The organism is Fulvimarina thalattae (assembly GCF_040239565.1).
Taxonomy (GTDB): Bacteria; Pseudomonadota; Alphaproteobacteria; order Rhizobiales; family Rhizobiaceae; genus Fulvimarina.
The window spans coordinates 1-115343 of the sequence record NZ_JBEHWS010000003.1; the positions used below are offsets into that span (position 1 = coordinate 1).

98 protein-coding genes, 1 tRNA gene and 1 riboswitch (1 of these 100 running past the window's edge) are annotated in these 115343 nt (G+C 61.7%); of the genes, 43 read left to right on the forward strand and 56 right to left on the reverse strand.

Annotated features, from left to right (window positions below; translation table 11 throughout):
* Nucleotides 1–254: 254 nt before the first annotated feature.
* Nucleotides 255–1199 (forward strand): glutaminase, encoded by a 945-nt coding sequence (locus ABRA89_RS04810; protein ID WP_349940322.1) that lies wholly within the window; start codon nt 255–257, stop codon nt 1197–1199.
* Nucleotides 1200–1274: 75 nt separating this feature from the next.
* Here ABRA89_RS04810 and ABRA89_RS04815 read toward each other — a convergent pair whose 3' ends face one another.
* Together ABRA89_RS04815 and ABRA89_RS04820 are read right to left on the reverse strand one after the other, a co-directional pair.
* On the reverse strand, nt 1275–1712 hold the full coding sequence (locus tag ABRA89_RS04815) for a hypothetical protein (RefSeq protein WP_349940323.1): 438 nt from the start codon (nt 1710–1712) through the stop codon (nt 1275–1277).
* A 158-nt stretch (nt 1713–1870) separates the two neighbouring features.
* A complete protein-coding gene (locus ABRA89_RS04820; RefSeq protein ID WP_349940324.1) occupies nt 1871–2554 on the reverse strand; it encodes a DUF502 domain-containing protein in 684 nt (227 codons plus the stop codon).
* Between the two features lie 258 nt (nt 2555–2812).
* Between ABRA89_RS04820 and ABRA89_RS04825 the strand changes: the two genes are divergently transcribed.
* Nucleotides 2813–5026 (forward strand): xanthine dehydrogenase family protein molybdopterin-binding subunit, encoded by a 2214-nt coding sequence (locus ABRA89_RS04825; RefSeq protein ID WP_349940325.1) that lies wholly within the window; start codon nt 2813–2815, stop codon nt 5024–5026.
* Between the two features lie 78 nt (nt 5027–5104).
* On the opposite strand, the gene cysK is transcribed toward ABRA89_RS04825, so the two are convergent.
* Nucleotides 5105–6133: a cysteine synthase A gene (cysK, locus tag ABRA89_RS04830; protein ID WP_349940326.1), complete on the reverse strand. Its 1029-nt coding sequence runs from the start codon at nt 6131–6133 to the stop codon at nt 5105–5107.
* 288 nt (nt 6134–6421) lie between these two features.
* Between cysK and ABRA89_RS04835 the strand changes: the two genes are divergently transcribed.
* Nucleotides 6422–7225: a GGDEF domain-containing protein gene (locus ABRA89_RS04835; protein WP_349940327.1), complete on the forward strand. Its 804-nt coding sequence runs from the start codon at nt 6422–6424 to the stop codon at nt 7223–7225.
* Between the two features lie 19 nt (nt 7226–7244).
* Here the strand turns inward: ABRA89_RS04835 and dut are convergent, their stop codons facing one another.
* The 4 genes from dut to ubiE form a co-directional block, all read right to left on the reverse strand.
* On the reverse strand, nt 7245–7691 hold the full coding sequence (gene dut, locus ABRA89_RS04840) for a dUTP diphosphatase (protein WP_349940328.1): 447 nt from the start codon (nt 7689–7691) through the stop codon (nt 7245–7247).
* Nucleotides 7688–8908 (reverse strand): bifunctional phosphopantothenoylcysteine decarboxylase/phosphopantothenate--cysteine ligase CoaBC, encoded by a 1221-nt coding sequence (gene coaBC / locus ABRA89_RS04845; RefSeq protein ID WP_349940329.1) that lies wholly within the window; start codon nt 8906–8908, stop codon nt 7688–7690. The genes dut and coaBC overlap by 4 nt, the downstream gene beginning before the upstream one ends.
* 107 nt (nt 8909–9015) lie before the next feature.
* On the reverse strand, nt 9016–10605 hold the full coding sequence (ubiB, locus tag ABRA89_RS04850; RefSeq protein WP_349940330.1) for a 2-polyprenylphenol 6-hydroxylase: 1590 nt from the start codon (nt 10603–10605) through the stop codon (nt 9016–9018).
* A 44-nt stretch (nt 10606–10649) separates the two neighbouring features.
* The gene (ubiE, locus tag ABRA89_RS04855; RefSeq protein WP_349940331.1) at nt 10650–11429 is read right to left on the reverse strand and encodes a bifunctional demethylmenaquinone methyltransferase/2-methoxy-6-polyprenyl-1,4-benzoquinol methylase UbiE; all 780 of its coding nucleotides are present in this window, start codon (nt 11427–11429) and stop codon (nt 10650–10652) included.
* Between the two features lie 157 nt (nt 11430–11586).
* Here ubiE and mutM point away from each other — a divergent pair, with 157 nt between their 5' ends.
* From mutM to ABRA89_RS04870, 3 genes are all read left to right on the forward strand, one after another.
* Nucleotides 11587–12480: a bifunctional DNA-formamidopyrimidine glycosylase/DNA-(apurinic or apyrimidinic site) lyase gene (mutM, locus tag ABRA89_RS04860; RefSeq protein WP_349940332.1), complete on the forward strand. Its 894-nt coding sequence runs from the start codon at nt 11587–11589 to the stop codon at nt 12478–12480.
* Between the two features lie 130 nt (nt 12481–12610).
* The gene (locus ABRA89_RS04865) at nt 12611–13384 is read left to right on the forward strand and encodes an enoyl-CoA hydratase (protein ID WP_349940333.1); all 774 of its coding nucleotides are present in this window, start codon (nt 12611–12613) and stop codon (nt 13382–13384) included.
* Between the two features lie 163 nt (nt 13385–13547).
* A tRNA-Ala gene (locus ABRA89_RS04870) sits at nt 13548–13623 on the forward strand.
* A gap of 69 nt (nt 13624–13692) precedes the next feature.
* On the opposite strand, the gene ABRA89_RS04875 is transcribed toward ABRA89_RS04870, so the two are convergent.
* Nucleotides 13693–14613, reverse strand: a complete 921-nt coding sequence (locus tag ABRA89_RS04875; protein WP_349940334.1) for a mechanosensitive ion channel family protein — start codon at nt 14611–14613, stop codon at nt 13693–13695.
* Nucleotides 14614–14767: 154 nt separating this feature from the next.
* Entirely contained in the window at nt 14768–17194 is a 2427-nt protein-coding gene (locus ABRA89_RS04880) for an EAL domain-containing protein (RefSeq protein WP_349940335.1), read from the reverse strand.
* Between the two features lie 344 nt (nt 17195–17538).
* Here ABRA89_RS04880 and ABRA89_RS04885 point away from each other — a divergent pair, with 344 nt between their 5' ends.
* From ABRA89_RS04885 to ABRA89_RS04910, 6 genes are all read left to right on the forward strand, one after another.
* The gene (locus ABRA89_RS04885; protein ID WP_349940336.1) at nt 17539–19374 is read left to right on the forward strand and encodes an ABC transporter ATP-binding protein; all 1836 of its coding nucleotides are present in this window, start codon (nt 17539–17541) and stop codon (nt 19372–19374) included.
* Between the two features lie 43 nt (nt 19375–19417).
* The gene (dapB, locus tag ABRA89_RS04890) at nt 19418–20233 is read left to right on the forward strand and encodes a 4-hydroxy-tetrahydrodipicolinate reductase (protein WP_349940337.1); all 816 of its coding nucleotides are present in this window, start codon (nt 19418–19420) and stop codon (nt 20231–20233) included.
* Between the two features lie 43 nt (nt 20234–20276).
* The gene (locus tag ABRA89_RS04895) at nt 20277–20897 is read left to right on the forward strand and encodes a 2,3-bisphosphoglycerate-dependent phosphoglycerate mutase (protein ID WP_349940338.1); all 621 of its coding nucleotides are present in this window, start codon (nt 20277–20279) and stop codon (nt 20895–20897) included.
* A 6-nt stretch (nt 20898–20903) separates the two neighbouring features.
* Entirely contained in the window at nt 20904–21407 is a 504-nt protein-coding gene (locus tag ABRA89_RS04900) for a GNAT family N-acetyltransferase (RefSeq protein WP_349940339.1), read from the forward strand.
* Nucleotides 21408–21567: 160 nt separating this feature from the next.
* Nucleotides 21568–21657: riboswitch (glycine riboswitch) on the forward strand.
* A 154-nt stretch (nt 21658–21811) separates the two neighbouring features.
* The gene (locus ABRA89_RS04905; protein ID WP_349940599.1) at nt 21812–23065 is read left to right on the forward strand and encodes a D-amino acid dehydrogenase; all 1254 of its coding nucleotides are present in this window, start codon (nt 21812–21814) and stop codon (nt 23063–23065) included.
* Nucleotides 23066–23167: 102 nt separating this feature from the next.
* Entirely contained in the window at nt 23168–23716 is a 549-nt protein-coding gene (locus tag ABRA89_RS04910) for a formaldehyde-activating enzyme (RefSeq protein ID WP_349940340.1), read from the forward strand.
* 88 nt (nt 23717–23804) lie between these two features.
* Here the strand turns inward: ABRA89_RS04910 and ABRA89_RS04915 are convergent, their stop codons facing one another.
* Nucleotides 23805–24770, reverse strand: a complete 966-nt coding sequence (locus tag ABRA89_RS04915; protein WP_349940341.1) for a YihY/virulence factor BrkB family protein — start codon at nt 24768–24770, stop codon at nt 23805–23807.
* A gap of 284 nt (nt 24771–25054) precedes the next feature.
* Between ABRA89_RS04915 and ABRA89_RS04920 the strand changes: the two genes are divergently transcribed.
* Nucleotides 25055–25423, forward strand: a complete 369-nt coding sequence (locus ABRA89_RS04920; protein ID WP_349940342.1) for a hypothetical protein — start codon at nt 25055–25057, stop codon at nt 25421–25423.
* On the opposite strand, the gene ABRA89_RS04925 is transcribed toward ABRA89_RS04920, so the two are convergent.
* Complete coding sequence (locus ABRA89_RS04925) at nt 25420–26202, reverse strand: SIMPL domain-containing protein (protein ID WP_349940343.1); 783 nt, start codon at nt 26200–26202, stop codon at nt 25420–25422. The two genes, ABRA89_RS04920 and ABRA89_RS04925, sit on opposite strands and share 4 nt — an antisense overlap.
* Nucleotides 26203–26393: 191 nt before the next feature.
* Between ABRA89_RS04925 and ABRA89_RS04930 the strand changes: the two genes are divergently transcribed.
* The 4 genes from ABRA89_RS04930 (at nt 26394) to ABRA89_RS04945 (ending at nt 30191) form a co-directional block, all read left to right on the forward strand.
* Complete coding sequence (locus ABRA89_RS04930; protein ID WP_349940344.1) at nt 26394–26921, forward strand: SixA phosphatase family protein; 528 nt, start codon at nt 26394–26396, stop codon at nt 26919–26921.
* Between the two features lie 94 nt (nt 26922–27015).
* Entirely contained in the window at nt 27016–28473 is a 1458-nt protein-coding gene (locus ABRA89_RS04935; RefSeq protein WP_349940345.1) for a YcjX family GTP-binding protein, read from the forward strand.
* Complete coding sequence (locus tag ABRA89_RS04940) at nt 28470–29555, forward strand: YcjF family protein (RefSeq protein ID WP_349940346.1); 1086 nt, start codon at nt 28470–28472, stop codon at nt 29553–29555. The genes ABRA89_RS04935 and ABRA89_RS04940 overlap by 4 nt, the downstream gene beginning before the upstream one ends.
* A 102-nt stretch (nt 29556–29657) precedes the next feature.
* Nucleotides 29658–30191: a hypothetical protein gene (locus tag ABRA89_RS04945; protein ID WP_349940347.1), complete on the forward strand. Its 534-nt coding sequence runs from the start codon at nt 29658–29660 to the stop codon at nt 30189–30191.
* A gap of 127 nt (nt 30192–30318) precedes the next feature.
* Here the strand turns inward: ABRA89_RS04945 and mutS are convergent, their stop codons facing one another.
* A complete protein-coding gene (gene mutS, locus ABRA89_RS04950) occupies nt 30319–33012 on the reverse strand; it encodes a DNA mismatch repair protein MutS (RefSeq protein WP_349940348.1) in 2694 nt (897 codons plus the stop codon).
* A 287-nt stretch (nt 33013–33299) separates the two neighbouring features.
* Here mutS and ABRA89_RS04955 point away from each other — a divergent pair, with 287 nt between their 5' ends.
* On the forward strand, nt 33300–33578 hold the full coding sequence (locus ABRA89_RS04955; RefSeq protein ID WP_349940349.1) for a DUF1236 domain-containing protein: 279 nt from the start codon (nt 33300–33302) through the stop codon (nt 33576–33578).
* 58 nt (nt 33579–33636) lie between these two features.
* On the opposite strand, the gene ABRA89_RS04960 is transcribed toward ABRA89_RS04955, so the two are convergent.
* A complete protein-coding gene (locus ABRA89_RS04960; protein WP_349940350.1) occupies nt 33637–34158 on the reverse strand; it encodes a GNAT family N-acetyltransferase in 522 nt (173 codons plus the stop codon).
* A 365-nt stretch (nt 34159–34523) separates the two neighbouring features.
* Here ABRA89_RS04960 and ABRA89_RS04965 point away from each other — a divergent pair, with 365 nt between their 5' ends.
* Nucleotides 34524–35525, forward strand: coding sequence for a glutathione S-transferase family protein (locus ABRA89_RS04965; RefSeq protein WP_349940351.1), 1002 nt, complete (start codon nt 34524–34526; stop codon nt 35523–35525).
* Between the two features lie 11 nt (nt 35526–35536).
* Here ABRA89_RS04965 and ABRA89_RS04970 read toward each other — a convergent pair whose 3' ends face one another.
* Complete coding sequence (locus ABRA89_RS04970; RefSeq protein WP_349940352.1) at nt 35537–35998, reverse strand: NUDIX domain-containing protein; 462 nt, start codon at nt 35996–35998, stop codon at nt 35537–35539.
* Between the two features lie 58 nt (nt 35999–36056).
* On the opposite strand from ABRA89_RS04970, the gene ABRA89_RS04975 reads away from it, so the two are divergent.
* Nucleotides 36057–36998 (forward strand): metallophosphoesterase family protein, encoded by a 942-nt coding sequence (locus ABRA89_RS04975; RefSeq protein WP_349940353.1) that lies wholly within the window; start codon nt 36057–36059, stop codon nt 36996–36998.
* 90 nt (nt 36999–37088) lie between these two features.
* Here ABRA89_RS04975 and ABRA89_RS04980 read toward each other — a convergent pair whose 3' ends face one another.
* The 6 genes from ABRA89_RS04980 to ABRA89_RS05005 all read right to left on the reverse strand — a co-directional run bounded on the left by ABRA89_RS04980 (nt 37089) and on the right by ABRA89_RS05005 (nt 47247).
* Complete coding sequence (locus tag ABRA89_RS04980) at nt 37089–39131, reverse strand: putative bifunctional diguanylate cyclase/phosphodiesterase (RefSeq protein ID WP_349940354.1); 2043 nt, start codon at nt 39129–39131, stop codon at nt 37089–37091.
* Nucleotides 39132–39582: 451 nt separating this feature from the next.
* The gene (locus ABRA89_RS04985) at nt 39583–40212 is read right to left on the reverse strand and encodes a hypothetical protein (protein ID WP_349940355.1); all 630 of its coding nucleotides are present in this window, start codon (nt 40210–40212) and stop codon (nt 39583–39585) included.
* A 201-nt stretch (nt 40213–40413) separates the two neighbouring features.
* On the reverse strand, nt 40414–42087 hold the full coding sequence (gene leuA / locus ABRA89_RS04990; protein ID WP_349940600.1) for a 2-isopropylmalate synthase: 1674 nt from the start codon (nt 42085–42087) through the stop codon (nt 40414–40416).
* A 490-nt stretch (nt 42088–42577) separates the two neighbouring features.
* Entirely contained in the window at nt 42578–44617 is a 2040-nt protein-coding gene (gene rpoD, locus ABRA89_RS04995; protein WP_349940356.1) for an RNA polymerase sigma factor RpoD, read from the reverse strand.
* A gap of 323 nt (nt 44618–44940) precedes the next feature.
* Nucleotides 44941–46893, reverse strand: coding sequence for a DNA primase (gene dnaG, locus ABRA89_RS05000; protein ID WP_349940357.1), 1953 nt, complete (start codon nt 46891–46893; stop codon nt 44941–44943).
* Nucleotides 46894–46968: 75 nt separating this feature from the next.
* The gene (locus ABRA89_RS05005; protein WP_349940358.1) at nt 46969–47247 is read right to left on the reverse strand and encodes a DUF1289 domain-containing protein; all 279 of its coding nucleotides are present in this window, start codon (nt 47245–47247) and stop codon (nt 46969–46971) included.
* A gap of 246 nt (nt 47248–47493) precedes the next feature.
* Here ABRA89_RS05005 and ABRA89_RS05010 point away from each other — a divergent pair, with 246 nt between their 5' ends.
* From ABRA89_RS05010 to ABRA89_RS05020, 3 genes are all read left to right on the forward strand, one after another.
* Nucleotides 47494–47994 carry a hypothetical protein gene (locus ABRA89_RS05010; protein WP_349940359.1) on the forward strand — a complete coding sequence of 167 codons (501 nt, stop codon included), beginning with the start codon at nt 47494–47496 and terminating at the stop codon, nt 47992–47994.
* Between the two features lie 135 nt (nt 47995–48129).
* The gene (locus ABRA89_RS05015; protein WP_349940360.1) at nt 48130–48513 is read left to right on the forward strand and encodes a CidA/LrgA family protein; all 384 of its coding nucleotides are present in this window, start codon (nt 48130–48132) and stop codon (nt 48511–48513) included.
* The gene (locus tag ABRA89_RS05020) at nt 48506–49225 is read left to right on the forward strand and encodes an LrgB family protein (protein ID WP_349940361.1); all 720 of its coding nucleotides are present in this window, start codon (nt 48506–48508) and stop codon (nt 49223–49225) included. The genes ABRA89_RS05015 and ABRA89_RS05020 overlap by 8 nt, the downstream gene beginning before the upstream one ends.
* A gap of 25 nt (nt 49226–49250) precedes the next feature.
* Here ABRA89_RS05020 and ABRA89_RS05025 read toward each other — a convergent pair whose 3' ends face one another.
* Nucleotides 49251–49700: a GatB/YqeY domain-containing protein gene (locus ABRA89_RS05025; protein WP_349940362.1), complete on the reverse strand. Its 450-nt coding sequence runs from the start codon at nt 49698–49700 to the stop codon at nt 49251–49253.
* A 380-nt stretch (nt 49701–50080) separates the two neighbouring features.
* Here ABRA89_RS05025 and carA point away from each other — a divergent pair, with 380 nt between their 5' ends.
* The 5 genes from carA to ABRA89_RS05050 all read left to right on the forward strand — a co-directional run bounded on the left by carA (nt 50081) and on the right by ABRA89_RS05050 (nt 57618).
* Nucleotides 50081–51268, forward strand: a complete 1188-nt coding sequence (gene carA / locus ABRA89_RS05030; protein WP_349940363.1) for a glutamine-hydrolyzing carbamoyl-phosphate synthase small subunit — start codon at nt 50081–50083, stop codon at nt 51266–51268.
* A 573-nt stretch (nt 51269–51841) separates the two neighbouring features.
* Nucleotides 51842–52093 carry a helix-turn-helix domain-containing protein gene (locus ABRA89_RS05035; protein WP_349940364.1) on the forward strand — a complete coding sequence of 84 codons (252 nt, stop codon included), beginning with the start codon at nt 51842–51844 and terminating at the stop codon, nt 52091–52093.
* A 200-nt stretch (nt 52094–52293) separates the two neighbouring features.
* Nucleotides 52294–55728 carry a carbamoyl-phosphate synthase large subunit gene (gene carB, locus ABRA89_RS05040; protein WP_349940365.1) on the forward strand — a complete coding sequence of 1145 codons (3435 nt, stop codon included), beginning with the start codon at nt 52294–52296 and terminating at the stop codon, nt 55726–55728.
* Between the two features lie 213 nt (nt 55729–55941).
* A complete protein-coding gene (gene greA / locus ABRA89_RS05045) occupies nt 55942–56415 on the forward strand; it encodes a transcription elongation factor GreA (RefSeq protein ID WP_349940366.1) in 474 nt (157 codons plus the stop codon).
* Nucleotides 56416–56508: 93 nt separating this feature from the next.
* Nucleotides 56509–57618, forward strand: a complete 1110-nt coding sequence (locus ABRA89_RS05050; protein ID WP_349940601.1) for a glycosyltransferase family 4 protein — start codon at nt 56509–56511, stop codon at nt 57616–57618.
* Here the strand turns inward: ABRA89_RS05050 and ABRA89_RS05055 are convergent.
* From ABRA89_RS05055 to ABRA89_RS05065, 3 genes are all read right to left on the reverse strand, one after another.
* On the reverse strand, nt 57555–58340 hold the full coding sequence (locus ABRA89_RS05055) for a glycosyltransferase family 25 protein (protein WP_349940367.1): 786 nt from the start codon (nt 58338–58340) through the stop codon (nt 57555–57557). The two genes, ABRA89_RS05050 and ABRA89_RS05055, sit on opposite strands and share 64 nt — an antisense overlap.
* Nucleotides 58341–58346: 6 nt before the next feature.
* Nucleotides 58347–59732 (reverse strand): TrkH family potassium uptake protein, encoded by a 1386-nt coding sequence (locus ABRA89_RS05060; RefSeq protein WP_349940602.1) that lies wholly within the window; start codon nt 59730–59732, stop codon nt 58347–58349.
* Between the two features lie 216 nt (nt 59733–59948).
* Nucleotides 59949–61334, reverse strand: coding sequence for a TrkH family potassium uptake protein (locus tag ABRA89_RS05065; RefSeq protein ID WP_349940368.1), 1386 nt, complete (start codon nt 61332–61334; stop codon nt 59949–59951).
* A gap of 270 nt (nt 61335–61604) precedes the next feature.
* Between ABRA89_RS05065 and trxB the strand changes: the two genes are divergently transcribed.
* The 3 genes from trxB to ABRA89_RS05080 all read left to right on the forward strand — a co-directional run bounded on the left by trxB (nt 61605) and on the right by ABRA89_RS05080 (nt 64461).
* Complete coding sequence (trxB, locus tag ABRA89_RS05070) at nt 61605–62579, forward strand: thioredoxin-disulfide reductase (RefSeq protein WP_349940369.1); 975 nt, start codon at nt 61605–61607, stop codon at nt 62577–62579.
* 78 nt (nt 62580–62657) lie between these two features.
* Nucleotides 62658–63554, forward strand: a complete 897-nt coding sequence (locus ABRA89_RS05075) for a LysR family transcriptional regulator (protein WP_349940370.1) — start codon at nt 62658–62660, stop codon at nt 63552–63554.
* A gap of 55 nt (nt 63555–63609) precedes the next feature.
* Complete coding sequence (locus ABRA89_RS05080) at nt 63610–64461, forward strand: metallophosphoesterase (RefSeq protein WP_349940371.1); 852 nt, start codon at nt 63610–63612, stop codon at nt 64459–64461.
* Between the two features lie 73 nt (nt 64462–64534).
* On the opposite strand, the gene ABRA89_RS05085 is transcribed toward ABRA89_RS05080, so the two are convergent.
* From ABRA89_RS05085 to ABRA89_RS05095, 3 genes are all read right to left on the reverse strand, one after another.
* The gene (locus tag ABRA89_RS05085; RefSeq protein WP_349940372.1) at nt 64535–65020 is read right to left on the reverse strand and encodes an SRPBCC family protein; all 486 of its coding nucleotides are present in this window, start codon (nt 65018–65020) and stop codon (nt 64535–64537) included.
* 205 nt (nt 65021–65225) lie between these two features.
* Complete coding sequence (locus ABRA89_RS05090) at nt 65226–65648, reverse strand: hypothetical protein (RefSeq protein WP_349940373.1); 423 nt, start codon at nt 65646–65648, stop codon at nt 65226–65228.
* A 420-nt stretch (nt 65649–66068) separates the two neighbouring features.
* Entirely contained in the window at nt 66069–66464 is a 396-nt protein-coding gene (locus tag ABRA89_RS05095; protein ID WP_349940374.1) for a hypothetical protein, read from the reverse strand.
* A gap of 424 nt (nt 66465–66888) precedes the next feature.
* On the opposite strand from ABRA89_RS05095, the gene ABRA89_RS05100 reads away from it, so the two are divergent.
* Complete coding sequence (locus tag ABRA89_RS05100; protein ID WP_349940375.1) at nt 66889–67827, forward strand: DMT family transporter; 939 nt, start codon at nt 66889–66891, stop codon at nt 67825–67827.
* Here ABRA89_RS05100 and ABRA89_RS05105 read toward each other — a convergent pair.
* The 6 genes from ABRA89_RS05105 to ABRA89_RS05130 form a co-directional block, all read right to left on the reverse strand.
* A complete protein-coding gene (locus ABRA89_RS05105; protein WP_349940376.1) occupies nt 67824–68159 on the reverse strand; it encodes a hypothetical protein in 336 nt (111 codons plus the stop codon). The two genes, ABRA89_RS05100 and ABRA89_RS05105, sit on opposite strands and share 4 nt — an antisense overlap.
* A gap of 117 nt (nt 68160–68276) precedes the next feature.
* On the reverse strand, nt 68277–68873 hold the full coding sequence (locus ABRA89_RS05110; protein WP_349940377.1) for a hypothetical protein: 597 nt from the start codon (nt 68871–68873) through the stop codon (nt 68277–68279).
* A gap of 115 nt (nt 68874–68988) precedes the next feature.
* A complete protein-coding gene (locus tag ABRA89_RS05115; RefSeq protein WP_349940378.1) occupies nt 68989–69132 on the reverse strand; it encodes a hypothetical protein in 144 nt (47 codons plus the stop codon).
* A 62-nt stretch (nt 69133–69194) separates the two neighbouring features.
* On the reverse strand, nt 69195–70007 hold the full coding sequence (locus tag ABRA89_RS05120; protein ID WP_349940379.1) for a methyltransferase: 813 nt from the start codon (nt 70005–70007) through the stop codon (nt 69195–69197).
* Between the two features lie 17 nt (nt 70008–70024).
* A complete protein-coding gene (locus ABRA89_RS05125; RefSeq protein WP_349940380.1) occupies nt 70025–70378 on the reverse strand; it encodes a hypothetical protein in 354 nt (117 codons plus the stop codon).
* 102 nt (nt 70379–70480) lie between these two features.
* On the reverse strand, nt 70481–71122 hold the full coding sequence (locus tag ABRA89_RS05130; RefSeq protein ID WP_349940381.1) for a pyroglutamyl-peptidase I: 642 nt from the start codon (nt 71120–71122) through the stop codon (nt 70481–70483).
* Nucleotides 71123–71398: 276 nt separating this feature from the next.
* Between ABRA89_RS05130 and ABRA89_RS05135 the strand changes: the two genes are divergently transcribed.
* Nucleotides 71399–71611 carry a cold-shock protein gene (locus ABRA89_RS05135; RefSeq protein ID WP_007066881.1) on the forward strand — a complete coding sequence of 71 codons (213 nt, stop codon included), beginning with the start codon at nt 71399–71401 and terminating at the stop codon, nt 71609–71611.
* A 195-nt stretch (nt 71612–71806) separates the two neighbouring features.
* Here ABRA89_RS05135 and ribB read toward each other — a convergent pair whose 3' ends face one another.
* Entirely contained in the window at nt 71807–72934 is a 1128-nt protein-coding gene (gene ribB, locus ABRA89_RS05140; protein WP_349940382.1) for a 3,4-dihydroxy-2-butanone-4-phosphate synthase, read from the reverse strand.
* 283 nt (nt 72935–73217) lie between these two features.
* Between ribB and ABRA89_RS05145 the strand changes: the two genes are divergently transcribed.
* On the forward strand, nt 73218–74555 hold the full coding sequence (locus ABRA89_RS05145; protein ID WP_349940383.1) for an efflux RND transporter periplasmic adaptor subunit: 1338 nt from the start codon (nt 73218–73220) through the stop codon (nt 74553–74555).
* A complete protein-coding gene (locus tag ABRA89_RS05150; protein ID WP_349940384.1) occupies nt 74552–77686 on the forward strand; it encodes an efflux RND transporter permease subunit in 3135 nt (1044 codons plus the stop codon). Before ABRA89_RS05145 ends, ABRA89_RS05150 begins: the two co-directional genes overlap by 4 nt.
* Nucleotides 77687–77716: 30 nt before the next feature.
* Here the strand turns inward: ABRA89_RS05150 and ABRA89_RS05155 are convergent, their stop codons facing one another.
* The 6 genes from ABRA89_RS05155 to ABRA89_RS05180 all read right to left on the reverse strand — a co-directional run bounded on the left by ABRA89_RS05155 (nt 77717) and on the right by ABRA89_RS05180 (nt 87406).
* The gene (locus ABRA89_RS05155) at nt 77717–78184 is read right to left on the reverse strand and encodes a ribonuclease toxin HepT-like protein (RefSeq protein WP_349940385.1); all 468 of its coding nucleotides are present in this window, start codon (nt 78182–78184) and stop codon (nt 77717–77719) included.
* Nucleotides 78181–78510, reverse strand: coding sequence for a nucleotidyltransferase domain-containing protein (locus ABRA89_RS05160; RefSeq protein WP_349940386.1), 330 nt, complete (start codon nt 78508–78510; stop codon nt 78181–78183). Before ABRA89_RS05160 ends, ABRA89_RS05155 begins: the two co-directional genes overlap by 4 nt.
* 160 nt (nt 78511–78670) lie before the next feature.
* The gene (glgB, locus tag ABRA89_RS05165; protein WP_349940387.1) at nt 78671–80890 is read right to left on the reverse strand and encodes a 1,4-alpha-glucan branching protein GlgB; all 2220 of its coding nucleotides are present in this window, start codon (nt 80888–80890) and stop codon (nt 78671–78673) included.
* Nucleotides 80887–84216: a maltose alpha-D-glucosyltransferase gene (gene treS / locus ABRA89_RS05170; RefSeq protein ID WP_349940388.1), complete on the reverse strand. Its 3330-nt coding sequence runs from the start codon at nt 84214–84216 to the stop codon at nt 80887–80889. The genes glgB and treS overlap by 4 nt, the downstream gene beginning before the upstream one ends.
* 77 nt (nt 84217–84293) lie before the next feature.
* On the reverse strand, nt 84294–86279 hold the full coding sequence (locus ABRA89_RS05175; RefSeq protein ID WP_349940603.1) for an alpha-1,4-glucan--maltose-1-phosphate maltosyltransferase: 1986 nt from the start codon (nt 86277–86279) through the stop codon (nt 84294–84296).
* Nucleotides 86280–86554: 275 nt separating this feature from the next.
* Nucleotides 86555–87406: a fumarylacetoacetate hydrolase family protein gene (locus ABRA89_RS05180; protein WP_349940389.1), complete on the reverse strand. Its 852-nt coding sequence runs from the start codon at nt 87404–87406 to the stop codon at nt 86555–86557.
* Between the two features lie 262 nt (nt 87407–87668).
* On the opposite strand from ABRA89_RS05180, the gene ABRA89_RS05185 reads away from it, so the two are divergent.
* A complete protein-coding gene (locus ABRA89_RS05185; RefSeq protein ID WP_349940390.1) occupies nt 87669–88145 on the forward strand; it encodes a BA14K family protein in 477 nt (158 codons plus the stop codon).
* Nucleotides 88146–88235: 90 nt separating this feature from the next.
* Here the strand turns inward: ABRA89_RS05185 and ligA are convergent, their stop codons facing one another.
* Nucleotides 88236–90701: an NAD-dependent DNA ligase LigA gene (gene ligA / locus ABRA89_RS05190; RefSeq protein WP_349940391.1), complete on the reverse strand. Its 2466-nt coding sequence runs from the start codon at nt 90699–90701 to the stop codon at nt 88236–88238.
* A gap of 160 nt (nt 90702–90861) precedes the next feature.
* Here ligA and ABRA89_RS05195 point away from each other — a divergent pair, with 160 nt between their 5' ends.
* Both ABRA89_RS05195 and ABRA89_RS05200 read left to right on the forward strand, forming a co-directional pair.
* The gene (locus ABRA89_RS05195; RefSeq protein ID WP_349940392.1) at nt 90862–91137 is read left to right on the forward strand and encodes a ribbon-helix-helix domain-containing protein; all 276 of its coding nucleotides are present in this window, start codon (nt 90862–90864) and stop codon (nt 91135–91137) included.
* A gap of 6 nt (nt 91138–91143) precedes the next feature.
* On the forward strand, nt 91144–91470 hold the full coding sequence (locus ABRA89_RS05200) for a type II toxin-antitoxin system RelE/ParE family toxin (RefSeq protein ID WP_349940393.1): 327 nt from the start codon (nt 91144–91146) through the stop codon (nt 91468–91470).
* Nucleotides 91471–91480: 10 nt separating this feature from the next.
* On the opposite strand, the gene ABRA89_RS05205 is transcribed toward ABRA89_RS05200, so the two are convergent.
* The 13 genes from ABRA89_RS05205 to ABRA89_RS05265 form a co-directional block, all read right to left on the reverse strand.
* Complete coding sequence (locus ABRA89_RS05205) at nt 91481–92587, reverse strand: FAD-dependent oxidoreductase (RefSeq protein WP_349940394.1); 1107 nt, start codon at nt 92585–92587, stop codon at nt 91481–91483.
* On the reverse strand, nt 92587–94257 hold the full coding sequence (gene recN, locus ABRA89_RS05210) for a DNA repair protein RecN (RefSeq protein WP_349940395.1): 1671 nt from the start codon (nt 94255–94257) through the stop codon (nt 92587–92589). Before recN ends, ABRA89_RS05205 begins: the two co-directional genes overlap by 1 nt.
* 178 nt (nt 94258–94435) lie before the next feature.
* Nucleotides 94436–95233, reverse strand: a complete 798-nt coding sequence (locus ABRA89_RS05215) for an outer membrane protein assembly factor BamD (RefSeq protein WP_349940396.1) — start codon at nt 95231–95233, stop codon at nt 94436–94438.
* 177 nt (nt 95234–95410) lie between these two features.
* Nucleotides 95411–96349 carry a UDP-3-O-acyl-N-acetylglucosamine deacetylase gene (gene lpxC, locus ABRA89_RS05220; RefSeq protein WP_349940397.1) on the reverse strand — a complete coding sequence of 313 codons (939 nt, stop codon included), beginning with the start codon at nt 96347–96349 and terminating at the stop codon, nt 95411–95413.
* A 304-nt stretch (nt 96350–96653) separates the two neighbouring features.
* The gene (ftsZ, locus tag ABRA89_RS05225; protein ID WP_349940398.1) at nt 96654–98234 is read right to left on the reverse strand and encodes a cell division protein FtsZ; all 1581 of its coding nucleotides are present in this window, start codon (nt 98232–98234) and stop codon (nt 96654–96656) included.
* A 140-nt stretch (nt 98235–98374) separates the two neighbouring features.
* A complete protein-coding gene (ftsA, locus tag ABRA89_RS05230; RefSeq protein WP_349940399.1) occupies nt 98375–99700 on the reverse strand; it encodes a cell division protein FtsA in 1326 nt (441 codons plus the stop codon).
* 6 nt (nt 99701–99706) lie between these two features.
* Nucleotides 99707–100591, reverse strand: a complete 885-nt coding sequence (locus ABRA89_RS05235) for a cell division protein FtsQ/DivIB (protein WP_349940400.1) — start codon at nt 100589–100591, stop codon at nt 99707–99709.
* Complete coding sequence (locus ABRA89_RS05240; RefSeq protein ID WP_349940401.1) at nt 100579–101502, reverse strand: D-alanine--D-alanine ligase; 924 nt, start codon at nt 101500–101502, stop codon at nt 100579–100581. The genes ABRA89_RS05235 and ABRA89_RS05240 overlap by 13 nt, the downstream gene beginning before the upstream one ends.
* Before the next feature lie 408 nt (nt 101503–101910).
* A complete protein-coding gene (gene glyS, locus ABRA89_RS05245) occupies nt 101911–104103 on the reverse strand; it encodes a glycine--tRNA ligase subunit beta (protein ID WP_349940402.1) in 2193 nt (730 codons plus the stop codon).
* Nucleotides 104104–104470: 367 nt separating this feature from the next.
* Complete coding sequence (gene ypfJ / locus ABRA89_RS05250; RefSeq protein WP_349940604.1) at nt 104471–105364, reverse strand: KPN_02809 family neutral zinc metallopeptidase; 894 nt, start codon at nt 105362–105364, stop codon at nt 104471–104473.
* 143 nt (nt 105365–105507) lie between these two features.
* Nucleotides 105508–106491 (reverse strand): glycine--tRNA ligase subunit alpha, encoded by a 984-nt coding sequence (locus tag ABRA89_RS05255; protein ID WP_349940403.1) that lies wholly within the window; start codon nt 106489–106491, stop codon nt 105508–105510.
* A 154-nt stretch (nt 106492–106645) separates the two neighbouring features.
* The gene (locus ABRA89_RS05260) at nt 106646–106828 is read right to left on the reverse strand and encodes a hypothetical protein (RefSeq protein ID WP_349940404.1); all 183 of its coding nucleotides are present in this window, start codon (nt 106826–106828) and stop codon (nt 106646–106648) included.
* 127 nt (nt 106829–106955) lie between these two features.
* Nucleotides 106956–107834 carry a S49 family peptidase gene (locus ABRA89_RS05265; protein ID WP_349940405.1) on the reverse strand — a complete coding sequence of 293 codons (879 nt, stop codon included), beginning with the start codon at nt 107832–107834 and terminating at the stop codon, nt 106956–106958.
* Between the two features lie 350 nt (nt 107835–108184).
* On the opposite strand from ABRA89_RS05265, the gene ABRA89_RS05270 reads away from it, so the two are divergent.
* Nucleotides 108185–108790 (forward strand): universal stress protein, encoded by a 606-nt coding sequence (locus ABRA89_RS05270; protein WP_349940406.1) that lies wholly within the window; start codon nt 108185–108187, stop codon nt 108788–108790.
* Nucleotides 108791–108801: 11 nt separating this feature from the next.
* Nucleotides 108802–110391: an alanine/glycine:cation symporter family protein gene (locus ABRA89_RS05275; protein ID WP_349940407.1), complete on the forward strand. Its 1590-nt coding sequence runs from the start codon at nt 108802–108804 to the stop codon at nt 110389–110391.
* Nucleotides 110392–110735: 344 nt separating this feature from the next.
* Here the strand turns inward: ABRA89_RS05275 and ABRA89_RS05280 are convergent, their stop codons facing one another.
* Together ABRA89_RS05280 and ABRA89_RS05285 are read right to left on the reverse strand one after the other, a co-directional pair.
* A complete protein-coding gene (locus ABRA89_RS05280) occupies nt 110736–111620 on the reverse strand; it encodes a methyltransferase (RefSeq protein ID WP_349940408.1) in 885 nt (294 codons plus the stop codon).
* A complete protein-coding gene (locus ABRA89_RS05285; protein WP_349940409.1) occupies nt 111598–111825 on the reverse strand; it encodes a putative signal transducing protein in 228 nt (75 codons plus the stop codon). Before ABRA89_RS05285 ends, ABRA89_RS05280 begins: the two co-directional genes overlap by 23 nt.
* A 317-nt stretch (nt 111826–112142) precedes the next feature.
* Here ABRA89_RS05285 and ABRA89_RS05290 point away from each other — a divergent pair, with 317 nt between their 5' ends.
* From ABRA89_RS05290 to ABRA89_RS05300, 3 genes are all read left to right on the forward strand, one after another.
* Nucleotides 112143–113081, forward strand: coding sequence for a polyprenyl synthetase family protein (locus tag ABRA89_RS05290; protein ID WP_349940605.1), 939 nt, complete (start codon nt 112143–112145; stop codon nt 113079–113081).
* A 204-nt stretch (nt 113082–113285) separates the two neighbouring features.
* Complete coding sequence (locus tag ABRA89_RS05295) at nt 113286–115178, forward strand: tetratricopeptide repeat protein (protein WP_349940410.1); 1893 nt, start codon at nt 113286–113288, stop codon at nt 115176–115178.
* A 7-nt stretch (nt 115179–115185) separates the two neighbouring features.
* Nucleotides 115186–115343: the start of a 4-(cytidine 5'-diphospho)-2-C-methyl-D-erythritol kinase gene (locus tag ABRA89_RS05300; protein WP_349940411.1), read on the forward strand. It continues 715 nt past the right edge of the window; the window shows 158 of its 873 coding nt (coding positions 1–158); its start codon is at nt 115186–115188; its stop codon lies off the right edge, out of view.

The following is a 115343-nucleotide window of genomic DNA, read 5'->3' on the forward strand; positions in this document are numbered from 1 at the left end:
AACGTTCTTCGCGATATCAAGACCGATCGTGGTAACCTCAGGCACGGACGCCTCCTTCGAGTGATGTTCAACACCCTCACTCTGGCACATCGATGCCGCCGGGGGCGTCCACCCCATCACCCAATGCGGACTTTGCGGAGAATTATCCCCTTCCCTTTCCAACCTCCAGCATTCGCAACTTGCCGAGCTCTATCAAGCATCGCATAGCCGGAATGCGCCGATGCTGAGGCGGCGCCTGGAAGCGAGATCATGCCATGTCCCACGGAACCCTCGACACCGTCGTCGCCGAGATCGCTGCCGAGATGCGCGAACGGCCGGATCGGGGGAAGGTGGCGAGTTATATCCCCGAGCTCGGCCGGGTCGATCCGCATCAGTTCGCGATTACGGTCGTAACGCAGGATGGGCACGTTGCCTGCGGTGGCGATTGCGACGTGCCGTTCTCGATCCAGAGCGTCTCGAAGGTTTTCACGCTTACGCTGGCGCTTGGCCTTGCCGGGGACAGGCTGTGGAACCGGGTCGGGCGCGAGCCTTCGGGCTCGGCGTTCAACTCCATCGTCCAGCTGGAGCATGAGCGGGGCATTCCGCGCAATCCGTTCATCAATGCTGGCGCGATCGTGGTGACGGACCACGTGCTTGCCGGCCACCAGCCCCGTGAGGCGATCGGTGAGATCCTGCGTTTCATGCAGTTCCTGGCCGACGACGACTCGATCTACATCGATCACGACGTCGCCGCATCCGAAGAAGCGCATGGCTACAACAACCGGGCGCTCGCCAATTTCATGAAGGGCTTCGGCAATCTCGACAATCCCGTCGAGTATACGCTCGGTGTCTATTTCCACCATTGCGCGATCGCGATGACCTGCCGCCAGCTGGCGACCGCCGGTCGTTTCCTTGCAAACAACGGCAAGCGGCCGGAGACCGGCTATTCCGTCGTCACGATGGAACGGGCCCGGCGCATCAACGCGATCATGCTCACCTGCGGCCATTACGACGGGTCGGGAGAATTTGCCTACCGCGTCGGCTTGCCCGGAAAGAGCGGTGTGGGTGGCGCGATCCTGGCGGTTGTGCCGGGCCGCGCCTCGATATGCGTCTGGTCGCCGGGTCTCGATGCGACGGGCAACTCACATCTCGGAAGGATCGCGCTGGAAAAGCTCACGACACGCCTCGGCTGGACAGTCTTCGGCGCCGAGGCCTGGTGATCGCTTCGAGCCAAGAGACGCCGTCGGCCGGATGCTTCATGCGAATTCGACGCCCCCTCCCTGATCGCGATCAGCTTATTTCTGAACGTACCAGTAGAGCGAGCACATCTCTTCGTCGACGTTTTTGGGCGGCGCTTCGCCGCTATAGGTCGTCATGATGATGCCGGGCTGAGCCCCGCCGCTATCGGCCCATGTCGCGATGTAGGTCACGTCCTGACCGCAGAGATCGTTGCCCGAGGCAAAGACGGGATTCGATGGCGAGGCTAGCGTGTAGATCGTCGCAGGCATTTCCTCACCGTTGTATATGACCGGCTGCTCGACGCTTTCGGAGAATTGAAGCACCGTGCCGTCCTCGAAGGTCATCCCGGCGTCCGTCAGCGACATGTCGCCGGTAATACCCATCGCCGTAGTGCTGGCGGCCTCATACTCCGTTGCAAACGCCTGCGAAGCCGCGCAGACGCCGCCGATTGCCAGACAGATGCCGGCGAAATGCAAACTCTTCCAATTGGTCATGATCGGGCTCCGAAGGCAGAGAACGGGACGATCATCACACCACTCTCGACATCCGTAAAGCACCGCTATGCCAGCGCCCGCGACATCACATCGATTTGACAGCAATCCGACAGGCCGAGGCACCACGGACCGGCGACGTGCAAAGCGAGGGCGGAACGTTACTCGGCCGCTTCCTTGCGCTCATGATCGGCGATCACCCGCTCGGCCTGGGCCTGCGTCATCGGCGACTCCTTGTCATCGCCCGTCACGAGACCGGCGGAGACAACGAGCTTCAAAGCCTGCTCGATGCTCATCTTCAGTACGCGCACGTCCTCCTTCGGAACAAACATCAGAAAGCCGGAGGTCGGGTTCGGAGTCGGCGGCATGAAGACGGCGAGCATCTCCTCGCCCTGATCAGAGAGGACATGCGCCACCTCCCCCTTCGCGGTTGTCGCAATGAGGACGACGGCCCAGACGCCCTTTCGTGGATATTCGATCAGGCCCGCCGTCTTGAACGACGAAGAGCGGTCCGCAAGCACCGTCTCGAAGATTTGCTTGAGCGCCGTATAGACCGTACGCACCAGCGGCATGCGGCCGAGGGCCGTCTCGCCCCATTTCACGATCGTCCGGCCGATGAAGTTCGCCGTCAGGAAGCCGATCACTGTGATGATGATAAGCGCGACGATGAGCCCGAAGCCGGGAATGGCGAACGGCAAATAGGAGTCCGGCAGGAAGCGCGTCGGGATATACGGCTTCACCCAAGAATCGGTCCATTGCATGAAGGACCAGGTGATCCAGGCCGTGATCGCCAAGGGCGCACAGACGATGAACCCCGTCAGGAAATAATTGCGCAAACGCGCCATGTATCGATGCCCCGTTTCTGCCTGTTGGCAGGCCGCACGCGAATGGTTCTGGTCTTGTGTGCAGTGCCATAAGCATCGTGTTCGTCGAAGGAATTTGCAAGCGTTTCAATTCATCTCGACGCATGATTGGCAGGCAGCTTCACCTTCGCGAGAACGGTTCTAGCATGGCGATGGTTGCCGCCCCAGATCAGACCCGCGCGCCCTGACGTCGTTATGTGCGGGTCGGCGACAGGCATTTTCCCAAAAAAGGAGTCTCCCATGGCGGAGTGGACGATGGACAGGCCGGTCGGGGAAACACGGCTGGAGCGATCGGTGCAGGGACTTCTCGGCGAGCCGATCGACCGGATCGAGGGAAAATCCAAGGTAACTGGCGCAACGCCGTACGCGCTCGACCAGCAGATCGAGGGCAAGCTCGCCTACGGCTACGTGATCACAGCAATGACAGGGCATGGCCGGGTCACAGGCTTCGACGCCGAGGCAGCAAGAGCGATGCCGGGCGTGATCGACGTCATCCTCGACGACGATCGGATCGTCCGGGAATCCGGCGGATTCTTCGACGGCTGGATGATAAAAGGCAATGACGAAGTCGATCACTATGGCCAGGCGCTCGGGGTCGTCGTGGCTGAAAGCTTCGAACAGGCCCGCGCGGCGGCGAACGCTGTCGTAATTCGGCTGGAGGAGACTGACGGGCGCTACGACGCTGATTTACTCGCAGATGAAGCCGAATCCGTTCCGGCCGGAGGTCGGCTGCCGGATGTCTCGGTGGGCGATCTCGACGCAGCCATGGCCGATGCGGCGCACACGACGGATGCTATCTATTCGACGCCGTCCATGGTGCATGCGGCAATGGAGCCGCATGCCGCCATTGCCGAATGGAAGGATGATGAGCTGACGGTTCACACCGCCTCGCAGATTCTCTCCGCTGCACGTCAGCTGCTGGCGAAGACGCTTGGCATCGATGTCGCGAAGGTGCGGATCAGAGCGCCCTATGTGGGCGGGGGCTTCGGCGGGAAAGCAGCCGTCGGCGTCGAGGGCGTTCTTGCGGCGATAGCCGCCGAACGCATTGGTCGGCCTGTGAAGATCGCGATCACGCGGCGCCAGCTGTTCCACCTCGTCTACCGCCGGTCCGAAACGCGCCAGCGCATCCGCCTCGCCTGCGACGCATCCGGCAAGTTGACGGGCATCGGGCAGGATTCAATCGTCAGCCAGCGCTCCAGGCGTTCGAGTTTCGAGCCCGTCGCGCTCGGTTCGATGGCGCTTTACGCCGGTGCCAACCGGCGCTTCACGACCAAACTCCTCACCCTCGATCTGCCGGAGACCGGCCCGGTGCGGGCGCCCGGCGAAGCGGTCGGCATGCTGGGCCTCGAATGCGCCATCGACGAACTCGCCGAGAAAGCCGGAATTGATCCGGTCGAATTCCGCAAGATCAACGAACCGGAGCGCGATCTCTCACGCAACCGCCCATTCAGCGCGCGTGCGCTCGTGGCCTGTCTCGACGAAGGCGCGGAACGCTTCGGCTGGTATAAAAGTCGCGCAAAACCAGCAAGCGAACGCGACGGCTCCTGGCTCATCGGCCGGGGCGTCGCCTCCTCGATCCGTGTCAATCTTCTCGCAAAGGCGACCGCCAATCTGAGGATTGAGCGCGACGGCCGCGTCGTGATCGAGAACGACATGACCGATATCGGCACTGGGAGCTATACGATCCTTGCCCAGATAGCCGGCGAGATGCTTGGTATGCCGATGAGCGCGATCGACGTACGGCTCGGCGATACGCGCTTTCCGGTCGCTTTCGGCTCGGGCGGTTCCATGGGGGCGGCTAGCGCCGGCTCGGCCGTCGCGCTGGCTGCAGAAGACGCTGTCGTCGAAATCGCGCGTCGCATGGGCGTCGATCCGAACGACCTCACGCTGAAGGATGGGTACGCCATCGCCGCCAACAATCGGGTCGCCATCGCCGATCTCGTCGGCAACACGCCAATCGAAACTTCCGGCACGATCACGCCGGGATCGATGAGCCAGGAATTCGATCAGGCAGCCTACGGCGCGCATTTTGTCGAGGTGGGCGTCGACACGGTGACGGGCGAGACGCGGGTGCGAAAGGTGACCAGCGTCGTTGCAGCGGGCCGTATCCTCAACGCAAAAACCGCCCGGTCTCAGGCGATCGGCGGAATCATATGGGGCATCGGCAACGCACTGATGGAAAACGCCGTGACCGACACCCGCACCGGCCAGTTCGTCAACAATGATCTTGCGGAATATCACGTGCCGGTGCACGCCGACATTCCGCATCTCGACGTCGCCTTCCTGCCCGAGGTGGACGACAAGACCAATCCGCTGAAGATCAAGGGGATCGGCGAATTGGGGATCAGCGGGATGGGAGCGGCCGTCAACAACGCGATCTACAACGCGACCGGAATCCGCGTCCGCGAATTCCCGATCACGCTGGACAAGCTGGTGGATCGCCTGCCTGCCTGATCAAAGACCTAAAACGCAAAAGCCGGCGCCGGGATGGGACCGGCAGCCGCTATTGCATGTTCAAGCTTTGGAGCAAGCTCAGATCGAAGGCGCGCCCCTGCGCGGCTCGGTCGGCTCATCCTCCTCCATCAGGCCTTCGAAGAGCGGCGTCGAGAGATAGCGCTCGGCGAAGGACGGGATGATGATGACGATGTTCTTTCCGGCCATTTCTTCGCGCTGGCCAACCTTGACGGCGGCGACGAGCGCTGAACCCGACGAGATGCCGACAGGGACGCCTTCGAGACGTGCGATAAGCCGCGACATTTCGAAAGATTCTTCGTTCGAGACCGTGACGACCTCATCGTAGACGCCCTGATCGAGGATCTGCGGTGCAAAGCCGGCGCCGATGCCCTGTAGCTTGTGCGGACCGGGCTGGCCGCCGGACAGAACGGGCGACGCCTCGGGCTCGACCGCGACGACATGAACATCCGGCTTCCGGCTCTTCAAAACCTGGCCGACGCCCGTGATCGTGCCACCCGTTCCGATGCCTGCGACGAGCACATCGACATCGCCGCCGGTGTCATTCCAGATTTCCTCGGCCGTCGTCACACGGTGAATCTGCGGATTGGCCGGGTTCTCGAACTGCTGCGGGATAACCGCATTCGGGATTTCCTGAACGAGTTCGCCGGCCCGGGCGATCGCGCCCTTCATGCCCTTGGCGCCTTCGGTCAACACCAGCTGGGCACCAAGCAGACGCAGCATCTTGCGGCGCTCGACGGACATGGTCTCCGGCATGGTCAGGATCAGGTTGTAGCCTTTGGCGGCAGCGGCGAAGGCCAGCGCAATGCCCGTATTGCCCGAAGTCGGCTCGACCAGCGTCGTCTTGCCCGGCTCGATCGTGCCATCAGCTTCGAGCTTTTCCAGCATTGCGACGCCGATACGGTCCTTCACGGAGGCAATCGGGTTGAAGAACTCGAGCTTGGCGAGGAGGTTGGCCTTCACGCCCTTCTCCGTCGCAAGCTTCTGAAGACGGACCAGCGGGGTATCGCCGATCGTATCGACGATCGAATCGTAGATCTTCCCGCGCCCGTGTGTGCGTGCGCTCTGGTTCTGACTGATCTCGTCCATATCCGTTTCTCCCGTGCTTGTTCCGTGGTCGCCCACATTCAGAGGCCCTGCGACGGGCCACATGTTCGGTTCATTGTAGATGAAGATAGGAACGGTCCGAAACGTCTTTGAGGAAGAACAAACCAATGGCGACAGCTCGGGTAGAAAACTTGTGCTGTCAGCAAAGGACCCTTCTCACATGTTCGTGAGACCTAAAGCGCCGATACATACAATGCGGCACAGTATTTTCAGCGAGGCTTAAAAGCAGGCGATGATGATGCGACCGTCGTCCCTTGCGAGGTCTGCCACATGCCGGTTCAGCCCCCACTTCTGCGATCGATCATCTCCGAGTGCCTAATCCTCTTCGGATCGACGGCAATACTGTCGGCGGTATCCGTTTCAGCCTTCTTTGATGATTTTCCGGCGGCCGCCTTCATGCGCGTCGTCGTCTTCGCGGTTGTGCTGTCGCTCGTCGTCGGAGCCGTCCATATCGGGCATATTCTGGTCAGAACGAGCATTCTGGAAACCCAGCGGCAGGACTGGAAGAACCGCGCCATGCGGGATCGCCTCACCGGCCTTCTCAATCGTCAGGGCTTCAAGAGCGCCTGGGGCGAGAAGATGCTGACGATGCGCGATGATCCCCGTACAGGGATGATGCTGCTCATTCTGGATGCCGACCACTTCAAACGCATCAACGACCGCTTCGGCCATCCGATTGGCGATCACGCCTTGAAAGCGATCGCGCGAACGACGGCTGGATCGCTGCGTGCGAACGATATCTGCGGCCGTCTGGGCGGCGAAGAATTCGTTGTCGCCGTTCATGGCATAACCCAACAGCAGGGACACGCGATCGCAGAGCGCATTAGAAGCAGGGTGTCGCGACTTACGATCGGCTCCAACGGCAAGCAGGCTCGACTGACGGTCAGTATCGGAGGCGCCTTCTCGACGTCGAGCACGAGTTTCGAAGCGCTCTACAAGACCGCTGACGAGAATTGCTACAAGTCAAAGAATGGCGGCCGGAACCGTGTGACCTACACGACCGTGGTTTCCGGAGAGAAACTCGGGCATTTTAGAGACTATCAGCCCGCGGCCCGCCTACCCGCCACGGTCTGAGAGCCGCTGAGGGCAAAACTCAGACGCCGGTCGATCCGAACCCACCCTCTCCGCGAACCGTGGCGTCGAGATCGTCAACTTCAGAGAAGCCGGCTTGGGTAACAGGCGCTATGGCGGCCTGCGCGATCCTGTCCCCCCGCCGAATCGAAAACGGTTCGCTCCCCAGATTGATCAGGATCACCTTCACTTCACCCCGGTAATCACTGTCGATCGTGCCCGGCGTATTCAGGACGGTCACGCCGTGACGGGCCGCAAGACCGGAGCGCGGCCGGATCTGCATCTCGAAGCCCGACGGAACCGCGAATGCGAACCCGCTTGGGACGACTGTCCGTTCGCCGGGTTCAAGCTTGAGATCAGCCTCGATCGCGGCCCTGATATCGCAGCCTGCCGCACCATCGCTTTCATAGCGCGGCGGCTCGATGCCGGATCCATGAGGAAGTCGTTTGAAAGCTAGGTTCACCGTCAAAGCTCTCCTTCTCCGGCAAGCTTATCGGCAACCCAGGTCGCCAGACGGGTCGCGACGTCTTCCTTTGTCATTTTCGGCCAGTCCTCGACGCCTGCTTCGGTGATCAGATGAATGGTGTTGTCGGCTCCGCCCATCACGCCACCACTCGCCGAAACGTCGTTGGCGAGAATGGCGTCGGCACCCTTCTTCGTCAGTTTGGTTTGCGCGTTTCGCAGAAGGTCGTTCGTTTCAGCCGCAAAGCCAATGACGAGCCGGGGCCGCCCGTCCGAGTGCCCGATGGTCGCAAGAATATCCGGGTTTTCCGCGAAGGAGATCGTCGGCGCACCGCTGCCGTCCTTCTTGATCTTGGTGTCCCCCGGCGTCGCTGCCCGCCAATCGGCGACGGCCGCGACGAAGATCGCAGCATCGGACGGCAAGGCGCTCTCGACCGCCTCCAGCATTTCACGCGCAGTCTCGACTCTGACAACGCGGACGCCAGCCGGATCGGCAATGGTGACCGGTCCTGAAATGAGCGCGACCTCGGCACCAAGTTTCGCAAGCGCTCCCGCAATCGCGTGGCCCTGCCGGCCAGAAGAACGGTTGGCGATGTAACGCACAGGATCGATCGGCTCATGAGTCGGCCCCGAGGTCACAATGATTCGCTTGCCGAGAAGCGGTTGCGGCCTATCGGCGAAAACCGCTTCGACCGCCGCGACGATCTCCAGAGGTTCGGCCATCCGCCCGAGCCCGGCCTCGCCGCTTTCAGCCATCTCACCCGAATTCGGCCCGACGAAACATATATCGTCCTGCTTGAGCATCTCGAAGTTCCTGCGCGTGGCAGGGTTGTTCCACATCGCCGGGTTCATGGCCGGCGCCATCAGGATCGGCGCCCGTGCAGCAAGAAGAATTGCGGTCGCCAGATCGTCAGCTAGCCCGTTCGCGCATTTCGCCATCATGTTCGCTGTCGCGGGCGCGACGAGGACGAGATCATGATCCCGCGCCAGCCGGATATGGCCGACATCATGCTCGTCGTCGCGATCGAAGAGGTCGCTGTAGACCTTCAAAGCCGACAGCGCGCCGACCGATAATGGCGTCACGAATTCACTCGCCGCCTCCGTCATTACGGGCGTTACGGAGGCACCGCGCTCACGCAGCCGGCGGATGAGATCGAGAACCTTATAGGCTGCGATCCCGCCGCCGATGATCAATAGGATACGCTTTTCAGCGAGGCTTTTCATGACTTAACCGGATCGATGACTCGCACTGGGGACAACTCTGAGATTGCCGTTCGCATAACCAGAATGGAAGCGCTTACGGCTCCTGGTCTTGCAAGGTGGTGAATACCTTACCCTCCGAACACGAAAGACAATGCGATCACCGCCAGTGAAATCGCGATGATCCACTGGGCAAGCCGGCCGGAGAGGATGGACGCCCGTTTCTCGGTTGCGAGATCCTTCAGCGTGTCGTCGTTGAGGCGCACGCCGTTCTCGATCAGGTCCGGAAGCTGTTTCGACAACACGCCCAGCCCCTCCGCGAGATCGGGGACCCTTCGCAGGAGATGAAGCATCGCCTCGACGCCGTCTCGGGCCTCGCGCAGTTTCGCGGCAGGGCCGAGTTCGTGAAGGATATAGTCTGAGACGACCGGCTCGGCCGCCGCCCACATGTTGAACTTCGGGTCGAAGGTCCGCGCGACGCCCTCGACCACGACCATCGTCTTCTGGAGAAGCACGAGCTCGGGCCGCGCCTTCATCTCGAAGAGCTCCGTCACCTCGAAGAGCAGTGACAGGAGATGGCCCATCGAGATCGTCTCGGCCGGCTGGCCGTAGATCGGCTCGCCGATCGCCCGCAAGGCCTGTGCAAAGCTCGCGACATCCTGCGTGCGCGGCACATAACCCGCCTCGAAGTGAAGCTCTGCGACGCGCCGGTAGTCGCGATTGATGAAGCCGTAGAGAATTTCGGCGAGGAAACGCTTTGATTCGTCGGACAACCGACCGACGATACCCATGTCGACAGCTACGATCCCGCCATCGGGACCGATGAAGAGGTTTCCCTGATGCATGTCGGCGTGGAAGAAGCCGTCGCGCATGGCGTGACGGAGGAACGACTGGACGACATTGACGGCGAGCCCCTTCGGATCATGGCCGGCTTCGATGATCGCCGCGACATTGCTCATCTTGATGCCGTCGATCCATTCCATGGTGACGACGTCGCGACCTGTGCGCTCCCAGTCGATCGACGGCACCCGAAATCCAGTATCGCCGGCGATGTTTTCTGCCATTTCGGATGCCGCAGCCGCCTCCAGCCGCAAATCCATTTCGATCCGAGTCGTCTGTGTCAGCGTCTCGACGACGGCGACCGGCCTGAGCCGACGGGCCGAAGGAAAGAACCGCTCCAGAAAGCGCGCGATGAAGGCGAAAGCGTCGAGTTCGCGGCGGAACTGGGAACGCACTTGGGGCCGGATCACCTTGACGGCGGCGAAGCGCTCCAAACCGTCCTGACCGACGATGCGTGCTTTATAGACCTGCGCAATGGACGCTGCGCCGACGACATCACCGAGATCGGCGAACAGCTCGTCGATCGGCCGCCCGAGTGTGACCTCGATCTCTTTTATAGCTTGCTCTGTCGGGAACGGTGGCACCTTGTCCTGAAGCGCACCGAGTTCACCAGCGATATTGGCGCCCACGATATCCGGCCGCGTCGCCAAAAACTGGCCCAACTTCACATAAGACGGCCCGAGCCGGTTGAGTGCCCGAGAAAGCCGGTCGGAACGCTCGCGGCCCGCCGCACTGCGACGCTCGATCAGCCGGGCGACCTTGTAGCCGAAGAGTGCGGACGGCGGCATACCCTCGACCGGCAAAGTGCCGACGACGCCCTCACGCGCCATCACGAAGGCGGCGCGGGCAAGGGCGAACGTGCCTCGAATGGGATTAGCCACGGATGCTCAGCCTTGGTTTGCGACTCGGTCGGACGTCTGGGTGCTCAAATCTTCCAGCCCGAATGGAGCGCGGCGATCCCGCCTGTGAGATTGCGATAGGTCACGCGCTCGAAACCGGCCTTGCGGATCAGGCCAGCGAAATTTTCCTGATTGGGGAAGCGGCGGATCGATTCGACGAGATACTCATATGACTCGCGATCATTCGCCACCCGCTGACCAATCGCAGGTATGCCCTTGAACGACCAGGTTTCGTAGAGCGCATCAAGCCCCGGCACGTCGACTTCGGAAAATTCGAGGCAGAGGAAGCGCCCGCCCGGCTTTAACACGCGATAAGCCTCGGCCAGCGCCTTGTCGATGCGCGGAACGTTCCGAATGCCGAAGGCGATCGTGTAGGCATCGAACTGGCTGTCCGGCAGGCCGAGATCCTCCGCATTGGCCTCAACGAAGCGCAGATTGTCGGAAATGCCCTTCCGCGCCGCCCGTTCGGCGCCGACGCCGAGCATCGACGCGTTGATGTCGAGCACCGTGCCCTCGGCGCGCCGGCCGGTCCGCTCCACGATCCGAAAAGCGACATCACCCGTACCCCCAGCCACGTCCAGAAAACGCCAGCCGGCCCGGTGCGGCGGGGCGAGCCATGAGACCATCACATCTTTCCAGGCCCGATGGAGGCCGCCGGACATCAGATCGTTCATTAGGTCGTAGCGCTTGGCCACCCGATGGAAGACGTCGTTAACCCGCGACTGCTTCTCCTCGCGGCCCGAAACCGTGGAATAGCCGTAGCTCGTCTCCATTCCGTCGGCATCTGTCGCTCGGCTGTCGGACATGGCATCAACCCTGAACATTTGATCGCACCGCCTCGAATGGCGATATCGGTGGGACAAGTCAAAGAGGGCCGATCGCCGCAATGCGGCTCTGGCCTCCATTCTGAATATGATCGGCGCGGATTCGATCCGAGCTTCGCTGTGTGGGACTTATACGCATATGCCCGAATTGCCAGAGGTGGAGACGGTCCGCCGCGGCCTTCAACCGGTCATGGAAGGCGCAAGAGTTACAAAACTCCTTCTCGCCCGTCCCGATCTCCGGTTTCCCCTCCCCGACCGGTTCGCCGAACGGATCGAAGACGCGGTGATCGCCAGCCTTTCGCGACGGGCGAAATATCTGATCGCCGAGACCACCGAGGGTCTGCTCCTCGCGATGCATCTCGGCATGTCCGGCTCCTTTCGGATCGAGACGAAGGGCGAAGAGATCGTACCCGGCGCATTCGTTCATCCGCGCTCGGAAGACCGGCTGCACGACCATGTCCGCTTCGACCTCAAACGCGAGGACGGCTCGACTCCCTCGGTCGTCTTCAACGATCCGCGCCGTTTCGGCTACATGACCCTGATCGAAGCCGGCCAACTCGAAGCACACCCGCATTTCCGCAATCTCGGCCTCGAACCCACCGGCAACGCGCTGACAGGCGAGGCGCTGGCGCCGTTCTTCGCCGGCCGTCAAACGCCGCTGAAGGCAGCCCTTCTCGACCAAAAGGCGATCGCTGGCCTCGGCAATATTTATGTCTGCGAGGCACTCTGGCGCTCCCGCCTCAGCCCGAGGCGGCTCGCCGGCTCGATCGTCCGCAAGAACGGGAAACCGACGGAGCGCCTGAACGACCTCGCAGGCCATATCCGGGAAACCATCGCAGATGCTATCGAGGCCGGCGGCTCGACCCTCCGCGATTACCGAAAGGCGGACGGCGACCTCGGCTATTTCCAGCACTCGTTCAAGGTCTATGGCCGCGAGCACGAACCCTGCCGGCGCGAGGGCTGCCGCGGGACGATCAAGCGCATCGTGCAATCGGGCAGGTCCACCTTCTTCTGCCCGGAATGCCAGCGCTAGACGAAGGCACGCCAAAGCTCATTTGCCTGTCCCCAGCATTCAGGCGCATGCCTGTTGCATCGCACGCGGCTTCCTCCCTTAATGCGCGCCGACGAAAGGCTCACCGCCTTCAGAAGGGACAATCATTCGAATGGCTTACGAAACCATCAAATCGGAGACGCGCGGCCGCGTCGGGCTGATCACGCTCAATCGGCCGAAGGCGATGAACGCGCTCAGCCAGCAGATGATGCGCGAAATCTGCCAGGCGGCCGAAGACTTCGATACCGACGGCAAGGTCGGTGCGATCGTTCTGACCGGCACGGAGAAGGCGTTTGCGGCAGGCGCCGACGTGAAGGAGATGGAGACCTACGAATATTCCGAGGCCTATCTGCACGATCTCTGGTCGGGTTGGGACCGGCTTGCCCGCATCCGCAAGCCGCTGATCGCGGCCGTCGGTGGTTATGCGCTCGGCGGCGGCTGCGAGGTCGTCGCCATGTGCGACATCGTGCTTGCGGCGGAAAACGCCAAGTTCGGCCAGCCGGAAATCACCCTTGGCATCCTGCCGGGCATGGGCGGCACCCAGCGTCTCGCGCGTTCCATCGGCAAGGCGAAGACGATGGATCTCGTCCTCACCGGCCGGATGATGGACGCTAAGGAAGCCGAAGCCTGCGGGCTCGTCTCACGCATCGTCCAGACGACGAACCTTCTCGAAGATGCCCTGAAGATCGGCGAGAAGATCGCCGACTTCTCCCTGCCGGCAGTCATGGCCGCTAAGGAAGCGGTGGTCGAGGCGTTCGAGACGCCGCTCCAATCCGGCCTCAAGCACGAACGTCGGCTCTTCCATGCCTCCTTCGCCACGGAAGACCAGAAGGAGGGCATGGCGGCTTTCGTCCAGAAACGCAGCGCTCAATTCAAGAACAGGTAGGATCGAGCTGAAGATGGCGCTCGGTCCACAAAAACGGCCTTCTCCTGCCTTGGCACGTCCCCATGAGACCAGCGTCCGGCGGCCGACGGAATTCGGTCGCCCGCCCGCCCAACCCGTTGACAGATCGGCCCCTCGCAACGTAAATCGCGCTCGCAAGGTGGATGGGGCTGTAGCTCAGTTGGGAGAGCGCGTCGTTCGCAATGACGAGGTCAGCGGTTCGATCCCGCTCAGCTCCACCAAATCTCTCAGAAAATGCGCAATACTGGCCTCGGCTTTGGCGTTAGGGTCCGCTGCGTTTTGGCTGCCTATCAGGCCGCCTCGCGCTTCTGGCCCGCCGCGTTCGGCTTGAGGCGGCTCGCGACGTCCGACCACAGGCGTTCACCCGCCTCGTCTTTCGAGGTGACGCCGGATTTCGCGCCGATCTTCAGAGCATCGAAGACCTCGGTCGTGATGGCGTTCTGGAATTGAGCCGTGTCTTTGACGAGGCAGTAGATCGAAACCTGAAACTGCATCTTTCCGATCTCGCTCGTTCCCACGAAAACCGTCGTGTCAGGCCCGGAAATCTCCGCGCCCGCCTTGCGTGACGCAAACTGATGAAACCGCGCGGCAAGTTCGCGGTCCGGCTCCAGCACCTTGCGGGATACATCCGCGATCAGCCGCGCAGTCTCGGTCGCCGGAACAGGACTCTCCATGGTCAACAAAAAGCGGTGCGGCGCGTAATGGCGCGGTTGCGCCTCGACCTTCACCGGACCCGATAAAAGCACTGAATTCGGCAACATCACCGTTCGGCCCGTGCCGGAAAAGCCGAAATGATGGGGCGGAAGCTCCATGATCGTCGTCGAGAACAGGCCATGGTCCACGACTTCGCCGTGGATGCCGTTGATCTCGATGCGATCGCCGACCTTGAAGAGATGACCGCCGAAGCGCAGCACCGAGCCGGCGACGCACATGATCAGCTCTTTCGTCGCAACGACGAGGGCGACGAGAACCGCAGTCAGCGACAAAAGCGCATTCTGGATTTCTGCAAGCCAGATGCCGAGAAGGGCAACCGCGATCACCGCATTGGTGACGGCGCGAACGGTGAACCGGCGGCGCCGCGCAACGAAGGGATCGTCGCTTTGGGCCGCCAGCCGTTCTATGGCAAACCGCAAGCAGAGACAGACGCCGAGAACGCAGATGCTCCAGCCTATGTTGTCGGCAGCGCTGGACGGAATGAAAAAGTCCGGCATCGACCCAAAACGCCTCTGGTAAAATTAAGCGACGGCATATCCTGCAATGGCCCAGACCCGCTGGGTCCGGCCGGCCGCCTGATCCAATCAGTTAGACTTTTATGCTTTTCGAAGCGTTAAGACGGACGTTGCAATCGCGAAACCGTGACCGCCATCAGGCGGCCTCGGCCTCGGAGGTCTGGTCGAGATCGCTGCTCCAGCGCCGTGTGATATCTGAGATGACGAGCGGCATCTCCTCGGCGGGCACCGGGCGCGAGAAGAAGAAGCCCTGCATCTCGCGGCAGCCTTCCGCGAAGAGGATGTCCATCTGCTCGCGCGTCTCGATGCCTTCGGCCAGCACGTTCATGTCGAGCGCGCGAGACAGCCCCATCACCGAGCGCACGATGGCGATGTTCTCGGGCCGCGAAAGGTCGCGAACGAAGGACTGGTCGATCTTGATCTTGTCGAATGGGAACCGTGACAGATAGCCCAGCGAGGAATAGCCGGTTCCGAAATCGTCCATGGAGATCGTCAGACCCCGCCTGCGGAACGCCTTGAGCGTAGAAAGGATATCTTCGCTCTCGTCGATGAACAGGGATTCTGTCACTTCGATCTGAACGCGACGCGGATCGATTCGGCTTGCCTTGAGCACGGCGTCGATGTCGTTGATCAGCGTCGGGCTCTTGAACTGGACCGGCGAGAAGTTCACCGAGATCGTCATGTTCGATTCCCAGCTCGCTGCTTCACGGCAAGCGGTCTGCAGACACCAGATGCCAATCTCCTCGATCAATCCGGTCTCTTCCGCGAGAGGGATGAAGACGCCCGGCGAAATCATGCCCTTTTCCGGATGGCGCCATCTCAGCAGAGCCTCGAAACCGCTGACGACCTTGCGTCCGGCATCGATAAAGGGCTGATAGAAGAGTTCGAGCTCTTCGTTCTGGAGCGCCTTGCGGAGATCGTCTTCCATCTCTCGGCGAACATGCTGGCGGTCGCGCATCTGCTGGTCGAAGATACGGTAGGTCGGCCGGCCGGCCGTCTTGGCCTCGTTGAGAGCCAGATCGCAGTTCTGCAGGAGAATGTCCGCACTCGTACCGGCTTCCCGTTCGGCCTTGGTAATTCCCGTAATGCCGACGCTGGGAGAAGCCAGCACACGTCGACCTTCGACTTCGAAGGGGTCGGCGAAACTCGCCATGATGCTCTCGGCGAAATTCGTGAGCCAGTCCGCGTCCTTCGTCGCGGTGACGAGGATACCGAATTCGTCACCGCCAAGACGCGATACGACCGCACGCGGTCCGCAGGCAGCCACAAGCCGATCGCCGACCATAGCCAGCACACCGTCGCCGATCGGGTGGCCATAGGTGTCGTTGATCGCCTTGAAATTGCGCAGATCGAGGACGAGCAGCGCGCAGTTCTCGCGGCGCTTGGAAAGGATCGCCTCGATCTCGTCGCCGAAACGGCGCCGGTTCGGCAGATCGGTCAGCGCGTCGTGAGCAGCGAGATGCTCCAGCTGTTCGGAGATGCGCTGGCGTTCCGTGATGTCCTCGAAGGTGATCAGAAGGCCGCGGCCCGCAAGCCCGCGACGCTTCACCTCCATGACCTCGCCACGCTCAGTCTCCGTGTTCATGACGGAGGTCTCGTTGCGCGGAAGGGGCGCCGAAAGGCGCGGATCCTTCAGGAACTTGTTGGCCGGAGTGCCGACCTCATGCTCGCCGAAATAGTAAGTGAAAACCTCATTCCAGACGAGAAGCTTCTTGTCCCCGTCGAGCATGCACAGCGCCTGCGTCATGTTGTTGAGCGCGGCGGCCATCTGGTCCTGCTTGGCTTCCAGCTGGTTTGCGAGGTTGTCCGTCTTGTTGGACATCGCCTCGGTCATCGCCTCGCATCTCTGCTGGATATCCGACAGGCTGCGCAGAACCTCTTTCACCTCTCTCGGGCCTTGGATGCTCACTGGCTCGGACCACGCGCCCGAAGCAAGGCGCGTCGCGGTATTCGAGGCCCGGCGGAAAGCTGCTCGAATGGAGCGTGAGGTGAAGACGACGTAGCCGACCAAAGCGACCAGGATCGTGGAGAGCGCGATCAGCGTCATCCAATAGCCAGTCTCCACCTTGCGGTCGATCTCGTTGCGATAGGCCGAAAGATCGTGACGCTCGCTCTGGAGGGCGGTGTTGATGGCGTGGGAAATATTGCTCAGTTCCGCCCGCGCGGCACGATGCGAAATATCACCTCCACTCGCCGAAAGAACGCTCAACGGATAACGAATTTCCGAAATTGCACGAACAGTCGGTTCGGAAAGCGGGGCAGAAAGGACAGCGCTCAGTTCGTTTTTGATGCGTTCGATCGCATTGCGGAACTCGATCTTCTCAAGCTCCGTCATCGTCGGCGTCTCTCGACGCACATCGAAAAGACCACTCAGTCTTGCATTGAGGGAGTCGACCCTGCCTCGGGCCTTGTGCAAGCGATCGAGCGACACGGCCGCACCATCGTGTAGCTTGGCAGCAATTCCGAGTGCCGAAGATTGATTGTGAAGTGAGAAAAGAGCGAAGGCGCAGATGAGGATCGCGAAAGTCAGACCGCCGAACAGGAGCCGCATAGCTATCGACATCGCTCCCCCCTTTAGCGCCCGTTCGCTTGCTTGCATTAGCCCCGCCGCTCGCGAGGTCTTGATGGAGAAACTAAAGAAGCGAGGTTACTGAACCGTTAGGAAAAAAGCCGACTGCAACCTAAAGGGCCGATTCCCGCACGCCAATATTGTCCGAGCCATCTCAGTCCTGACACTGCCTGAAAAGCGAAGAGTTCACGGGTGAAAATAAGGTATTTGCCGTGCATTCGATGCGGTGCAGGAATATCGCGGTAAAGCGGAGAATCGTCTCGCGTGACGAGTTTTCCCGCCCGAGACCATGATTTGGCGTAGGCACACGGCGGTTCGACTACTATAGCTCAGCCGACATGACAGAGAAAAAGACTCAAACTCCGCGCGTCAAGCGGCCCAAGCTGCGCCTCAAGGAGGCTGAGGATCGCGGCGTGATGCTGCACCTCCTCAAGCGCATGTTCGCCGAAAACGGCCACCGATTCGTTCGTCAGTATTCGCTCGCGATCACCTGTCTCGTCCTCGTGGCGGCGACCACGGCCTTCCTCGCCTGGGTGATGCGCGATGTGATCGACGAAATCTTCGTCCTCAGCAACCGAGCCGCCATCGTCTCGCTGCCGGTCATCGTGTTTCTCACATTCGTCGTGCGCGGTCTCGCGACCTACGGTCAGGGCGTGATCCTTGCGCGAATCGGCAATAATATCGTCGCACGCTACCAGCGGCGGCTGTTCGAGAAGTTGACTGAGCTGTCGGTCGATTTCTTCACGGACAACCGATCCGCCCAGCTCGCCGCAAGGATCAACCAGAACGTCTCGGGCATCCGCGAGACGCTGAACCTAACGATCACCTCCCTCGCCCGCGATCTCCTGAGTCTCGTCTTCCTCGTCGGCGTCATGATCTATCAGGACCCGCTGCTGTCCGGCATCGCGCTCCTCGCGGCACCGCCTATCGCGATCATGATCGCGAGCCTCGCCCGCAAGCTGCGCGTGGCCACCCGCGAGGTGATCGACGTGAATTCGCGGGTGCTTGCTTCCATGCAGGAGGCTGCCCAGGGTATCACGGTGCTCAAGGCCTTCACGATGGAAGAGCCGCTGAAGCAGCGGCTCGAAACCCTCGTGACGACGGCCGAACAGCGCTCCAACCGCATCGCCTCGATAACCGAACGCACGACGCCGGTGACCGAGATCGTCGCCGGTCTCGCGATCGCCGGCGTCATCGCCTATTCGGGCTATCGCGCGATCGTCTACGGCTATTCGCCGGGCGCGATGTTCGCCTTCATCACCGCGCTGCTGCTTGCCTACGATCCGGCCCGACGCCTCGCCCGGCTCCAGGTGCAGCTCGAACGGGCGATGGTGAACGCCTCGATGATCTATGAGATCCTCGATATCGAGCCACGCCAGGCTGACGCGCCCCATGCGCGTCCGCTGAATATCGAGGCCGGCGAAATCGCCTTCAATGACGTCACCTTCGGCTATCACGCTGGCGAGCCGGTTCTGAAGCACGTGAATTTCGTCGCAGCGGCCGGGAAGACGACAGCCCTTATCGGCGCTTCCGGCGGCGGCAAGTCGACCATCATCAGCCTGATCCAGCGCTTCTACGACGTCGGGACGGGCGAGATCACCGTCGACGGGATCGATATCCGAAATGTCACGAAGAAGTCGCTACGCGGCCAGATCGCGTATGTCCCGCAGGCGCCGTATCTGTTCGACGGAACGATCCGCGACAATATCCGGCTGGGCCGGCCCGATGCGACCGACGCCGAGATCGAGCACGCAGCGCAGGAAGCCCAGGCCGAGGAATTCATCCTGCGCCAGCCGCTCGGCTACGACACGCCCCTCGGTGAGAACGGCGTGACCCTATCCGGTGGCCAGCGCCAGCGGCTTTCGATCGCGCGGGCGCTCGTACGGAACGCGCCCATTCTGCTTCTCGACGAGGCAACGAGCGCGCTCGATACACGCTCTGAGACGCTCGTTCAGGAAGCGCTGGAAAACGCCATGAAGGACCGCACGACGATCGTCGTGGCGCACCGGCTCTCGACCATCGTCAATGCCGACCAGATCCTCGTCGTCGACGGCGGGGAGATCGTCGAGGGCGGCACCCATGACGAACTTGTCGACAAGCCCAAAGGCCTCTATGCCAGATTCTACGCGCTTCAGACGCGGCGGCATGGCGATGAGGTGATGTCCCTCGCCTGAAGTTTTAAGGCAATGACGAAGAACAAATCCCAGGGATCGAGGCATGGCTGAGACACGCATCGCGGTGTTCGGAGCGGCCGGACGTATGGGCCGCACCATCATCAGGATCGTTTCCGAGATGGAGGGAGCTTCCCTCGTCTCGGCGCTCGAATCGGCGAGTTCCTCCTCTCTTGGCGACGATGCCGGGAGCCTTGCCGGCCTGAAGCGGGCGGGCGTCGCTGTCACGTCAGATATCGCGAGCGCGCTGGAACGCGCCGATGCCGTGATCGATTTTTCCGCACCAGCCGCCAGCGCCATGCTTTCTGAAGCTGCGGCGAAGGCAGGCTGCGCCCATATCATCGGAACCACGGGATTTTCCGCCGATCACGAGGACCGGATCGCGAAATCTGCCGAAGCGACGGCGATTGTGAAGTCGGGCAATATGAGCCTCGGCGTCAATCTGCTCGCCGGCCTCGTCGAGCAGGCGGCCCGCGCCCTGCCCCGAAATCTCTTCGACATCGAAGTCCTGGAAATGCACCACAAGCACAAGGTGGACGCGCCGTCCGGCACCGCCCTCCTCCTTGGCGAGGCCGCCGCCACGGGTCGCGATATCGAGCTCTCCGACAACAGCGTGCGCGTTCGCGACGGCCAGACAGGCCCGCGCGAGACCGGCACTATCGGCTTTGCGACGCTTCGCGGTGGCTCGGTGGTCGGTGAGCATTCCGTCATCTTCGCAGGCGAAGGCGAGCGGATCGAACTCTCCCATCAGGCTGGCGACCGTGAGATCTTCGCACGCGGTGCGGTATCGGCGGCGATCTGGACAAAGGGCCGTAAGCCGGGTCTCTATTCCATGCGCGACGTTCTCGGCCTCACCAGCTGACCTCTCAACCCACATCGATCTTCAAAGAAGGATAGTGCAGGACATGTCGGGCACCCTGGTCCTCGTCCGCCACGGACAGAGCGAATGGAACAAACAGAACCTCTTCACCGGCTGGAAAGATCCGGATCTGACTGAGCAGGGCGTGGAGGAAGCGAAAGCGGGCGGTCAGCGCCTGAAGGCGGCAGGCTACACCTTCGATCTCGGCTTCACCTCAAAGCTCGGCCGCGCCCAGCGGACGATGAAGCTGATCCTCGAGGAGATCGGCCAGAGCGATCTCGACGTTACAGAAAACCTCGCCCTCAACGAGCGCGACTATGGCGACCTCGCAGGTCTCAACAAGGACAACGCCCGCCAGAAGTGGGGCGACGAGCAGGTTCACCAGTGGCGCCGGTCCTACGACGTGCCGCCGCCAAACGGCGAGAGCCTGAAGGACACCGGCGCGCGGGTCTGGCCGTATTATCTCCACGACATCCAGCCCTCGGTCCTGCGTGGCAACACGGTGATCGTCTCGGCCCACGGCAACAGCCTCCGCGCACTCGTGATGGCACTCGAGGGCATGACGCCGGAGGAGATCCTGCAATACGAGATCGCGACCGGAGTGCCGATCGTCTACAAGCTCAACGCGGACTCAACGATCTCCGAGAAAACCGTCCTCAAGGCCTGACGCCAAATGAGCGAAAGGGCCGAAACGCCTGTCATTCGCGCCGCTTCGGAAAGCGACGCGAACAAGATCTGGCGCATCATCGAGCCGATTATCAGTGAGGGCGAAACCTACGCCCTCGACCGCCAGATGAGCCGACCCGACGCCCTCGCCTATTGGTGCGGGGCCGACCGATCGACCTTCGTCGCCGAAAGCGGCGGCGTAGTGCTCGGAACCTATTACCTGAAGCGCAATCAGGCTGGCGGCGGCTCGTATGTCGCCAATTGCGGGTACGCCGTCGCGAGCGAGGCACGCGGACGCGGCATTGCGCGGGCGATGGCGGAGCATTCACTTCAAGAGGCTCGGAAGCGCTGCTTTCGCGCGATGCAGTTCAACTTCGTCGTCTCGACCAATACCGGCGCGATCAGACTCTGGCATTCGCTCGGCTTCGAGACGCTCTGCCGGCTGCCCGAGGCCTTCGATCATCCGAAGCAAGGCTTTGTCGACGCGCTCGTCATGTGGCGCGACCTTTAAGCAATACTTGAGCGTCAGAGTTTCTTGGCCACCGAAAAATCGAAGACTTGATACCTCCCAAGTCCCTACATATCAGTGGCTTCACATATGCGGCGCCGCACAATTTCCGGTCCTGAAATCGCTTGATCGCATTTCTCTATCGGCCTATGCTTTTCGAATATCGTCACCGCCGGGAGAGTTCGGCCGCAAGGCCGGCGCCGAAGGAGCAACCGCCCCGGAATCTCTCAGGCCCAGGGACCGGTGGTGGCGCAAATCGTCCGAAGAGTGACCGTCTCGCCGTTGACGGTCCGCCGAAGGAGAAAACCGTCATACCGCGGTGGGCGCGGCGTCGGTGAAGCTCTCAGGCTCATAACGGACGGGGCATAGGGATGGGTCGGACCGAAGTCCGCGCCCCACGCAACGCTATGCAGACCATCGCAGTCATCGGTGCCGGTATCACCGGCATTACCACCGCTTACAAACTCATCCGCCGCGGCTTCGACGTGACCGTCTACGACCGTCACCCCTACGCCGCCATGGAAACCTCCTTTGCCAATGGCGGCCAGCTATCGGCCTCGAACGCCGAAGTCTGGAACAAGCCATCGACCTTTCTGAAAGGTCTGAAATGGATGCTGCGCAAGGATGCGCCGCTTCTCATCCATCCCGCGCCAAGCTGGCACAAGCTCTCCTGGCTCGCCGAGTTCATGCTCGCTGCGCGCAACTACGAAGAAAACACGATCGCGACCACGCGGCTTGCGATCGAGGCCCGGCGCCATCTCCTCGACATGGCATCCGACGAGGGCTTTGCCTTCGACGCCGAAACGCGCGGCATCCTGCACATCTATGAGGATCGCTCCGAGTTCGACGAAGCCAAGCGAGTCAACAAACTCCTGAGCCGCGGCGGGCTGGAGCGGCACGCTGTGTCTCCCGCTGAAATCGCCGCGATCGAGCCGACGATCCATGGACGCTTCATCGGCGGCTTCTATACCGAAAGCGATTTTACCGGCGACATCCACCTCTACACCCGCAACCTTTCCGATGCCTGCGCCAGACGTGGGGCCAGGATGGCCTACGAGCACGCAGTCGAGGGTCTCGAAGCGCTTGCGGCGGGCGGCGTCGCCGTGACTGCGACAGGACCCGACGGCGAGAGCAACCGCCGCGCATTCGACGGCGTCGTCGTCTGCTCGGGTGTCGCGAGCCGACGCTTCGCGGCCCAGCTCGGCGACCGGGTGAACGTCTATCCGGTGAAGGGCTATTCCATCACCGTCCACCTCACCGACGAAGACAGCCGGGCGAGCGCGCCTTATGTCAGCCTCCTCGACGATCATGCGAAGATCGTCACCAGCCGCCTCGGCGCGAACCGGTTCCGGCTGGCGGGAACTGCCGAATTCGCCGGCCTCAACAAGGACATCAAGGAAGCCCGTATTCGCCCTCTCGTCGACTGGTGCCGCAAACGCTTCCCCGGCGTTTCCACCGAAGAGGTCACCCCATGGGCGGGCCTCCGGCCGATGATGCCGAACATGATGCCCCGCGTCGGCTCAGGACGTCGGCCTGGCGTCTTCTACAACACCGGCCACGGCCATCTCGGCTGGACGCTCTCTGCGATCACTGCGGAGATGATCTCCAGAGAGATCGAGACCGCTTCCCGCGCGACCACGAAGAGCAGGATCGCGGCCTGAAGCTCAGAACATCCAGCCACAAAAAACACCGCCACGCGATTGCCGCGCGGCGGTGCGATCTGATACCGCCGCTCCAGGATCAAGACATCAAGTGGAGAACCCATGTCCGATCGTATCATCATGCGCACCGGTGAAGCCCTCGTCGCGGGAGGCCCTCCGGGCACGGCAGCCGAGCCCGAGGTCGTCATCGGCGAACTCGACGGCCCGGTCGGCACCGCGCTCGCCACCCTCACCGGCGATCAGGTCGCCGGCCACAGCCGCGTCTTCGCGCTGCTCAACACCGACATCATGGTGCGTCCGGTCACGCTCTGCACCTCGAAGGTCACCGTCGACAATCCGAAATACACCAACATCCTGATGGGCACGGTGCAGTTCGCCATCGCCAACGGCGTGCTCGATGCCGTGCGCGAAGGGCTTCTGCCGAAGGATCGGGTCAACGATCTCGGCATCATCTGCTCGGTCTGGCTGGCGCCGACCATCGTCGATGTCGAGGACCTCGATCACAAGGTTCTCTTCGACATTCACCGCAAGGGCATGACGAGCGCCATTCGCAAGGCGATGTCGAACGAGCCCTCGATCGACTGGCTGCTCGAGAACCAGGACAAGATCACCCACAAATACTACCAGCAAGGTCTCGACGGTAAGATCTGACCGAACGAACCCGACGCACGAAAAAACGCCGCCCCGAGCCATGCTCCGGGCGGCGTTTTTGTTTTCTGCCATTCGTATGTCGGAAGGATCAGTCCTTGTTGCGAAGTGCCGCGATCTGGTCGGCGAGTTCGGCCCGGCGGTTTCCCGGTTCGCGCTCCTTGCCGACAGTCGTATCCTCGCCGGTCTGGTGTTCGAGCTGTGCGTTGAGCTCCGCGCCCGCCAAGAGAATGATCATCATGATCCAGGTCCACATGAGGAAGACGATGATCGAGGCCATCGAGCCATAGGTGGCGTCGAAGTTCTTCACGTTCGCCGCATAGAAGCTGAAGCCGATCGAGGCGATCACCCAGCCGAGAATGGTCAGCACCGCGCCCGGCGTCAGCCATTTGAAGGTGGGCGAGCGCCGGTCCGGCCCAAACCGGAAGAGGCCCGCGATCCAGGCCATCGCCAGAAGCGCCAGAAGAATAGGCGGAATAATCGCGACGAGGACTGTCACGCCGGCCGGAAGCGGCAGTAAGGACAGAATCGAAGGGATGACAACAAGCGTCGCGATCGCGAAAATCGCCAAAACGATGCTGGCGACCACGAACCCCATCGAGATCAGATTTTGCTTGATGAAGCCACGCTCGTCCTTTTCCTCGTAAGCGATGTTCGTGGCCTTGAAGAGAGCCTTCACGCCTTTGGTCGAGGAATAGATCGAGAGAAGCAGCGAGATCGCGAAGGCAATCGAAAGCGAGGATTCGGTCTGGCTCGTCAACCGCTCGAGCTGGGACTGGATGATGCCGAGCGCACCCGAGGGTACGATCCCTTCGAGGTTCGATATCTGCGACTGGATCGTCGCGGGATCGGCAAGGAGGCCGTAGATCGCAACAAGTGCGGTGATCGCCGGGAAGAGTGCAAGCAGGATGTAGAAGGTGATGCCGGCCGCAATGAGGGTCACGCTGTGGTCATCGAAGCGGTCCTTCACCCGCATGACCACGTCTTTCCAGCCCTGTTTGGGAATCTCCGCAGGTGACTTGGCGTAGCGACCCGCGCTGTTGTCCGTCGTGCTCATCGATTGGTCGGCCCGTGAAGTCGTGGGTTACAGCCTGCCGGAAAATGCCGACCGCAACTTGAAAAAGCGATTGACATAGCAAGTCTGGCAAACTGTTTGGGGTTCCCGCGAATGTGCCGCAACCTCGCCAGAATTCATCGAGCCGGCAAAGATGCGCGCGCCACTTCGGGGCGCCACGCAAGCTATCTATTATTCTGAATGCTCGGTGAATGGGCGTTTCCGGGTGAGTTCACGTCACGGCTGCGATCCTGGCCCCATACGAAGCCAATACCCAGGAGCCTCCCATGATCGCCAAGCTCATCCGCAACGCCTGTCTCGCCGCTGCCGTCTCGTTCGGGGTCATCGGCGCTTCCGCCGCTCCTGCCGCCGCCAATGGTATCGGCTTCGGCATCACAATCGGAAACGGCCATGTGCAGACCCATTATCGCGGTGGCCGAGGCTACCGTGGCCGACATGCGCATGGCCGCCGGGCGCGCGCCTGCAGCCCGCGCCGGGCCGTTCGCAAGGCCCGCCGCATCGGCGTTCACCGCGCTCGCGTCATTCGCGCCGGTCGTCGCGGTGTCGCCGTCGCCGGCCGTATGCGCGGCGACCGGGTCGTCGTGCGCTTCGGCAATCGTCCGAACTGCCCGGTTCGCCACATTCGCGGCCGTTAATTCGATCGGCCGATGGAAAACGTGATCTCGATCGAGGCGGAGCGGGTGATCTCGCCTGCCTCGATCGGCACACCGCCTCCGCCACTATCGGCAGCCATGCGCATCCGCATCATTTCCGGCTGGGGCCCCCGGTCGGCCGAAGGCTCGGAGATCGAAACGATCCGGTCGATCGAGACGCCTGCCGCCTCGGCATAGAATTCGGCCTTCGCCCGAGCGTCCTCGACCGCGCTGCGGCGCGCTTCGGACAGGAGCGCCTCATCCTCGGCAAGCGCGAAACTCACATCCCCGCCCTGATTGACGCCGAGATCGATCGCCTTGTCGAGATAAGCGCCCACATCTGCGATCTCGCGTACCGTGACCGACAGCGTATTGCGCGCCTCGTATCCAACGATCTCGTTCTGCTGTCCGCCACCCGGCAGGGACCGGTCGACCGAGCCATACTGGGGAAAGATCTGGATCGTCGCTGTCTGAAGATCGCGGTCCTCGGCGCCGAGTTCGCGCATGCCGGCGATCACTTCGCGCATCGCCGCGCTTGTCCCCTCGACGGCTGCCTTTGCCGTCTCGCCCTGACGCAGCACTGTGAAACCGAGCACGGCCTCGTCAGGCTTCGCGCTCGCCTCGCCATATCCGGTGACGGTGACGGTGCCCCGCGCCGGCGCCTCGGTTGCAGTCTCCTGAGCGAGAGCGGGTCGAGCCCCCATGAATGCCGGGCCTGAGAGAATGGCAGCAGCAGCCAAAAGGCTGAGACTGCTCCGCGTGATTTCGTTCCGTTTCGTCATTTCCATTCTCCTCGCATCGATTCTTCGTCTGCGCCGACTCGCACCGCTGATCGTCGGCGGAAGCTGCTCGGAAACCAAGACGTTTTCGGGGCACCGCCAGCACCGCCCGATCTATGCGGATATTGTCGGCGGCAACCATGAAGTGCCGAAGATGGATTGCCGTCGCGCGCGGTTCGGCTTATCCATTTCACATGGTATCGGTGCCGCTTCAATTGTTCGTCCTGAGACACGCCCACTCGTCATGGGCCTTGCCCGGTCAGCGGGACCACCAACGCGCGCTCGACGACCGGGGGCGCGAGGACGCCAAACGTCTTGCCGAGGCGATCGAGGCCGAGGGAATCGCCATCGATTGTGTCCAATGCTCCTCGGCGACCCGGGCCAAGGAAACCCTCGAAATCGTCGAGCCCGCGTTCAAGTCGATCGGCGAGACGATCATGTCGGACGATCTCTACGCCCTCGGACCGGAAGCCTATGTCGCGGCGATGTGCGCTGCCCTGGACGCGCGAAGCGTTCTGATCATCGGCCACAACCCGATGATCGAGGATTTCTGCCTTTCCCTCGTCGCAGAGGACAGCAAGGCCTGGTTCAAGCTTCGCGAGGGGCTGCCGACCTGCGGCTTCGTCGAATTTTCGGTGAATGACGGCGATGGCGGGTTCGAGACTCTGAAGAACGGCGGCGGCACCATGCAGCGCATTCTCCTGCCGCGTGAAATGGCCTGACTTCAAAAGCTCGTTTGCCAGCTCGTCGCAGCGCGGCACTGCCTGACCTATATGGAGGCTCGAACACAGGCTCTAGACAGCAGGCCCTCACTTCATGGCATCATTCGCCGACGAGGCTCGGATCGCGCTCGACAACCTCGCCGACAGAACCAACGACTTCTTCCACCCGACCGTCCGGCTCGGCGTCACGGGGCTTTCGCGAGCCGGCAAGACCGTCTTCATATCCGCGCTGGTGCACAACCTGTTGCACGGCGGGCGGCTGCCGTTGTTTTCCGCCTACGCTGAGGACCGGGTCGCGCGGACCTATCTGGAGGAGCAGCCGGATGATGCCGTGCCGCGCTTCCAGTATGAGGACCATATCGCCCGGCTGCTCGACGAGCGGGACTGGCCAAATTCGACGCGGGCCATTTCCGAACTGCGGCTGACGGTCGAATTCGAGTCCGCCTCTGGCTGGTCGCGCATGTTCTCGCGCGGCAAGCTGTCCATCGACATCGTTGATTATCCCGGCGAATGGCTTCTCGATTTGCCGCTGATCGACAAGAGCTTTGCGGAGTTTTCCCGTGAATCGATCGAGCGGGCGCGTCTTCCGGGTCGCCGCGAGATTGCCGGCGAATTTCTCGACATGCTCGAAAGCATCGATCCGAAGGCGCCGATGGACGATCCGACGGCTCAGCGCCTCAGCCGCGCCTTTTCGGGTTATCTGACCGCCGCACGCTCCGACAACACGGCGCTCTCGACCCTGCCGCCCGGTCGGTTTCTGATGCCGGGCGATCTCGAAGGCTCGCCAGCCCTCACCTTCGCTCCACTTCCGGTATCCAAAGGCGAACCGTTTCCAAAGGGCTCGCTCGGCGCGATCCTCGAAAAGCGCTACGAGGCCTACAAGTCGATCGTGGTCAAACCCTTCTTCCGCGATCACTTCGCCCGGCTCGACCGGCAAATTCTGCTGGTCGATGCTCTTCAGGCGATCAATGCCGGGCCGGAAGCGGTTCGCGATCTGGAGATCGCGCTCTCCGACATTCTGCGGTGTTTCCGGCCAGGCCGGTCGAGCTGGCTCGGCTCGCTACTCAGCCGCCGGATCGATCGCATCCTCGTCGCAGCGACCAAGGCGGACCATCTCCATCGCGAAAGCCACAAGCGGCTGGAGGCGATCGTGCGCCGGCTCGTCGAGGGCGCGGTCAAGCGCGCCGATTTTTCCGGCGCCGAGACCCAGGTGATCGCGATGGCCGCGATCCGCGCAACGCGCGAAGCGCGCATCGAGGACAATGGCGACGATCTGCCCGTTATTGTCGGCGTACCCCAGGCCGGCGAGACGATCGGTGACGAGACCTTCGACGGCAAGACAGAGACCGCCGTATTCCCCGGCGATCTGCCGAAGGACCCGACCTCGCTCTTCATGGACGCCGACGGGCATGCCGAGCGGGCCGATCCGATCCGCTTCGTGCGCTTCAGGCCGCCCAAGCTCGAACGCACCGAGGAAGGACTCACGCTCTCTCTCCCGCATATCCGTCTCGACCGGGCTCTGGAATTTCTGCTCGGAGATCGCCTGCGATGAACCGTAGCGAACCGCCAAGCCGTCGCCCTCAGGCCTTTCGCCTTCCGGAGGACGGCGACGAACCGCAGGCGCGCACGAAGGAAGAGGACCGACCGGGCCGAATGCCACGGGCGATCAACCGGATCGAGACGCTGGAATACGAGCCGGACGAGGCCATCGACGACGATCTGAAAGAGACCATGCCCCCGGTCGCGACACGAGCGCGCAAGACTTTTTCGTTCGGCAAGATCGCCGTTGGCGCCCTCGGCACGTTGATCTCCCTCGGCATCGGGCTCTGGATCGATTCCCTCGTCAGCGATCTCTTCGCCCGCTACGACTGGCTCGGCTGGACTGCCATCGCTGCGGCCGCAGTCTTCGTTCTCGCGATTCTCGGTATCGTCGTTCGCGAAACCCTTGGCCTGATGCGCCTGTCGGCCGTGGAGAAAGACCGCCGCGAGTCCCAGGCGGCCTTCCACGCCAATTCGCGCGAAGGCGCAGAGCAGGCGGTGGCACGTCTGTCCTCAATCGTCTCCGCCCGCCCGGAGACGCTGTCCGGCCGCACGAAGCTCGCAGACCTGAAGGACGAAGTGGTCGATGGCGCCGATCTGATCCGGATCGCCGAACGGGACATTCTCGGACCGCTGGACTCCCAGGCCGTCGCTTTGGTGCTCGCCACTTCGAAGCGCACGTCGGTGGTCACCGCCGTCAGCCCGAAGGCAATCGTCGATGTGGCCTATGTGCTGTTCGAAAGCGTGAAGCTGATCCGCCGTATGTCTGAGCTCTACGGCGCGCGTCCCGGAACGCTCGGCCTCATCCGCCTCACCCGCAATGTCGTCGCCCATCTCGCCGTCACCGGTTCGATCGCGATCGGGGACGATCTCGTCGGCCAGATGCTGGGTCATGGCATTGCCGCCAAGCTCTCGGCGCGGCTCGGCGAAGGCATCGTGAACGGGCTGCTGACGGCCCGGATCGGCCTTGCGGCAATGGATCTCTGCCGGCCATTTCCGTTCATGACGACAGAGCGTCCGAAGCTTCGGGATGTGCTTGGAGAGCTCACACGATTTGCCTCCCGGCAACAGTCGAATCGAAACAAAGAGAGCTGAAACGCTTTTAGAATTGTCGCTCTGGCAAGGCTCGGTTAACCATTCAAGCGGATAGTTAGCGCATCATAAAGAAGCGTTACTCGCAGCCCGGAAGGTTAGTCCATGTCGCGCCTGAAGACTCTCGGCCTCGCCACTCTCGTCGCCTTCGGCGCGCTTGCTTCCGGCCCGGCTGCCGCCAATGGCGACAAGCAGTTCTTCCGTCAGGTCGTCGGCAAGTGGACAGGACCAGGCGAGATCGTCGCCGGCAAATACAAGGGCACCAAGTTCAACTGCACCTTCGATGGTCTGGAGCACACCCAACGCGTCGGCATGGTCCTCGATGGCTCTTGCCGTGTCGGCCTCTTCGCTCAGCCCATGCGGGCCGAGGTCGTTCAGGCTGGCCGAGGCTATCGCGGCGCCTTCCAGGACGGCGCTAAGGGCAAGGGTCTCGACATCGTTTCGGGCGAGGTCCAGGGCAACAAGATGGTCGTCGGTCTCGACCGCGCCCAGCTGAAAGGCGCAATGGTCGCCCGTCTCGCCAGCCAGGATCAGATGGCGATCACCGTCTCGGTTCGCGTCGCCAACCAGCTGGTGCCTGTGATCGGCATGAACCTTAAGCGCTCCGGCGATCTTCGCCAGTCCCAGCTCGGTCGCTGATACTCCTCAACTGGCAAGTTCCAAGTCACCAAGATGGAAGCAGGTCGGGCCGAAAGGACCGGCCTTTTTTCTTGAGCGGCCTTTTAACAGCCGTCTCAACAATAGGGGCAGCTCCTCGCTGCAATCATCAGTCCTTCGCCGCGAGCGACTTCAGCTTGTAGAGCGCTTCCAGCGCTTCGCGTGGCGAGAGGACATCCGGGTCGATCTCCTTCAGTGCATCCGCGATCGGATCACCGGCGGCGTCCGCGGCCTCCTGTTCAGCGGCCCGTTTCACCGCCGCCGAGAACAGCGGCAGGTCATCCAGAAACGTACCGCGCTTTTCGCCCTGGTCCGTTCTCTCGAGTTCCGCCAGCACGGCCTTTGCCCGCGACACCACCGATTTCGGCAGGCCCGCCAGTTTGGCGACCTGAATGCCGTAGGAACGGTCCGCTGCCCCCGGCCCAACCTCGTGCAGGAAGACGACGTCGCCCTTCCATTCCTTCACCCGCATGGTGACGTTCGATAGCCGGGCGAGCCGCTCCGACAGCGCGGTCATCTCGTGGAAATGCGTGGCGAAGAGCGCGCGGCAGCGATTGACTTCGTGAAGGTGCTCGACAGCCGCGAACGCAATGGAGAGCCCGTCATAGGTGGCGGTCCCGCGCCCGATCTCATCGAGGATGACGAGCGCCCGCTCACCGGACTGATTGAGGATCGCGGCCGTCTCCACCATCTCGACCATGAAGGTCGAGCGGCCTTCAGCAAGCTCATCTGACGCGCCAACACGCGAGAACAGCCTGTCGACGATGCCGATATGCGCCGCACGCGCTGGCACATAGGAGCCGATCTGCGCAAGGATCGCGATCAGCGCGTTCTGGCGCAGAAAGGTCGACTTACCGCCCATGTTCGGGCCTGTGACGAGCCAGATCGCGCCCGCCTCAGAAGCAGCGCCCGGCGGTGAGAGATCGCAGTTGTTGGCAACGAAGCTCGGCCCCTGAGCGGCGGCCAGCGCAGCTTCGACGACGGGATGACGTCCCCCATCGATATCGAAAGCGAGGCTGCCGTCCACCCTCGGGCGAACCCAGTCTTCGGATACCGCCAGTTCGGCAAGGCTCGCCGCGACGTCGATTGCCCCGAGGGCGGCGGAGGCCCTTTGCAGCCGGTCGGCTTCGGCGACGACGGCGTTGCGCAGCTGGTCGAAGGTTTCGAGCTCGATGCGAAGTGCATCCGCGCCGGCATTGACGATCCGCTCCTGCAGTTCGGCAAGCTCGGTGGTCGTAAAGCGCATGGCGGAGGCCAGCGTCTGGCGATGGATGAAATGGTCGGACGAGTCGCCCGCCATCAGCGCCTTGCCGTTCGCCTCGTTCACCTCGATGAAAAAGCCGAGCACGTTGTTGTGCTTGATCTTCAGGCTCCGAATCCCGGTTTCCTCGGCGAGGCGCCCCTGAAGCTCCGCCACGAAACGCCGGGCGTCTTCCCGCAGCGTGCGGGCCTCGTCGAGTTCGGGTAGTGCCCCTGACCGCACGAAGCCGCCATCCCGCTTCAGAAGCGGTGCCTCGTCGCCGAGAAGCTCCTCGAGCACTGCACGCAGATCGGCCGGCAGGGCGGCGAGCTCGGCGCGGCAGTGGGCCATTTCCAGTGGCAACTCGTCTTGCAGGGCATCCGCGATCGCCGCCGCGCCCCGCAGGCCCGCCCGAATGCCCAGGAGATCGCGTGGGCCTCCCCGATCGAGCGCGAGCCGGGACAGCGCCCGCTCCATATCCGGCAACCGAGCAAGGCTCGCGCGAGTATCCGAGCGCAGGCTGGCATCTTCGATAAAATGGCCGATCGAAGCCTGCCGCATGGCTATCTCGCCGACATCGGTCAGCGGGCTCGAAAGCCGGCTCGCGAGAAGCCGCCCGCCGACACCGCTTTTCGTGCGGTCGAGGACGCCGAGAAGGCTGCCCTGCCGCTTGCCCTGCACCGAGCGCGTGAGTTCGAGCGAGGCACGCGTCGCCGGGTCGATCTCCATCACCGCGCCGGCGAGGCGCCGCTGCGGGCGCCTCAGCGCCGGACGTGCGTCGAGCTGCGTCTTACCGAGATAGGCTATCAGTCCGGCCGCCGCCGAAAGCTCGGCTCGGCTGAAATCGCCGAAACCGTCGAGGGTCGAGACACCGAAGAAGGTCGCGATCCGGTTCGGCGCCGTCGCAACATCGAAGAGGGATCGCGGCTCGGGCCGCGCTCGCTTGCCGAAACGGCGAAAAAGGCCGGAAAGGCGCTGGTCCGCGTAGAGATCGTCGGGCACCACCAGTTCCGACGGGTCGATCGCCGCGATATCGGCCTCAAGCCGATTCTCGCCGGTTTCGCCAAGCCGGAAATCGCCGGTCGAAAGATCGGTCCAGGCAAGCGCGTATTCGCCGCCTTTCGCTTTCCCGCCGAGCCGGGCGACGGTCATCAGGTGATTGCCCTGCCCCGGCTCGAGCAGGGTTTCCTCGGTGATCGTGCCAGGCGTCACCAGCCGGACGACATCGCGCCGGACCACCGACTTCGAGCCGCGCTTCTTCGCCTCCGCCGGGTCTTCCAGCTGCTCGCAGATCGCCACGCGATGGCCGAGGGAAATCAGCTTCTGGAGATAGTCGTCTGCCGCATGGATCGGCACGCCACACATAGGGATATCGTCGCCGAGATGCTTGCCGCGCTTGGTGAGCGTGATGCCGAGCGCGCGCGAGGCTTCCTCCGCATCATCGAAGAACAGCTCGTAAAAGTCGCCCATCCGATAGAACAGGAGGCAATCGGAGTTGGCCGCCTTGATCTCGATATATTGCGCCATCATCGGCGTCGGGGCGGTCTCGGGCGCGGCTGACATCTTCGCTCGATCGGACGGCTGTTGCGGGGCGGCAAGAACGGCTCGTGCCTTGGAGGGGTTTCTAAAGACGCCGCCCTCGGCGCGAAAGAGCGTCCCGGTCTCTATCAACGGTTTTGCGCGAACGATCTCTTGAACCGCGTAGCTCGAGGGATTGCGACTTGTTTGCAACGGTCGGGAAACAACGCGTCCGGCTCGGCGAAAGGCTCAACGAATCTACACAATGATGCGTTCGAATACCTATATCATGGACAGAGTTTGTTACGCTCAAACGCATGCAGGAGACTGAAATGTCACGGTTCGGTATCGCATTGGCAGCTGCCCTCGCCGCGAGCCTCGGCTTCATGCCCGCAAGCGCGTTTTCACAAGGCAATGTCGTCCAATTTGCGGCCAGCAATCCGGTCGCGAACGCTTCGTTGCAGAATCCGCCGTCGCTCGGCGCTTCGGTGCCTTCATCGGTGAACCTGCAGAAGATCGAAGGCCACTCGAATTTCGGCTACTTCTACTACAATGGTCAGCCGATCATCGTTGACCTGAGGACCCGCGCCATCGTCAAGATCGGCGTCTGACGAGAACCTTTCGCGACCTCACGCGCGCCGGACGGAAACGCCCGGCGCTTTTTCGTGTCTAAAGTTCAAGCATCAAAACACGTGACGGATCGGCGGGGCGCGGCATTACAACCCGGCCCGGCTCGATCGCGCGGTAGCCGAGCAGCGCATAATAGGGCGCGTCTCCGACGAGATAGATCGCGCGATATCCCTCGTCTTTCGCCCGCTTTGCCGCATGGCGCATAAGTGCCTTGCCGATGCCTCGTCCTTTCAGATGCGGTCGCACTGCGAGCGGGCCGAGCATGAGGGCACGCTCGGGCGCCGGGGGAAAATCCGTCATCCGAACGGACCCTGCTATCGCCTCTCCGTCGGTTGCGACGAAACAGAGCGATGAAACGATCGGATAGAGCTCGCGCACCCGCTCCGCTGCACGCACGTATCGGCCCGGGCCGAAGGCATCCTCGGCTATTGCTTCGATTGTCTCGCCATCAGCAGGCATTTCGAGCCGATAGATGATGCTCGACAGATCGAGGGCCGGCAATGGACCGGTTACGCCATGTGCGGAGACGGCGTTCGCTGCTGTGTTTGCGAAGGAAGACATACTCGGAACAATCGGCAAAGACGGGCGCGGTGCTGACCGCAATAGGCGCTTGGCTCCTAGTTTTTGCAGAAACCACGCGCAACGAAGGGCGCTATGAGCGCAGATCCCTGCTTCGTCGCTGCCGTCTGTCCGTCATCTTGCTTCCGCTCTCTCTCAATCACGCGCCCATAGAACCAAGAGCACGCGACTGTAAGACACTTACCAGCGCCCGGGCGGGTCGTCCACAATCACTGCTTTATTCGCGTTACGCTGCGTTCACCCGGATGGTTTGTGCGTTCGCCTCTGGAACACGTCCCCGTGCGGTAAGGTTCACCTCTACGGAACGGGCTGAGACTCAGTCCGACACGCAACCAAAGGAGATGACGATGGGCCTTCTCGTCGACGGCCAGTGGCAGGACAAATGGTATGACACGGACTCGACGGGCGGAAAGTTCAAGCGCCCGACGACCGACTTTCGCGGCTGGATTACTCCCGACGGAACGCCGGGGCCGGACGGTCAGGAAGCGCAGGAGGCCGAGGCTGACCGCTATCATCTCTACGTTTCACTCGCCTGCCCTTGGGCACACCGCATCCTGATCACCCGAAAGCTGAAAGGGCTCGAAGACGTCATCTCGCTCTCCATCGTCGATTACCACATGGGCGAGAAAGGGTGGGAGTTCTCGGAACGAGATGGAGCGATACCGGACAGCGTGAATGGCAAGTACAAGCTCTACGAGGTCTATCTCGAAGCCGATCCCAATTACACGGGCCGCGTCACCGTGCCGGTTCTCTGGGACAAGAAGCGCGGGACGATCGTGAACAACGAGTCCGCCGACCTGATCCGTATTCTGAACACGGGATTTTCCGAATTTGCCGACAATTCGGTCGACCTCACGCCAGCGGCATTTCTTTCCGAAATCGATGCGATCAACGACACCGTCTACCACAACGTCAACAACGGCGTTTACAAGGCGGGCTTCGCGACGAAGCAGGACGCATATGAAGAGGCATTCGACAAGCTCTTCGAAACACTCGAAATGCTGGAACGCAGGCTTTCGGGCCAGCGCTATCTCGCCGGCTCTAACTATCCGAGCGAAGCGGACTGGCGGCTTTTCACGACTCTGATCCGCTTCGATGCGGTTTATCACGGCCACTTCAAGTGCAACGCCAAGCAGATCGCGGACTACCCGAACCTCTTCGGTTTCATGCTCGAACTCTACCAGTGGCCGGGTATCGCGGAGACGGTGAACTTCGACCACATCAAGGGTCACTATTACACCAGCCACGATACGATCAATCCGACGCGGATCGTTCCGAAAGGCCCGCAGCAGGACCTCACCGTGCCGCATAATCGCGACCGGCTTGTTCCAGCCGACGCAGCGGCCTGATCGCCGGACGCTCACCAATAGGGATCGGGCGGCGCGCTGTTGCAAAGTTCTTCGACGCGCCGCCGGGTGGCATCGGTCACATCGTCAGGAAGATCGTCGATGGCGAAAAAGCCGGAATCAGCGATCTCCTTATCGGGCGCCTTCGGTTCGCGCTGGATAACTGCCTCGGCGCGGTAGACGATGACATGATCGCGGCGCGAATCTGCATTGTTGAAGTGGACGGACATCAGCCGCAGGCCGAGCGGCACTTCGATATTACCTTCTTCACCGAGTTCACGAACAGCCGCCTGCTCGACCGTTTCTCCGGAATCGACACCTCCGCCGGGCAAATACCAGCCCGGCACATAGGTGTGACGCACGAGAAAAAGCCGTCCCTCTTCATCGAAGGCCGCAACGCGGACGCCGAGTGTCATCGGCCGGGTCGCGAGAAAACCGAGATGCAGGATACGGCGAACAATTTTCTGGACGGGCACTGGGTTTCTCTCTTCAAGCGCGGCCATACCTACACAGGAGAACCGATCAGGATCCTCGATGTACAGACTTGCCCATCTTTCCGATATCCATCTCGGCCCCTTGCCCGAGTTGTCGCTTCGTGAACTCGCCTCCAAGCGCGTGACGGGATACGTGAACTGGCATCGCAACCGGCGCCGCTCGATGTTCGGTGACACGCTTACGGATCTCGTGCTCGATATGAAGCGCCAGGAACCCGACCACATTGCGGTGACCGGCGACCTCGTGAATCTAGCGACCAAGAAGGAAACGGCCGCAGCACGAATTTGGCTGGAGCAGCTGGGCCTTCCGCACGATGTCTCGCTCGTACCCGGCAATCACGATGCCTATGTGCCGGGCGCTCTCAAGCGGTCGTTTCACGAATGGTACGATTATCTCGTCGGCGACAATCCGCTTGCGGCGATCGGCAACTCGTTTCCCTATCTGCGGGTTCGCGGCAAGATCGCGATCTTCGGCGTCTCGACGGCGGAGGCCAGTGCCCCCTTCTTCGCGACGGGTTCGTTTCGGCGGGGTCAGGCGCTGGCGCTGGCAAAACTGCTCGAAAGCTGTCGGTCGACCGGGCATTTTCGGGTCGTCCTGATCCACCATCCGCCGATCTCGGGCGCTGCGTCCTGGCACAAGCGGCTGATCGGCAAGCAGTTCTTCTCCAAGGTTATCCGGGATGTCGGCGCCGAACTCGTCCTGCACGGCCACACCCACCTCGATACGCTTTACTGGTTGGATGGTCCCGATCATCGCAAGGTGCCGGTCGTCGGCGTTCCGTCTGCAAGCCAGTCACCCGGCTCGGACAAGCCGGCGGCGCGCTACAACCTGTTCGATATAGCTGGGGAGCCTGGAAACTGGTCGCTCACCCAGCGAGAGCGCGGAATGGGCGACAGCTATGACGGCGTCGACTGGCTGCGCCAGCGCGAATTGCTCGCCGATGGGCGAGCCGTGGACGCGAAATCGAGACTATCGGGCTGACGAGGTTTCTTTCGAAAGGTCCGGCTGGGGCCAGCGAACCTTTCAGTCTCGCCCGTTCGATCGGTGCGAACTGAGCGGCTTTATGACGGCTCAGGCGGCTTTTTCGATCAGTCTCAGGCGAACCGTCTCCCAGCGAATTTCAGCTGCTTCGCTTTCTTCACGGATCAGGTCCTTAACGGCCTCAGCCGAAAGCGGGCGCTCGTAGAGAAAGCCCTGCCCCATGTCGCAGCCGTGCTCGCGCATGCGTTCCGCCTGACCGAGCGTCTCGATCCCTTCTGCGACGGCCTTGATGCCGAATGAGCGCGCGAAATTGCAGATCAAAGAGACGATCGCACCGGCGCGTTCGTTGATCTCGCCTTCCACGACGAAAGAGCGGTCGATCTTGATCTTGTCGAACGGAAACCGGTGGATATAGGAGAGCGACGAATACCCGGTGCCGAAATCGTCGAGAGCGACCGAGAAGCCACGCTCGCGCAAAGCCTCGATCGTTTTCAACGCCTCTTGTTCGTTCTGTACGAGCAGGGATTCCGTTATCTCGAATTCCATCCGATTCGGCGAAATCCCGTAACGGGCGACGGTGCGCGAAACGGGTTTGAGGAAACACGGGTCGGAGAGTTCGCTCGGCGAAACGTTGATCGCTGCGCAATAGTGTTCGGGCCAGGCGGCCGCGTTCCGACAGGTTTCTTCCAGAACGAAGCGACCGAGGTCCGCAATGATTCCGTATTTCTCGGCGATCGGGATGAACTCGGTCGACGGAATTTCACCAAGCTCCGGATGGTTCCAGCGCGCAAGGCTCTCGAAGCCGAGGGTGCGACCCGTCTTCAGACAGATGATCGGCTGGTAGACGACATAGATCTGCCCGTCCTTCATCGCATCGGCCAAGTCCGCCTGCAGTTTCTCGGCACGTTCCGTCTTCGAAACAAGAGCGGCGCTATAGACTCGATAACGTCCTCTTCCGGCGTCCTTGGCAGCGTAGAGAGCGGTGTCGGCCTGACGCATCAAAGTGGCGATGTCGGTGCCGGCCTTCGCCGGAAGCTCGCTGATGCCGACGCTCGCAGAGATATTCAATGTTTCCTCGCCGATCATGATCGGCACGGCAATTGACTGGAGAATATGGCGGCAGAGAACCTCGCCGGAGGCGACCGACGCAGACCCCGTCAACACAACGGCAAACTCGTCACCACCGATCCGGCATGCGAATTCTCCGCCCTGGCAGATTTCGGTCAGGCGGTGAGCCACCGTACGCAGCAATTCATCCCCAGCGTGATGACCGAGACCGTCGTTGATCGATTTGAACTTGTCGAGATCGAAAAGGACGATGGCGCATTCGGTTTCCTCGGGCAGGCCCTCAACATGGCGATCGAACCCGACGCGATTGTGGATGCCAGTCAGACCATCGAGACCGACCGCCCGCGCCAGTCGTCGGTTCTGGATCACGATACGCCAGACCAGCAGGGTGCAGAGAAAGATAGCAATCACAACGATCGCACCGACCGCCAGGAAAGAGCTCTCCAAATTCTGCTGCTCGGCGGCGACGGCATCATGGGCCTCGTCGTTGTAGAGCGAATTGAAATGCAGGGCGTCCGCCGCAACCCTGTAGACGTTTTCGAAGACCTCGATCGAATTGGATTCGACAAGCCGCAATTCGATCAGCGGCTCCAGAGCTTCGATGTCCTTCTTCAGATGGCGGTAATAGCTCTTCAGGCCACGAGAAGCCGCTTCCAGCTTGATCTGGGAAATTCGATTGCGGAGCTGATCATAGATGCCTGCCGCATCGCTCAAGGCTTCTGTCGGATTGAGAACGTCGTGCTGGACGGCGAGCGTGAGGCGAAATGCGTCATTGATCAGACGGTCGCTCGTCCGAGTGTCGAACTTCTCCGCGACGTTCTCGACGCGCTTCTGATTTTCCATAAAAATTTGAGCGGCAAGCGCGGAGAGCGCGATAATGGCGGCGATAACGAGACACAGGAGGCGGTCTCGATCCAGAAAGGACTTGATGCGGCTGAAGCGGCCGGGCGCCGCTCGCTTCATCGTCAGCCGGGAAAGGAAGCCGAACGGACCCGCAAAAGAGCGATTAGCGCGAGCCTTGCTCGCGACGCCGGATTGTATCGGCTGTCCTTCCCGATTGCTCATTGTTCCCCATTCCCGTTCTCGAAGATGAGCATCGGAAATTTGTGTTAATTTTTTTGCTACCTTCAGCAGTGCTCGGGAAAGCAACCTAACAAAAATCCAAGAATATCGTCCGAGCTACAAATTCGCAGCCGGGGCGATGGGGTTTCGGCTCAAACGTCTGTGAAATCTGGCTAAGCCCTGGACGAGATTCGGCCTTCCCATATCAAAGTGGAACTTTAGCCACCAAGAAATCATGGTTACTTATAATTATTGCGCCTTCGAATACTTCTGCCGGCCAGCCTGAAGGCGGGAAGATTCAGAAACGAAGTCGCAGTTGACGAAAAACGCAGCACGTATTTTGCGATTTTGCACTTGTATGCACTTCGCATACATCGCCGATACCTGCCGCGATAGCATCTGTCATTTCAAGTTCACGCCGTCGGCAGGTCAACGAGAAGCTGCATTGCAGCCTTCAAAGCAGATAAAGGTAGGAAAGCGCCAAAGGGACGCCTGCGCCAACCACCGTCCCGAGCAGAAACCAGACGAGGCCGACAATAAAACGGCTTCCGCTTCGTTCCGGTCCCTCATCAGCTACGCGGACCGATTCACTCGTCATCGGCTGGACGCCGCGCTCGGGCTGGGTCTTGAACCGCGCCGGATCGCTCGCCTTGTCGCCGATACCATCATCGACCGCGAAGGCCCGGTCCCGCTCAACGATCCGCTCGGCTACGTAAGTCGTCACATGGTCGGCGATCTTGCGCGGCTCGGTCGATTCAGCGAGCGTAACGCGACCAAGACGCGTTTCGCGCACGAAGCGATAAGTGCGCCGATCGCGCGCCATGGTGACATGCGCTGTTCCGTCCACCCAGTAGCGCGAGGTCACACCGCCGGTCAGCACGAAGTCGAAGAGATCGTCATCGCCGACTTCGTCGGCAATCGGCTTCAGTTCTTCTGCAAAGATTTCCAGACGCGCGCGATCGGCTTCGCGAATATCGACCACGACGTCGGAACGCTGGGCAGCGGCAATCTTGGCAGCCCGCACGGCATCTGCGAGGCGTCTCGTCCCTGTGAGGGGCGCGACCTTCTCTGAGCTGTCCGCCATCAACTTTTGCCTCGCACGCGAAACCATGAATTTCCGGTTAATGTATCGGCGATGTGCGGCGGTTCCAAGATAATTGCGCGGGCGTGCCGCAGATAGACGAACGGATGGCAGTGCTGCCACTACCATCCGTTTCGAAATGAGCCAGTCGCATCATTTTAAGACACCGAGCTGAGTCACTTTTGCTCTGAGTTGCTCTTAGCGCTATGCGGATCCTTCGAGGATTCGGTTCGCCGCTGAGAGAATCGCGACGAGCGAGGCCGTCACGATGTTCTTGTTGATGGCGACGCCGAAGAGCCGCCCACCGGCATGGGCGATTTCCATGTAGCAGATCGCCCGTGCATCCGACCCCGTGCCGAGGGAGTGCTCGGAATAGTCGTGGACGGAGATCTCGACGCCGATATGCCGGGACAGCCCGTCGATGAAGCCGTCGATCGGCCCCGTACCCTTGCCGGTGAGCACGATCTCCTCGCCGCGATCGAGGATCGTCGCTTCGACGATGCGGCCTTCGGCGACATTCGGATCGGGCTTGGTGACGTGATTGATGAAGCGCAGCCGGCCTTCGGGCTGGGTGACGTAGCGCTCCATGAACCGCTCGTAGATGCGGCTTCCTTGAAGCTCACGGCCCTCCTCGTCGGTGATCCGCTGCACGTCCTCGCGGAACTCCACCTGCAGATTGCGCGGCAGGTTCAGCCCGTAGTCCTCCTGCAGGATATAGGCGATGCCGCCTTTGCCAGACTGGGAGTTGATGCGGATGATCGCCTCATAGGAGCGGCCCACATCCTTCGGGTCGATCGGCAGATAGGGCACCTCCCAGAGCGGCTTGTTCTGCTGCCGTACCGCCTTCATGCCCTTATTGATCGCGTCCTGATGGGAGCCGGAAAAGGCCGTATAGACCAGTTCGCCCACATAGGGATGCCGCTCGCCGACCGCGAGCTGATTGCAGTATTCGTAGACGTCCTTGATCCGGTTGATGTCGGACACGTCGATCTGCGGGTCGATGCCTTGCGTGTACATGTTCAGCGCCAGCGTCACGAGATCGACATTTCCGGTCCGCTCGCCATTGCCAAACAGCGTGCCTTCCACACGGTCGCCGCCGGCCATCAGGGCGAGCTCGGTCGCCGCCACCGCCGTGCCGCGATCATTGTGCGGATGAATCGAGACCAAGAGGTTTTCGCGATTGTCCAGATTGCGGCACATCCATTCGATCTGGTCGGCATGGATGTTCGGCGTCGACATTTCCACCGTCGCCGGCAGATTGACGATCAGCTTGTTCTCAGGCGTCGGCTGGATGATCTCTGCGACCGCGTTGCAGACCTCGGCCGCGAATTCCAGCTCGGTGCCGGTAAAGCTCTCCGGCGAATACTGGAAGCGATAGCCGCCACCTGCCTTCGCCGCCATGTCGGCGATCATCTTGGCCGCATCCGTCGCGATCTGCTTGATCCCGGCTCGATCCTTGTCGAAGACGATCCGGCGCTGAAGTTCGCTCGTCGAATTGTAGAAATGAACGATCGGCTTCACCGATCCTTCCAGTGACTCGAAGGTGCGAGAGATCAGTTCAGGCCGGCATTGCACCAGTACCTGCAGGGAGACGTCGTCGGGCGTCCCGCCCTCCTCGATGCACCAACGCACGAAGTCGAAATCGGTCTGGGAAGCCGACGGAAACCCGATCTCGATTTCCTTGAAATTCATGGCGAGGAGCAGCGCGAAGAAGCGCGCCTTGCGCTCGTGGCCCATGGGATCGACCAGCGCCTGATTGCCGTCGCGCAGGTCGACCGAACACCAGATCGGCGGCGTGTCGATCGTTTTCGACGGCCAGGTCCGGTCCGTCAGATCGATCTGTCCATAGGGCCGATATTTCTCGGCCGCATTGGTCATGGTCTTGCCGCGTCCCTCGGGAAACGGCTTCTTCGCCTCGATCGTCGTATCGCTCGCAGGCATCGGAATATTGTGGATGGCAGACATCGTCGTCCTTCAATCGCCTTCTCGATCGGCGGCGTTCACGGGAGCTTTACCGTGCGTCTTCCGCGATCGGATCGAACTTTTCAAGCCGCGTAAGGATTACGCGGCCCATCGGTCTCGGGTTTTGAAGGAGCGAAGCCGCATATCTGGAGAACCCAAACCGGCTTGAGCCGACCGCCGGGCGCCCCTTCCTTACCGGGCCCGACGGTCGCGGCTAAGAAGGAGAAGACCGCGCAGACGCGAACGCTCAGCCGTGAAGGCGGCGGTGTCGAGCTCGGACGTGGTCGTGCGGCTGATCATGGTCGGAAGATGCAGGATCGTGAATGCGAAGGCAAGATGCCGAGGGGCAAAATGCGGGCGCTCTGGCGATGCCGACGCATGTGGTCGTCGGCATCGCACTCTTCGATCAGCTGTCGAGGAAGCTGCGCAGCTTGCGCGAGCGGCTCGGATGCTTGAGCTTTCTGAGGGCCTTGGCCTCGATCTGACGAATACGCTCGCGGGTGACCGAGAACTGCTGGCCGACCTCTTCGAGCGTGTGGTCGGTGTTCATGCCGATGCCGAAGCGCATACGCAGGACGCGCTCCTCTCGAGGCGTCAGCGAGGCGAGTACGCGGGTCGTCGTCTCTCGCAGATTGCCCTGAATGGCTGCGTCGATCGGCAGAACAGCGTTCTTGTCCTCGATGAAATCGCCGAGATGTGAATCTTCTTCATCACCCACCGGCGTTTCGAGAGAGATCGGCTCCTTGGCGATCTTCAGGACCTTGCGAACCTTTTCGAGCGGCATCGCCAGCTTCTCGGCCAGCTCCTCCGGCGTCGGCTCGCGGCCGATCTCGTGCAGCATCTGGCGCGAGGTCCGAACGATCTTGTTGATCGTTTCGATCATATGAACCGGAATGCGGATCGTGCGGGCCTGATCGGCGATCGAACGGGTGATCGCCTGCCGGATCCACCAAGTCGCATAAGTCGAGAACTTGTAGCCGCGGCGATATTCGAACTTATCGACGGCCTTCATCAGGCCGATATTGCCTTCTTGGATGAGGTCCAGGAACTGAAGGCCGCGGTTCGTGTACTTCTTGGCGATCGAGATCACGAGACGCAGGTTCGCCTCGACCATCTCCTTCTTCGCCTGCCGGGCCTCACGCTCGCCTTTCTGCACCATGTGGACGATGCGGCGGAATTCGGTGATCTCGAGCCCGGTCTCGGTCGCGAGATTCTGAATCTCCCCGCGCAGCCGCTGGATCTTCTCCTTGTCCTTCTGAACGAAGGAGAGCCAACCCTTGCCGGAGAGGTTTGCGACGCGTCGGGTCCAGTTCGGATCGAGCTCCGAGCCCTGATATTCCTTCAGGAATTCATCGCGGCGCACGCCGTGAGATTCGCCGAGGCGCAGAAGCTTACCCTCGTTACCGACAAGCCGCTTGTTGATGTCGTAGAGCTGCTCGACCAGCGCATCGATACGGTTCTGGTTGAGAGAAAGCCCCTTCACCAGCGAAACGAGGTCTTCCTTCAGCTTCTTGTAGGACTTTTCCTGAGAGGGCGAGAGAGCGCCGCTCGCCTGGAGGCGGTTCTCGACCTGCTGGTCCTGAAGCTTGCGCAGGCGGAAATACGTGTCGGCGATGAGATCGAATGTCTCCATCACCTGAGGCAGAATTTCAGCCTCCATCGCGGCGAGGGAGAGGTTGGCCTCGTCGTCCTCGTCTTCGTCTTCTTCCTCTGTGCCGACTGGGCGGGCTTCGCCGGGACGAGTCTGCTCACCCGCGCCGTTCGCCTTGTTCGTCGCCCCGCCATTGCCTTCGGAAGCGTCTTCGCCGTCCGGCGCGGCAACCGCAGCGGGGGCCTTCGCCTCGGGCCCCGCATAGGTCGCTTCCAGATCGACGATATCGCGCAGAAGGATGTTGCCTTCGTTCAGTTCGTCGCGCCAGATGATGATCGCCTGGAAGGTGAGCGGGCTCTCGCAGAGCCCGGCAATCATCGTCTCGCGGCCGGCCTCGATCCGCTTGGCGATGGCGATCTCGCCCTCGCGCGACAGAAGCTCCACCGAGCCCATCTCACGCAGATACATCCGCACGGGATCGTCGGTGCGGTCGCTCGAAGATTTCTTCTCGGTGGTGGCAACCTGGGTCTTGCCGGTTTCGGCGACCTCGGTCGAACCCGACGAATTGGAATCGTCGTTATCGTTGTCGTTGTCCGCCTCGCCCTCTTCGTCGTCCTCGACGACGTTGATGCCCATATCGTTGAGCATCGCCATCAGGTCCTCGACCTGATCGGACGTGACACCATCGGAGGACAGCATCGAATTCAGCTTGTCCATGGTCACGAAGCCGCGCTTCTTGGCGGCCTTGATCATCTTCTTTACAGCGTCATCAGACAGGTCCAGCAAAGGCCCGTCGGTCGCGGCTTCCGCGCGCTCGTCCGCAGGCGCTTCTTTCTCTCTGACCTTGGTCGCCATACGATTTATTCTCCGATTTCGGGCATCGCCACCCGGGTTCTGCTGCCGGCCGTCCGATCAGCGACGTCTCGCCTCCGCACGACACATCTCTCAGGCCGCTTTGACTTTACTAGGGCCCTCAGGCTCGCTTTCCGCCGTCCGCGGTCGTACCGAAAACTCGCAATCACATGAACGTTATTTCGCGTTCAGCGGCGGTATATGTGTGCCCGACCACCAAATGGCAATATTTAAACGCTTCAGCTTGCCGCAAGCGTGTGCGGCAACGTGCGCAGGAGGCAACGCCGCGACAGCCTGTGGCCGAAATGAAACGGAATTCTGAGCCTTTACATGGTCTTAATCGCGCGTCCCGACAAGATGCCGAATCCATCTATTAGGGCTTCCGTCGTCTCGAGGCGCTCGATTTCTGCTTTCACCGCGCGCATGTGCTCGTAGGCGCCCTGCGTCGGCTCTTCGCCGAGCAACCGTTCAGCCTGCTGAAGCTCTCGCGTCAACGCCTTGAATCGATGCTGTAGATTCAGCGCCTGGCGCAACGCCTCGCGGGCATCGTCCGGTGCTGCATCGGCAAGAACCGGCCAGAGTCGAACCTCCCGCGCCTTTCGCTCATAGGCTTCGAAAATCCCATCGGCGCCTGAGCGTTTCAGACCTTGGACTATGATGTCGCGGCTGTCGGGCGCGCTGTCGGCATAGATATCGAGGACCGAGGCTCTGAGGCGGGCGAGATCCGGCGCATCGATTTCCAGATCGGCGAAGTAGTCGAAGGCTTCATGCATGAGAACCGGGTGGTTCACGAAACCAACCACGATCGCGATCTCTCTTAAGGACGGCGCCGGCCCGCCGGCCGACCGCAGCAGGCTTGAGCGGGCGAGACGGTCCGAGATCGCGGGCCGCAACCCGGCTGCGGAGCCCTGCCGCCCTCCCCGGTTCTGCCCGCGGCGCTCGCCCGAATAGCCACCGCGTTCGCCGCGCCCGCCGTAATCGCGCTGCGACGATCCACCACCGAAAAAGGCAGACAGCCGCTGACGCATATCATTCTGGTAGTATCGGCGAACGCTCTCGTCGCCGATTTGCCGTGTCAGTTGGTTGAGGCGCGCCTCAAGGTCGGCCCGCGCTTCGGGGGTATCGAAAGTCGACCCGGCGGTCTCGCGAGACCAGACCATGTCCGACAACGGACGGGCCTGAGCCAGAACGTCGCGAAAGGCGTCCGGCCCACCATCCTTGACGAGATCGTCCGGGTCCTTGCCATCCGGAATCAGCGCGAAACGCAGGGATCGGCCCGGTTTCAGCATGGGCAGTGCCAGCTCGGCCGCCCGATGAGCTGCCCGCAGGCCGGCGCCATCTCCATCGAAACAAAGGACGGGCTCGGTCGAATTGCGCCAGAGAAGCTCGATCTGGTTTTCCGTCAGCGCCGTTCCCAGCGGCGCGACCGCGTGATCGAAGCCCGCCTGGGCCAGCGCGATCACGTCCATATAGCCTTCCACCACGATGAAGGTGCCCGCCTGCTTTGCTGCGCGCCGCGCGCCGGCGAGGTTGTAGAGCATCGCGCCTTTATGGAAGACCTCGGTTTCCGGCGAGTTCAAGTATTTGGCGCGTGCGTTGGGCGACATCGCGCGCCCGCCAAACGCTACGCAGCGCTCGGAGGTATCAAGGATCGGGAACATGATCCGGTCTCGGAAGCGATCGAAGGAAACCGGAACATCGTCACCATGGACGACGAGCCCCGCCGCCTCGATCTCGGCCTTCCCGACGCCCTTGGCCGCAAGATGCTCCTTGAGCCGGTTTCGGCCCTCCGGCGCAAATCCGAGGCCGAAGCGCTTCTGGGTGGCAGGCGTCAGACCCCGGTCGCGCAGATAGCCACGCGCTTTGGCTCCCTCGTTGTCCTGCAACCGTTCGCGAAAAAACTCCGAAGCAAGGCGTAGTGCGTCGAGGATCGTCGCACGCTTCTCCTCGCGCCGCTCGGCCTGTGGATCTCGCGCCGGCATCGGCAGCCCCGCCATGCCCGCAAGCCGCTCCACCGCATCGGGAAAGCTCATCCCGTCGAGTTCGGTCATGAAGCGGAAATGATCGCCGGAGACGCCGCAGCCGAAGCAGTGATAGCGGCCCTTGTCGTCCTCGCAGTGAAAACTCGGCGACTTCTCACCGTGGAAGGGGCAGCAGGCCCAGTGATCGCCCTTTGCCGGCCGCGATTTCCGCCGATCCCAGGTGACGCGCTGGCCGATCACATCTGAAATCGGAACGCGTGCACGGATGTCGTCGAGAAAGGAAGGCGGAAAGCGCATAAAGCTGATCTAAGCTATAGACGCCGAACACGGAAGCCGAAGTCTCACCACCTCCGGGCGATTATCGCGAGACCCTCACGTAGCTCTCGATGCCGACAGCTTGTCCAGCGGACAGGGAAGGTTCTTCTTGGCGCAGCGGCGACGGTAGAGGAATTCCCAGCGCTCCCGGCGACCCGTCTGTTCGAGCCGCGCCAGCAGAAGACGGAACAGCGCCTTGCGGTCGGCCTTCTTGCGGTTCCGCTTGAAGAGCTTCTTCTCGTCCTTCGTCAGGCCGCAGCCGACGCAAGGGCCCTTCCCAGGGCGTTTACAGATATCGATGCAAGGCGTCGGAGCCTTGCGCCACAGACCGGCCATCGGTGATTTCCCATGCTTCCTTGCGCGACGCGCCACTCGCCGCGCGAAGGATGTAAGTTTCAGAAAGAGCCAAACGCACAAATATGTCGGATGGACACGCTTTGCACCCGATCGGGAACAGGCAAAAGACAACACGTCGCGCCCTGGCATTCGTTGCGTCGCAATACTAGCTCTGCTAAGGAGAAATCAACAATTTCAGCAGTTTAGACAGGTTCTAAACTGGCAGATCTCAGGCCGGTTCATGCCATGACAGCAACAGCCCGCACACTCGCCTTTTCCCCGGAGAAAGCTCCGGAAGAAGCCGTCGTCATCCCGTTCGGCTCGCGTGGCTGTCCGACCGTCGATGCGCGGCCGAGCGAACTCTCGGCTGACGACCGCGATCTCCTCAACCGTCTGCGCTGGCTGGCGCTGAAGAGCCGCCTTCAGCCCAAGCCCGAGATCGAGCGCGCCTGCATGATGCTTGCCGGCAAAGGCCCCCGCGCAATCGAAACTGTTTCGAACGCCTTCTTCCGCGGTTTGGCGAAACACGGCACCAATTCGCTCGAGTTCTATCGCCCTGGCACCCGCTGGCCCTCGAGCGACGAGATCTGGCTGCTGCGGCTTCTCTCTGCGTTCCGGCAGGGCCGCGAGAAGGAGGGTTCAGCCCTCGTCACCTGGCGCATCGAGCCGCGGGGACGTCGGTGGCTTCGCTTCCTCGCCGCATCGCTCGCCGAACTCGTGACGCCGGCGGAGACGAGCGACGCCTGACAGAGGTGGTCGTTTCGAAGAGGCTGGCGCTGGCTTAGGGCGTATCCTCATTGCGACTGAGAGAATGGCGATTGAGGCTTTTCCGTATCAACGGAACGTCTATTCTCCCGCTCATGATCGCGAGTCGTTCCCCCAATGGCGGCGCCTGTGCTTAGGGCGCTCACCGGCATTCTTCTGTGTCAGCTCTTCGGCGAGGCGCTCGTGGCCGCGACGGGACTACCGCTTCCCGGCCCCGTCGTCGGCATGGCGCTTCTGTTCACGTTTTTTGTCGTGAAGGGCGGCATTCCCTCCTCGATCGCGACTGTCGGCGACGGCCTTCTCAACAATCTGGCCGTCCTCTTCGTGCCAGCTGGCGTCGGGATCATGCAGCATACGAACCGAATCGGCTCGGAGGGCTTCCAGCTCGGTGGAACGCTGATCGCGTCCACGCTCATCACCATCGGCGTCACCGCTCTCGTCATGCGCTTCTTCATGAAGGACAGCGCGCCGGAAAGCAGCGGCGAGGACCAAGATGGCTGACGAGATCACCGATATCTGGGTCTATCTCGCGACGAGCCCGCTGCTTGCCCTGACGCTTACACTCGTCGCCTATCAGATCGTTCAGGAAATCTGGACGCGCATCGGCCGCCCGGCCCTGCTAAACCCCGTGCTCGTCTCGGTGCTGATCATCGTAGGCGTGCTTGTAGGAACCGGCACGTCATACGATACCTATTTCGAGGGCGCACAGTTCATCCACTTCCTGCTCGGTCCGGCAACGGTCGCGCTGGCGATTCCACTTTATCGCCAGTTCGAGCGGATCAAGGCGAACAAGCTCGCGATCGCGGCAAGCCTTGCGACCGGATCGGTGACGGGCATCGCCAGCGGTCTGCTCTGTGCCGGCCTCTTCGGCATCGACCAGACAAGTTTCGTTTCCATCGCACCGAAATCGGTCACCGCTCCGGTCGCCATGGGCATTGTCGAACGCATCGGCGGCCTGCCTTCGCTGACCGCCGTCCTCGTCATCGTGACAGGGATCATCGGCGCGGCACTGGGCCCGGCTCTTCTTAATCTGATTGGTGTGAAGGATGCTCCTGCCCGAGGCATGGCGATGGGAGTCGGATCGCACGGCATCGGCACGGCATGTGCGCTTCAGGAAAGCGAGGCAGCCGGCGCGTTTTCAGGCCTTGCCATGGGGCTAAACGCGCTCGCGACAGCCATTCTCGTGCCGCTCGTCTTCTGGCTGTTCTTTTGAAAGTGCTCGGAAGAGGTCCGGCTAGCTAGCGCAGCATGCCCTTCACGACGGTCGAGGCCTTAGTGAAATCCATCTGGCCAGGATAGCGCTGCTTCAGCTTGTTCATACAGCGGCCGACATCGCGAAGGCCCTTGGCATCGATATCATCGACGGCCGAGCGACAGGCCTGATGCATGGCGCTGTCGTCAAGCTGTGCGGGAAGGAAATCCTCGATGACCTTGATCTCCTGGCGCTCCTGCTCGGCCAGTTCAAGGCGACCGTTTTCCTCATAGTTCTGTGCAGACTCGATCCGCTGGCGGCGCATGGTGACGAGAATGTTCAGGATATCGTCAGCATCGACCGGATCGCGTCCCGCCTCGCGGTTCGCCACGTCCCGGTCCTTAACTGCCGCCTTGATCAGCCGAAGGATGGAGATACGGGTCTTATCGCCTTCGTCCTGCGCTTTGGTCAAAGCCTCAGAAATCGTTTCGCGCATTGCGCAGGTCGCTTTCAACTTGGGTACCGTGGCCGTCCGAATATCGGAAACGCTCGCGGCGGGAGTCAGGATGTTACGCCATGCGGCTTTCTATGCAACGATGATTTCTTTGATCCGTCACACTACGGTCAATATGTTGCTTTCGCGCATGATCTGCCAATATCAGCCGGCGGCTTCGGCCCGTTTATCCCGTGGAATTCAGGATAGCGCGGCCATTCTGTGCTTGCGGCCTATGGCGGCGGCCCTATAGAGAAGCCCCGAATGCAACGCAAGCGCCCATTTCTGGAATGCAGTCGCCGGGTTCCGCCTCACGACCGCTTCACTAAGATGGTGAGCCGAGACGCTTTTTCTAGAACGAGACCGGACCAGGAGACCCGATTATGAGCGAGGGATGGACGAAACGCGTGACCACCGGACTGCTCGTTCTGGCGGACGGCACGGTGATCGAGGGCTTCGGCCTTGGCGCCGAAGGTGCGATCGAAGGCGAGGTCTGCTTCAACACGGCCCTCACCGGATATCAGGAAATCCTCACCGATCCGTCCTATGCCCAGCAGATCGTGACCTTCACCTTTCCCCATATCGGCAATGTCGGCGCGAATGCGGAAGACCATGAGGACTTCTCGCCGCTTGGCAATGCGGGTGCGGTAGGCGCGATCTTGCGCGCGGAGGTGACCGAGCCCTCGAACTACCGCTCGGCCGGCCATCTCGACGCCTGGCTGAAAGAGCGCGGCATCGTGGCACTCTCTGGCATCGACACGCGAGCTCTGACCGCTCTGGTGCGGGAGAAGGGCATGCCGAATGCCGTGATCGCCCATGATCCAGCCGGCAATTTCGATATTGAAGCGCTGAAGAAACGCGCACGCGAATGGGCTGGCATCGACGGCGCAGACATCGCGAAGCTCGTCGCCACCACGGATCGCTCGGTCTGGACCGAGAAGCCATGGCTCTGGGGCGACGAAAAGGCTGCCGAGACCCCGGCCCGTTACAAGGTCGTCGCGGTCGATTACGGCGCGAAGCGCAACATCTTCCGCCTGCTTGCAGGCCATGGCGCAGAGGTGACTGTCGTGCCACCGACGACCAGCGCCGAGGATATCCTCGCCATGCAGCCTGACGGCGTCTTCCTGTCGAACGGTCCCGGCGATCCGGCGGCGACGGGCGTCTACGCGGTGAAGGAAATCGGCAAGCTGGTGGAGGCCGGTATTCCGCTCTTCGGTATCTGCCTCGGCCATCAACTTCTGGCGCTGGCGCTCGGCGCCCAGACCAAGAAGATGCATCAGGGCCATCACGGTGCGAACCATCCGGTGATGGACTACACCACCGGAAAGGTTGAAATCGTTTCGATGAACCACGGTTTCGCGGTCGCGGCGGATACACTGCCGAGCGGCGTGACGGAAACTCACCGCTCGCTCTTCGACGGCTCGAACTGCGGCCTGCGGCTGACCGAGAAGCCAGTGTTCTCGGTTCAGCACCATCCGGAGGCCTCACCGGGTCCGCAGGACTCCCATTATCTCTTCAAGCGCTTCTTCGACATGATCGACGGGCATCGCGGCGAGCGAAACGCGGCCTGATCCGAACTCAAAGTTCCGCTACTTCAAACGAAAACAGGCACCCGATCGTACCGGTGCCTGTTTTCGTTTGCGCATCTGAATTTCGCTATCGGCCGGTGTACCGGTTCAGGCAGCCCGCATCTTGATGATGCCGAGGCGCGCCAAAAACCGCTTTAACGAGCGTCGAAATCCGCAATGAACGGTCGCATGCTGGTGCATGTCATGACGTCCGCGTTCTCCGCCATAAGACGAGCGGCCGACGATAATATCTGCAAGCATTTTCGTTTCTCCCTTTATCGTATTGTTTTGTTTTAGCGATCACAGCTTGACCGGACGTTGCGCGAGGTTTGCTCGCACCACCCGTCGATCCCGCGTGCCGCCTTGGGATTACGATAATAAGGCGCACTTGGTGCGCATTTTCAAGGGGTTAAAAGCGCACCATGTGCATTTTCTGCGCGACGAACCGTCCTATTCCGCCTTCTTCGCAGCAAGACCTGACATGAACTGCAGTCATTATCCCTGATCTCAGCATTCGGTTGACAAGAATGACGAACCGGAGAATGGCTCGCGCGTGGATGATCGACGGAGTTGCTGATGACGCCGACAGCCTTCAAAGCCTGGCGGAAGGGCCTGGGCCTGAAGCAGAAGGATGCTGCCGACAAACTCGGCCTGAAAAAGCGCGTCATCCAGTATTACGAAAAAGGCGCGCGCGGCGGAAAGGATGTCGACATCCCCAAGACCGTCGAGCTTGCCTGCTTCGCGCTCTCCATGGGCGTGGAGACCTATGACGGAAAGGCGCTGCCGGGGGCGGCCGAACTGGCCAAGAAGGATCAGGAACTGCCGTAAGGCTATCGAGACTCTGTGCGCGCGATCACTCTTCTTCTGTGCGCCGCAGCAAAAGCGCTCGATCTCCCCTTTCCCCATCCGCGACTCTTCCCTATAACGCGGTCTCAGCCTGAAGATTAGAATCGCCGGACCGCACCGAAGCGCTTGGAGAAGCCCTCGGCGTGGTGTTTTGCGCGACCCGATGAAGCGGATCAGACCCCATGCCCAAACGCACAGATATCAAATCGATCCTCGTCATTGGCGCCGGTCCCATCATTATCGGACAGGCCTGCGAGTTCGACTATTCCGGCACCCAGGCCTGCAAGGCGCTGAAGGCCGAGGGCTACCGGATCATCCTCGTCAACTCGAACCCGGCGACGATCATGACCGATCCCGATCTCGCCGATGCCACTTATATCGAGCCGATCACGCCGGAAGTCGTCGCCAAGATCATCGAGAAGGAGCGGCCGGACGCGCTCCTGCCGACCATGGGCGGCCAGACGGCGCTCAACACCGCGCTCTCGCTCCAGCGCATGGGCACACTGGAACGCTACAAGGTCGAGATGATCGGCGCGAACGCTGCCGCCATCGACAAGGCAGAGGACCGCGCCCTCTTCCGCGAGGCGATGGCGAAGATCGGGCTCGAGACCCCGCGCTCGGTTCTGGCCAATGCCGCCGGCCCGAAGGCGCAGGATCGAAAGGTCCACGAGGACAAGCGGGCGGTGATCCGCGCCGAACATGCCGATGACGAGGACGCACGAAACGCCGCCCTCGACAAGCTTGAGGCCGAGTGGAACCTCGGAGAGAGCGATCGCAAGCAGCGCTACATGAACCATGCGCTCGCAGCCGCGGCCCAGGCGCTGGACGAGGTGGGCGTTCCGGCGATCATCCGGCCGTCCTTCACCCTCGGCGGCACGGGCGGCGGCATCGCCTACAACCGGCAGGAATTCTTCGAGATCGTCGAGAACGGCCTCGACGCCTCGCCGACGACGGAAGTGCTGATCGAGGAATCCGTCCTCGGCTGGAAGGAATACGAGATGGAGGTGGTCCGCGATAAGGCGGACAACTGCATCATCATCTGCTCGATCGAGAACGTCGATCCGATGGGCGTCCATACGGGCGATTCGATCACCGTCGCGCCGGCCCTGACGCTGACGGACAAGGAATACCAGATCATGCGCAACGCCTCGATCGCGGTGTTGCGCGAGATCGGGGTCGAGACGGGTGGCTCGAACGTGCAGTTCGCGGTGAACCCGGAGACGGGCCGTCTTGTCGTCATCGAGATGAACCCGCGCGTTTCGCGCTCTTCGGCGCTTGCCTCCAAGGCGACCGGCTTCCCGATCGCCAAGGTCGCGGCCAAGCTCGCGGTTGGCTACACGCTGGACGAACTGGAAAACGATATCACGGGTGGCGCGACACCGGCTTCTTTCGAGCCGTCGATCGACTATGTCGTCACAAAGATCCCGCGCTTCGCCTTCGAGAAGTTCCCCGGCGCCGTGCCCATCCTGACGACGGCGATGAAATCCGTCGGCGAGGTGATGGCGATCGGCCGGACCTTCTCCGAATCGCTGCAGAAGGCGTTACGCGGCCTCGAAACAGGACTGACCGGCCTCGATGAAATCACCATCCCGGACACCGGTCAGGGCGACGATCTCAACGCATTGCGCGCAGCGCTCGGTACGCCGACGCCGGATCGGCTCCTGATGGTGGCTCAGGCCATGCGCATGGGCATGGACAACGACGCGATCCACGCCGCCTGCAAGATCGATCCCTGGTTCCTCGCCCGCATTCGCTCGATCGTCGATCTGGAAGCGAAGATTCGCGAGCATGGCCTGCCTCAGGACGAGGACAATCTGCGTTACTTGAAATCCTGCGGGTTCTCGGATGCGCGCCTTGCGACCCTTGCCGGCGTCAGCGAGGTCGAGGTCGCCGACAAGCGGCGGGAACTCGACGTTCATCCGGTCTTCAAGCGGATCGATACCTGCGCGGCCGAATTCGCCTCGCCGACCCCCTATATGTATTCGACCTATGAGCGCCCCTTCGCGGGAGCCGCGCGCTCGGAGGCCGAAATCACGGATGCTAAGAAGGTCGTGATCCTGGGCGGCGGTCCGAACCGGATCGGCCAGGGGATCGAATTCGATTACTGCTGCTGCCACGCCGCCTTTGCGCTCGGCGACGCCGGCTACGAATCGATCATGATCAACTGCAATCCGGAGACGGTCTCCACCGACTACGATACGTCCGACCGGCTCTACTTCGAGCCTCTGACGGCCGAAGACGTGCTGGAGATCATCTATGCCGAGCAGGATAAGGGCACGCTTCACGGCGTCATCGTGCAGTTCGGTGGCCAAACGCCGCTGAAGCTCGCCGAGGCTCTGGAGGCTGCCGGCATCAACATTCTCGGGACCTCGCCGGACGCGATCGATCTGGCGGAAGACCGCGACCGCTTCCAACAGCTCCTCAACAAGCTGGACCTCAAGCAGCCGAACAACGGTATCGCCCGCTCCTTCGAGGAAGCCAAGGCAATCGTCGATCGGATCGGCTATCCGGTGGTGATCCGCCCGTCTTATGTGCTCGGCGGCCGCGCCATGGAGATCGTGCGCTCCGAACAGGGCTTCGAGCGCTACATGCGCGAGGCTGTGGTCGTCTCCGGCAAGTCGCCGGTGCTCATCGACGGCTATCTGAAGGATGCGATCGAGGTCGACGTCGATTGCCTCTGCGACGGCGAGACAAGCTTCGTCGCCGGCATCATGGAGCATATCGAGGAAGCGGGTATCCACTCAGGCGACTCGGCCTGCTCTCTGCCGGTCCATTCCCTCTCGACCGAGATCACCGAGGAACTCGAACGCCAGACGCGGGCGATGGCCGTCGCGCTGAAGGTGGGCGGTCTGATGAACGTCCAGTTCGCGATCCAGGGCGAGGACATCTTCGTGCTGGAGGTCAATCCCCGCGCCTCGCGCACGGTGCCCTTCGTCGCCAAGACGATTGGTCGGCCAATCGCCAAGATCGCGGCGCGCATCATGGCGGGCGAGGATCTCGACACCGCGTTTGCAGCTTACGGCGGTAAGCCGGATGTGAAATCGCTCAAGCATATCGCGGTGAAGGAGGCGGTCTTCCCGTTCTCGCGCTTCCAGGGCGTCGACACGCTGCTCGGCCCCGAAATGCGCTCGACGGGCGAGGTCATGGGCCTTGCCAACGACTACGCCCTCGCCTTCGCCAAGAGCCAGCTCGGCGCCGGCGTCGACCTGCCGCGCGAAGGCACGGTCTTCGTCTCAGTGAAGGACGCCGACAAGGAGCGTATCCTGCCGACGATCCGGCGCCTCAGCGAGATCGGCTTCTCGGTGATGGCGACCGGCGGCACCCAGCGCTTCCTGACCGAAAACGGCATCGAGGCGATACGTGTGAACAAGGTGCTGGAGGGTCGTCCGCATATCGAGGACGCCATGCGGAACCGGCAGGTTCAGCTCGTCTTCAACACGACTGAAGGCGCCAAAGCCCTGTCCGACTCACTGTCACTCAGACGTGCCGCCCTCCTCCACAAATTGCCCTATTATACGACGCTGGCGGGCATGGAAGCAGCCGCCCAAGCCGTTGGCGCCCTCAAGAAAGGCAATCTTGAAGTCAGACCGCTTCAGTCGTACTTTACCGCTGCCTGAGTTTTCAAATGGCTTGTCGGCCCTGACCGGACCAGGGCCCGGCGACATTTCCAAGTCCGTTCAGCCGGTTGGAACCGAGCGATCATTTATCGCTCGGTCTGGCCTGTCTTTGTATTACCGGCAGCGCCGCGTTGACATCGGCCGCGCCGGCACGAACGATAAGAAGACGCGCCGGCGCCTCGTCGTTGGCCGTATCGAAAGGTGGAGGCCGAGATGCAAAAGGTCCCGATGACGACCCGCGGATTTGAGACGCTGAAGGAAGAGCTGCGTCGCCGCCAGCAGGAAGAGCGCCCTCGGATCATCCAGGCAATCTCCGAGGCACGCGCCCATGGTGATCTCTCCGAGAACGCCGAATATCATGCGGCGAAGGAAGCTCAGAGCCTCAACGAGGGCCGTATTTCAGAGCTCGAGGACGTCACCGCACGCGCCGAGGTTATCGACGTTACCAAGATGAAGGGTGACAAGGTGATGTTCGGCGCCACGGTCAAGCTCGTCGACGAGGAGACCGAAGAAGAGCGTCTCTTCCAGATCGTCGGCGACCAGGAAGCTGACGTGAAGTCCGGCCGCATCTCCATTTCCTCCCCGATCGCTCGCGCGCTGATCGGCAAGGAAGAAGGCGACACGGTCGAAGTCACGGCTCCCGGTGGAGCGCGGTCTTACGAGGTGCTGGAAGTTCTCTGGCAATAGGATTCGCGCTCCACGCTCGTTCCAGGAAATTGGGCGTGACAATGGAGGCGCACTGTTGACCTTCGTTCACTTCACGCCCGAGCAGCCCTTGGCATCAGCTTGAAATCCCAGATCAAAGCGCGCGAGACCCACGTTATCGCGCCCAATTTCAAGCGGCGTCTCTCCGGCGTCACCTCAACGATCGTGCAGCTTCTGCCGTTACAGGCGAAGCGCTTAGCAATCGCCTCCATGGGGCCGGACGTTCTGCCGGAAGGCGTGCCGCGCCTTTCATGGTCCGCCCTCCCCGCGCTCTGGAAAAAGCCCAAGGGCAGGCCGTTCCGCATCTGGCACGCCCGCCGCAACACCGAAATGCTGCCCGGCATCATCATGCGCGATCTCCTGCGCATGCCGCTCAAGCTCGTTTTCACATCGGCGGCACAGCGGCAGCACTCGGCTTATACCCGCTTTCTGATCAGTCGAATGGACCGCGTCATCGCCACATCGTCACGAAGCGGGTCCTATCTCAAGGTTCCCCATCGGGTGATCATGCATGGCATCGATTGCGACAGCTTCACGCCCGGCGGACCGATGCCCGCTCTGGCACCCAATCTCGAACACCGGCTGAACGGCAAGAAGATCGTCGGCTGTTCCGGCCGCATCCGTCATCAAAAGGGCACCGACCTCTTCGTCGATGCCATGATCGAAGTTCTGCAGGACCGGCCCGACTGGGTCGGCGTCGCTACAGGGCGCACGACGAGCGAACACGCGGAGTTCGGAAAAGACTTGCAGAAGCGTATCGATCGCGCCGGCATGACGGACCGCATCCTTCTGGTCGGCGAGGTCGACGATATCGCACCCTGGTTCCGACGTTTCGATCTCTATGTAGCACCGCCGCGCAATGAGGGCTTCGGCCTCACTCCGCTAGAAGCCATGGCGAGCGGAACACCGGTGGTTGCGACCGATGCCGGAGCATTCCGCGAACTGATCGTCGAGGGAGAAACCGGGACGGTGGTTGACAGCTTTTCGAGCGAGGCCATCGCGAAAGCCCTCGTCTCGTACATGGAAGACGACGCGAAGCGGAATGCGGCTTCGAAAGCCGCCCTCGCTCATGTCCGCGAGCATTTTCCACTCGAACGGGAAGCGGCGGAGATCGAGACCGTTTACGAAGAGCTCTGGTCCGGCGCGAACTCAGCCAAATCGACACGCGGTTCCCGGAATTCGTAGAATGTCCCACGTCCCACATGCAGCGGGACCAGCCGCAGCTGGGTCAGTGTCCGACGCCAGCCGTAGATCCAGTTGTTCGCCGTTGGCGCGAGCCGGCCGCGTGGCTCGTGGATTTGCGTCGCCGTGGCGATGCCTGGATCTATTCCCTTGGCCGCCAGCACTTCGGCCTGAACGGCAAGAGCCGGTTCGACCTGAGTGATGTTCAGTCTCCCGCTGGCATAGAGAAAGGCATCGGCCGGTGCGGCAGAATGCTGGAGTGCTGCCAGCAGCTTCTCCGCACCTTCTGGTGATACAATATAAGCCGCCGAGCCTGCCTTATCCCGCGCAATGTAAGAGAGTTCCCCTTCGTTGCCATAGCGGTGAAAGAACTTGCGCCGCGCATAATATTCCAGATTGATAAGATCGTACGGCGGCAATTCTCTGGCCAAGAACGAGGGCAGACGAGGAGACATCACGGCGTCATCCTCGAAGATTGCTAGGCGTTGATCCATCTCAACGGATCGTTGCCACAAGCTAGCATGCGAAAGAAGCAAAGCGACCTCGACGCGAGTTATCGGCCGCTCCCAGTTCCGCGACAACGTGTTGAAGCGCTCATCACTGAAATCATCGATTGATATTGCCTTGAAGCGGTTGAGCTTCAGGCCAAGCCGATCGGCCTGCCGCTCCATAAAGGCGCGCCGCTCTTTGGCTCGGTCGAGATTGATGTAGTGGGCCGAGATCATTTGAGCTTAGTCCTTCCAGGTCGCCGGGAAGAGCAGGATCAGGACCGTCACGAGTTCCAGGCGCCCGAGCAGCATCGTGATCGACAACACCCAAAGAGCGCCATCAGGCAGCGAGGAGAAATTGCCGGCCGGGCCGATGATCTGACCGAAACCGGGGCCGACATTCGCAACCGCGGTCAGTGTGCCGGAAAAAGCCGTAATCAGGTCGAGCCCGTACATCGAGAGGACCACTGTGCCGAGCAGCAGCGTTCCGAAGAACAGGAAGAAATAGATCGTCACGGTCTGGATGCCGTCGGGCGCGATCTCGTTACTGCCGTAGCGCATGCGGATGACAGCATGCGGACGTACCAGCCGGCGGAAATTGGCTTCGACGACCTGATAGAGGATGTAGAGTCGGTTTGCCTTGATGCCCCCCGTCGTCGAACCCGCGCAACCACCAAGAAAGGTCGCGAGGAAGAACACGCCGATCGCCGCGTTGGACCAGAGCGTGTAGTCCTCCGAGGCATATCCGGTTGTGGTGATGATCGAGACGAGATTGAAAGCCGAGGAAACCAGCGCCTCCTCGAAGGGCGTGCCATTGATCATCCGCCGGGAAATCGCGATCGTCAGACTGAGCACGAGACAGAGCGCGAGAAACACCTTGATCTGCGGGTCGCGCCAGAGCTGGAAGCGGCGCGGCAGGAAGGCGCGGATATAGATGATGAACGGCATCGCCCCAAGGATCATGAAGACTGTCGAGGCAACCAGAATCCGGTTGTCTTCGAAATAGCCCATCGAGGCGTCATGGGTGGAAAAGCCTGCTGTCGCGAGCGTCGTCATCGCGTGGTTGACGGCATCGAAGAAGCTCATGCCGAGACCTGTATAGACGACCGTGCACAATACGGTCAGCACGACATAAGCCGCGACGAGCCCGCCCGACAGCTGGTTGATGCGGGGCAGGACCTTATCCGACTTGTCGGAGCTTTCCATGTGGAACAGCGCCATGCCGCCGGTACGAAGCGTCGGCAGAATGAGCAGCGCCATGCCGATGATCCCGATACCGCCGAGCCATTGCAGCAGCGAGCGCCACATCAGGATGCCGCGCGGCAGGGCGTCGAGGCCTGAGATCACGGTCGAGCCGGTGGCGGTGATGCCCGACATGGATTCGAAAAACGCGCCCGCAAGCGTCAGGTTGAACGAGGCGACATAGAGAGGGATCGTGCCGACGACGGCGCCGAACACCCAGACGGACGTCACGATGAGAAAGCCCAGCCGCTGGGTAAACCGCGGTCGGTCTCCGCGCGTTGCAACAAAGATCAGCGCACAGATCATGCCGATCAGGGCGCTTGAGCCGACGAAGACCTTCCAGTCCTGATTACCGTCCGCGATATCGACGAGCGCAGGGATCAGCATGGCACCCGCGAGAGCCAGCCCGAAACTCGACGTCACATTGGCGATCGTCCTGAAAATGGTCGGCTCTCCCCAAGAACCACCCGCCAATGCTCGTCATGGCCGGTACAGGATCAGAACCCATCGGATACAGTCTGCGGAAAAGACCGGCAACGCCGGTAGACCTCGCAAGGCGGTGCATGTTGCCGGGCTGCATCCCTCTGCGCCCGCGCTTCGGGGTCAGTCCGTCCAGGTGGCCGGAAAGAAGAGGATCAGAACGGTCACGAGTTCCAACCGCCCGAGCAGCATCGTGGCGGAGAGGAACCAGAGAGCGCCATCCGGCAAGGAAGAGAAATTGCCGGCCGGGCCGATGATCTGGCCGAAGCCCGGTCCTACGTTCGCCAGGGCCGTCAGCGTTCCCGAAAAAGCGGTCTCGAAGTCGAGGCCGAACAAGCTGAGCACCATGGTTCCGACAAGCAGGGTACCGAAGAACAGGAAGAAGAAGATCGTGACAGTCTGGATCCCCTCGGGCGGGATCGGGTTCGCCCCGTACTTCAACCGGATAACCGCATTGGGCCGAACCAGCCGCCGGAAATTGGCTCCGAGGAGCTTGGATAGAATATAGAGCCGGTTCGCCTTGATGCCGCCGGAGGTCGAACCAGCACAGCCGCCGAGAAACGTCGCGAAGATGAAGATACCCAGCGCTGCGTTGGACCACAGCGTATAGTCGTCCGAAGCATAGCCCGTCGTGGTGATGATCGAGACCAGATTGAAGGCCGACGAAACGAATGCTTCCTCGATTGAGCTGGCATTGTAGACCCGCCGCGTGATCGCGATCGACAGGCTCAGCACCACGCAGATGACGAGGAAGACGCCGATCTGCGGGTCGCTCCACAGCTGGAACCGGCGAGGCAGGAAGGCCCGGATATAGAGAACGAACGGAAGCGCTCCGAGCACCATGAAGATGGTCGCGACCGTCAGAATCCGGTCATCTTCGAAGTAGCCCATCGAAAGGTCGTGGGTGGAGTAGCCGCCCGTCGAGAGCGTCGTCATGGCATGGTTCATCGCGTCGAAGAACGTCATGCCGAGCCCGGTATAGGCAATCGAGCAAAGCACCGTAAGAACGACGTAGGCGGCAACCAGACCACCCGAAAGCTGACCGACTCGCGGCAGAACCTTGTCCGACTTGTCGGAACTTTCCATGTGAAAAAGCGCCATTCCGCCGGTTCGAAGCGCCGGCAGGACGAGCAGCGCCATGCCGATGATGCCGATGCCGCCCAACCATTGCAGCAGCGAACGCCACATCAGAACGCCGCGCGGCATGGCGTCGAGACCCGACAGAACCGTCGACCCTGTCGTCGTCAGACCGGACATCGATTCGAAAAACGCGCCCGCATAGGTGACGTTGACCGACGAGATGTAGAGTGGAACGGCACCGATGATTGCGCCTACGACCCAGACGGAGGTGACGATCAGAAAGCCGAGACGCTGTGTAAAACGCGGGCGATCTCCCCGCGTTGCCGCCGAAATGAGAGCGCAGATGATTCCGATCAGGGCGCTCGATCCGATGAAGACCTTCCAGTCCTGATTATGATCGGAAATATCGACCAAGGCGGGAATCACCATAGCGCCCGCAAGCGCTAAGCCGAAATTCGACGTGACGTGAGCAATCGTCCTGAAGATGTTGAATGCCCCCTGATATCGAGGCCGAACGGAAAACCTCGATTTTTTGCGCTGCACGCAAGTCCTTATAACGCGATGGATCGCCTCGCAACGCAGCTTCGACGTGAGTCCGTGTCTGCGCATGTTGCGAGGCCGGAATGTGTCACTTATTGAATGGTCAGTCGTAATCGACCATTTCACGGAAACACTCGTCACTCACCAAGAGAGCACCCTATGACCGAGCGGCATACGGAAGTCCTCATTCTGGGATCAGGTCCGGCAGGCTACACGGCAGCGATCTACGCCGCGCGTGCCATGCTCAAACCTTTGATCATCTCGGGTCTGCAGGAAGGCGGACAGCTGACGATCACGTCGGATGTCGAGAATTATCCGGGCTATGCCGATCCGGTTCAGGGTCCCTGGATGATGGAGCAGATGAAGGCACAGGCCCTCAACGTCGGCTCCGAAATCGTCAACGATCTCATTGTGGATGCGGACTTCGAAAGCCGGCCCTTCCGGCTGACGGCCGATTCGGGCACTGTCTACACCTGCGACGCGCTGATCATCGCGACGGGTGCCCAGGCGAAATGGCTCGGGCTCGAAAGCGAGGCGAAGTTCCAAGGCTATGGCGTTTCGGCCTGCGCGACCTGCGACGGCTTCTTCTACCGCGGCAAGGATGTCGTCGTGGTCGGCGGCGGCAACACGGCCGTCGAGGAGGCGCTCTATCTGTCGAACATCGCCAAAACGGTGACGCTGGTTCACCGCCGCGACGAGCTGCGCGCCGAACGCATCCTGCAGGAACGGCTGTTTGCGAGCGAGAACATCCACGTTCGCTGGAATGGTGCGATCGACGAGATCCTTGGTCAGGACAAGCCGATGCCGGGCGTCACTGGCGTGAGGATCAGGGATACCCATACAAACAAAACCGAAGAGCTTTCGGCCGATGGCGTTTTCATCGCAATCGGCCATGCGCCTGCGGTGGAATTGTTCGAAGGCAAGCTGAAGCAGAAGGCCTCGGGATATCTCTGGGTCGAACCGGGCACGGTGCGGACCTCGATCGAGGGTGTCTACGCGGCAGGCGATGTTGCCGACGACGTCTGGCGTCAGGCCGTCACAGCGGCAGGCATGGGTTGCATGGCGGCCCTTGACGCGGAACGCTGGCTACAGACCCGCGCGATCGAAAGCCAGAAGAAAGCCGCCGCCGAATAATTTGCGTGAAATTTTCGGGCGATGGATTATGTTGCAGTGCAGCAATCATGACGCCTATCGACAGAACGGACCACATCAATGGCCCTTGACTGGGATAAGCTGCGCATTTTCCACGCCGCAGCAGAGGCCGGCTCCTTCACCCGAGCCTCGGAAAATCTCGGCCTGAGCCAGTCGGCGATCAGCCGACAGGTGGCCGCGCTCGAGAGCGAAGTCGGCGTACCGCTGTTTCATCGGCACGCGCGCGGCCTGATTCTTTCCGAACAGGGCGAAATGCTGTTCCAGACGGCGAACGATGTGCTTCAGCGCCTCGAAGCCGTGCGCATGCAGCTGACAGAGACCAAGGAAAAACCGAGCGGCAAGCTGCGGGTGACAACGACGGTCGGCCTCGGTTCCGGCTGGCTGACGGAGCGTTCGAAGGAGTTTCTCGAACTCTATCCCGACATCGAACTCCAGCTCATGTTCGACAACGAGGAGATCGATCTCACCATGCGCCGGGCGGATGCGGCGATCCGGCTGCGGCAGCCGCAGCAGCCGGACCTGATCCAGCGCCGTCTGTTCACGGTGCATCTCCATGTCTACGCCGCGCCGAGCTATATCTCGCGCTTCGGCACTCCAGAGACGATCGACGACCTCGATCAACACCGCATCATCACTTTCGGCGAACCGGCACCACCCTATCTTCGCAACCTCAATACGCTGGAAACGGTGGGTATCGAGAACGGTCCTCCGCGTTCGCCAATCCTGCAGATCAACAATCTGATCGCGATCCGCTCGGCAATCGAGAGCGGGATCGGCCTCGGGCTCTTGCCGGACTACATGATCGACCAGCGCACCAAGCTGGTCCAGATCCTGCCTGAGATCGAGATGCCGACTTTCGACACCTATCTCTGCTATCCTGAAGAGCTCAGGAACTCCGCGAAACTCAGGGTTTTCCGCGATTTCCTTATTTCCAAAGCACGGACCTGGGCTTTCTGAACGGGCTCAGGCCACCTTCCAGGAACCCGCGTTATCCGTTGCGCGTCTCTCATCAATGACATCCGATTATTTTCCGACGCTCGCGTCAGGGCCGGCAGCGCTCGACGAAAGCGGCCTTCCCAAGCGGATCGTCGCGATATCCGACATTCACGGAATGGTTGGGCATTTCGATTACCTGATCAATCGCCTGAGCGAGATGTCGGCCTTGGAAGACTGCGCGTTTTACATTCTTGGCGACATGGTCGATCGCGGGCCGGACAGCCGCGGCGTCATTGATCGGGTCGTCACTCTCATGGATCGCAGGCCGGGCTCACACACCTTTATCGGCAATCACGACATGTGGTTCCTCCAGTTCCTGAAGAACGAAATGGATGCCGAGGACCTCCAGGTTTGGCTGCCCCAGGGCGGGGCCGAAACGCTGGAGAGCTATGGCGTGCAGGAAGGCGGTACGATCGAGGCCGCCCGCCAACGGGTCTTCGAGGTCTCGCCGGATCATTGTGACGTTCTGGCGACCGCCGAACACATCGCGCTCGTCGGCGAGTTCGCCTTCGTCCATGCCGGTGTCGATCCCCATAAACCACTCGACCGCCAGACGCGCCACGATTGCGCGTGGATCCGTGCTCCCTTCATGCGGCATGAGGGAACACTGAGCCATGTCGTCGTCCACGGCCACACGCCACAGAAGGGCAATCGCCCGACGATTACCGAGAATCGCATTTCCATAGATACCGGTGCAGTCTATGGCGGCCTGTTGACCGCCGCGACCATCGATCGTGAAAACCGGACGCTGGATTTCGTTTCGACCGACGGCAGTCAACTGCGCTCGAACCAGCCCCTCCGGACGGATCGCGGCTTCGGCACTGCCCTCGAAGATTATTCAACCGGATGCTTTGCGGCGTCCGCCTGACCTCCATCGCAAAAAAGAGCCCGCATTCAATTCAACGCGGGCTCCGATACCAGATCTCAGTAGGTTTCTGGCCTTACATCGCAGTCGCTTTTTCCGAGATCGAAGCAAGGCCTGCATCATAAATGCCGCTGACCGCACCGGTAGCGTCCTCGTCGCTCGCCCCTTCGGCCGCATCGAAAGTGCCTTGCCAGGAAAGCGTCGAAGTCTCGCCTTCACCGGATACCGAAATGGTCGATTCGTAGTCGGCCACCGGCAGCGGGCTCTCGACGATCCTGTAGGTATAGGTCATCGCTTCATCGTCCCGCGAAACGAGTTCCTCGACAATCGATCCACCGCCTTCGAGAGACAGTGTTCGGCGAGTTGCGCCTTCCGCTTCGCTTTCTTCACATGACGCGACCGCCGGATGCCAATCGGCAATGGCGCAGAAATCCCCCACGGTCGACCACACCTTGCTTGGTGCGGCATTCACGTCCGTCTCTTTGGAAACGTCGAGCGCCAACGCCGGTGTTGCGAGTAAAACGAGGCCTGCGAGCGGCAGTCCGAATTTGAAAGTGTTCATTAGTCAATCCTCCCGAATATGGGTTCCACCGCGATTGAAGCTAAAGCGGAGCGATCCACGGCAGCAGAGTGGTACAGTCTGTCGTAATGGCAATATCATTCAGCACTGCTCTTCGACCTTTGTCGAATGTCGGGCGCGCACGAAAAAGGGCCCCGACATGATGCCGAGACCCCGAAAAACCGCCGACGTTTGGCGATAAAGTTTATTAGTTCTGGAGGTCGACGGACTCTTCCTGAACTGCCGTGCTCTGACCTTCCGGCTCTTCGCCCGGCGTGAATGTCGCGCCCGATCCCGGGACGAGAATGTCATCACCTTCTCCGGCCATATCGCCCGTCGTTTCAGCCGAAATGCCACGTGCGACTTCGTCGCGCTCATCCGCCTCGTTCTGCTCGGCGAGGGTCTCGCTGCCTGGAACGATAGTGTCGCGGACCGGATCTGCGGAAGGGTTCTCAGTCTGAGCCGGCTGAATCGTGCTCTGCTCGGCGACGTTATCACGCGTCGCCGCATCGTTTTCTTCCATCATCGTCTGACTGCCGGGAACGATGGTTTCGCCGGTCTGAGCCATAGCCGGAATGGCAAAAGCCGAAACGCCAGCGAGAATGGTTGCGGTACGGAGCGTCTTCAACATGATTTTTGTCCTTTCTAACAGCGCCTTTGAAAGCGCTTTTTTTTCCAAGCCTTGTTCGGCTTTTATGTCGTGGCCCGCTTGCGGACCGTTCGAGAAGAAGACGCATGAGCGGGACATTCGTTGCGTCGCAAAAGGTGACAGCGCGTCTACATAAGAAGAACAATGGATGACAGTTCAACGACAACCTGTCTTTCTTGTAATTTTAATCACAACGACGTCATCTAACCTCTTGAATTGAGTGGTTCATGCCAAAAAAAGCTTTGAAATTCGACAGTGTAAAACGCGATGGAGCGAAAGCGACGAAATCCACATGCGGTAATGTTTGCAGCTGCCAATAAAAAAGCCCCGGCACAGGGCCGGGGCTGCATTGTCGCTGACGCTGTATGGAGGCACGCTCAACAGCGCGCCGTCTCATTCAAATTACTGAGCAGCGTTGCCTGTAGCGTCCTGTTCGACTTCCTCTTCAGCCGACTCGCCGGAGAATTCGGCCGAGGAGCCGGGAACGACCTCACCGTCATCCTCAGCTTCCATTTCGGCGCCGCCTTCACTTTCGGCGGTCACTTCGCGATCCATCTCTTCGTTTTCGGTTCTGCCGGTATCACTGGCAGGCACCGTCGTATCGCTATCCGAGTCGGCGATAGGGGCATCCGTTTCAGCAGCCGGCGCATCCGCAGTCGCGTCACGCTCCGCTTCTTCCTGATCCTCGACAGCCGTCTGCGAGCCCGGAATTTCCGGCTCGTCGGTCTGAGCAATCGCTGGAATGGCGAAAGCCGAGACACCAGCCAGGATGGTTGCAATGCGAATCGTCTTCAACATGATGGTCCCTTTCCTTGAACAAAGGCCGGCTTTTCGCCGGTATTGTGGAGCGCCCCGATAATCAGAGGCGGACGTTGGCGGAATAACTTTCACCAGCGTCTTTGGTTGCATGCGGACGACTAACGCCTGCGTGAGAAATGGTCGCAGGGGCGCAAACCTTCATGTGCGTTTGCATAATTTCTTCCACCAGATGGCTATCTACTTACTCACCGAAAAATAGCTTCATATAAGAGCTTTGATCGGCATATACGCCGGTAGCCCCCAATCGTCGGCGTGACGGCACGCGTTTTACGACAAGTTGATCCTGGTCCGCTATTCATCGGCGTCTCAAAACGGCATTTCGGGCTATCGCCGCCTGCCGTTGAGAATTCGGCGCGACCAAAGATCGCGCCACAAAGAGAATACTGTCGAGGAACTCCCAGCCATGGTCGGACTGGTCAGCAAAGCCAACGAGGACCGCGTCGTTCTGGCGATCGGCATGATGCTAGTCGCCTATCTCGGCTTTTCAGGTATCGACACCAGCGCAAAATGGCTGGGCGCTATCGGGCTTCCTGCACTCCAGATCGCGTTCATGCGCTACTTCGTCCATTTCGTTATCTCGACCGGGCTGATCGCGAAAGACGGCGTCGATATCGACCGGTTCCGGTCGGAACATTTCGGTCTGGTCGTTCTGAGAGCCGCCTTCCTCGCAGCCTCGACAACGGCGAATTTCGTTGCGGTCCGCTACCTGCCGCTGACGCTTACCGCGACGATCATGTTCTCGTCGCCGATCATAATCTGCGCTTTGTCAGGACCTATTCTCGGCGAACGGGTTGGGCCATGGCGTTGGGGCGCTATTCTCTTGGGATTTGTCGGCGTGATCGTCGCAATTCGCCCCTTCGAAGCCGATTTTCACTGGGCGGTTTTCCTGGCCCTGATCGCCGCCCTGTCGATCGCACTCTATACCCTGCTGACCCGCAAGCTTGCAGGCAGCGTGCATCACGAAACCATGCAGTTCTATAGCGGGCTCGTCGGCACGCTCTGCCTAGCACCCTTCGCCGTCTATTTCTGGGAAATGCCGGAGACGTGGTTTTCAACCATGCTTCTCGTGGCCACCGGCATTTTCGGCTGGTTCGGCCACGAGCTGCTGACACGCGCCCATGGCTATGCCGTCGCCTCGGCTCTGACGCCCTTCACCTACGTCTTCATCATCTACCTGACGATTGCCAGCATCCTCGTTTTCGACGAGTGGCCGGGACCATGGACTGTTGCAGGCGCCGCGATTGTCGCTGGGGCCGGACTGATCATCTGGTTCCGCGAACGGCGACTGGAGCGCAAAAGACGGAAAACTGCGCCGTCCGCTACGAATGCTGGAGTTCGCTAGCGCGGCTCCTGGCCGGGAACGAGTCCACCTGAAGGCGTCGAAGCCGACATGGACGGCGTCACGCCGTTTGTCGTCGGAACCCCCGAAGGTGCTCCGCGAGCATCCCCAAAGCCGAAGAGCCATGGAATTCCGTTGCTCACCGGCCTGAGAACGACACGCCCGTCCGGCAGCTGAACCGGCTGGCTATTACGACGTTCGCGTTCCGAAAGCCGCACGCCCACGATATCGTATCCATCGCGATCGACCGCACGTAGTTGGGCTGACGCAGGACCAACCGAAATTGTGGGAATGGCGAGAGCGGCCGAAACGGCCAACATTCCGAGAGTGCGCATAGGGGTCTCCGTTCGATACCGTGAATATCACTCGGTAGACGGTGGCGCGCTCCAATTGGTTCCCGCGGTGCGGCCTTCTCCGCAGGTCGTCGGTACACTCTCGCTCGCGGAAACCGCTCAGAAACGGGTCGGAATGTCGTCGCGAACCGGCTCGCCGGGATGGAGTTCACTCAGGAGACGATGTATCGGGCCCCTCACCTTCGATATCCGCGGTCCGTCGATCGCGCAGAACATCGTGAAGAGGCGGCCTTCCGAGGTCCAGAACCAGATCGGTACCGTCAGATTTCCCTGCCGCGAATTCGGCGAATAGATGCGCCGCGCGAAGCCCTCCTCTTCGATTTTGAACGTAACCGGATTGTCCCGGGCCGCCCATTCGCTGACCGGTAGGGAGGGGTCCTCTACGACGCCAGCTTCAATCTCGTTGAGCTTCGTGCCCAGCCAGGTTTCGACCGAACGCCAGGGCCAGACCTTGGGATTGGTGACATCCTCTACCTTCAACCACCGCGCGCCGGCAGGCCGGGGTGGAGCAGCGGCATAGAGGCAGGTAAATCCGCCGCCGCAATCCGGTCCGTTGCACTTGAAGTGCTGACCCACATCCATCGTCGCATCTGCCGCGGGCCCCGCCGACCAGCCGGTAACCGACTGCGCATGGGCGGAAGAAACGGCGAGCGAGGCGAGCAGGCTGAGGAAAAAGAGGCTTGCGGCTTTGATCATCACACGAAGTCTCGGGTCGTTAAAGCAATCGGAGAACCTCCGATCCTAATATCCGTGACTTGCCGTGAACTGGTATGAGCCGCGAAGCTCTCAGAGGGCGAGCAATTCGCTGTTTTTACTGGCGCTGCTGGCCCGGAACCACGCCGCCGGAAGGCGTTTCAGGCGAAGCCATTTCGCGTGCTGCCATGCCGTTATTTGCGGTGCTGCAGGCCGATACCATCAGAAGTGCAGCAACCATCGGAAAGAGTAGAGTTTTCATTGTAGTCTCATCCATTCGAAGGTTTCAGGAGCCGCGGGCTCGACCGATCGTCGACTTGCGCTTCACGCGCGCTGCGCGACGACGAGGTGGCCGGGCGCCGGCTCCCCATCCTGCAAGCGAACGGTGATGGCTTCGAAATGTTCGATTGAAAATCCGTGGTCGAACAATGTCTTACGAACGTAAGCTTCACCATGGTGGAAACGCTGAGCCCTCCCGACCGCAAATGGCCGGCCTTCAAGCTCGTTTTCGCTCATTGTTTCGGTGGAGAAGGCGAATGTTCCGCCGGAGACGAGCCGATTTGCCGCAGCCCCGAATAACGCGTCCAGCTCGCCGAGATAGGGAACAACATCCGTTGCGAGGATGAGATCGTAGCCGGATTGCGAATGCTCGCTTTGAAGAAAAGCGATCGCTTCGGCAACGAAAAGCCTGTCGTAGACCTCCTTCTCGCCGGACACCCGCACCATTTCCTCGGAAAGATCGACGCCAATCATATTGTCGCACAGATCGGACAGTGCCTCCCCGGCTAGCCCAGTGCCACAGCCAAGATCGAGAAGGCTCTCGAACCGTCTCCCGGTTTTACGCAGAACACCCGCAAGCAGCTCGGGAACCCTGTACTGAAGCTGGCGAACGAGAATGTCCTCGAAATCCTCGGCATGCTGGTCGAAGAGCGTCGCGACATAGGCGCTTCCGGCGCTGGCAGGCGCGTCGCGGAAGCCAAGCCCGGCGAGGCGAATTTCCGCTCCGACATGGTCGGCCGGATCGATTTCCAGACATTTCAGGTAGGCGTTGGCGGCGGCCTCGTGGTCGCCGCTCTTTTCGGCGGTCAGCCCGGTTCGATAGACCTCACCGAGCGCATCAGCATCGAAATCAGTCACGATCGTATATCAGACCGTCAGCGATTGATCGGAATGCCGCGGTTCGTCGTCGGCGTATCGTCAAGCAGAGGCTGTGGGTTGGAACTCGAGGTCGAGGGCGTTGCCATGCCGATCGCGCCGACATTGTTTTCAAGCCCTCCAGGCCCGCGTCGGCGAACCTTGCCGACACCGTCATTCAGATCCACACCCGGCAGACCGTAGAACTGACCGCGCTGCCCGAGAGGGATACCGGCACCATACTCGACCACCGCTCCGCCGCTCGGCATTGGCGCATTGTCCATCGATTGAGCCGAAGCCTGCGGCGCGAAATCCGAAAAGGCAAAAGCGGAAAACATGGTCGAGGCGACGAAGATCGGCTTGTAGGTCGGCATCAATACGCTCCAAAAGGTCCTGATTTGTAACATGCAGACGCGCTCATGCGTTCCCTCGCTTCGTACTCTGGTGCAAGCGGCGACCCGAGCAAACCCGATCTATCAGCCTATCAGCTCCGAGCGCGCCCCAAACAAGGCTCCCAGGCCGTGCGCAAATCGCAGCAGCTTTTCAGCTGATATCGAATTGAAGACCGGCGGTATGGACGCGTTGCCGGCTGCAAAATCGCCCACCCGCTCGTCGCTCATCGGGATATGGATGAACCCGTAATGGCGAACACCGAGGTTTTCGGCGTTGTGTGCCAGCCGATAGAACGTATCATTGCAAAGATAGGCACCGGCGTCGCTCGACCATTCGAAGTCGATCCCCTCGGACCTCAGCAATGCGGCCAACTCGGCCCAAGGCAGACGGCTCTCGTATTTCGGCGGCCCCTCGAGAATGCTGGGACCGGCCGGAAAGCCGCCCGATGCGTCCTTTCGTCCGAGTTCCCGCCGGTTCTGCGCTAGAAGTTCAAGCCTCAAACGCTCGGCGGTGATGTGCAATCCGAATAGGACGACGGTTTCCGGGCGCTCCCGCTCGATCGCCTCGCGCAATATCTGCCAACTCTTGTCCCAATCCACAGGAAGAAGGACGGGATAGACTTCAGCTGACGGAGCCGGCCGCTGCGTCAGCATCTCGATCAGATCACCCGATGGATTGTAAGGAGCGCCGGGAAACGGCGAAAAGCCGGCGAAAATTGTTTTCATGTATGCGTAGACCGAGAACAGTGCGCCTTTATTGGAACGCGCCCTATATAAGCGACGCTCCGCGTTGGAAAAGTTTTACTTGCCAATAGCTCGCATCGCATGCATCCTCTTTGTGTTCGGGCAATTTCGCGAACGCTAGGTATGGACGATTTGCGCATCGGAAGCGCTTCTTCCGAGCGGCGAGAGCCGCGATGAGTTGGTTCCTTCCTTAAGTACAAGACTTGCCTGCCGCTGCCTACGGGCGACAATGAATGCTAAGGATCAAGGGTTCCTACCATGGCGCAGACCGGTACGGTCAAATTCTTCAACACCGAGAAGGGTTTTGGTTTCATCAAGCCCGACAATGGCGGTGCTGATATTTTCGTTCATATCTCCGCCGTTCAGGCATCGGGCCTCGCCGGGCTCGAAGAAAATCAGAAGGTCTCGTTCGAAACCGAGCCGGACAAGCGCGGGAAGGGCCCGAAGGCGGTCAATCTCGAGCCGGCATAACCAGCTCGAAGCGGGTTTTCCCGAACAAGTTTCCTTTAACGCGGCGGAGCCATTCGCGCTTCGCCGCACAGTTGCGTGTCAGAAGGGCTGCCCCGACACTGATGCGCGACGACAGCATATCCTTCCTCATTCAGCCCGACTGTACGGCGCGCATCCCGGCGCTTCGCCGGCATCTCGCCGCACTCAGCTCCGCTCTCAGCCCTTTACCACGATCGTTCCGCTGACCTCGATACCGAACCCGGTCAGGCCGACATAGGCCCGCTCGTGCGTCGCGATCTCGCGGATCGAGCGGATTTGAAGATCGCGCAGGATCTGGGCACCCAGCCCGACCTCGCGCCAGCGCTTGCGCCGCGAAATTGCCGACTGATGCTTCTCGCCATCGGCATGATCCACCACGGCGTCGCCGAGATCGAAATCGTCCACCTCCGGCGTTCTCAAGAGCATCAGCACGCCGTGTCCGACCTTCCCGATCTCGTCGACGGCAACTTCCACCCAGGTCTTCGCGCCGCGCGTTCGGCCGAAGAGGTCGGTCACCGGCTGTTCGCGGTGGATGCGCACCGGCACCCCCTCGCCTTCCCGGACATCGCCGAAAATCGCGACCACATGCTGGAGATCGTCGAACGGTGTCTCGTAGATCCTGATCTGTCCCGTGAGCCCGCCGATCGCCATCGTCTCTTCGCGCACGGCCTTGACGAAAGATTCGCGGCGCACGCGCCAGGCGATCATGTCCTCGATGGAAACGATCTTCAGGCCATGCTGGCGTGCGAACGGCACGAGCTGTGGTAGGCGCATCACCGTGCCGTCGTCGTTGACGACCTCGGCCAGCACGCCGACCTCCGGCAGGCCTGCAAGTCGGGCGAGATCGGTGCCAGCTTCCGTATGCCCCGAGCGCGTCAGCACACCGCCGTCGCGTGCAATCAGCGGGAACATATGGCCCGGTCGGAGGAAGTCCGAACCGGCGGCATTGTCGTTGGCGAGGGCACGGGCCGTATTGCTACGCTCGTCCGCCGAAATTCCCGTGGTCATGCCGTGCTTGTAGTCGACCGAAACGGTGAAGGCAGTGCGCATCGGGTCGAGATTGTTGGCGACCATCGGCGGCAGGTTGAGCTTTTCCGAGCGCTCGCCCGTCATCGGCACGCAGATGATGCCGCTCGTATGGCGGATCATGAAGGCCATGGTCTCCGGCGTCGCCTTGGACGCCGCCATGATGAGGTCGCCCTCATTCTCCCGGTCGGCGTCGTCCACCACGACGACGAGCTCGCCGTTCCGGATCGCCTCGATCGCTTCTTCGACCTTGTCGAGCGTCAGATCGGTCTCGCTCATCGTCCAGCCACTTTCATGCTTTGCCGATCATTCCGCCGGCGCGTTGAGAATCGGGTCCAGAGGGCCGATCTAGTCGGTTTCCCCGCGAATTTGAATGGCGAGGGCCTCCATAGGCCTCGCGTTTCGCTCGCGGAGCCCTCGCGCGTAAGTGACCGCGAAAGGTCGCACGCTTACAAATCGTTACGCCAGCACAACGCTTCTGCCGTATAACCGCCAGTTACAGCGTGTCCGGTGGGGCGCGAGCCAACGCCTTTTCTTGTCGATAAACACCGTACGGACGTCAATGCTTTCGTTTCTCAAACAGATCGTGGTCACGGCGCTCATTCTCGTCGTCGGACTTGCCGGACTGGTCTGGGTGAAGCCGGAAATCGGGCGAATGATCCTCGCATCGGATATTCCCTATAGGGATACGATCCGAGAAGTCATGATCCTGATCTCGCCGCAAGCAGGTGAGGCCGCGCCCGAACAGTCCCAGGGTCCTGGCCGCGGAGCCTTTGGCGGTGGCGGTGCAACGCCCGCGATCGTTTCGCCGGTTACACGGGAACTCAGCCGGACCAACCTCAAGACGCTCGCCAGCGCGGAAGCCATCCGATCCGTTACCGTCGTCCCCGACAACACATCCGGCGTCATCGAGGAGGTTCTGGTCTCATCCGGCGACCAGGTGAGTGCCGGTCAACCGCTGGTCCGGCTCGAGAGCTCCACCCAGGTAGTCGCCGTCGACCGCGCGCTCCTCATGGCTCAGGCCGCGGAAGATAAGCTCGCGCGCTTTCGGCAACTGCGCCAGCGCAACGCATCGACGAACGTGGAAGTAAGCGACGCCGCCCGCGAGCTGGATTCAGCGCGGCTCGACCTGCGGGAAGCGCGGATTGCCCTGTCCAAGCGGGAAATCAGCGCGCCGATCGACGGTCGGATCGGCATCGTCGAGGTCGAACGCGGCAGCCTTGTCGAAGAGTCGACGGAAATCGCCACGATCGACGCACGCGATCAGCTCAAGCTCGTCTTCTTCACGCCGGAACGCTTTTTGACCGACATCGATGTCGGCACCGACCTGACGGCAGTCCCGGTCGCGCGGCCCGACCAGACCTATCAGGGCGAGATCGCCGCAATCGACAGCCGTGTCGCCGAAGACAGCCGCACGGTTCGCACCGAAGGCGTCATCGTCAATCGCGATGACCGGTTGCGGCCGGGCATGTCCTTCACCGTTAGCGTTGCCCTCGACGGCGAAACCTACCTCGCCACCGATCCGCTGGCCGTCGTCTGGGAGCGCAACGGCCCCTTCGTCTGGGTGGTGCGCGAGGACAAGGCTATAAAGGCGCCGGTCCGGATCGTACAGCGTGACATCGACCGGGTCCTCATCGTTTCCGACGCGCTCGATGCCGGCGATCTCGTTGTCGTGGAAGGCATCCAGTCCATGCGCGAAGGGCTCGATCTCGACGTCGAAGTTCGCGAGATCGCGCCCAGCGCGGACATGAGCCGGGCGAACGAACCGATCGTTGCAGCCGAAGCGCGCCCGGATCAGCCGCAACAACAAAAAGACGAAGACGAGCTTCCGCGCCTCGGCAGCGGGGAGGAGCGCTCCGGCGTTCCGGTACCAGAATCGGCCGACCGGAGCGGATCGTGAGCGAGACGAAAGACAAGCCGAGCGCGCTCGGCAGCTTCGCCGCTCTGGTCGTCACGCGACCGGTACTGACGATTGTCCTCAACCTTCTCATCGTCGTCGCGGGCCTTGCGGCCCTCAATGCGGTCGAGGTTCGCGAGCTTCCGAACGTCGATAGGCCGGTCGTCACGGTCGAGGTCGACTTCGAAGGTGCATCGCCGGAAACGGTCGACCGCCAGCTGACGAGCCAGCTCGAAAGCGCGGTGTCCCGCGTTTCCGGCATCTCGTCCATTTCGTCGAAATCCGAGTTCGGCGAAGCCCAGGTGACGATCGAATTCAACGATACGGTCGATCTCAATGTCGCCGCCAGCGACGTGCGCGATGCCGTCGGCCGCATCGCCGACAACCTGCCGGAGAACGCGGAGAACCCGGAAATCGTGAAGGCCGATGCCGACGCCCAGGCGATCATGCGCCTCGCGATCACTGCACCGGGCATGAACATCGAGGATCTGACGACTCTGGTCGACGACCGGATTACCGATCAGCTGTCGGCCGTCGAGGGCGTCGCCGCCCTGCGGGTCTATGGCGAGCGCGAACGCCAGATCTTCGTCGACGTCCAGCCGGATCGGCTTGCGACGCGCGGCCTGACCGTCGGCGACATCGCGACATCTCTCGCCAACGCCAATCTCGATGTGCCGGCCGGTCAGCTGGAGTCGTCCTCCCAATCGCTCATCGTGCGCGCGGACGCCAATATCTCGACGCCGGAAGAGTTCGAGGCGATCTATCTCAACGACCGTACCCGGCTCGGCGATGTCGCGAGCGTGCGCTTCGGACCGGACGACGCAGCGACCTCGTTGCGTGTGACCGGCATCACCGGCATCGGTCTCGCGATCATCCGACAAGCCGGCTATTCGACCCTCGAAATTTCCGATGCAGTCCGTACGGAAGTAGACCGTCTCAACGCCTCCCTGCCCGACGGCGTGACGATGCAGGTGACCAGCGACGACGCGATCTTTATCAACGGCGCGATCTCGGAAGTTCAGTTCACGCTGATTCTCGCCGTGATGATCGTGACCGGCGTCATCTTCCTTTTCCTGCTGAACATCCGCGCCACTCTGATACCCGCCGTCACAATGCCGATCGCTCTCATCGGCGTGGTCGCCTTCATCTATATGGCAGGCTTTTCCATTAACATCCTCAGCCTGCTTGCCCTCGTTCTGGCGACGGGCATGGTGGTGGACGACGCGATCATCGTTCTGGAAAACATTGTGCGGCGCCGCGATATGGGTCTTACGCCCCGCGCGGCGGCCGTGGTGGGTGCGCGCGAGATGTTCTTCGCCGTCGTCTCCACCACCGCGACCCTCGCAGCCGTCTTCGTGCCGATCTCCTTCCTGCCCGGACAGGCGGGCGGTCTCTTCCGCGAATTCGGCTACGTTCTGGCGGCGGCAGTCACCATCTCCTCCTTCATCGCTCTGACGCTCTGCCCGATGATGGCCTCGATCCTCCTGAAGGACCTCTCACGGCGACGCCGGCCAAACATCTTCGCGCGCTCAGTACAGGGCCTCGGCGGCTGGCTTGCGGGCCTTTACGCCTTCAGCCTGCGCCGGGCGCTGAATTACCCGATCGCGACGGTCGGCATCGCCGTTCTGTTTTCAGCCGCCGCTTATCTCAGCTTCCTTCAGCTGCCGCAGGAACTGACACCACCGGAAGACCGCGCCGTCGTTCTCCTTCGGCTTTCGGCACCGCAGGGCGCGAGCCTCGACTATACCAACGCCCAGATGCGCAAGGTGGAGTCGATCCTGACGCCCTATGTCGACAGCGGCGAGGCCGACAATGTCTTCGCAATCTCCGGCTTTGGCGGTTCGAATTCCGGCTTCATGGTGCTCTCGCTCGTTGGCTGGGACGAGCGCGTCCGCGGCCAGGGCGAGATCGTCTCGGAGATCAACGGTAATCTGCGAACCATCCCCGGCGTGCGCGCCTTCGCGATACAGCCCAATTCGCTCGGCATCCGCGGCGGCGGAGAAGGCCTGCGCTTTGCGGTCGCCGGCCAGAACTTTCGCTCGCTCGCCGAAACCGCCGATGCCATTGTGGCCGCGATGGAGGAGGACGGCCGCTTCGGCCGCGTTCGCCTCGGCTCGGAAGCGACCCAGCCGCAGCTTTCAGTCTCCATCGACAGGGAGCGCGCCTCCGATCTCGGCATCGGCATCGACGGCCTCGCGACCGCGATCCAGGCCCTGCTAGACGGCCGCCGGATCGGCCAGACCTATGTCGCTGACAAGGAAGTTCCGATCCGCCTGATTGCTTCGACCGATCCGATCAACGATCCCGGCGATCTCGAAAACGTCTTCGTCAAGGCGGGCGACGGACGGATTGTGCCGATCTCGACCATCACCAGCATCTCCGAGGAAGCGGTTGCGCCGGAGCTCACCCGAGAAAACCGCGCCCGGGCCGTTTCCATCTCCGCCGACCTGCCCCAGGGCATGGCGATGCAGGATGCCTGGGAAGACGTGCAGGCCGTCGTCTCCGACTATCTCGAACCGAGCCAGCGCCTTGTCCCGCTCGGCGAACTCGCAACCATCGGCGAGACGAACAACGGCCTTGCCCTCGTCTTTGCCTTCGCGCTTATCGTGATCCTGCTTGTCCTGTCGGCACAGTTCGAGAGTTTCATTTCGGCGCTGATCATCATCGCAACGGTTCCGTTAGGCATCGCCTGCGCAGTCTTTGCCCTCGAATTCTTCGGCACGACGCTCAACCTCTACAGCCAGATCGGGCTCGTACTCCTCGTTGGCATCATGGCGAAGAACGGGATTCTCGTCGTCGAATTTGCCAACCAACTGCGCGAGGAAGGCAAAAGCGTTCGCGACGCCGCCGAGCAGGCCGCGACAATCCGCCTGCGCCCCGTCATGATGACCATGATCGCGACCGTCGTCGGCGGCCTGCCCCTGATGCTGTCCTCCGGCGCAGGGGCCGAAGCGCGACAGGCCCTCGGCATCGTCATCGTCGGCGGCCTCGGCCTCGCAACCATCTCGACGCTCTATCTCACCCCGGTCGCCTACCTCCTCCTCGGCCGCTTCTCGACGCCCAACGCAGAGAAAACGGCGCGGCTGGAAAGCGACCTCCGCGCTGCGGAAACCCAGATGGTGCCGGGGGAGTAGCCACGATAGCGCGACCGCGCTTCCGACCGCTTAATCCCAGGCGCGGATGCGTTCAAAGGTTCGACGCAACAGCTCGGGCAGGCGCTCTGCGGCTACCATTGCAGGGCGCGCGAGTTCACGATCGAAGTCCTCGTAGGCATGCATGGCGCGGTGGCGGAAACTGAGGGCAATCTCCAACTCGCGCAGTGTTTCGCGATCAATGACGGCCGGACGAGCAGCGTCATCGTCTCGCGGCACGGCAAGTCGCTTTAAAAGTGTCTTGTGCCAGTGGGGACCTGCTGGCGGATCTTCTCTAAGAACGGCGAATAATTTCAGAAATGCCGCTTCTGCGGACGTGTATCCAGATTGCATGGCGTGCATGAGGGCCATTCGCGCGCGATACCCGTTCACGCCCTGATCGCTGAGGTTGTCTGTTTCATCAATATAAAGCGCCATTTCAAAGTGGCGGATAGCTGATTCGAAATCGCTCTTGATATCCAGCCAGCGGGAGTCGCTCACGGCAGAACCCTCATTCCCGCGCCGTTCCTCGCCATGAATGCCTCACTCAATTCGGAAAGATGAAAGGCATCGACCGGCAATTTTTCCGAATAGCAGAGGTCCTCGACGAACAAGATGGCATTGCTTTCCACTTCCGGCGGGAAGTCCACGATCACATCGAAGTCGCTGTGATAAGTCATCTCGCCAGATGCCGCCGATCCGAACACGATGTATCGACCGTTATGGCAACGGCCATATTCGGCGAGGGCTGTAAGGATGCGCTCGGCTGACGCTCGACGTCGGCTCGCTTCTCTTTCCTTGCGTTCCGTTACTGTGACGAGTGCCATTAAGCCAATCCGTTTGCTCGGCCTGAGAATAAGAGTGCATTTTGGGCCGGGCAAGTCGTTAGCGTCACCCGTAACCGGCGGAAGGTCGACCGCCCGCTCACACGGAAACGACACCGGCAAAACCGCCGATGCCGCTCAATTTGCATCGATGCGCCGCCAGTCAGTCCTCGTGCACCATCACGATCGTTCCCAGCGGAGGCAAGCTGAGGGAGATCGAATAGGGCCGACCGTGCACCGAATGCTCCTCGGCTTCCTTGCCGCCCATATTGCCGACATTAGAGCCGCCGTAGATTTCCGCATCGGTGTTGAGGCGTTCCGTCCAGGTGCCCGCCTTCGAAACGCCGACACGATAGTCATGGCGAGGAACCGGCGTGAAGTTGCAGACGATCAGCACGGTACGCCCAGCCCTGTCCTTGCGGGCATAGGCGAGGATGCTCTGTTCGACATTCGCCGTATCCACCCATTCGAAGCCGGCCGGCTCGCAATCGAGTTCGTGCAGAGCGGGAATTTCCCGATACATGTGGTTGAGATCGCGCACGAGGGTCTGCAGACCCTTGTGGCGGCTGCCGTCCTCGTCGACGAGATGCCAGTCGAGGGACTGGTCGTGGTTCCACTCCCGCCACTGGCCGAACTCCTGCCCCATGAAGAGCAGCTTCTTGCCGGGGTGGGTCCACATGAATCCGTAATAGGCTCTGAGGTTCGCGAACTTCTGCCATTCGTCGCCCGGCATCTTCTCGATCATCGAGCCTTTGCCGTAGACCACCTCGTCATGGCTGATCGGCAGAATGAAGTTCTCCGAATAGGCATAGACCATGCCGAAGGTCATGTGGTGGTGGTGGTAGCGCCGGTTGATCGGCTCTTCCTGCATGTAATGCAGGGTATCGTGCATCCAGCCCATGTTCCACTTGAAGTGGAAACCAAGACCACCGGCATAGGTCGGGCGTGAGACGTCCGGAAATGCCGTCGACTCTTCGGCGTGCGTCGTCGCCTTCGGAAAATATTCGCCGACGCGTTCGTTGGTATCTTTCAGAAACGCCATGGCTTCGAGGTTTTCCCGGCCGCCATGGATGTTCGGCTCCCATTCGCCCTCATTGCGCGAATAGTCGAGGTAGAGCATCGAGGCGACGGCATCGATTCGCAGCCCGTCGATGTGGAACTGATCGAGCCAATAGAGACCGTTGGCTACGAGGTAGTTCTTCACCTCGGGCCGGCCGTAGTCGTAGATCAGCGTGTTCCAATCCTTGTGGAAGCCACGATTGGGGTTCGGATGCTCGTATATCGGCCTGCCGTCGAAGAGCCCTGGCCCGTGCGCGTCAGTCGGGAAGTGGCCCGGTACCCAGTCGACGAGAACGCCGATGCCCTTCTGGTGCATGGTATCGACGAGGCGCGCAAATCCCTCGGCAGTGCCATAGCGCGACGAGGGCGCGTACATGCCGATCGGCTGGTAGCCCCAGGAGCCATAGAACGGATGCTCGGAGACCGGCATCAGCTCGACATGGGTAAAGCCCATTTCTTCGACATAGGCGGCCAGCTTCTCGGCGATCTCGTCATAATCGAGGAAGCGGTTTTCCGGTCCGCGCTGCCATGAGCCGAGATGGACTTCATAGATCGAGATCGGCTTTTCGCGGTCCTGCCATTCGGCTGAATGGGACTGGAACTCCTGATCCTTCCACTCGTGCTCGACGAGGCCCTCGACGACGGATGCAGTCGAGGGCGCGAGTTCCTGGCGAAAACCAACCGGATCGGCCTTCAGCGGCTGCATCGCCCCGTCCGGCCCGATCACCTCGTATTTGTAGACCTCGCCCTTGCCGATATGCGGGATGAAAAGTTCCCAGACGCCACATTCGTGGCGCTTGCGCATGACCGAGCGACGGCCATCCCATGAATTGAAGTTGCCGACCACCGAGACGCGCCGAGCATTGGGCGCCCAGACGGCGAAGGCCGTGCCCTTCACGCCGCCATTGTCCATCGGATGGGCGCCGAGCTTCTCGTACATCCGGTAGTGGTTGCCTTCGGCAAGAAGATAGACGTCCTGCTCGCCGAGGATCGGCCCGAAGCGATAAGGGTCTTCTTCCTCCCACGCCTCGTCCTTGTGGGTGTAGCGCATGCGGTAGGGCATCTGGGCGGTGAGGCCCGGCACGAAGCCGGAATAGAACTCCTCCGGCCCGAACGGCTCCAGCTTGCCGAGTTCCTTGCCACTATCGTCGATCACCGTCGCGCTGTGCGCACCCGGTCGATAGACGCGGACGATCGAGCCGCCCTCGACCTCGAAACGGCCGAGAATGGAGAACGGATCGCCGTGGACACCACGACCGATCTCCCAGGCCCTGCTTTCGTCGGGGCGGTGATCGATCCCGGAAGCGGTGTTGGTCGAGCTCATTTCAATACCTGTCTTTTCTCGAGAAGCGCGATGATGCCGCGGAGCGGGATCGACAGCCAAGCCGGACGCATGGCCGCCTCATAGCGCAGTTCGTAGAATGCCTTCTGAAGCACGAAGAGATCGAGCAGCTGCGCCGTCGCGTCGTCTTCGAGTGAGATGCCGGACGCTTTGCTCCAGTGCTCGAGGAACTCTTCCGTGACCTCGTCGCGCCAGGTGAGTGACATCTCGCGCAGGCGCTCGGCGGTCTGCTCGTCCACCGGGCCGGCGCGGTCGCGCGCGGCGAAGGCGGCATAGTCGAACGAGCGGATCATGCCGGCGACATCGCGAAGCGGCGAGAACTTCTCGCGGCGCTCTTCCAGCGTGCGGCCCGGCTCACCCTCGAAATCGAGGATGACGACGTCGTTCTTGGCGACCAGAACCTGGCCCAGATGATAGTCGCCATGGATGCGGATCTTATGGGCGCGAACCTTCAGCCCGCCGAACCGATCGAACCAGGTAAGGATGTCCTTTTCGGCCGAGACCAGTCGGTCGACCGCTTCGATTTCGTCGGCCGGAAGGTTGGGCTTGGCCTCGCGCAGAATGTCGAGCGCCTCCTTCGCCTCGGCCTTGGCGTCGCCGACGAGCTTCATGTAGCGCTCGTCGTCGAACGGCTCTGGGTCGAAGGCTTCGTCGCCGGTCACCGTCGAGAGGGCGGCATGCATTTCACCGGTCCGCCGACCGAGCACCTCGCCCGGATCGATCTGGATCATCAGCTGCTGCTCGGCGGCGGCCTCATCGTCCTGAACACCGGTGTCCTCGCCCTGATGAACATAGGCATGATCGCGCAGATAGCGCGCGAGCGCGTCGACGATCACGGTCCAGGCATCGCCCTGGTTCTGGATCTGCTCGAAGAGTGCCGCGATCGCGGTCCGCGTGCCATCTTCGCGCACGAGTTCGATTGAGCCGTAAAGTGCGGGCGCCGCATCGAAATCGGTCTTCTCGGTCAGGAAGCGCGTAACCTCCAGCTCCGGCTGGATGCCGTCGCGCAGACGGCGATAATATTTGAGGATCGCCTGTCCACCGATCAGCACCGAGGTGTTCGACTGCTCGCCGGTGAGAACGCGGATCGCATCCGTATCGACGAGGAGCGACTGGGCGAGCCCGTCCTTCTCGGTCTTGGAGGCTTCGACGACAAGTTCGCCACCCGTGAGATCGATATTGGTGTCCGCCGCGATCAGCGACACGACGATCTTTGCGAACTCTCCACTGCGCGTGCCGTCTATCAGCGCGCCGATCTTCGGTCCCTGCCTGACCTTCGCGATCGTGTAGGGCAGGTTCGGTTCCTGGGCGCTGAGGTTGTGTTCGCCCCAATTGACCGAAAGGGGCATGAGGTAATGCTGCTCGCCATCCTTGGCCGGTACGACGACCTCGGTGAAGAGATGACGCCGCGCATCCGGCGTTGGCGGACCGAGCACCTTCATGTCGATGCGCTTGGGATTGTCCGACTTGGCGGCGAACCAACGTTGATTGCCGACGAATTCCGGCAGCGCGGATTTGAGTTCTGTGAGGTTGCGGCCCCCTATGGTCGACTGGAGGTCGCCCGGCGCGACCAGCGTCGAGAAGGCCGGTAGCGGCGTCGGTGCATCGGGGCGGTTGGTGGAAGGCGCAGCCGAAAGATCAAACCAGAAGAAGCCGTAGGCCGGCAGCGTGAGCATATAAGGAAGCTCGCCGACCTGTGGGAACGCCGAGAGACCGAGCATCTCCACCGGCGTTGCGCCGGCATGTTTGGAAAGGTCGAGTTCCACCGCTTGCGCCGAAGACGAGAGATTGGCGACGATCAGCACCTTCTCGTCGCCGTACTCGCGCAAGTAGGCAAGGATCTTGCGATTCGAAGGCAGGAGGAAATCGATCGTACCACGCCCGAAAGCTTCCTTCGTGCGGCGCACCTGGATCAGCCGGCGCACCCAATTGAGCTGCGAAGCCGGGTTCTTCGACTGGGCCTCGACGTTGAGCGCCTGATAGCCGTAGATAGCGTCCTGGATCACCGGCAGATAAAGCCGCTGCGGATCGGCGCGGGAGAAGCCGCCATTGCGGTCCGCCGACCATTGCATGGGCGTGCGGACGCCGTCGCGGTCGCCGAGATAGTAATTGTCGCCCATGCCGATCTCGTCGCCATAGTAGACCGTCGGCGTGCCCGGCATCGACATCAAGAGCGCGTTGAGAAGCTCGACCTTGCGCCGGTCATTGCCCATGAGCGGGGCGAGACGCCGGCGAATGCCGAGATTGATGCGGGCACGAGAGTCGGCGGCATAGGTCGACCAAAGATAGTCCCGCTCTTCCTCGGTCACCATTTCGAGCGTCAGCTCGTCATGATTGCGGAGGAAGATCGCCCACTGGCAGTTCTCCGGAATCTCTGGCGTTTGGCGCATGATGTCGGTGATCGGATGCCGGTCTTCCTGGGCGACCGCCATGTACATGCGTGGCATGAGCGGGAAGTGGAACGCCATATGGCATTCGTCGCCCTCGCCGAAGTAGGGCCGCGTATCCTCCGGCCACTGGTTCGCCTCGGCAAGCAGCATCCGGTCGGGATAGTGCTTGTCGAGATCGGCGCGGATCGCCTTCAGGACATCGTGGGTCTCGGGGAGGTTCTCGTTGTTCGTCCCCTCACGCTCGACGAGATAGGGGATCGCATCGAGCCGCAGCCCGTCGACGCCTTTGTCGAGCCAGAAGTGCATCACCGAGAGCACTTCTTCCATCACCTTCGGATTGTCGAAGTTGAGGTCCGGCTGGTGCGAGAAGAAGCGGTGCCAGAAATACTGCTGGGCGACGGGGTCCCAGGTCCAGTTGGACGTCTCGGTGTCGGTGAAGATAATACGGGTGAGATCGTAGCCCTTGTCGTCGTCCGCCCAGACGTAGAAGTCGCGCTCGGGCGAACCCTTCGGCGCATGCCGAGCGGCCTGGAACCAGGGATGCTGATCGGAGGTGTGGTTGATCACCAGCTCGGTGATGATCTTCATTCCGCGCTTGTGCGCTTCCTCGATCAGTCGCTCGACATCCTCGATATTGCCGTAGGACGGATTGACCGAACGATAGTCGGAGATGTCATAGCCATCGTCCCGCAGCGGAGAGGGATAGAACGGCAGAAGCCAGATCGCCGTGACGCCCAGCTCCTGAATGTAGTCGAGCTTAGACAGGAGGCCGGGAAAGTCGCCCACCCCATCGCCGTTCGTATCGGCGAACGTCTTCACATGGAGCTGGTAGATGATCGCATCCTTATACCAGTCCGGGGCGTCGGGATCGATTCCGCCCGACGGGTCGAGCGCTGCGGCGGTGACGATTTCATTCATCGAGCAAGAGGTCTTTCGAGCGTTCGTATGGGTTGTGGCGCAAAGGGTCAGATGCCGGACGGGCCGGCGTCAAGGCGTCAAGCCGAAGTCAGCTTGAAGACGGCATAGGGGCATTCCTGCGGGTCGAGCCACCAGTGCTGCACCTTGCCGTGCCAGGCGACCACCTGCCCGCTGGCAAGGTTTTCGGCCTGAACGAGGCCGTCGTCGCCCAAGCCGAACTCCCACAGTGGCACTTCGAAATGGCCGCCCTGCGGATGGTGCGGATCGAGATTGACCATGAAGAGCAAGTAGGAGGAGCGATCCGCCGTGCGTTTGCCATAGTAGAGGACCTGATCGTTCCAGAAGTTGAAGAAGGCGAGCGAGCGGAAGTCCTGCATGGCCGGCTCGTTGTTCCGCAGCCGGTTGAAGAAGGCGATGTCGTCGCGAATGTTCCCCTCGGCCTTCCAGTCGAAGGCGCGGATCTCGTATTTTTCAGAGTTGAGATACTCTTCCTTGCCCGGGACCGGCAGGAATTCGCAGAGCTCGAAGCCGGAATAGACGCCGTAATTCCCGCCGAGGCTGGCCGCCAAAGCCAACCGTGTGCGAAAACCGGGCCGGCCTGAGGTCTGGAGATAGATCGGATTGATATCCGGCGTATTCACGAAGAAATTCGGCCGCATGTAGTCGGCGCATTCCTCCGTGGTGAGCTCGGTCAGATATTCCTGAAGCTCCCACTTCTCGTTCCGCCATGTGAAGTAGGAATAGGACTGGTTGTATCCGACCTTGGCGAGGCGCTTCATCACCTTCGGGCGCGTAAAGGCCTCGGCAAGGAAGATGGCCCCCGGATCAACCTTGCGCACCTCCGCGATCACCCATTCCCAGAACGGGAACACCTTGGTGTGCGGGTTGTCGACCCGGAATATTCGCACGCCCTTGTCGAGCCAGAACAGGAAACTGTCACGCAGCTCGTACCAGAGGCTCGGCAGTGCTCCACGATAGAAGTGGACGTTGACGATGTCCTCGTACTTCTTCGGAGGGTTTTCGGCGAACTTGATCGTCCCGTCAGGGCGCCAGTCGAACCATTCGGGATGCTCCTTGATCCAGGGGTGATCCGGCGAGCACTGGATGGCATAGTCGATCGCGATCTCGAGCCCGTGCTCCTTCGCCTTCGCGATCAGATGCGCGAAGTCCTCGAAAGTGCCGAGTTCGGGATGAATGGCATTGTGCCCACCGTCCGGCGAACCGATCGCATAGGGACTGCCCGGATCGTCTTCGTCCGGCGTCAGGGTGTTGTTCTTGCCCTTCCGGTTGGTCTTGCCGATCGGGTGGATCGGCGGGAAATAGAGGACGTCGAAGCCCATCTCCTGAATGTCCGGCAGACGCTTCTCGACATCGGCGAACGTGCCGTGGCGTTCGGGGTCGCCAGACTGGGAGCGCGGGAAAAGCTCGTACCAAGCCGAGAACGCTGCCGCCGTACGGTCCACCCAGACTGGAATATCGCCTGGAAAGCGCGACAGGTTCGTTCTGTTGCCCGCCCGTTCGAGCAACGCGATGGTCTCCGGGTCCATCATCAGCGAATATTGCGCGGTGGAGTCGCCCTGCCCCGCCGCCTTTTCGAGCCGCTCGTGGAGCGTGACGAGCGCCTTCTGGTCTTTCTTGTCGCCGCGCCCGGAGCCCTGCGCCGCCTTCACGAGTTCTCGTGCTTCGGTCAGCTCGAGATCGGTCAGCTTGTCGGCATCGAGCTTCTTCTTCGCCTCGTCGCGCCACGTCGCATAGAGATCGCGCCATGCGATGATCGAATAGCGGTAGGGGCCGGGTGTCTCGAACCGGATCACCGCCTCCCAGCGATCGTTGACGAGGAAGGTCAGCGGTTCTTCAGCCCAATTGGCCGATCCGGCCTCACCGTAGACGACGGCCGCCGCGATCTTGTCGTGACCGTCTGAGAAGACGTCCGCCGAAATGGTCAGGTCTTCGTTTTCGACCCGTTTGACGGCGAACCGTCCGCCGTCGACCATCGGCGTGACGCCCTCGATCGCGAGCCGATTTTCCGCCAGCTGCATCAGGTCCGCCTCGAACGGAGGCATCAAGGGCGTTTCGTCCTTCCTTTTTTTCCTTTTTTTAGGTTCGGACGTTTTCGCGTCGGACATGGGCGATGCCTTCCGATTGCCGGTTCCAAGGAACGAAGCCTGCGCCGGTGCTTACGAAGCCGGCCATGGATTTCTGATGAAAAGGGATAGGAGCGCGCCGTCCCATGTCCAGCACTGCTTGCCGCTTTAATCGCCACCAACGCGCCGAACGGTCGGGCATCAGACCAAAATTGCGACCGGACATGGGCTCTGTAGCACCCGCCTAAATGCGGTCAGTTCTGCGATTTACCGACCACCACCTGCCGCTGTTCGCCAAGCCCGCCGATCCCGAGGGTGATGATGTCACCTTCCTTGAGGAATTGCGGTGGCTCCATGCCGGCACCAACGCCAGCCGGCGTGCCGGTCGTGATGACGTCGCCCGGCTCCAGCACCATGAACTTCGAGAGATAGGAAACGATGAAAGCCGCCGAGAACAGCATGTCGCTGGTCTTGCCGCGCTGTCTGATCTCGCCGTTGACGCTCAGCCAAAGATCGAGCTTTTGCGGGTCGCCGAGCCGGTCCGGCGTCACGAGCCATGGCCCCAGCGGACCGGTGAACGGCGAGCTCTTGCCCTTGATGAACTGGCCGCCCCTCTCCTTCTGGAAGGATCGCTCCGAGATATCGTTGCACAGACAGAAGCCCGCGACATGGTCCATCGCTTCGGATTCGGAGATATCGTAAGCCCTGTCGCCGATGACGATCGCAAGCTCCACCTCCCAGTCGAGCTTGGTCGATCCCGGCGGAATCGGCACGTCGTCATGTGGACCGCAGATCGAGGACGGAGCCTTCGAAAACACGAGCGGTTCTTTGGGCTTCTCCGCGCCAGTCTCCGCTGCGTGGTCGGCGTAGTTCAGGCCGATCGCGATAAAGTGACCGACCCGACCGACCGGGCTGCCGAGGCGGTGCGAGGGGTCGATCTTCGGCAGGCTCTTCGGATCGATCGCAGCCAGCCGCTCCATGCTGTGCCGTGACAGGACATCGCCGGCAATGTCGTCGATTTCCGTCGAAAGATCGCGGATCACCTGCTCGTCGTCGATGAGCCCGGGCTTTTCAGAGCCCATTTCGCCGTATCGCAGTAGCCGCATTCTCAATCCCCTATGGTCGTTGCAGCCGGATGTTTCGATCCGGCACGACCAACATTGCGCCCCGCCGCGTTCAGTCCAGCGCCATGTGACTGAAAAGAACTGCTTGCCGGCCACAAGATTGGCGGAAGACGTCGAACGATCCAGGCTTGACCCGCACGCGAGAGTGGCGCTTAGTTTTGAACCAAAGACCAGAAGACACTGTTCACCGAGTGTTCAGGTCGCGGGGAGCTTTATCGAGATCCCCCTTGGATGAGGAAATCCGATGTCGTTCTTCAAATCCTTCAGTATCAAGATCGTGGCGCTGGCCCTTGCCTTCTCCCTCGCGCCCGTAACCATGCCCGCCGGCGTAACGCTGCCCGGTATCGGCGTCAGTGCCGCAAAAGCCGATCCCTATTACCGCGGCTATCGCGGCGGACGGCATTATCGCGGTGCCCGGCATTATCGCGGCCACCGCCGGTACGACCATCGCCGCAACTATCGCCATCGTCGCGGCAATGCCGCAGCAGCTGCCGTGATCGGCGGCATCGTCGGCCTGGGTGTCGGCGCTGCGATCGCCGGCCAGCCGCGCTATTACGAACCGCGCCCGGTCTATCGCACCCGCCCGGTCTCCCGTCACTACGGTTCTCCGCGTCCATGGACCGGCGAGTGGTACCGCTATTGCGCCGCCAGGTATCGGTCTTTCGATGCACGCTCGGGTACGTTCCAGCCCTATCACGGTCCGCGCCAGCTTTGCCGTTAAGCGCATAGATCGACAGATCGAGTAACGAATTACGCCGCCGACCCATCGGGTTCGGCGGCGTTTTCATTTCACCAAGAGGAGGAGTGCCACTCAGGCCGGCGGTTCGCGGCCGATCCGCTCGAACCAGGCCGCCTCGTCGATCACCTCAATCCCGAGTTCCGCGGCCTTGCTCAGCTTCGAGCCGGCGCCCGGCCCCGCGACCACGAGATCGGTCTTCTTCGAGACCGAGCCGGAAACTTTGGCGCCTAGCCCTTCCGCCATTTCTTTCGCCTCGTCCCGCGTCATTTTCTCGAGAGAGCCGGTAAAGACGATGGTGAGACCGGAGACGGGAGAATCATCGGAAGCAGTCACCGTCATCCGCTCGTTCGTGGTCGAAACGCCGGCCTTGATGAGCGCATCGACCGCCTGGCGGTTATGCTCCTCGGCGAAGAAGTTGATCAGCGACTGGGTCGCGACCGTGCCGATATCGCTATCCGTCGTGAGGCTCAAATAGGGCTGCGCAGGCGCCGTACGCTTCGCTTCGAGAATCGCAGAGCGGACGCCGGCCGGATCGCCAAAGCTCTCTTTCAGGCTCTTGCGCCGCGTCACGTTGAGCCCCGCCGCAGGATCGCGAGTCGGATCGTAGGTCTCGTCCTTCAGCTTCGCCTCGTCGAGGTCGAGGAGCTGCTCGAAGCTCTTGTCCCCGATACCCTTCAACGCGGAAAGCTCTACCCAGGCACCGCCCGGCCTGCCCTTGGCAGCCGCATCGACGCCCTCGATCAAGGCCGCGACATCGGCGAAATGGCGAGCCAGCGCCTTTGCGGTCGTCTCGCCGACGTTTGGAATACCGAGGCCGAAGATGAAACGCTCCAGCGGCAGGGTTCGACGTGCGTCTATCCCGTCGAAAAGGTTCTGCGTGGTCTTCGTGTAGTCGTAGCTTCGTTCGTCGTTGCGCGCTTTCGGTTCTCGCCCTTCGGCCCTTGCAGCCTCATCCTCGGCCGCTTCCCGCTCGCGGCGTGCAGCCAGTGCACGCTCTTCGAGAAGGGTCTTCGTTTTCTCGAAATCGAGGGTGAAGATATCGGCGGGCTGTCGCACGAGGCCCGCGTCGAACAATGCTTCCACGAGCGTATCGCCGAGCCCCTCGATGTCGAAGGCGGAACGCGAGGCGAGATGCTTCAGCCCCTCGCGCCCCTGCGCCGGACAAGTGAGCCCCGCCGTGCAATGGCGCTTGGAGTCGGGGCGTCCTGTACGGGGATTCATCTCCCGCACGGCATTCGAGCCGCAGACGCCGCAGTGTGTGGGGAAAGCGTATGGTTCGGCATCCGCCGGACGTTTCGCGGCGACGACGTCGATGATTTGCGGAATGACGTCGCCGGCACGCTGGACGACGACCGTATCGCCGATGCGAATGTCGAGGCCGCTCGGGCGGATCGTCTCGCCATCGGCATCGATGCCAGCGATGTAATCCTCGTTGTGCAGCGTCGCATTGGAGACGACGACGCCGCCGACCGTCACCGGTTGCAGCCTTGCTATCGGGTTGAGAGCACCGGTGCGCCCTGTCATGACATCGATGCCTTTGAGGACGGTCGTCACCTTCTCCGCCGCGAACTTGTGGGCGATCGCCCATCGCGGAAACCGCGAGACGAAGCCGAGCTCCTCCTGCAGCGCCAGGTCGTCGACCTTGTAGACGACGCCGTCGATGTCGTAGCCGAGGTTCGCCCGGTTCTCTTCGATATGTCGATAATGCTCGATCAGTCCATCGATCGTCTCGAAGCGCTGCATGAGCTCGTTGACAGGAAACCCGAACTTGCCGATCGCCTCGACCACCTCGGTCTGCGTCTCGCCCGGCAGCTCACTTGTCTCGCCCCAGGCATAGGCGAAGAAGCGCAACGGCCGCGATTTCGTCACCGCCGCATCCTTCTGGCGCAGCGATCCGGCGGCAGCGTTGCGCGGATTGGCAAAGCGCGGCTTGCCAGCCGCCTCCTGCCGCTCGTTGAGGGCCGCAAAATCGGCATGAGCCATATAGACTTCGCCGCGCACCTCGAAGACCTCCGGCGCTCCCTCTAGACGCACCGGGATATCGTCAAGCGTTCGCGCATTCGCGGTCACATCTTCGCCCACCGTTCCGTCGCCCCGGGTCGCGGCAGTTTCAAGCTCCCCATTCACATAACGAAGCGACAACGAAAGACCGTCGATTTTCGGCTCGGCGGTGATGCCCAGCCGGTCGGTCTCCTTAAGCTTAGCCATGCGCCGCACACGCTTGGCGAAGTCGGCGACGTCCTCTTCAGTGAAGGCGTTGTCGAGAGAGAGCATCGGCACGGCATGGCGTACCTTGGCAAATGCGGTCGAGGGCGCGGCGCCGACGCGCTTCGATGGCGAATCCTCGCGGACACGCGATGGAAACCGCTCCTCGATCGCGGTATTCCGGCGGCGCAGGGCGTCGTAGTCCGCATCGGCAAGCGTCGGCGCATCCTCGCCGTAATATGCGCGGTCGTGCTCGGCGATCTCGCGAGCGAGCCGCTCCAGCTCCGCAGCGGCTTCCGTTTCGTCCAGTTCCTCGACCGGTTTTTCGGCCATGCCTCGCGCTGCTCCCGTCACCCGACTCGTTCGAAGGGAGTTCCATAGCGCACCTAGGCCCGGAGTCGAATGCTTTGCGGCGGTGATACCCACCCTGCCTTGCCGGCTCCTCGTCCCTATCTTAGGCTGAGTGTATGGCGACTGAAAGGAGACCGGAAACGTGCCGCGAGAACTGAATGTCACGCTGCCCTCCGAGATGGTGAGCTTCATCGAGGACGAAGTGCGTTCTGGCGCCTACGACACGACAAGCGATGCCGTTGCCGAAGCCCTGGAAGAATGGATGTCTGCGCGCGACGCGGCAAGCCGCGAGCAGCGTCTCGAAGAGATTCGTGTGAAAGTGAAGGTGTCGCTCGCCGATCCGCGTCCTTCGGTGCCGATAGATGAGGTGAGATCGCGGCTGAAAGACCTCTACGAACGAGATCTATCAGAACGCTGACCGAGCATGCAGCCACTTCCCGTCCGATTCTTGCCGTTGGCACAGACGGACCTCGAAGACATTTATCGCTTTGTCGCCGTGACGGCGGATAATCCGAGACGCGCAGCTCTCTTCACCGACCGCATCGTCGATCGTGCCGAGAAGATTGGCGATGCACCATACGGCGGCGTCGCCCGTCCCGATCTCGGCGAAGGCATTCGGATGGTCCCGTTCGAGAAATCGGCCGTCATTCTCTATACAGTCGGCGATGAAGAAGTGCTGGTCGTCAACGTCTTCTACGGCGGCAAGGATTATGCCGCCATCCTTAACGCAGGCCCGGCTGCAACAGACTGAAGACCACAACCTATAGCCATTCCGGCTGCGGCAGGTCGAGCGCGAGAAGCCGCGTCGCAATCCGCTTGCGCACCGCAGGGAATTTCAATGCGGCGGGCAATCCGAACCGCAAAGCAGCGCCCAACCAGCCCGGCGGATCACTGATCGTATCCGTCATCGACCGGGTCTGTTCGAGAACTTTCTTCACGCTCGGCATGCGGCGCATTTCGTATTCGCTGGCGCGGCCTTCGCTGAGGAGAAACGCCAACCAAGCTGCATCCCATATACCGAGATTCATGCCGCGGCCGCCCACCGGCGAATGCTCGTGCGCGGCATCGCCCGCGAGAAAGACCATGCCCCGCGCCATCCGCTCTGCGCGGTGAAAGGCGACCTCGAAACTGGACGTCCATCCAACCGAGGCGACATCGTCGCGATCCTTCAGAAGCGCCTCGGGTTCATCGATCACGCCGATGAGCCGACCGAAATCCGGGCCGAAGGGCAGGATGGCTCGCGTCCCTGCCGGACCTCCCAAAGAGAGCCGGATATGATCGGCGTCGATCGGCGTCTTTAGACGAACATCCGCCAGCGCGAATTTCGTCGGGTAACGGTCGCCAAGCCATGGCACATCGAGAAGCCGGCGCACGGCCGAATGCACCCCGTCGCACCCCGCCAGCGCATGGGAAGCGATCCGCTCTCCGGTCGAAAGGATGGCTGTCGGCGCTCGGGTATCTTCCAAGCCGGTCAGCGACACGCCCCATTCCACATCGACGCCCCGTTCAGACAGCCAGTCGATCAGCGCACGCTCTGTCCGCCCTTGGGGCAGCGAGAGAATGAACGGCGTCGGCGTATCCGCGGCATCGAGCGAGAACTCAACCGCCGGCCGTCCAGCCCAGCTGATGCGGACACGGCGGATCGGCTGGCCCTCCGCCACAAGCCGATCCGTGACGCCGGAGGACTTCAACACCGCAAGCGTCGTCGGCATGACTGCCAGCGCACGGGATTCATCGATCGAGGTCGGCCCCTCGCCGCGATCGACGATCCGCACGTTCATGCCCCGCCTGACAGCCTCGACGGCAAGCGCCAAGCCAACCGGACCGGCCCCGGCGATGACCAAAGGTCTGTCGGCGGGCGCGACCATTACACTCTTAGGCCGATCAGCTGGGCGGCAGCCGCCCGCGCCTCGTCGGTCACGGTTTCGCCCGCCAGCATGCGCGCGATCTCCTCGCGGCGTGTCTCGCTCTCGATCTCGACGACGCGTGTCGCGACCCGATCGGCCTCGGCGGTATCCGCCTTCGAGATCAGAAGGTGGGTCGCCGCCCGCGCGGCAACCTGCGGCGCGTGGGTCACGGCGAGCACCTGCACGGTCTTGGAAAGCCGCGCGAGCCGGCGTCCGATCGCATCGGCGACGGCACCGCCCACGCCAGTGTCGATCTCGTCGAAGACCAGCGTCGGCGCCGATCCCCGATCAGCCAGGGCTACCTTCAGAGCCAGTAGGAAACGCGAGAGTTCGCCGCCGGAGGCAACCTTCATCATCGGCCCGGCGCGCGTGCCCGGATTGGTCCGCACGTGGAATTCGATCTCGTCGATCCCGCTCACACTGCCGCGTTCGCCGGTCTGCGTCATGTTGACGATAAAGGCGGCGCGTTCGAGCTTCAGATCGGGCAGTTCCGCCATCACCGCCTCGGTCAGCGTTTCGGCCGTCTCTTGACGGCGCTCCGAAAGCCGGGTCGCAAGGCCGTCATACGTCTTCCGCCGCTCAGCCACCTCGGCTTCGAGCTTGTGGACACGCTCTTCGCCCGCATCGAGTTCGGCAAGGTCGCCGACCATTTTCGCGGTCAGATCGGGCAGTTCGTCCACGGGTACGGAGAATTTTCGGCTGGCCGCGCGGAGGGCGAACAGACGCTCCTCGGCCTCCTCGAGCGCGCGCGGGTCGAATTCCAGCGAACGCATCGCGGTTTCGAGTGCCATCTGTGCATCGGACAGCGCGTCGACACCCGTTCCGAGACGCTCGATCACCTCGTCAAGCAGGCCCGGCACTTCGTCGCGCTTGCGGTCGAGCCGCTTCAGGAGATTGACGAGGGCCGGCATTGGCGAGGTCGGCCCGGAGAGTTCGTCATTCGCATCGTTGACGTCCGTCGCGATCTTTTCCGACTTCATCATGATCGCGCGGCGTTCGGCGAGTTCCTCTTCCTCGCCTGCCACCGGTGCCAGTTCGGAAAGCTCCTCGACGCTCGCGCGAAGATAGTCAGCCTCGCGCGCGGCTTCTTCGACCTTCTTCAGATGCTGGTCGAGTTCGGTCCTCGCTCGGCGCCATGAATTGAAGGCCGCACCCACCTCCGCAACCATCGGCTGGAGCCCCCCGAAGGCGTCGAGCAGATCCCGGTGTGCGTCTGCATCCACCAGAGCGCGATCGGCATGCTGACCGTGGATCTCGACGAGCGCCTCGCCGAGCTGACGCATCAGGCCGACGCTCGCCGGCCGGTCGTTGACGAAAACCCGCGTACGCCCGTCAGCGTTCTGGACCCTGCGCAGTATGACGTCGCCGTCGTTGTCGTAGCCGTTCTCGGACAGAACCTCGCGAACCTTATGGGCACCGGGCACATCGAAGACTGCGGTCACCTCGCCGCGCTCCTCGCCATGGCGCACAAGTGAGCCATCCCCTCGCCCCCCAAGGGCGAGCGAAAGCGCGTCCAGCATGATGGATTTGCCCGCACCGGTCTCGCCGGTCAGAACGGCGAGGCCTTCCCTGAGGGACAGGTCCAATCGTTCGATGAGGACAATATCGCGAATTGCGAGGTGAACGAGCATTTACGGGCTTGGGTCGACGCGAAGAAAAAGCGAGCAGAGGCCGCACGGAAATCGATCCGCTTCGGCTGGCCTGTAGATAGGCGAAAGCTGCCGGCTTGCATATCCTTCCAACGCAAACGGCCCGCCGAAGGGCGAGCCGTTACTAGAGGCTTAGCACGGCCTCGGGATAGGGCTTCGATCAGCCGCGACCCTGCAGAAGCGCGTAGGAATCCTTGTACCATTCGGATTCCGGATAATTCTGGCCGAGCACCGAAGCCGAGGCCTGGGCTTCGCGGACGAGACCCATCGCGTAATAGGTTTCGGTCAGTCGCGCGAGCGCCTCTTCCACCTGCCGGGTTTCCGGATAGACGTCGACAACGTTTTTGAAGCGGTTGATCGCCGCGACGTATTCGCTGCGTTCCTGATAATAGCGTCCGACCTGCAGTTCCTTGCCGGCCAGCTGGTCGCGGGCGATGCGCAGCTTGGTCTGGGCATCCGCGACATATTCAGAGTCCGGATAGTTTTCGATCACGGCGCGCATGGCCTGGGCCGTGCGACCGGCCGCCGTCTGGTCGCGGGTGATGTCCGGGATCTGCCGCCAGTAGGAAAGACCCATGATGTACTGAGCGTAGGCCGCGTCCTCGGTGCCCGGATAGAGCGACAGATAGCGCTTGGTGGAATTGATCGCTTCTTCGTAGTCGCCAGACCGATAGCTCGTGAACGCGCCCATCACGAGGGCCTTGCGAGCCCAGTCGGTGTACGGGTGCTGCCGATCGATCGCCCGGAACTTCGCCGAGGCCTCTCCGAGATTGCCGCCTTCGAGATTGGCGAGGCCCTGATTATAGAGGACCTCCGGCCGCTCGGTCTGCGCGGCGAGCGCCAGCACGTCGACATCGGAGCCACCGTCGGACATGCAACCGGATACAAGAGCGGCTGTCGAAGCCAGCGCAAGGCTCAGCGAAGCTTTGCGGATAAACGCGCCGAACGTCGTCATCATCCTCTGATCATCCCCCTGTCGGTTTCCCCTGTCGCGAATGCGGTCACATTCTTGCGGGAAAAACTCAATACCCCGATCCGCTTCAGATCGGTGCGAGACGGCGTTTTTATGACGATGTGGCTTCGTTCGGACATGCTTTTGCCGGATGGATCGTTGCGCCAAAGGCGCAAACCTCCGTCAAAGCATCTGCGGGCCGTAGGCGGGAGCCGCGACCGCAACCAGCGGCGCATGACGGACCGGATCGATGCGGCGAGCGGGAAGCTCGACGATCTCATAGGCCGTCGGGTCGGACAGCAGCGCCTGAAGCGCCATCGCGTTGAGACGGTGGCCACCGCGATAGGAAGAATAGCAGCCGAGGATGCGAGCACCGGCCAGAGCCTGATCGCCCACGGCGTCAAGAGCCTTGTGACGCACGAACTCGTCCTCGTAGCGAAGACCGTCGGGATTGACGATGCCGCCGTCGACATCGATCACCACCGAGTTTTCCAGCGAGGAACCGAGAGCGTAGCCGGCGGCCCAAAGACGCTCCACATCCTTCATGAAGCCAAACGTGCGGGCTTTCGCGAGATCGCGCTTGAAACGCTCGGGCGTCAGGTCGGCCGCATAGGACTGCCGGCCGATCGCCTCACATTCGAAATCGATCTCGACCTCGAAACGCGTCGTGTTGTGCGGGCGATACTCGGCGCGGGCACCATTGTGCTCGACCGTAACCGTCTTCAGGATCTTGATGTAGCGGCGCTTGACCGGCTGACTGACGAGACCCGTCTCGTCGATCGCGGTGATGAAGGCCGAAGAGCAGCCGTCCATGATCGGCGTTTCGCCCGAATCGACCTCGACAATCGCGTTGTCGACACCGGCGGCATAAAGCGCGGCCATCAGGTGCTCGATGGTTGCGATCATGACGCCGTCACCATCGGCGATCATCGTGGAAAGATCACCGAGGGGGGAGTTCGTCGAAACCGCTTGAATGTCGCGAACCGCGCCATCGTTCAGGCGGCGGCGGAAGATGATGCCGGAATCTGCGTCTGCAGGGGTAAGGTTCAGAGAGACAGGCATGCCGCTGTGAACACCAACGCCGTCGAAACTGATTTGTGCGGCGATCGTCTGCTGGTACATCAACACTTGGCGCAACCTTTCCCACCATGCATATGAAGCGACTGGGCGCCTCATGAAGCGGTCGGTGGATTTCCCCTCGGATCCGGAATCCATTGGCGAGGCACCCCCATGCCTTGCCGATCCCGGTGTCGTGAATGATTACCTAGAATGAGGCTTCCAAATAGCCAAATCACGCTTCTTTACTCCGTGTTACCGGTAAAGCTTCAGGTCAGATTAGAAAACTTTTGTTTACAATAACTTACGACGAAAAAGGCCCGCCGGTAAAACCGACGGGCCTGTGTCCAATCTGCAATAGACGCAGTGTTTAGTTAGCCTGACGCCTCAGGAAGGCGGGAATCTCAAGATGATCTTCCTCGGCCAGAGACCGCGGCTGAGGCGCCGGACGAGCCGTGGATTCCACAGCCTGGCGGCGGGGAGCAGGCTGCGGTGCCGCCGGCCTCGATGCTTCGACCTTGCGCTGCTCGGGCGCTGCGAGCTCCTCGACCTCTTCGCGGCGGGACAGACCCGTCGTCAGGCGGCGCAGGAGACCCATCGGTCCCTTGTCGTCATTCGAGTATTCGGCCTGGGCTGCACGGTTCTCGATCTCGTTCTTCACCACCGGGGGGAAGTCTTCGATCTTTGGCATGCGTGCCTGGGCCGACGGACCGGCCTGACGGCTTGCCTCGGGTGCGACCTGGGCGATCTCGGCCGCGAGAGCGGCCGTGAAATCGTCGTCCATTTCGAGGTCTTCATTGCCATTGGCGCGCGGCTGCGGAGCCGGGGCAGCAGGCTTGGGGGCCGGGGCGGCCGCGACCGGAGCCTCGACACGCTTCTTCTCGGCGACCGGAGCTGCGGCAGGTGCCGGCTTTGCCGGAACCGAAGGCGTTGCTGCAGCCGGGCGCTGGGCCGGCTCGGAGCGCAGCATCGGCTTGTCCTCGACAATCTTGTCGATACCAGTCGCAACAACCGAAACCCGGATAACGCCTTCGAGATTCTCGTCGAAGGTCGCGCCGAGGATGATGTTGGCGTCGGAATCCACTTCTTCTCGGATACGCGTTGCCGCCTCGTCGACCTCGAACAGCGTCAGATCGCGGCCGCCGGTAATCGAGATAAGGAGGCCCTTGGCGCCCTTCATCGACGTCTCGTCGAGCAGCGGGTTGGCGATCGCGGCTTCGGCGGCGGCGAGCGCACGGCCCTCGCCCGAAGCTTCGCCCGTGCCCATCATCGCCTTGCCCATCTCGCGCATCACGGAGCGAACGTCCGCGAAGTCGAGGTTGATCAGGCCTTCCTTGACCATGAGGTCGGTGATGCAGGCGACACCCGAATAGAGCACCTGGTCGGCCATGCCGAAGGCATCGGCGAAGGTGGTCTTGTCGTTGGCAATCCGGAACAGGTTCTGGTTCGGAATGACGATGAGGGTGTCGACATTCTTCTGAAGGTCTTCGATGCCCTGATCGGCGATGCGCAGGCGGCGCTGACCTTCGAAGTGGAACGGCTTGGTGACGACGCCGACCGTGAGGATGCCCTTCTCACGAGCCGCCTTGGCAACGACCGGAGCAGCGCCCGTGCCGGTGCCGCCGCCCATGCCGGCGGTGACGAAGCACATGTGCGAGCCGAGCAGGTGATCGCAGATTTCATCGATCGATTCTTCGGCGGCCGCACGGCCAACTTCAGGCTGCGAGCCCGCGCCTAGACCTTCGGTGACCGCGACGCCCATCTGCACGACGCGTTCGGCCCTGGAGGAACGGAGCGCCTGCGCATCGGTATTCGCGATGACGAATTCGACGCCCTCGAGCCCCGCGCTGATCATGTTGTTGACGGCATTGCAGCCACCGCCGCCGACACCGAAGACGGTGATGCGGGGCTTGAGCTCGGTGATATCGGGCTTGTTGAGGGTGATGCTCATTGCCTTGATCCTCTCTCCAGGTTCCAAAGGCCGTTCTTGCCGCGCGGCCGGATGATGCTTCTTGGTCTCGGGCGACGCGCGGCACGCGCCGTTTCTTCTTCAAGGTGCCGGTCCGCCGCCTCGGGCCGAACCGGCGGTGTTCAGATGCTTCGTCTCAGCCAGGTTCCAAATCGGCCCGCCTTGGTCGACTGGTCGAACATGCGGGCGGCGATCGATGTCGTCGCGACGGTCTCGCGATGCACCACCTGCGGATAGATCAGCAGGCCGACGGCCGCCGAGAACGCAGGCGATTTGTGCGCGGTCGTCAGCCCGGCGACGCCGACGGGGCGGCCGAGGCGGACATTGCGCTGAAGAATGGCCCGGGCCGTGTCAGGCAGACCGGATAGCTGGCTCGCACCGCCGGTGAGGACGACGCGCTTGCCGATGACATGGCCGAGATTGGAGGCGTTCAGACGGTCGCGGACGAGTTCGAGGATTTCCTCGACGCGCGGCCGGACGATCTTCGAGAGCGTCGCCCGCGTGACGGTGACGGTCTCATCGTTGCCTTCCTCGCCGAGCGAGGGAATGGTGATGACATCGTCTTCGTCCGCCAGCTGCGGAAGGGTCGATGCATTGACGACCTTCAGCCGCTCGGCATCCGCGGGATGGATCGAAAGGCCCCGTGCGATATCCATCGTGATATGGCTGCCGCCGATCGCCACCTGATCTGCATAGACGAAACGGCCATTGTGGAAGATCGCGATCGTCGTCGTGCCCGAACCCATGTCGATCGCGGCCGAACCCATCGCGGCCTCGTCCTCGACGAGCGTTGCAAGTGCACTGGCGTATGGCGTCGCGACGAAAGCTTCGACCTCGATATGCGCTTCGTTGAGCGCGGCTTCGAGATTGCGGAGCGGTGCCTCTTCGGCGGTCAGAATATGCATGTCGGCGCTCAGCGTTCCCGCCGTCATGCCGACCGGATTTTCGACGCCGCCCTCACCGTCGATCGCGAGATCGAACGGCACGGAATGAAGCGCGAGGCGCGTCGGCTCGAACTGAATGCGCGCGGCCTGGGATTCGACGAAATCGACATCTGACTGGGTGATCGCCGCAAGCGGATCGAGCGTCGCGCTGCCGCGATAGCTCTTGAGCCGGCCAGCAGTCAGCGAGACGATCAGCGAGCCGACCGAAAGACCAGCCGAAGCTTCGGCTGCGTCCACCGTTGCGCGGATCGCCTTCGCAGCGGCCTCGATATCGATGACATTGCCGGATTTGACACCGCGCGAGCGCTGATGGCCGACGCCAAGCACCTCGATCGTGTGGCTCCGGTCGCGCAGCACCTCGCCTTCCGGGCGCGGGCGCAGCTTGCCGATCATGCACGACATCTTCTCCGAGCCGATGTCGAGAACGGAGACGATCTGCGTGCGCCGCGAAGACAAAGGCTTCATGCGCGGCACGTCTGATTGTTTGCGGAAGAGGAAACTCATAACCCTTTAGCCCTTCGACCGCTGCTTGAGGATCTTCTTGCGCTCTTTCAGCGCAGCGTCCCGGCGCTCCAGCGCCTCCGGCGTCAGTTTGACGACGACGCGGTCCGCGACCCGCATATCGACGGCAAGAATGTCGCGGCCCAGCAAGTTTTGCTCTCGATCCATACGCGCGACCTCCGCCAGTGCCGCGATCGGCTCTTTCTCCGGCAGGCGGATCGTCACCCCATTATCGAGGGCAAGATCCCATCGCCGGTCCCCGACCCTAACGTAGGCTTTTACGCTTGCGCGAAGCTCGGGAAACTCTTCCATTTCATCAAGAATTCGCGCTGCGGCGGTCGGCGCCCCCTCGCCTACGACGACGGGGAGAATGTCGAAACGACCCGGTGCGAAAGGCACGATGGCGGTGCCTTCCCGGTCGACGATCGTGAAGCTTTCGCCTCTCTGCCAGACCGCGTAGGGGCGGTGCTCGATCAGCTCGATGCCGATCCGGTTCGGGTAGTATTTCGAAACCGATGCACGCTCGATCCAGGGCATCGCCTCGATGCTCTCCTGTGCGAGAGCCGGGTCGAGACTGACCAGCGTCTGCGCGCCGGTGCCCCAAAGAGCCTGCAGAATATCGATCTCGGAGGTTTCGGTATTGCCGGAGACTTCGATCGTCTCGATCGAAAAACCAAGCGGGATCGCGAAACCGTCGATCACCGCCGTGGTGTGACCACCCAGAACGATACCGTAGGTGATCGAACCGGCGACAAGACCGCCGGCGACATAGCCAAAGCGCGGCAGCCGCAGCTCGGCCATCCGGCCCGCGAACTGCTCGATCCGCGCCGACGAACGACGTGCCAGAGCGAGAACCGACCCGATCGGGTTGAGCGTGCGCCTTACCTCTCGCATGACGCGTCCTCCACCATCCAGCGGACGAGATCGGCGAAGCTATGGCCGGATTTCGAGGCGATGTCGGGCACCAGCGAGACAGGCGTCATGCCGGGCTGGGTGTTGATCTCCAGCCAGGCGATCTCGCCGCCCTTGCCGAAGCGGTCGTCATAACGGAAGTCGGAGCGTGTCACGCCCCGGCAGCCCATCGCGCGATGGGCAAGCAGAGACCATTCCTGAATCTTGCGGGCGACATCACCCGGAATATCGGCCGGCACGATATGGATCGAACCGCCGTCGGAATATTTGGAATCATAGTCATAGAAGGCGTGGCCTTCCGTCGTGATCTCGCAGACATCGAGCGCGACGTCTCCCATCACGGCGCAGGTGAGCTCGCGCCCGTGGACGAACTGCTCGATGAGAAGGTCGTCGCCGAAGACCCATTCGGACGAGGAGAGTGACTGCGGCGGGTGCGACTGGTTCTCGCGCACGATGATGACACCGAAGCTCGACCCTTCCGCGATCGGCTTGATCACGTAGGGCGGGCTGAACGGATGCTTCTCGGTAATGTCCTGGCGCTTGACCACCTTGCCCTTGGCGACCGGCACGCCGGCCGTCATCGCGACGGTCTTGGCGAGCAGCTTGTTCATCGCCAGAGCCGACGCGGTCACGCCGGAATGGGTGTAGGGAATTTCGAGATATTCGAGGATGCCCTGGATGCGGCCGTCCTCGCCGTAAGGCCCGTGCAGGGCGTTCAAGGCGACATCCGGCTTCAGGTTCGCCAGCGTTTCGGCGACCGACCGATCGACATCGACGCGCGAGACCTGAAAGCCCTCGCCTTCGAGCGCTTCCGCGCAAGCCTCGCCCGAGCGCAGGCTCACCGGCCGCTCGGAGGATAAACCGCCCATCAGTACCGCGACATGCTTGGCCATCGGTTACCAAAACCTCTGCATTCAAGTTCAAAACGACCATCGCAGGGATTTGGTTAAACGGTGGTTAACGCGCTCAATTTGTGGAAAGGTCTAGGAAACGATCCTCAACGAAATCTTATGACGGCGCTTTTGTGTGGCAGCCGCGCAGCACTGTGGCGGATTGGTTACGACGGTTGATTTGATCGGGGAAGCTTGGGAGGCCTGTGCGCGGAAACCGAGGCGCAATGGGCCGATGCCCCTCGATACGGGAACGCCCTCGGCCCGTCACCCTCGGGCTCCGCCACTGGGATCCAAGCGTTTGTGCGGCAAAACGGAATGCCGACGGTTCTCAGATGAAGACGCCGTGAGAATCCCTGGATGCTCGGCACGGCGGCCGAGCATGACGGAGATCGGGGCGGGGTCTTACGCCTACCCGGAAATCTTCGAGAAATCGGCCACCTTCTCACAGGCCGCGCGGATGCGGGCGAGGAGCGCGAGGCGGTTGGCGCGGACAATCTCGTCCTCGGCGTTGACGAGCACCTTGTCGAAGAAGGCGTCCACCGGCGCACGCAGCTTCGAAAGTCCGGCCATGGCCTGTCCATAGTCGCGGGTTTCGAGCGCCTCGGCGACCTCGATCTCGGCGCGATCGATCGCTCCGGCGAGCACCTTTTCCTCCTGCTCGCCCTTGGCGGCGATCAGGTCGGCATCGACGTCAGCGCCGATCGTGGTGCCCTTCTTCTCCTCGGCGGCGAGGATATTCGCCGCACGCCGATAGCCGGCGAGAAGGTTCTGCCCGTCCTCGGTGCCGAGGAACTGGCCCAGCGCCTCGACGCGGCGCGTGATGTCGAGAAGGTCATCGTTGGCCTGTTCGCCAGAGCCCGAGAGGACTGCGTCAACGAGATCATGCCGCGCGCCGGAATCGCGGAGCTGAACCTTCAGACGGTCGTGGAAGAAGGCGAGGAGATCGTCAGGAACGTCGAACTTTCCGAAATTCAGCACCAGCCTGTTCTCGACCAAAATCCGGATCACACCCAGCGCCGCACGCCTCAGCGCATACGGGTCCTTGCTCCCCGTCGGCTTCTCGTCGATCGCCCAGAAGCCCACCAGCATGTCCAACTTGTCCGCCAGCGCGACGCAGATCGCGACCGGGTCGCGCGGGACCTGATCGCCGGGGCCGAGGGGCTTGTAATGCTCCTCGATCGCCGCCTGCACCGATTGATGCTCGCCTTGGAGCCGGGCGTAATAGCGGCCCATCAGGCCCTGAAGCTCGGGGAATTCGCCAACGGCTTCCGTCGGCAGATCGGCCTTGGAGAGCACTGCCGCGCGGCGCACCGTGCTCTTCAACTCGCCCGCCGCGAATGTGTCTTCGCTGGTCGCCACGCCGTTCGCGGTGACCTGAGCCGCAATCTCGCCGGCAATCGCTTCTGCCAGCGCCGCGATGCGCTTGACGCGCTCGCCCTGCGTGCCGAGTTTGGCGTGGAAGGTGACGTCGAGCGCATCGAGTTTCGCCATGCGCTGGTCGAGCGGTTTCGACAGATCGAGCCCGAATTTCTCGGCCGAGGGCTTGAGGCTCTCCAGATCCGGCAGATCTGCCTGATCTGTCTCCCAGAAATAAAGCGCATCGGAAAGCCGCGCCCGGACCACCTTGCCATTGCCGCGCGCGATCTCATCCCCGCCATCGCTCGCCTCGATATTCGAGATGAGGACGAAGTGATTGGACAGCTTGGTGTCTGCGCCGACAGGCCGCGTCACAAAGCACTTCTGGTTCACCTTGATGGTGAGCTGGATCACCTCGGGCGGGATTGCGAGGAAGGCCTCGTCGAACGTGCCCATCAGCACCACCGGCCATTCGACCAGACCGGACACCTCTTCGAGCAGCGCCTCGTCCGGCACCACTTCCAGCCCCAACGCGAAAGCCCTGTTCTCCGCATCGGTGCGGATCATGTCCTTGCGCCGCTCGGCATCGAGGATGACGTGGGCCTTTTCCAGCTTGTCGACATAGTCGTCGAAGCGGCGCACGGAGAAGCTTTCGGGCGCATGGAAGCGATGGCCCGCCGTCGTGTTGCCCGAGCGGATGCCGGAAATCTCGAAGTCGACGACCACCGGCTCTTCGGTCTCAGGACCGAAGGTGCAGAGGATCGACTGGAGCGGCCGCACCCAGCGTAAAGAGCCCGGTTCGCGCGAGGCCGGGCCCCAGCGCATCGATTTCGGCCATGGAAAATTACGGATAATGCCGGGCATTGCCTCGGCGATGATCTCCTCGGCCGGCCGGCCGGGCTTCTTGATCACCGCGACGTAGAAATCGCCCTTCTTCGGGTCCGTGCGCGTCTCGGCTTCCTCAATGGACGAAAGACCGGCCCCGCGCAAAAAGCCCTGGATCGCCTTTTCAGGCGCATCGGTGCGCGGGCCCTTGCGCTCCTCGTTCACGTCCTTGGACGATGCGTCCAACCCGCGCACATCGAGCGTCAGCCGACGCGGCGTCCAGTATTCCCGCGCGCCCTCATAGGTGAGCCCCGCCTCCACCAGCGCATCGGTGACGAGCTTTTTGAGGTCCCCCGCCGCCTTGCGCTGCATGCGGGCAGGAATTTCCTCGGAGCGAAGTTCGAGAAGAAGGTCGGGCATTGTCAGAAATCGATTTCGTTGAGTCCGCCGCCTTGCACCATGCCGCCCGAGGGAATGCAAGCGCCAGCGCTATGCTTCAGTGTGCGAAGTCCGGCTTGCCGTGCCGATATGCCGATCCTCCACTTCGAATCCATGTTTGGAGGAGGTCATGGCACGACCGGCAGAAGGGCAGACCGAAGTCCGCCTGAAGCGGCGGACACCTGCGCGTTCTCGATCGAAGAACTCAAAAGCGCCATTTCGAACGGGATCCAAAACGGGCAGAGTCGCCTCGCCACCTTGAATGAGGTCAAAGCGGACGGTCGCAGCGCTTGAGGAGCGAGTCGAGCGCTTTGAATTCTCTCAAGCGCTCCTTCCCGAGCTGGACGGCTTATTGCCGTCCCCCCAGCGTATCGCACGCACCGAAATCACCCGTCTCGTAGCCGCGCCGGAACCATTCCTGCCGCTGTTCGGACGTGCCGTGGGTAAAGCTGTCTGGCACCACGGTACCCTGGCTACGACGTTGCAGCGTATCGTCGCCGATCTGAAAGGCGGCATTCAGCGCCTCGTCGATATCTCCGGGCTCCACATAGCCGGCGGCGCGCGTTTCGTGTGCCCAGATGCCGGCATAGCAGTCGGCCTGGAGTTCGACCCGCACCGAGAGAGCGTTCGCCTCGTCCTGCGGCAGGGTGCGGCGGGCCTCGTTCAGCTGGCCGAGAACGCCGGTGAGGTTCTGGATGTGATGGCCCACCTCATGCGCCACCACATAGGCCTGCGCGAAATCGCCGGGCGCATTGAGCTGCTGCTGAAGCTGCTCGAAGAATGTGAGGTCAATATAGAGCTGCTGGTCGCTCGGGCAGTAGAACGGGCCGGTCGCCGAGCCCGCGATGCCGCAGGCCGACTGGACGCGATCGTTGAAGAGGACGAGTGTCGGCTCGGGATATGCCTCGCCGGCCTCCTCGAAGCGCCGGCTCCAGACATCTTCCGTGTCGGCGAGAACCGTCGCGACGAAATCGTCCGTCTCGCCCGGCGTCGACTCGACACCACCTCCGCCGCCGGTCTGGGTGGTCTCGTAGCCGCCCTGCCCGCCCGGATCGCCGCCGAGCAGTGCGAGCGGATTGATTCCGAAGACGAACCAGGCAATGGCGCCGACGACAATCAGCGTGACAAGACTGCCGCCGGACTTGACCGGAATGCGAAGCCCGCCGCTCCCGCGCGAAAAACCGCCACCGCGCCCCCGCCGATCTTCAATGTTGCTCGACTGCCTTCGCCCGCGCCAGCGCATGTTCGCCATTCTCCCGTTGTTCGGAGAGAAATTTCCGCAAGGCCGGAGAAGTCAATGTTACAAACGATAGGTTTTGATTGGACGCGTCAGGAGCTCGCCAGACAGAGAACCGCCGCCCTCGGCAGGCTATTCCTTTAAAGTAGTCAGGCCGCCGCTTCGCCCGCCTTCACATTCGCCCCGCCCGCATCCGTCATCAGGAACGCTTCACCGCATTGGCGGGCAAGGTTGCGGACGCGCAGGATGTAGCTCTGGCGCTCGGTGACGGAAATGACACCGCGGGCATCGAGCAGGTTGAAGGCGTGGGAGGCCTTGATGCACTGATCGTAGGCGGGCAGCACGCACTTGTGGAGCGACGCGCTCGCGGCCGGAGCGTTGTCGTTGCCAGCCACGGCCGGTGCACCGGCCTTCAGGATCGCCGCGCACTGGCGCTCGGCCTCGTCAAAATGCCGGTGCAGGATTTCGGTGTCGGCCATCTCGAAATTGTAGCGCGAATATTCCTGCTCGGCCTGCAGGAAGACATCGCCATAGGTGAACTTTTCAGCGCCCTCGCGGCCGTTGAAGTTGAGGTCGTAAACGTTGTCGACGTTTTGGACATACATTGCGAGGCGTTCCAGCCCGTAGGTCAGCTCCCCTGCCACCGGCGCGCATTCGATGCCGCAGACCTGCTGGAAATAGGTGAACTGGGACACCTCCATCCCGTCGCACCAGCACTCCCAACCGAGGCCCCACGCGCCGAGCGTCGGGCTTTCCCAATCGTCTTCCACAAAGCGGATGTCGTGGAGAAGCGGATCGATCCCGATCGCCTTCAACGAGCCGAGATAGAGTTCCTGAAGGTTGGACGGGTTCGGCTTCAGGATCACCTGATATTGGTAATAGTGCTGGAGCCGGTTCGGATTTTCGCCGTATCGCCCGTCCTTCGGCCGACGCGAGGGCTGCACATAGGCCGCGTTCCAGGGTTTGGGTCCGAGCGCGCGCAGGGTGGTCGCCGGATGGAAGGTGCCGGCCCCAACCTCCATGTCGTATGGCTGGAGCACGACGCAACCGTAATCGGCCCAATAGCGGTGCAGCGTCAGGATCAGCGCCTGAAAAGAACGGCGCGGGTCCATGTGAGGGGCCAGATCGGACATGAAGAGCAAGCTTTCGTCGGGCTAGGTGCACGCCCGTGCGGGCGGCGCGTTCGCCAAGCGAGTTGCCACGGGGGGGCGCAGAGGGTCAAGCTTCAGCCGGCTAGAACCGAGCTCGCAAAGACCATTCCGGCAGAAAACCTGCCAGACCGGGTGGTCAGTCTTTCTTCACCCGGTAGACCCCGTCCTGTCCCCGCACCAGCGTTCCCTGTGCTCCGGTGCGCGTTTCGGCTTCCGCACGACGGTTGCGCTCGGACAGCTGCTCCGCATCGCGCTTCATCTGCTTATAGCCATAAAGCGCGGCGGCCCCTACGAGGCCAAGAAGAAGAAACTGGGGCATCAGATCGATCACGTGACAGGTTCCGAGGTCCGGTAATATGCGCGCTTGCCGAACCTCCGACAAGCGTTCTTTCACTTATATGGGCACACCGAACGCCGCATCCGTTCAAAGCGGTCTGAAATTTTTGTCAGAAGCCGAAGCGACCCCAAAGCGCCCGCTCTTCCGCCAGCGCGTAAATACGGTCGACGGCACCTGCACCGATTGCCTCGGCCGAGGCCGGAAACTGCGCCGAGAGGCCGACGCCGGGCTTGATCCGACCCAGCAGGCCCGTCTTAGCCGAATAGAGTTTCGGCTCGGCTTTTTCGCCGTAGAGCTCGCGAAGCACGCCGTGAAGATCGCCAATACGATCGACCAGTCCGAGATCGAGCGCCCGGCTGCCGGACCAGAAGAGGCCGGTAAAAAGATCGTCGTTGTCGGCGAGCTTCTCTTTCCTCGCTCCCTTCACGAGATCGATGAAGGTGCCGTGGACATCGAGTTGGAGCGCCTTCAGCCGTTCGACATCTTCAGGCTTTTCCGGCTGGAATGGATCCAGCGTCACCTTGTTCTTGCCCGCGGTATGGACCCGCCGCTCGATGCCGAGCTTGGAGATCGCCTCGACGAAACCGAACGATCCCGAGACGACACCGATCGAGCCGACGATGGAGGACGGATCGGCGATGATCTCGTCGCCGGCGCAGGCGATCATGTACCCGCCGGAAGCCGCAACGTCCTCCACGAAGACCAGCACTTTCTTCTTTTTCTCCACGGCCAGATCGCGGATGCGCTGGTAAATCAGGCGCGACTGGACCGGAGACCCACCCGGCGAATTGACGATCACCGCGACCGCCGGCGCGCTCTTATGCCCGAACGCCTTTTCCAGCATCGGCGCGACGCCTGCGATCGAGAGCGTCTGGCGACCGATCCCGCCCCCCGAAGCCATGATCGCACCCGATAGCCGCACGGTCGGGATCTGGATCTTCTCTTTGCGGAAGCGTTTTGGGACGAATTTCTTCAACGGGTTTGCCACGGTCGATCACTTTTCTGAGGAGTTGTGCGCTGCGGCGCATGTATGATTCGCCGCGCGGTTCGCAAAGGGAAACGGTCCGCGTGCCGCATCGATTCTCAGCAGGGCCGGCTCTAACCGGCGCCAGCGCTGATGCAAAGCTTCTGACTCATCACCGCAATTGATGGATTTATCAAAAAAAGTGGTATCTGCGACCTAAAACTCTCTTAGCCGGCTTGACCGGCACGGATTTTGAGCATCCAATTCATTTGACGAAAATATGGCCTTTCAAGAGTTCACCTCTCTTGCAGAGGTAAATCGAGCCGATGTGCGCCGCGAAATAAGAATGTGGCGTGCATTCAAAGCTGTTTGAATTGGTCGCCCGCGCGACCGACAGGCGCGACGACTTTCAAGAAGCCGGGAGTTTCACTTTCAATACAGGACGGTTGCGAGGCTGCAATCGTTTCAAGGCACAATTTGGCGATCTGGTCATCGCCGCGGGAGCGTTTAATCGCGCGAATACTTCCTCGAAAGGAGCTCTCTTGACGACGACATTGGTAATCGGGATCGACGGCAGCGCCGCAAGCAAGAGAGCGCTTGCTCATGGTCAGAGGCTATCGAAGCTCATCGGCGACTGCACCCTACTCCTCGTATACGTGATCGAGTGGTCACCCTACACCTTCCAGAGCGCCGAAGAGAACGAGCAGCGTCATAATCGCCGCGAGGAAGAGATCGACGTGGCAAAGTCGCGGGTTCTTGATCCCATGATGAAGCAGGTGGTCGCCGACGGTTTCAAGGCCGAGTGCAGGGTACGGCACGGCGATGCCGCTGAGATTCTCAACTCCGTAGCGGTCGAAAACCACGCCGAACAGATCATCGTCGCCCGCGGCTCCGAAGGCGGCTTCGCCTCGCGCTTCTTCGGCACCGTCTCCGTCAAGCTCGCGACCTCCGCCAGCGTGCCCGTGACAATCGTTTCCTGAGGATTTGCCCTATGACACGACGGCTTCTCACACCTGTCGCCCTGCTTCTCCTATTCGCATCGAATGTGACCGCCTTCGCCCAGGAAGGAGCCGAAGGCGCAGGCATCGACGCGGCGGTCAACAACGCCTTCGGGCTCGCGACCGGCTGGTTCGTCAATCTCATCTTCGCCCCACTGCCGGGCACGTCCTTTCCGTGGATCGTCTTGTGGCTGGTCGTGGGCGCGACGATTTTCACGTTCTATTTCGGCTTCATCCAGTTCCGCGCCTTCAAGCACGCGATCCAGCTGGTGAAGGGCGACTATTCCGATCCCAACGATGCCGGTGAGGTCAGCCACTTCCAGGCGCTCGCGACGGCACTGTCCGGCACGGTCGGACTCGGCAATATCGCGGGCGTCGCCGTTGCCATCGGCATCGGCGGACCCGGCGCGACCTTCTGGATGATTCTTGCCGGCCTGATGGGCATGGCATCGAAATTCACCGAGTGCACGCTCGGCGTGAAATACCGAAACGAATACTCCAACGGCACCGTCTCCGGCGGCCCCATGTATTACATGCAGAAGGGCTTTGCCGAGCGCGGCAAACCCGGCGGTAAGTTCCTCGCCGTTCTCTTCGCCGTCTTCTGCATTCTCGGCGCGCTCGGCGGCGGCAACATGTTCCAGGCCAATCAGGCCCATGCACAGCTTGCCAACATTTTCGGAGATTTTCCGGGCTGGATCACCGGTGTCATCTTCGCCGCTGTCGTCTTCGCCGTCATCGTCGGCGGCATTAAGTCGATCGCGCGCGTCACGGAGAAGATCGTGCCCTTCATGGGCGTCTTCTACGTCATTGCCGCCCTGATCATCATTCTTGCGAATTTCGATCAGATCGGAACCGCCTTCGGCCGGATATTCGAGGGCGCATTCACCGGTCTCGGCGTCGCGGGTGGCCTCGTCGGCGCGCTGATCCAGGGCTTCAAGCGCGCGGCCTTCTCGAATGAGGCCGGCGTTGGTTCTGCGGCGATCGCCCACTCGGCGGTCAAGACCAAGGAGCCGATCACCGAGGGCTTCGTTTCGCTCCTGGAGCCATTCATCGATACGGTCGTGATCTGCACGATGACAGCCCTCGTCATCATCATCTCCGACCAGCTGATCACCGATCAGAACGGGATGTTCCTCCTCAACGACGATGGCCAGACCATCCAGACGGTGGGAGATACATCGGGCGTCGCCCTCACCTCGGCGGCCTTCGCGACGGCGTTCTCCTGGTTCCCCATCGTGCTTGCGATCGCGGTGATCCTGTTCGCCTTCTCGACCATGCTCTCCTGGTCCTATTACGGCCTGAAAGCGTGGACCTACCTGTTCGGTGAAGGCAAGACGAAGGAAATCACCTTCAAGGTAATCTTCTGCATCTTCGTCGTGATCGGAGCGGCAGCGAGCCTCGGGCCCGTCATCGACTTCTCTGACGCCGCAATCTTCGCGATGGCGGTCGTCAATATCACTGCGCTCTACGTGCTGATGCCGATCGTCAAGAAGGAGCTCAACTCCTACTGGTCGCGGCTGAAGACCGGTGAGATCAAGAAATACAAGGGCGCCGGTTCCAGCGATACGCAGCCGGCCGAATAGGCGGCTCCCACTGGAGAGAACCTTCGAACATCAAGAGCGGCGGGTGTTTTGGCACCCGCCGCTTCCTTTGAAAGATACGAGTTCAGGCCTTCAGCCGCGGACTCTGAACTAGCCTTCGCCAGACGTCGCCGAAGAGAGCATTGCCGATCGGTTCGATAGAAAGACGACCCTGCACCGTGGCTGGTTCGATCGGCCCCGGCACTCGCGACGGACACTCGAAGCCGGCATAATCTCCATCCGCCGAGGCACCGGGTACATCGCCATTGCGGAAGAACCGCATCGCTCTCGAGACGGTGCCGTTCTCATCAGCCTCGATCCATTGCTCGGCGACCTCGCGAACGCAGTCATTCGCGTAAACGATCTTGACGCAGGTCCGGCTCGCTCGACTTGTCACAGCTTCGTTGACGCCCACGCTGTTTCGGCCAGCCAAAATGAGCGAGCCCTTCGGAAACGCGGCGCGAGAAATTGCTTGTCTCGCCGCCCTCATCGAAGAGGTAACGTAAGGGAAGAAAAGACAAGTCGTCCTTGTACCCCTTGCGCCAGGTTAGGATCAGCCGGGTCGCTGCTTCGCCAGGATGGCCGTGGATCGGCGTTATAGCCGGTCCGCCGATGCGCCCGGACAGAACAGGGAGGCAGGCCGGCAAGGCCGCCGGCGGCAGGACTGCCGCGAACCGCCCGCCGTCTTTGAGAAGAGCAAGGCTCGCCTTCATCCATCGCGCGAGAAAATCCTCGCTCGGTGCGTTCATGGCGGCGGCGCGAATCGGATCGGGCGAAGGTCGCTGCCCCGGCAGGTAGAACGGCGGGTTTGTCACGACGAAATTGGCGAGCCGAATGCCCCTTTCTACCTCAAGTCGTCGTTGTCCGAATGAGAAAATGTCCGTCTCCAAAACGGAAACACGACCGGCGAAGGCGGCATTGCCATCATGGTCGAGACCCGCGCGCGCGCAGGCTGCCATGAAAGGCTCGTTCTCGATCAGAGTCACCCGAAGCTTTGGCGCCCGAGCCGCAGCCGCGAACCCGACCGCACCGGCGCCGGCTCCGATATCCAGCAAATCGCCGGTCGCCCCTTCGCCAACGGTCGCGGCCAGAAGCAAGGCGTCGAGGCCGGAGCGATAGCCGGTACGCCTTGGCTGCACGAGATGGAACCGCCCTTTGTAGAACGCGTCGGTCCTCGTTTCGGGCGCGTCGGCGATGACTGCTTCGCCGTCAGGCTCCGGTCGAAAGTTCATGGCCGAGCTCGGAATCGCGCATCAGGCGTCGCGCCTTCTCCAGCTCGTCGGCCTCGACCATGACCCTCCGCGGTAAAGCACCGATGGATCCGTCGAGAATACTCATATGCTGGTCGGCCACGAAATGCGGGATATTTGCCTCTTTGAGAAGCGCATCGACGAACGAAATCAGGACCGCGTCATTGGAGCGCATCAGTTCCTTCATGCAGTTTCGTCCCATCTACCCCGTGTCCAAAGAGCGCGGATAACGCCCTTACCCGTTTTTTGCCTTACGGACGATATCCATGTTGACGGGCAAGTCCGGGGAAATGCAAGTGCGACCCGAACCCTGTAGAACCATCCGCCGGGCTGGCGTAAAGGTGGTTCCGCACTAGGATGAACACCAGAGCTTCGAAGGTTGGCAACCGATCCACCTCGAACCCTGCGATCGATTGGAGTGAGAGAGTGGTTGCTGCGAACCGCGTCGAGCACACGCAAGCCCGCCCGACGATCGACACGATCGTATCGGTCACCCAGCGCGACATGGCGCGCGTCAACGACCTGATCCTCTCAATGGCCGGCTCGCGGGTCGAGCTGATTCCGGAAATTGCGAACCATCTGATTTCGTCCGGCGGCAAGCGCCTGCGCCCCATGCTGACGATCGCTTCGGCCATCGCGCACGGCTATGATGGAGGCGACTCCCATGTGAAGCTCGCGGCCAGTGTGGAATTCATGCACACCGCAACGCTCCTCCACGACGATGTGGTGGACGAGAGCGACCTTCGCCGTGGCAAGAGCACGGCGCGCACGATCTGGGGCAACCAGGCAAGCGTCCTCGTCGGTGATTATCTTCTCGGCCAGGCCTTCAAGATGATGGTCGATGTCGGCTCGATGACGGCGCTCTCCATCCTCTCCGATGCTTCGGCCGTGATCGCCGAAGGCGAGGTCTGGCAGCTGGCCGCTGCCAAGCGGATGACGACGAAGGAAGAAGATTATCTCGCCGTCGTCGATGCCAAGACGGCCGCGCTCTTTGCAGCTGCAGCCGAGGTCGGTCCGGTCATCGCCGGCAAGGATATGGCGGCACGTGAGGCGATGCGCCGCTATGGCCGCAGCCTCGGCATCTCGTTCCAGCTGATCGACGACGTGCTCGACTATGGCGGCGTCGCCGCAGATCTCGGCAAGAACACCGGCGATGATTTTCGTGAAGGCAAGATCACCCTTCCCGTCATCCTCGCCTATCAGGCCGGAAACGAGGAAGAAAAAGCGTTCTGGCGCTCGGCCATGGAAGAAGGCCGTAACGACGACATCGCCCTCGCCAAGGCCGTCGATCTCATCGATCGTCACGGAACCCTGAAAGCCACCATCGACAGGGCGCGAGCCTATGGCGCGGACGCGTATGATGCCGCCGAAAGTCTGCCGCCGTCCCTCGCCCGCGACGCTCTACTCGATGTCGTTGAATTCTGCATTGCCCGCATCCGGTAACCGCGTTCGATGCATACCGCCTTCGTTTATCCCGGGTAACGACTTTCGTCCCAATACGGTCATTGTCACAGTGCATATGCGCCGTAACGATATGAACTTGCATTTTTGCCCTGCTTGTCGTCCTGTCGCCGCCTGCAACGGCTCGTTCGGACATCCCGTCGGATGTCAAGGCATCAGAGGCCGGAAGAAAAGGGACCACCCCCCGTGTTCTTGAAACGCCTTTCCCACTTGTCCGCCACCGCAGCGCTTGCTTTCGGTCTCTCCGCTCTGCCATCCGCAGCGCAGGAGCAAGCCGAGAACGACCTGCCGGGCGTGCCACCGCTCGCCGCGCAATCGCTATCAGGCGCGTATCTCGCGGCAAAGCAGGCCCAGCAGACCGGCGAACTGGAGGAAGCGACGATCTTTTTCGATCAGGCCCTGCGTCTCGATCGGGACTCCGAGCTTCTGCGTCAGGATGCGATGCTGGCTTATCTCGCGGGTGGGCGATTCGACGACGCGATCGATCTTGCGACCGATCTTCGCGACAGCCCGACGAGCGGAAAGATCGCTCGCATCGCGCTCGGTATCGACGCCTTGCGCAAGGGCCAGTTCGATCGCGCGATCGCAGAATTCGATATCGTCGATCCGTCCGATCTCGACCTGCTTCTCCTCGGCGAACTGACTGCCTGGGCGGAACTCGGCGCTGGTCGTGTCGACGAAGCTCTTCTGCGCATCGACGATCTCGAAGAGGCGCCCTGGTACGAAACCTTCAATTTCTATCAGAAAGGCCTGATGGCTGAGGTCGCCGGTCGTGAAAAGGTGGCGCGCCGGTCCTATGGGCAGCTTGTCGATCAGCCTGCCCTCGCACGCTCTTCACCGGACGCCTATCTTTCCGCCGCAGAGAGCCTTGCCCGGGTCGAAGCACGCGCCGGAAATCAGGAAGCAGCGCTTGCGGCGCTCGACAAGGGTCTCGATCTTGCCCCGAATTACGATCCCCTTCGTGGACTGAAGGACCGGATCGAGCGCGAGGAGACGATCGAGCCCTCGATCGCAAACGTTCAGGAAGGCAGCGCGGAGGCTCTGCGCATTCTCGGCCAGACGATCAATCGCGGCGACGGTCAGGAGGTCGCTCTTCTCTATTTCCAGCTCGCCCACGTTCTCGAACCGCGCAATCCCGGCATCCTGACGGCGCTCGCCAGCATCGCCGAAGCTGGCGAGCAGTATGATCGCGCGATCGCCTATTATCGGGAGATTCCGGAAAGCTCGGCGTATCGGCGCACCGCTGACCTCCAGATCGGCCTCGACTACTGGTATGCCGAGCGCAAGGGCGAAGCGATTGAGCACCTGCGCCGGGCCACCGAGACCTATCCGGACGACATTCAGGCCTATACCGCACTCGCCGACGTTCTCGCCGCCGACAAGAAATATGAGGACGTCACGGCCGCGCTCAACACCGCGATCAAGCTTGCCGAACCGATCGACGAACGCGACTGGAATCTTTTCTACCAGCGCGGCATCTCCTTCGAACGCCGCGGAATCTGGGACAAGGCCGAAGCCGACTTCAAAAAGGCGCTCGATCTGTCGCCCGATCAGCCGCAGGTTCTGAACTATCTCGGCTATTCCTGGGTCGACAAGAACGAGCACCTGGAAGAAGGGCTCGACATGATCCGCAAGGCCGTCGAACTGCGCCCGAACGATGGCTACATCATCGATTCGCTCGGCTGGGCCTATTACCGCCTCGGCCGCTACGAAGAAGCTGTCGACGAACTGGAACGCGCGATCCTGCTGACCCCGACCGACCCGACGATCAACGATCACCTTGGCGATGCCTATTGGCATGTTGGACGTGAACGTGAGGCCCGCTTCCAGTGGGAGCGCGCCCTCAACGGCGATCCCAAGCCCGAGCCGGACGCGATCGAGCGGATCGAGGCCAAGCTCGAAGGTGGGCTCGACGCTGTAACCGACGAAGGCGGCACGTCGGGCGAGGATCAGCCGCAGCAGACAGGCGCGAACGAGGCCGAGACAAAGCCTGAGAAAGCTGCGTTCGAAGCGGCCGAGGAGAAGAGAACAGAGCCGGCCTCCAAACCGGCTCCCGCTGACAACGAGCAGACCAACTGACCGGGCTTTGAACAACAACCCGTTCGAAGGCGAAATCGCCGCGCCTGCCAAGATCAATCTCGCCCTGCACGTCGTGGGCCGGCGAGGCGACGGCTATCATCTTCTCGAAAGCCTCGCGGTCTTCGCCGATCGCGTGGCAGATCGTCTGGCGATCGAGCCGGCTGC

Excerpts from the sequence above, each read along its gene's own strand:
- ABRA89_RS04810 (WP_349940322.1), top strand. The coding sequence starts at position 255 with ATGTCCCACGGAACCCTCGACACCGTCGTCGCCGAGATCGCTGCCGAG.
- ABRA89_RS04815 (WP_349940323.1), bottom strand. The coding sequence starts at position 1,712 with ATGACCAATTGGAAGAGTTTGCATTTCGCCGGCATCTGTCTGGCAATC.
- ABRA89_RS04820 (WP_349940324.1), bottom strand. The coding sequence starts at position 2,554 with ATGGCGCGTTTGCGCAATTATTTCCTGACGGGGTTCATCGTCTGTGCG.
- ABRA89_RS04825 (WP_349940325.1), top strand. The coding sequence starts at position 2,813 with ATGGCGGAGTGGACGATGGACAGGCCGGTCGGGGAAACACGGCTGGAG.
- cysK (WP_349940326.1), bottom strand. The coding sequence starts at position 6,133 with ATGGACGAGATCAGTCAGAACCAGAGCGCACGCACACACGGGCGCGGG.
- ABRA89_RS04835 (WP_349940327.1), top strand. The coding sequence starts at position 6,422 with ATGCCGGTTCAGCCCCCACTTCTGCGATCGATCATCTCCGAGTGCCTA.
- coaBC (WP_349940329.1), bottom strand. The coding sequence starts at position 8,908 with ATGAAAAGCCTCGCTGAAAAGCGTATCCTATTGATCATCGGCGGCGGG.
- ubiE (WP_349940331.1), bottom strand. The coding sequence starts at position 11,429 with ATGTCCGACAGCCGAGCGACAGATGCCGACGGAATGGAGACGAGCTAC.
- mutM (WP_349940332.1), top strand. The coding sequence starts at position 11,587 with ATGCCCGAATTGCCAGAGGTGGAGACGGTCCGCCGCGGCCTTCAACCG.
- ABRA89_RS04865 (WP_349940333.1), top strand. The coding sequence starts at position 12,611 with ATGGCTTACGAAACCATCAAATCGGAGACGCGCGGCCGCGTCGGGCTG.
- ABRA89_RS04875 (WP_349940334.1), bottom strand. The coding sequence starts at position 14,613 with ATGCCGGACTTTTTCATTCCGTCCAGCGCTGCCGACAACATAGGCTGG.
- ABRA89_RS04880 (WP_349940335.1), bottom strand. The coding sequence starts at position 17,194 with ATGTCGATAGCTATGCGGCTCCTGTTCGGCGGTCTGACTTTCGCGATC.
- ABRA89_RS04885 (WP_349940336.1), top strand. The coding sequence starts at position 17,539 with ATGACAGAGAAAAAGACTCAAACTCCGCGCGTCAAGCGGCCCAAGCTG.
- dapB (WP_349940337.1), top strand. The coding sequence starts at position 19,418 with ATGGCTGAGACACGCATCGCGGTGTTCGGAGCGGCCGGACGTATGGGC.
- ABRA89_RS04895 (WP_349940338.1), top strand. The coding sequence starts at position 20,277 with ATGTCGGGCACCCTGGTCCTCGTCCGCCACGGACAGAGCGAATGGAAC.
- ABRA89_RS04900 (WP_349940339.1), top strand. The coding sequence starts at position 20,904 with ATGAGCGAAAGGGCCGAAACGCCTGTCATTCGCGCCGCTTCGGAAAGC.
- ABRA89_RS04905 (WP_349940599.1), top strand. The coding sequence starts at position 21,812 with ATGCAGACCATCGCAGTCATCGGTGCCGGTATCACCGGCATTACCACC.
- ABRA89_RS04910 (WP_349940340.1), top strand. The coding sequence starts at position 23,168 with ATGTCCGATCGTATCATCATGCGCACCGGTGAAGCCCTCGTCGCGGGA.
- ABRA89_RS04915 (WP_349940341.1), bottom strand. The coding sequence starts at position 24,770 with ATGAGCACGACGGACAACAGCGCGGGTCGCTACGCCAAGTCACCTGCG.
- ABRA89_RS04920 (WP_349940342.1), top strand. The coding sequence starts at position 25,055 with ATGATCGCCAAGCTCATCCGCAACGCCTGTCTCGCCGCTGCCGTCTCG.
- ABRA89_RS04925 (WP_349940343.1), bottom strand. The coding sequence starts at position 26,202 with ATGACGAAACGGAACGAAATCACGCGGAGCAGTCTCAGCCTTTTGGCT.
- ABRA89_RS04930 (WP_349940344.1), top strand. The coding sequence starts at position 26,394 with ATGGTATCGGTGCCGCTTCAATTGTTCGTCCTGAGACACGCCCACTCG.
- ABRA89_RS04935 (WP_349940345.1), top strand. The coding sequence starts at position 27,016 with ATGGCATCATTCGCCGACGAGGCTCGGATCGCGCTCGACAACCTCGCC.
- ABRA89_RS04940 (WP_349940346.1), top strand. The coding sequence starts at position 28,470 with ATGAACCGTAGCGAACCGCCAAGCCGTCGCCCTCAGGCCTTTCGCCTT.
- ABRA89_RS04945 (WP_349940347.1), top strand. The coding sequence starts at position 29,658 with ATGTCGCGCCTGAAGACTCTCGGCCTCGCCACTCTCGTCGCCTTCGGC.
- mutS (WP_349940348.1), bottom strand. The coding sequence starts at position 33,012 with ATGTCAGCCGCGCCCGAGACCGCCCCGACGCCGATGATGGCGCAATAT.
- ABRA89_RS04955 (WP_349940349.1), top strand. The coding sequence starts at position 33,300 with ATGTCACGGTTCGGTATCGCATTGGCAGCTGCCCTCGCCGCGAGCCTC.
- ABRA89_RS04960 (WP_349940350.1), bottom strand. The coding sequence starts at position 34,158 with ATGTCTTCCTTCGCAAACACAGCAGCGAACGCCGTCTCCGCACATGGC.
- ABRA89_RS04965 (WP_349940351.1), top strand. The coding sequence starts at position 34,524 with ATGGGCCTTCTCGTCGACGGCCAGTGGCAGGACAAATGGTATGACACG.
- ABRA89_RS04975 (WP_349940353.1), top strand. The coding sequence starts at position 36,057 with ATGTACAGACTTGCCCATCTTTCCGATATCCATCTCGGCCCCTTGCCC.
- ABRA89_RS04980 (WP_349940354.1), bottom strand. The coding sequence starts at position 39,131 with ATGAGCAATCGGGAAGGACAGCCGATACAATCCGGCGTCGCGAGCAAG.
- ABRA89_RS04985 (WP_349940355.1), bottom strand. The coding sequence starts at position 40,212 with ATGGCGGACAGCTCAGAGAAGGTCGCGCCCCTCACAGGGACGAGACGC.
- leuA (WP_349940600.1), bottom strand. The coding sequence starts at position 42,087 with ATGACCAATGCGGCCGAGAAATATCGGCCCTATGGACAGATCGATCTG.
- rpoD (WP_349940356.1), bottom strand. The coding sequence starts at position 44,617 with ATGGCGACCAAGGTCAGAGAGAAAGAAGCGCCTGCGGACGAGCGCGCG.
- dnaG (WP_349940357.1), bottom strand. The coding sequence starts at position 46,893 with ATGCGCTTTCCGCCTTCCTTTCTCGACGACATCCGTGCACGCGTTCCG.
- ABRA89_RS05005 (WP_349940358.1), bottom strand. The coding sequence starts at position 47,247 with ATGGCCGGTCTGTGGCGCAAGGCTCCGACGCCTTGCATCGATATCTGT.
- ABRA89_RS05010 (WP_349940359.1), top strand. The coding sequence starts at position 47,494 with ATGACAGCAACAGCCCGCACACTCGCCTTTTCCCCGGAGAAAGCTCCG.
- ABRA89_RS05015 (WP_349940360.1), top strand. The coding sequence starts at position 48,130 with ATGGCGGCGCCTGTGCTTAGGGCGCTCACCGGCATTCTTCTGTGTCAG.
- ABRA89_RS05020 (WP_349940361.1), top strand. The coding sequence starts at position 48,506 with ATGGCTGACGAGATCACCGATATCTGGGTCTATCTCGCGACGAGCCCG.
- ABRA89_RS05025 (WP_349940362.1), bottom strand. The coding sequence starts at position 49,700 with ATGCGCGAAACGATTTCTGAGGCTTTGACCAAAGCGCAGGACGAAGGC.
- carA (WP_349940363.1), top strand. The coding sequence starts at position 50,081 with ATGAGCGAGGGATGGACGAAACGCGTGACCACCGGACTGCTCGTTCTG.
- ABRA89_RS05035 (WP_349940364.1), top strand. The coding sequence starts at position 51,842 with ATGACGCCGACAGCCTTCAAAGCCTGGCGGAAGGGCCTGGGCCTGAAG.
- carB (WP_349940365.1), top strand. The coding sequence starts at position 52,294 with ATGCCCAAACGCACAGATATCAAATCGATCCTCGTCATTGGCGCCGGT.
- greA (WP_349940366.1), top strand. The coding sequence starts at position 55,942 with ATGCAAAAGGTCCCGATGACGACCCGCGGATTTGAGACGCTGAAGGAA.
- ABRA89_RS05055 (WP_349940367.1), bottom strand. The coding sequence starts at position 58,340 with ATGATCTCGGCCCACTACATCAATCTCGACCGAGCCAAAGAGCGGCGC.
- ABRA89_RS05060 (WP_349940602.1), bottom strand. The coding sequence starts at position 59,732 with ATGCTGATCCCTGCGCTCGTCGATATCGCGGACGGTAATCAGGACTGG.
- ABRA89_RS05065 (WP_349940368.1), bottom strand. The coding sequence starts at position 61,334 with ATGGTGATTCCCGCCTTGGTCGATATTTCCGATCATAATCAGGACTGG.
- trxB (WP_349940369.1), top strand. The coding sequence starts at position 61,605 with ATGACCGAGCGGCATACGGAAGTCCTCATTCTGGGATCAGGTCCGGCA.
- ABRA89_RS05075 (WP_349940370.1), top strand. The coding sequence starts at position 62,658 with ATGGCCCTTGACTGGGATAAGCTGCGCATTTTCCACGCCGCAGCAGAG.
- ABRA89_RS05080 (WP_349940371.1), top strand. The coding sequence starts at position 63,610 with ATGACATCCGATTATTTTCCGACGCTCGCGTCAGGGCCGGCAGCGCTC.
- ABRA89_RS05085 (WP_349940372.1), bottom strand. The coding sequence starts at position 65,020 with ATGAACACTTTCAAATTCGGACTGCCGCTCGCAGGCCTCGTTTTACTC.
- ABRA89_RS05090 (WP_349940373.1), bottom strand. The coding sequence starts at position 65,648 with ATGTTGAAGACGCTCCGTACCGCAACCATTCTCGCTGGCGTTTCGGCT.
- ABRA89_RS05095 (WP_349940374.1), bottom strand. The coding sequence starts at position 66,464 with ATGTTGAAGACGATTCGCATTGCAACCATCCTGGCTGGTGTCTCGGCT.
- ABRA89_RS05100 (WP_349940375.1), top strand. The coding sequence starts at position 66,889 with ATGGTCGGACTGGTCAGCAAAGCCAACGAGGACCGCGTCGTTCTGGCG.
- ABRA89_RS05105 (WP_349940376.1), bottom strand. The coding sequence starts at position 68,159 with ATGCGCACTCTCGGAATGTTGGCCGTTTCGGCCGCTCTCGCCATTCCC.
- ABRA89_RS05110 (WP_349940377.1), bottom strand. The coding sequence starts at position 68,873 with ATGATCAAAGCCGCAAGCCTCTTTTTCCTCAGCCTGCTCGCCTCGCTC.
- ABRA89_RS05115 (WP_349940378.1), bottom strand. The coding sequence starts at position 69,132 with ATGAAAACTCTACTCTTTCCGATGGTTGCTGCACTTCTGATGGTATCG.
- ABRA89_RS05125 (WP_349940380.1), bottom strand. The coding sequence starts at position 70,378 with ATGCCGACCTACAAGCCGATCTTCGTCGCCTCGACCATGTTTTCCGCT.
- ABRA89_RS05130 (WP_349940381.1), bottom strand. The coding sequence starts at position 71,122 with ATGAAAACAATTTTCGCCGGCTTTTCGCCGTTTCCCGGCGCTCCTTAC.
- ABRA89_RS05135 (WP_007066881.1), top strand. The coding sequence starts at position 71,399 with ATGGCGCAGACCGGTACGGTCAAATTCTTCAACACCGAGAAGGGTTTT.
- ribB (WP_349940382.1), bottom strand. The coding sequence starts at position 72,934 with ATGAGCGAGACCGATCTGACGCTCGACAAGGTCGAAGAAGCGATCGAG.
- ABRA89_RS05145 (WP_349940383.1), top strand. The coding sequence starts at position 73,218 with ATGCTTTCGTTTCTCAAACAGATCGTGGTCACGGCGCTCATTCTCGTC.
- ABRA89_RS05160 (WP_349940386.1), bottom strand. The coding sequence starts at position 78,510 with ATGGCACTCGTCACAGTAACGGAACGCAAGGAAAGAGAAGCGAGCCGA.
- glgB (WP_349940387.1), bottom strand. The coding sequence starts at position 80,890 with ATGAGCTCGACCAACACCGCTTCCGGGATCGATCACCGCCCCGACGAA.
- treS (WP_349940388.1), bottom strand. The coding sequence starts at position 84,216 with ATGAATGAAATCGTCACCGCCGCAGCGCTCGACCCGTCGGGCGGAATC.
- ABRA89_RS05175 (WP_349940603.1), bottom strand. The coding sequence starts at position 86,279 with ATGCCTCCGTTCGAGGCGGACCTGATGCAGCTGGCGGAAAATCGGCTC.
- ABRA89_RS05180 (WP_349940389.1), bottom strand. The coding sequence starts at position 87,406 with ATGCGGCTACTGCGATACGGCGAAATGGGCTCTGAAAAGCCCGGGCTC.
- ABRA89_RS05185 (WP_349940390.1), top strand. The coding sequence starts at position 87,669 with ATGTCGTTCTTCAAATCCTTCAGTATCAAGATCGTGGCGCTGGCCCTT.
- ligA (WP_349940391.1), bottom strand. The coding sequence starts at position 90,701 with ATGGCCGAAAAACCGGTCGAGGAACTGGACGAAACGGAAGCCGCTGCG.
- ABRA89_RS05200 (WP_349940393.1), top strand. The coding sequence starts at position 91,144 with ATGCAGCCACTTCCCGTCCGATTCTTGCCGTTGGCACAGACGGACCTC.
- ABRA89_RS05205 (WP_349940394.1), bottom strand. The coding sequence starts at position 92,587 with ATGGTCGCGCCCGCCGACAGACCTTTGGTCATCGCCGGGGCCGGTCCG.
- recN (WP_349940395.1), bottom strand. The coding sequence starts at position 94,257 with ATGCTCGTTCACCTCGCAATTCGCGATATTGTCCTCATCGAACGATTG.
- ABRA89_RS05215 (WP_349940396.1), bottom strand. The coding sequence starts at position 95,233 with ATGATGACGACGTTCGGCGCGTTTATCCGCAAAGCTTCGCTGAGCCTT.
- lpxC (WP_349940397.1), bottom strand. The coding sequence starts at position 96,349 with ATGTACCAGCAGACGATCGCCGCACAAATCAGTTTCGACGGCGTTGGT.
- ftsZ (WP_349940398.1), bottom strand. The coding sequence starts at position 98,234 with ATGAGCATCACCCTCAACAAGCCCGATATCACCGAGCTCAAGCCCCGC.
- ftsA (WP_349940399.1), bottom strand. The coding sequence starts at position 99,700 with ATGAGTTTCCTCTTCCGCAAACAATCAGACGTGCCGCGCATGAAGCCT.
- ABRA89_RS05235 (WP_349940400.1), bottom strand. The coding sequence starts at position 100,591 with ATGCGAGAGGTAAGGCGCACGCTCAACCCGATCGGGTCGGTTCTCGCT.
- ABRA89_RS05240 (WP_349940401.1), bottom strand. The coding sequence starts at position 101,502 with ATGGCCAAGCATGTCGCGGTACTGATGGGCGGTTTATCCTCCGAGCGG.
- glyS (WP_349940402.1), bottom strand. The coding sequence starts at position 104,103 with ATGCCCGACCTTCTTCTCGAACTTCGCTCCGAGGAAATTCCTGCCCGC.
- ypfJ (WP_349940604.1), bottom strand. The coding sequence starts at position 105,364 with ATGCGCTGGCGCGGGCGAAGGCAGTCGAGCAACATTGAAGATCGGCGG.
- ABRA89_RS05255 (WP_349940403.1), bottom strand. The coding sequence starts at position 106,491 with ATGTCCGATCTGGCCCCTCACATGGACCCGCGCCGTTCTTTTCAGGCG.
- ABRA89_RS05260 (WP_349940404.1), bottom strand. The coding sequence starts at position 106,828 with ATGCCCCAGTTTCTTCTTCTTGGCCTCGTAGGGGCCGCCGCGCTTTAT.
- ABRA89_RS05275 (WP_349940407.1), top strand. The coding sequence starts at position 108,802 with ATGACACGACGGCTTCTCACACCTGTCGCCCTGCTTCTCCTATTCGCA.
- ABRA89_RS05280 (WP_349940408.1), bottom strand. The coding sequence starts at position 111,620 with ATGAACTTTCGACCGGAGCCTGACGGCGAAGCAGTCATCGCCGACGCG.
- ABRA89_RS05285 (WP_349940409.1), bottom strand. The coding sequence starts at position 111,825 with ATGAAGGAACTGATGCGCTCCAATGACGCGGTCCTGATTTCGTTCGTC.
- ABRA89_RS05290 (WP_349940605.1), top strand. The coding sequence starts at position 112,143 with ATGGCGCGCGTCAACGACCTGATCCTCTCAATGGCCGGCTCGCGGGTC.